This is a genomic window from Halomonas sp. LC1 (genome assembly GCF_030247125.1).
Taxonomy (GTDB): domain Bacteria; phylum Pseudomonadota; class Gammaproteobacteria; order Pseudomonadales; family Halomonadaceae; genus Vreelandella.
The window spans coordinates 1-115,343 of record NZ_JASSPG010000003.1 but is presented as its reverse complement, the minus strand read 5'-3'; the positions used below and the strand labels follow the sequence as shown (position 1 = coordinate 115,343).

The window sequence follows — 115,343 nt, the reverse complement described above, 5'->3', positions numbered from 1 at the left end:
GACTTCGCGCCGCCCGAAGCTCAAGGTATGACCTTTGGTGAAGCTGGCCCCGTGCCCGCCCAGGGCCATATCGCTCAGCAAATCTTCTGGTATACCGCCTTCACCGCCGACATGACCGACCCGTCTGTTGCCGTGACCGACGATGAAGGCAATCCGCTGTGGCGCATGGCGCCTTCTCCCACCGGCCCCTACTGGGAAGAAGGCATGAAAGTGGGTTATCAGGACGTAGGTGCCTGGACCTTCTTCGACTCTACGCCTGAAGACCGCCGCACCGCTGCCTGGCTGTTTGCCCAGTTCACCGTGGCGAAAACCACCTCGCTGGAAAAACTGATGGCTGGCCTAACGCCGATTCGTGAATCTGACATCTTCTCTGAGCAGATGACCGAAATGGCACCCAAACTGGGCGGTTTGGTGGAGTTCTATCGCAGTCCGAACGAATCCAACTGGACCCCCACCGGTACCAACGTACCGGACTACCCGCGCATGGCACCGCTGTGGTGGCAGAACCTGGCACCGGTCATGAGTGGCGAAGTCACCCCGCAAGAAGGTCTGGATAAGCTGGCGGCCGATATGGACAGCACCATGAACCGCCTCGCACGCGCCAACGTCTTCGACAGCTACGCCCCGGTGCTGAACGAAGAGCGTGACCCGCAGTACTGGCTTGACCAGGAAGGCGCACCCAAGCCGAAGCTGGAGAACGAAATGCCGCAAGGCATGACCGTTCCTTACGATGAAATGATGGAAGCATGGATGGCGGCCGGCACCCGCTAAGACCTGCTGGGCGGGCGCAAGCCCGCCCATTCACCGTGGTGTCATCAGCGGAGGCAGCCATGCCCTCTCCACTGGTCGAGACCGCCACCAACACGGGGCTTTTTCTTAATTAATTGGAACCGCTATGAAACTGCGTAACCGTAATGTCGAGAAATTGCACACTGATGACTTTGACGCACTGATTATCGGTGGCGGCATCAATGGTGCAGCAACCGCCGCCGCCCTGGCGGGCAAAGGTGCCAAAGTGGCCCTGATCGACCGTGGCGACTTTGCTGGCAGTACCAGCATGCACTCCTCGAACCTGGTTTGGGGCGGCATCAAATATATGGAAAGCAAAGACTTTGCGTTGGTACGTAAGCTCTGCAAAAGCCGCAACCATTTAATCAAAAGCTACCCGTCTACCGTTCAAGAAATTCGTTTCCTTACCACGATTACCAAAGGTTTCCGCCACTCTCCGCGCTATTTGTGGGCGGGCACCTGGCTTTATTGGCTGATGGGCAACGGCTTCACCAAGTTACCGCGCTTGCTCTCGCCCAAAAAGATCAAGCAAGAAGAGCCTATTATCGATATCGACGGCGCCGTTGGCGGGTTCGAGTACTCGGATGCTTACCTGCACGATAACGATGCCCGTTTCGTATTTAACTTCGTACGCCATGCCCTCAACTACGGTGCCGTGGCGGCCAACTACGTCGAATCGTTGGGGGCCGAACGCGAAGGCGATACCTGGGTGACCAAAGCCCGCAACGTGATGGATGGCAGTACGTTCACTATTCGCTCCAAAGTATTGATCAATGCAGCTGGCCCCTGGGTCGATCAGCACAATGCGCTCACCGGGCAAAAAACCACCCACCAGCATCTTTACTCCAAAGGTATACACCTGATCGTGCCGCAGTTAACCGACACCAAGCGGGTGCTGGCATTTTTTGCGGATGATGGGCGGCTATTTTTTGTGATTCCAATGGGAAACCGCACCTGCATCGGTACCACCGACACCCATATGGAGCATCCTGAGGTGGATGTCACGGCTGATGATATCGCGTTCGTTTTGGAGAACATCAACAAGCGTCTGACGCTCGACAAACCGCTCACCCAGGAGGACATCATCTCGACGCGCTGCGGCGTGCGTCCTCTGGCAATCAAAGCCGACCAGGGCAGCGACCGAGACTTCCTTCAACTATCCCGTAAACACGTCATCGATACCAACGCCGAGAGTGCCCACATCAGTATTTTCGGCGGCAAGCTCACCGACTGTTTGAACGTCGGCGACGAAATCGCCGACGAGGTGAAGCAGCTTGGCGTGTCGCTCAGCGATCCTAACTTCCACTGGTACGGCGAGCCGCCCGAAGCGGTGAAGCAGCAGTTCATGGATCAAGCCAAGCGCATGAACCTGGATGCGATGACGGCGCCAACCTCCTCGGAGCCCCTCTCCTCACGTCTGTGGCGGCGCTACGCTGAACAGGCCATCCCCATGCTGGAGAAGATCCGCCAGGACCCATCGGAAGCCGACATTTTGATCGAAGGCACCGAGTACATTCGCTGCGAGCTGGAGCATGCGCGGGATCATGAGATGATCACACAGCTGGAAGACTTCTTGCGTCGGCGGGCAAAAGTGTCGCTGGTGGTTCACCACGAGCAGTTACGCCACTCTCCAGGGCTGAAAGAGGCATGTCGTGTGCTTTTTGGCGATGAGGCAGAGGCACGGTTCACCACCTACTTCGAAGAGAACCGTGACACCTCGCGGCCGCCGGAAGAGGCGTTAGGCACCCTTTCCTGATCGTTGACGCCGTTGCCCTACACGTCACCTGCCACCACGCAGCAAACAAATACCCCGGCGAGATATTACGCCGGGGTATTCGTATTCTTGGGAACGAACGGGTTACTCTTCGTGTTCTACCAGGAGTTGTGAATCGCCTGCCAGCACTTCATCCCAGGCCTCTTCCAGAGTGTAACCCAGTCGACTATCGATGGTATCGATGACTTCAACGGCATGCTGTAGCGACTCACGGTTACTCTTCAGCGCCAACACCAGCTTGGCTAAATCTTGCTTGCTGAAAGAGCTAGCGATACGGTCGGCTTGTTGGCTCAATTCGATGCAGTTCATGGTTAGTCCCTCATGGTATGGTCAGCCGCTGCTCGTTATTGTTAGATATTTCATTAGTGAATAAACAAGCAGCCATCTTAATTAACGACGAATGGTGACGTTGCTACTCATGCTGGGCCGGGTAAGTGCCCAGTTCGGTAACTGCGAAACGGTCACAAGCGTTACAAGACCTTCGCCTTAAGCGCTCTGGTAATGCGGCAGCGCCTCGGTATGTAGCAAGGATGAGAGCGACGTATCGGGATAACAAAACACCGCCCTGATCCATGACTTCACTATGGTTCACGGCGGTCATGCCCACAATGCATCATTGGCAGCAGGTCGGGTTGTAGCTTGACTACATAACGGCCACGAAAGCGTTATCGCTGACGCAGACTTTCAAGAAGGGAGTTAAACGACTGTTTTAACAAGGCCGGAAAAAAAACGACCGTAGGAACTAACGAACTTGCCAACGATAAAAAACACCCGTTAATTAAAAACGAATGCAGTTTACTCTTAAATATCGATTCCTCTATACGACCAAGGGCGATAGCTTCGTTATAAAACCGCCATAAAAAAACGCCGCTGTGTGTCAACGGCGTTCATATTTGCGCTTTACGGTGGCCCTGTTAAGTAGAGCGCACCCGGGATACTGCATCCAACCAGCCCTGGTAGAGCTTTTCACGCGTTGCCTCTTCCATGGAGGGCGTAAAACTGCGCTCGCAGCGCCAGAGTTGCTCGATCTCCTCCAGCGTGTCGTACCAACCGAGCCGCAACCCGGCCAAATAGGCAGCCCCTAGCGCGGTGGTCTCCAGAATCGTCGGCCGATCCACCTGCACGTTGAGCATATCGGCCAAGAACTGCATGACCCAGCTATTCTTCACCATACCGCCATCGACACGCAGGTTGCCCGGTGCGGCTTCCATGTCATCGTTCATACAGTGCTGCAGGTCGCGAGTTTGATAACACACCGCCTGAAGCCCCGCCGCGACGATTTCGGCAATACCTGTATCGCGGGTTAAGCCAAAAATCGCGCCACGGGCCTTAGGGTCCCAGTGGGGCGCACCTAGCCCGGTAAAGGCTGGCACTAGATAAACGCTGTGGCCGCTGCGAGTTTTCTGGGCCAGCGCTTCGGTTTCCGAGGCATCGGCAAACAGGTTCAACCCATCCCGGAGCCATTGCACTGTTGCCCCTGCGACAAAGATGCTGCCCTCCATGGCATAGGTGGGCTTGCCGTTAATGCGGTAGCCAATGGTCGTCAGCAGGCGGTTACGCGATACAGAGGCCGTTTCCCCAGTGTTCACGATCATGAAGCAGCCGGTACCGTAAGTGCTTTTACCCATGCCGGGTTTGAAGCATGCCTGCCCAACAAGCGCCGCCTGCTGGTCGCCTGCGACACCTGCAATCGGCAGTGGCGCGCCCAGCCAGTGGGCTTCTACGGTGCCAAAATCGTCGCTTGAATCTTTAACCTCGGGGAGCATATTGGCGGGCACGTTAAACAGTGCCAGCAGCTCGTCATCCCAAGTTTGGTGATGAATATTAAACAACGCCGTGCGCGAAGCGTTGGTGGCATCGGTCACGTGTCTTTTACCGTCGGTTAAACGCCACATCAGAAAGCTATCGACGGTACCGAAAGCCAGTTCACCGCGGGCAGCGCGCTCGCGGGCACCCTCGACATTATCGAGAATCCAGGCGAGTTTGGTGGCGGAAAAATAAGGGTCGATCAACAGGCCGGTTTTTGCCTGCACGGCCTCGGTGTGCCCCTCGTCACGTAGCGCCTGACAGCGCTCGGAGGTGCGCCGGTCTTGCCACACAATGGCGTTGTAAAGCGGCTTACCGGTGGCGCGGTCCCACACCACGGTGGTCTCACGCTGGTTGGTAATGCCTACGCCATCCACTTGTTCTGGCGTTATCTTGGCTTTGATTAACACCTCGCGGCAGGTGGCAATCACTGAATCCCAAATGTCTTCAAGATCGTGTTCGATCCACCCATCTTGCGGAAAGTGTTGAGGAAACTCTTGTTGGGCAACTGCCGCTATTTGGCCTTGGCGGTCAAACAGAATCGCGCGGGAGCTGGTCGTGCCTTGATCGATGGCGAGAATAAAGGAGGACATATCGCGTTCACTTTGTTGTAGGATCTTTCGATTTTGTCTGTTTTGTTTCGTTTTATTATCATTCAAGGCTACTCCAGGCGTCTGGAATGCTCAAGTATGAAACTCTCCCACCTTAACCATAGCGCTCCTGAGCGGTGTTGTAGCAGGCGCTAAGCAATGTGCAGTGCAACATCGTGTTGGGTGAGCAGTCGCTGAATCGCCTCGGGGGGCTTACGGTCGGTAAACAGCGCATCCAACTGGGAGATATTGCCCTGACGCACCACCGGGTTACGGTGGAACTTCGAGTAGTCGGCGGCTAGATACACCCGGCGGGAGTTGGCAATGATCGCCTGGGCAACGCGCACCTCTTGATAATCGAACTCCAGTAGCGAGCCATCCTCGTCGATGCCGCTGATCCCGATGATGCCGTAATCCACTTTGAACTGATTGATGAAGTCGATGGTGGCCTCACCAATGATTCCTCCATCTCGAGAGCGTACCTGCCCCCCCGCGATGATCACGGTGAAGTCCTCTTTATGCTGCAGAATCGCCGCCACGTTCAAGTTATTGGTAATGATCTCCAGCCCTTGATGCTCTAAAAGCGCCTGGGCGATCATCTCGTTACTGGTCCCGATATTGATGAACAGAGACGCGTGGTGAGGAATGTGTTGCGCTAAGCACCGGGCAATGCGCTCTTTCTCTTCGAGGTGCAGGGTTTTACGGGTGCTGTAAGCAGTATTCACCGTGCTGGACTCTACCCCAACGCCGCCGTGAACCCGACGCACACGGCCGTCGTTGGCCAGCGTGTTCAAATCCCGACGAATGGTTTGGGGCGTCACCGCGAAGTGTTCGGTGAGCTGTTCGATGCTCATATAGCCGTGCTGGCGAACCAGTTCGACGATGGCATCCTGGCGGTACTGTTGGTTCATAAGCCCGGCCTGTTCGATATTTGTTGGTCTATGTGCGTTATAGATTAGCAAAATTTTCGGAATCTAATAGCGCGAACATTCGAACAGGCCGATGTTTGGCGTGGCCTTACAGCTAGGTTATAGCGGCCACACCCATAGAATGGCGGGAATGGCCGCCGCCATGACCACCAGCGAAAGCGGCAACCCCAGTTTCCAGTAATCTCCAAATCGGTACCCCCCAGGGCCCAGCACCAGGGTATTCGACTGATGCCCAATCGGGGTTAAAAACGCACAGGAAGCGCTGACAGCCACCACCATCAAAAACGGGTCCAACGAGGCATCGAAGCCGTTGGCGAGGCTGGCCGCAATGGGCGCCATCAGCAAAGCGGCGGCTGCGTTATTGACCACGTTGGAGAGCAGCATGGAGAGCAGAAACAGTCCCACCAAGGAGACGATAATCGGCCACTCCACGCCAAAGCGCAGCAGCGCGTCGGCTATGATATCCGCACCGCCGCTGGTTTCCAGCGCTTCGCCCACGGGCAGCATGGCGGCAAGCAAGACGATCACCGGGCCATCGATGGCTTGATAGCCATCCCTCAACGGCAGTACGCCAATCAGCAGCGACACCAGCGCGGCGGTGCTCATGGCGACGGCAGCGGGCAGCAGATCGAACAGCATCGCGACGATCGCCAAGGCGAAAATACCCACCGACACGGCCAATTTTCGCGGCTGCCCCAGATGCAGCTCACGGTTGGCCAGCGGCAGGCAGCCGAGGGTCGATAGGCTATCGGCGATTTCGTTCTCACTGCCCTGAAGCAGCAACACGTCACCGGTTTGAAAACGAATGTCTCGCAGTCGCTGCTTCAAGCGGGCACCGTCACGGGCCACGGCCACTAAATGCAAGCCAAACTGATGGTTGAGGCGCAGCTGCCGCACGCTACGATTGATCATCATCGAATCGTTACGCACGACGGCTTCGATGAGCTGTAACCCTTCGGTATCGACCGGCTGACGTTCATCGCCCTTCTCCGCGTCCTCGCGCTGCTCCTGTCTATCCTCTGGCTCTGCGGGTTCGGCAATGGCGCTAAGACCCACTTTGTCCTCTAGCAGCTTCAGTTCGTCGGGGCCGGCTTCCAGCAGCAGGATGTCGCCCTCACGAAGCACACCATGAAACTGGTAGCCCGCTCGACGGTTGTCTTCACGAACCACCGCCAAAACGGGAATGGTTTCCTCGAGCTCATCGCGCAGCTGCTGCAGGGTCAGCCCGTTGGCCTTGGAGTCCTCGGTCACTTTTAACTCGACCAGGTAGTTAGCCGTATCGAACATGTCATCCGCTGCCGCTTGGCTACTGCGCTTGGGCGTCAATCGCCAGCCCACCAGCACGATAAATGCCAAGCCAACGAGTGCCACCACTATGCCCACTGGTGAGAAACTAAACATGCCAAAGTTGTCGCCGGTAATATTGCCCCGGTAAGTGGAAATAATGATGTTAGGCGGCGTCCCGATCAGCGTGGTCAAGCCACCCAGGAGCGACCCAAACGCTAGCGGCATCAACAGCAGCGAAGGAGAGGTATTGTGTTCACGGGCAAGCCGCATGGCCACCGGCAGCAGCAGCGCCAGCGCCCCTACGTTATTCATCACGCCAGACAGCACAACGACAGTACCCACCAGTACGAGCAGTTGCAGCATTAAGCGCTCACCCACCTTGAGTACCTGATTGGCGATGACATCCACCACGCCGGAGCGCTCAAAACCACGGCTTAACACCAGCACCGCTGCCACGGTAATCACCGCAGGATGGCCAAAGCCTGCAAAGGCGTCATCCGCAGGCACCAGCCCAAGCATTACCGAACCTAGCAGGGCCGCCAAGGCGACCAAATCGTAGCGAAACCGACCCCAGATAAAGGCCACCAGCGTAAGCCCCAGCACGATAAACACCAGCGTGCTGGGGGTCAGTCCTAAACTTTCCAGAGTCATTCGCGTGCCATCTCCCTATGTTGTCGCTCCTCTTCCCTGACACGGAAAGTATGGAGTGTTCAGCATCACATTAGGCGATGACTATACAGCCGTACAAGCACTGAAAAATAGGAAAAAATAGCGCGCGGGTTAGCGTTTAATACGTGTCAGTAACCGCTCGACGGCTTCTAGATGTTCCGGTTCGTTATGGCACATGCCTTGGAACACGGCGCACACATCCAGAAACGGCTTTAGCTCCATATCCGGGGCCATTTTCATGAGCCGCTTGGTGAGGCGTGTCGCTTTCGGCGGCTGGGCCGCGATGCGGTTGGCATGGGCCAGTGCGGCTTCCATCAGTTGCTCCGGCTCCACGACTTCCAGCACTACACCGTAGGTAAGCGCTTCATCAGCGCTGATCACCCGGCCTGACAGGGTTAGCTCAAAGGCACGCTGGTAGCCAATTTGGCGCTGCATAAACCACGCCCCGCCATCGCCGGGGATGATGCCTAAATTAAGAAACGTCTCCCCAAAGCTCGCCTTGCGGGACGCAATACGCAGATCCGCCATATTGGCCAAATCAAACCCGGCACCAATCGCTGCCCCGTTCACAGCGGCGATGATGGGCACTTCGACTTGATTAAGCGCCAGGGGCATTCGCTGAATTCCCGTGCGATAGCGCTCAGCGACTTCGGCTACGTCCCCCGCAAAGTCGCCGCTGCGTTCGGCCATGTCTTTTACATTACCCCCGGCACAGAAAGCGCTCCCCGCACCGGTGATCACCAAAACCGAGACGTTCTGGCAACGGTTCACCCATGCGGCGGTAGCGACGATATCATCCACCAGCGCCGTGCCGGTGAGCGCATTGCGCACGTCGTGGCGGTTAAGCGTGAGCGTTGCCACACGGTTTTCCAGCGTTAGGGTAGCGTCGGTTAATTCAGGTAGCGTTTGGCTCATGATTGGCGCTCCACGATGATTCGTGCATCGACGATGGCATAGTTAGCGGCAGAATAGCCTTCCGGATAGGCAATCACCGGGTTCAAGTCTAGCTCGCTAATCTCCGGGTAGGACTCCACCAATTGGGATACCTGCATCAGCAGTGACACCAGCGCCTGCTTATCGACACCCGCCGCCCCGCGCACCCCCGCCAGCACTTTTTGCGCTTTAATTTGATCGACCATGGACTGCGCGTCGCGCAGGGTCAGCGGCAGCGAGCGGAAGGCCACGTCTTCGAGCACCTCCACGAAGATGCCACCCAAGCCAAACATCAGCACCGGGCCGAAAATCGGGTCGCGGAGCATGCCGATAATCACCTCAACGCCCTTCTCCGCCATTGGCGTGACCAGCACGCCCTCTACCTGGGCGTTCGGGTCGTAAGCCTGGGCGTTTAAGTGAATGGCTTGAAAGGCATCGCGCAGTGCAGCGTCACCCACTAAGTTGAGCTTGACCCCGCCCGCGTCGGATTTATGCAGAATATCTTTCGAGACCACCTTCATCGCCAGCGGTCTGCCCTGCGTGCGCTGGGCGATCTCGGCGAGTTCGTCCTCACGACGCACCAGCCACTCCTCGGGCACCGCGATGCCGTGCTCCGCCAGCAGTGATTTCGCTTCAAATTCCAGTAAGTCGCGTCCTTCTGCCTTGGCTGCGGCAAACATGGCCCTGCCTGTTTCCGTTGGCGCGGCGGGCGCTATCGTCTCCTGAACTTGTTGGCTGACCAGGTACTCCCCTCGCTCACCTAAGGCAGCAAGCACGCGCACCGCATGCTCAATCGAGGAATACACCGGCAAACCGGCTTCGTGTAAACGGCGCAGCGCAGGCGGTTTGATGGGTGCGTAGAGGCTGTAAATTACCAGCGGTTTCTCGGAGGCTTGAGCAAGCTCTACCATGCGCTCCGCGCCACGCATCTCGTCCCCCATCAGCGACTCCGCAAAGCGCAGGCTATACCCGCCGAACATGCCGACCAGGAAGACGCTATCGACGCCTTCATCCGCCATCACCAGCTCAATGCAGCGGGCCAGCAGCGAGGGGGTCGCATCCGAGGAGCCCGCCACGTCCACTGGGTTAAGGGTAGATGCCTGAGGCAGTAACACTTCGCGCAGTGCAGAGCGGGTAGCGTCGGAAAGCTCGGCCAGCGTCAGGCCCGCTTCAGATAACCGGTCGGCGGCAATCGTGGCTTGGCCGCCGCCGTCAGAAATCACCGCCACGCGCTTACCGGGGGCTTTTTGCAGCCGCCCCAGCCCTTCCGCCACGGGCAGGATTTCATCGGAGTACTGCACCACGCTAACGCCTGCCTGGCGCAACAAATCGACGGTCATTTGGTAGCTACCGGCCAACGCACCGGTATGGGAGCTGGCAGCCTTTTGGCCCTGCTCGGTGGCACCGGATTTATACACCACCACCGGCTTCATGGCGGTCACGTCACGGGCCACTTTCAGAAACTGCTGCCCATCACGGAAGCCTTCCACGTAGAGCGTCGCCACACGGGTATGCTCGTCTTCGCCTAAGTAGCGCAGGTAATCGTTAAAGCCGATATCACTCTGATTGCCCGGGCCAACGTAGGTGCTAAACCCCACCTGCCCATTGTGCTGGGCCTCCAGCGCCAGGGAGAGCAGCATATTGCCGGATTGGGAAATAATACCGATATCGCCCGGTTTGACGTTCTCCAGCGCCAGCAAGTTGATCTGATGGTGCAGGTTAAACATGCCGGAAGTATTCGGGCCGATAATACGCACACCGTGGGCACGGGCGGCCTCCATCATTTGTGCCTCCAATGCCGCACCCGCTTCACCGGTTTCGCCAAACCCGCTAGCCAGAATCACCGCCCCTTTCACACCCCGGCGGCCACACTCGGCAATCAGCGCAGGCACGGTGGCGGCAGGCGTACACAGCAGCGCAAGCTCGGGGTTGCCCGGCATCTCGGCAATAGAGGGCCATGCCTTCACACCTAGAATATGATCGGCTTTTGGGTTGATCGGGTAGATGCCCCCCCGGTAGCCGCCGTTGATCAGCCCTACCATGGCTTTATAGCCCCGCTTGGTCGGGTCCGCAGAGGCTCCAACGATGGCAATGCCGGTGGGGGCTAAGATGTCATGCAGCGGGCTGCGGATTGGAAGATGACCTTCGATAGTGTTCATGGCGAAACCTGTTTGACAAAGAAGTGCGCGACGGCTTGATTCAGAACTCGTTTTTAAGGGTTAAGCCCATACTCATTGGCCCTGAAAATTAGGCGGGCGCCGCTCGGCAAAGGCATCGACCCCCTCTTGCCAGTCGTCGGTGGTGGAGCAGGTAAACACCGCATCCAGCTCCTGCTGCAGCTGGCTCTCCATGCTGGTATGGGCGCTGCGATTGACCAGCGGCTTGAGCATCGCCATGGAGACTGGCGCCTGCTTGGCAAGCCGCTCGGCGAGTGTTTGCGCTTCGGCCATCAGCTGCGCTTGGGGGTAGCTGGCCAGCGCCAAGCCGATCCTGGCGGCTTCTGGCCCATGAATTTTGTCGCCTAAATAGAGCAAGCGCCGGGCTTGGGTAAGCCCCACCAGTTGAGGCAGAAATTTTGAAACACCGCCGCCCACGCAAGTGCCAATACTGGTTTCTGGAAAACCGATCTGCGCCTCATCGGCCATCACGATAAAATCACAGGAGACCGCCATCTCCGCGCCAGCCCCCAGCGCATAGCCGTTCACGGCTGCTACCACCGGCTTACTGAGTTTGGCGATGGCTTCGCATACGTCGTTGCCCAGCTGCAAATAGGACCGGCGCTGAAACAGCGTGCGCTTAGCGCTGCCGTGGGCCTTCATATCGGCACCGACACAAAACGCGCGCCCTTCACCGGTCAGCACCACCGCCCGGACCTGAGGCGACTGCTGTGCCATTCGCAGCACATCCAGCAGCTCTTGGTAGAGCATCTCAACGACCGCGTTTAGGCGCTGCGGGCGATTCAGTCGCACGGTCAATACACGGGCATCCAGAGTGACCAGCAGCGTTTCATAATTGGGCAGCGCAGTAGCGTCAGCAGGCATGGTGCTTTTTCTAACCTCCTCGGATCAGTCGTCAAAACTTAACGAAACGTTTGTTTCTTTATTTAAAATCAAAAGAAACGAATGTATTTTTTTGAACGATAGAGTAGTCGCTGGGACAACGTCAATACATCTGTTGCAAAAACATTTATCATTGGCACAAATGTTTTATTTTCAAAAAAGAGGGTGCCATGCCAGACAACGTCACTCACGCCACCAGCCTGGACAGCATTCACCAGCAGCTAGCCGAGAGCTACGCAGCGCTTAGCCCACAGCTCAAGCGCGCCGCCAGCTATGTGCTGGAACATCCTGCAGAGATGGCGTTTCAGTCGATCCGCAAAACGGCTCAGGCAGCATCCGTCACTCCTTCCACCCTGGTCAGGCTAGCCAAGCGGCTTGGGTTCGAGAGCTACGAGCCGTTTCGGGAAGTGTTTCAATCGGCGGTACAGGCAGCGCCGGTGGAGCTATCCGGCCGCGCCAGCCAGTTGAAGCAGCAGCACCAAAACCCAGAAGCGGCGCTGTTTGCGGAGGTAGGCGACGCTGCCTTCGATAATATTGGCAGGCTGTTTACGGCGGATAACCAAACGCGAGTCAAAGAGGCCGCCGAGCGAATCTTGGCCGCGCGACGAGTCGCCGTGGTCGGGTTTCGCGACACCTTCGCCTGCGCGTACCACTTTGGCTACGTGGGGCGCATTGCGATGCCGGAAGTGACGCTCATTCGCGGCCAGGAGGGAGGCTTGCTTACCGAGTTGGCCCCGTTCAACGAGCAGGATGTGGTGGTAGCGTTTGGCTTTGAACCCTACTGCGCCGAGACGGTGAAGGCGCTGGAGATTACCCGCGCCAACGGCGTGCAGGCGATTGTGATTACCGACACGCTGCGCTCACCGCTGGTGCCGGGGGCCAGCGTGACGTTTACCGTTGCCAACGCCACGCCGCACTTTTTCCCGTCGATACTAGCGGCGATTACGCTCAGCGAAGCGATTCTGGCGGAGTGCGTGGCATTCGGCCCCGACCAGCTGGTCGATAACGTGACCAACTTTGAGAGCCGAATGCGTCAGTTGGGTGCTTATATCGATATAGAGTAAGTGTCGATATCGAGTAAGCGTTACGGCAGCAGAATCGTGGAGCCGGTGGTTTTGCGGCTCTGTAGTGCATCCTGAGCCTTACCGGCGTCTTGCAGCGGGTAGCGGTTGGCCACGTCGATGTGGATTTTGCCGCTCTCGATCATGGCGAAAAATTCGTCGCACATCATCTCTAGGCGCTCACGGGTGTCGGCGTAGCCGTTCAGGCTTGGGCGAGTCACAAACAGCGCGCCTTTTTGGTTCAAAATACCGATATTCACGCCATCCACAGGGCCAGAAGAGTTGCCGAAACTCACCATCAGCGAGCGGGGCTTCAAGCAGTCCAGCGACATTTCCCAGGTGTCTTTACCCACCGAATCATACACCACGTCACACATCTCGCCGTTGGTCAGCTCGCGCACCCGCTCTACCACGTTCTCTTCGGTGTAGTTGATGGTCGCCCATGCACCGTTGGCCATGGCTAGGTCGGCTTTTTCCTGAGAGCTCACCGTACCGATCAGCTTCACGCCCAGCGCTTTAGCCCACTGGCAGGCAATAGAGCCAACGCCCCCGGCCGCCGCGTGGAACAGAATGGTCTCACCGCCTTTAAGCTCGTAGGTTTGACGCAGCAGATACTGCACCGTTAAGCCTTTTAGCAGGCTAGCGGCGGCGGTGTCGAAATCGATAAAATCCGGGAGCTTGACGACTTTGGACGCAGGCAGCGTGTGCAGTTCGGCGTAAGCGCCCAGCGGGCCTTGGGCGTAAGCCACACGGTCACCTACTTTGACATGCGTGACGCCCTCACCGACCGCATCCACAATGCCCGCGCCTTCGGTGCCTAACCCTGTTGGCATGGCGGGCGCAGGGTAAAGTCCCGTGCGGAAGTAGATATCGATAAAGTTCAGCCCCACCGCTTTGTTAGCGATGCGAACTTCACCGGCAGCGGGGGCGGCAGGTTCGACATCGACCCACTCCAATACCTCTGACCCACCGGTGTTAGCAAGCTGGATACGCTTAGCCATCAATGACACTCCTGTTGTTAATTATTGGACATTCCCTGCGCGCTATCCAACCGCGTTGGGCGTCATTAATCAAGCCATTAGCTCACTAGGCGGACACGTCGTCGTCATGCACCCATGCTAAACTTGGCAACATTGTGCTTCATGACGCTCAATTGGCGACCACGACACGGAGTGGCTATGACCCATCCCGCAATTTCTGTCCCCACGCTCATCGCCCACCGCGGCTACTCCGCTGCCGCGCCCGAAAACACCCTCGCAGCCGTACGCGCCGCCCACCAAGCAGGCGCAACCTGGGTGGAATTGGATGTACAGCTGCTGAAGGATGATACACCGGTCATCTGGCACGATGGCGACGTTCGCCGCTGCTCGGATGGGCGTGGCGAGCTCGCCAACCTGACATGGCAACAGGCACAGCAGTTAGATGTGGGCAGTTGGTTTGGTGACCGCTTTGCGGGGGAAAAAATGGCCAGCCTGGAGGCTATGCTCGCCCTGCTCAACGAGCTGGAAATGGGCGTTAATCTAGAAATCAAGGTCAACAAAGGGCGTGATCCCATCCGTTTGGTGGACGTGGTCTTGCCTGCTGTTCTAGCTGCCCTACCCCCTGAGCGCCTAGTGATCTCGTCCTTCGACCCCGTAGCCTTAGCCCACTGTCGCCAACATGCCCCCAAAGAGGCCCTGGCGTTAGGGGCGCTGTTTGGCAGTGTGCCCAAAAACTGGCGCGAACAGTGCGAAGCGGTCGAGGCGTTTAGTATTCACCCGCATTGGCCGCGGCTTAAACAGACCCAGGCCGCCGCCATGTGCCGCGACGGTTACCAAATTCTTTGCTACACCGCCAACGACCCCAGCGCATTTGATAGCCGCTGGTCCTGGGGCATTGCCAGCGCCATTACCGATGAACCTGCTGCCTTTAAACGCTACCTAGACAACCGCCAGCGCGCAGGCCAGCCCGCTTAACCTATTTAACCTGTTTACATTCAGGCAATGAGACTGGGGCAACGTCACTGGGACAACGTAATAAGGAGAACGATGAACTATCTTGGTGCGCACGTTAGCGCGGCGGGCGGCGCGGATCAGGCCGTCCTTCGTGCTGTTGACATTGGTGCAACGGCGTTCGCGCTGTTCACCAAAAACCAGCGTCAGTGGAAAGGGAAGCCGCTAACGGACGAGGCCATTGCGGCCTTCAAGCAGGCCTGTAAAACCCACGGCTTTGGCCCTGAGCAGATTCTGCCCCACGACAGCTATCTGATTAACCTGGGCCACCCAGAAGCCGAGGGGCTGGCCAAGTCCCGCGCGGCGTTTTTGGATGAGATGCAGCGCTGCGAGCAGCTAGGGCTGACGCTGCTCAACTTTCATCCCGGCAGCCACCTGAACAAGATCAGCGAAGCCGAGTGCCTGGCGCGTATTGCCGACTCGATCAATGAAGCGCTGGCTGACACCCAGGGCGTGACCGCCGTGATCGAAAACACCGCGGGCCAAGGCACCAACCTCGGCTGGCGTTTTGAGCACTTGGCCGAGATTATCGATCAGGTGGAGGATAAATCCCGGGTGGGCGTGTGTATCGATACCTGCCACGCTTTCGCTGCCGGGTACGATCTCCGCACCCGCGACGCAACACAGGCCACCCTGGATGAGCTTGGCAAGGTCGTAGGTTTTGAGTACTTGCGCGGCATGCACTTGAACGATGCCAAAAGTGCCTTTGCCAGCCGCGTCGACCGCCACCACAGCCTGGGTAAGGGCAATATTGGGCTCGATGCCTTTATCACCATTATGCAAGACGAGCGCATCCACGGCATTCCGATGATTTTAGAGACCATCGAACCCGAGATCTGGGCCGACGAGCTCAACTGGCTGCGCGCTCAAGTGCCAGAGGCCGCGCCGGGTAAGTAGTGAATCACGTCGTGAAAGCGTAATCGCGTCGCGGTGTTATTGCGCATGGCGTGGGGCCGGTCAGCAAAAAAGCGCAGCCCCTCGCCTGCCCGCAGCGTTTGCCAGCGCTCGTCGATGCGCAGCTCCATCTCTCCTTCCACCACCACGATGTGCTCCACCACTCCGCTAGCATGCGCCGACGATTCACTGATCGCCCCTGGTGCGAGTTCAATCATGAACATCTCGAAACCCAGCAGCGGGTCGTAAGGAAACAGCAGCCGAGCCTGCATACCGGCGCTGTCGTCGCCCCATACCGATTCCCAGCCATCCCGGTGCAGCTCCCCTAATGCGGGCTTGTCACTGTCAAATAGCGTCGAAAACGAGACCCGAAAGCCGCTGGCAATCTTCCAGAGCGTCGAGACCGTCGGGCTGGACTCGCCCCGCTCGATCTGGCCGAGCATCGCTTTGCTCACCCCGGTTTCACCGGCGGCACGGTCCAGGCTCCAGCTGCGCTCTTTGCGCAGTTGCCTCACCGTCCCCGCAATATGTTCTGCAATGGTGTGTGGCTCACTGGCCATTCGCTTCTCCTGAAACAAGCCCGGTTACAAGCGCAATTACAAACGCCACCACATACGCCACTACATACTATAACGCCACCTATTGTGCGTTATAACGCACAGTGGTAACGTGGCGATTGTGCGCTATAACGCACATTTTGCCATCACCGCTTGCGAGAGGCCACCCATGGAAGCGCCATCCACCTGCCACGACTCCGCTGCGCCCAGTCTTTGGCGCGATATTAGTTTGTCTACGGTCATTGCGGGCTTCGTCGCCGTCGTGATTGGCTATACCAGTTCAGCGGCAATTATCTTCCAAGCCGCAGCGGCCGCCGGTGCCAGCACCGCACAAATCAGCTCGTGGCTATGGGCGCTGGGTATTGGGATGGGCCTGACCTCTCTGGGACTGTCGCTGCGCTACCGTATGCCGCTGTTAACGGCGTGGTCGACACCGGGAGCGGCGTTTCTGGCGACGAGCCTTCCTGGCATTCCCATCGAGGAAGCTATCGGCGCGTTTCTGTTCTCAGCGCTACTGATCACCTTATGCGGCGTCACGGGGCTGTTCGAGTGCTTGATGCGCCACATCCCCAGCGCCATAGCCTCCGCCATGCTGGCCGGTATTCTGCTGCGCTTTGGGCTAGAGCTGTTTAACGTGATGGAGCGTCAGTGGCTGCTGCCGCTAGCCATGCTGGCCGCCTGGGTGGCAGGCAGACGCTTATGGCCCACGCTGGCAGTGCCGGGGGTACTGCTCACTGGCGTGGCGATTGCCCTGTTACAAGGCCAAATCAGCACGCAAGGTATTCCGCTCACGCCCACGCTCCCGGTTTTTACCGCCCCCGCGTTCAACCCAATGACGCTGCTGAGTATTGGCGTACCGCTGTTCGTGATTACCATGGCCACTCAAAATCTGCCTGGCGTCGCGGTGCTGCGGGCAGCAGGCTACCACCCCAACAGCTCGCCGCTAATCGCCTGGACAGGCGGCGCTACGCTGCTGCTCGCACCGTTTGGTGGTTACGCGCTGAATATGGCCGCTATTAGCGCCGCCGTGTGCATGGGGCCGGATGCTCATCCCAACCCAAAACGGCGCTATACCGCAGGCGTTGCCGCAGGCGTTTTCTATATGACCATGGGTATTTTTGGTGCCACGGTGACCGGCCTCTTCAACGCCCTGCCTAGTGTTCTGGTGCTAGCGCTGGCAGGTATTGCCTTGTTGGGCACCCTGAGCGGCGGCTTAGCCGGTGCGTTTGAAAAAAGCGAACAGCGCGATGCGGCCATCGTGACGTTTTTGCTGACCGGTTCGGGCATTACGTTGCTGGGGATCGGAGGAGCCTTTTGGGGCTTGGTGGCTGGGTTAGCGGTATTGAAAATCACCACAGCGAAAGCAACATCGTAAAAAACTGTGCGGCAATACATAAAGGCCCCTGGCAGGTTAGCCTGCCAGGGGCCTTTAAGACGTCCGTTCAGATAAAGACGCCAACCCACTACATCGTGGCCAGCCGCTCTTCATCCAACACGCCGGACATCCGAACCATGGCCAGCGCTTCATCCAAGCTGCCCATCTCCTCGATCACCAGCAACTCGTTCTCCAAGCTCACCGGTTGACCTGCTTTATCCGACAGCAGCTTCTCCAGGGAGGCCACGTCCATAGCGTCGTCTAAGTGGTGAATATCGACCGATGCACTACTCGCGCTAGGCAGGTAGATAGTGCCATTAGAGAAATCCACGGCGTAGGCAATCACCCCGGGCACGATGAAAAACAGCAGACCCACACCGTTGGCAATCGCCACCACCGGGTCGACATCACCGCTCATTTGCCCCTTCCGCTCGGGGTAAAACATGGTACCGCAACCGCTCAATGCCACAATGGAGACACCTACAACGGCCCCCGTTAACCAACGGCGAACTGCTTGCTGCATGGAGGTTCCCTCAAAATCTTGACGTACCGATAGCCGAAGCGATGTGCGTTGTTGTGGTCAAATCAGCGGCTACCGACTCAAAAGCCGCTCGATTCTAGCACACTTCCCATGCGGCACACCCTCGACAGGTTCGTTAGGATTTTGCCGCCTTACCCGCTTGGCCGTACAATGCCGAATTCAACGCTCGATTAAGCGCTACGTTCGATATAACGATTCCGCATCACCGCTACCAACCAAGGAATGCTCACGCCCATGCGCGCCAGCCAATTATTGATTGCGACATTAAAAGAAACCCCGGCCGACGCTGAAGTCATCAGCCACCAGTTAATGCTGCGCGCCGGTATGATCCGCCGTCTTACCTCGGGCCTGTACACCTGGCTGCCCCTGGGGCTGCGCACCCTGCGCAAAGTCGAAGCCATCGTGCGTGAAGAGATGAACCGCGCCGGTGCCCAAGAAGTCCTGATGCCTGCCGTTCAACCTGCTGACCTGTGGCAGGAGTCTGGCCGCTGGGAACAGTACGGCCCGGAATTGCTGCGTTTGAAGGACCGTCACGAGCGCGATTACTGCGTGGGTCCGACCCATGAAGAAGTCATCACGGACCTGGTGCGCAAAGAGATTGCCAGCTACAAGCAGCTGCCGGTGAACTTCTATCAGATTCAAACCAAATTCCGTGATGAAATTCGCCCGCGCTTTGGCGTGATGCGCTCGCGTGAATTCATCATGAAAGATGCCTACTCCTTCCACCTGGACGAAGCCTCGCTCAAAGAGACGTACCAAAGCATGTACGACGCCTATTCGCGTATTTTCACGCGCCTGGGCCTCGACTTCCGCCCGGTGATTGCTGATAACGGTTCCATTGGCGGCACGGGCTCTCACGAATTCCACGTGCTGGCCGACTCCGGCGAAGACGATATCGTGTTCTCCAACGCGTCTGATTACGCGGCCAACATCGAAAAAGCCGAAGCGCTGCCCGCGCCGCTGGGCAGCAACGTCGAGCGCGCGGCCCCCAGCGAAGAGATGCGTCTGGTCGATACTCCGAATGCCAAAACCATCGCCACGCTGGTAGAGCAGTTCAAGCTGCCCATCGAGAAGACCGTCAAAACGTTGATGGTTCACGCGGCAGAAGGCGGCCTCATTGCGCTGCTGGTTCGCGGCGACCATGAACTCAACGAAGTCAAAGCGGAAAACCTGCCTCAGGTAAAAGCCCCGCTGACCATGGCCAGCGAAGAAGAAATTCGTGCCGTCGTCGGTGCTGGCCCGGGCTCGCTGGGCCCGGTCGGTTTAGAAATGCCGATCATCATCGACCGCAGCGTGGCCTTAATGAGCGACTTCGGCGCGGGCGCCAACGTCGATGGCAAGCACTACTTCGGCATCAACTGGGAGCGCGATGCGGCTCTGCCGCAGGTGGCTGACCTGCGTAACGTCGTAGAGGGCGACCCGTCTCCCGATGGCCAAGGCACGCTCTCGATCAAGCGCGGTATCGAAGTCGGCCACGTGTTCCAGCTTGGCAAAAAATACTCCGAAGCGATGAATGCCAGCGTGCTGGGCGACAACGGCAAAACCAGCCACCCGTGGATGGGCTGCTACGGCATTGGCGTCACCCGCGTGGTCGCAGCGGCGATTGAACAGAACCACGATGAGTCTGGCATTATTTGGCCCAATGCCATCGCACCTTTCCAGGTCGCGCTAGTACCGATGAATGCGCATAAGTCACAGCGCGTGCGTGAAGAGTCCGAGCGCCTCTACCAAACGCTCACTGCCGCTGGTTTAGACGTGCTGCTGGACGACCGCGATACACGCCCCGGCGTGAAGTTTGCCGACCTGGAACTGATGGGCGTCCCTCACCGTTTGGTGATTGGCGACCGTGGCCTGGACAACGGCGAGCTGGAGTACAAAGGCCGTCGCGATAGCGAAGCCACTATGATTCCTGCCGACAAGATTGTCGACTTCCTGCGTGAACAAGCGGGCCTTGTTAGCGCAGAGTAATCGGCAGGTATGTCACTGAGCACTCCTTGGCGGCGTTTGTCGCCTCGGTACGTGAAGTGGGTGCTAATGGGCAGCCTGATGGTGGCTGCCCACCCCGCGCCAAGCGTAGCGGAGCCTGCCCTACGCCCCACGCTGGAAGCAGCCGATCCACAAACGCCCTACGTTCAGTGGCAATTACAGCAGTGGCGCAGCCGTATGGATGCGCCACTTTCCCGCTTTATCGCCTCGCCTGAACAACGCCACACCTTACTCACTCGACTCTACCAAGAGGCCCGGCTCGCCGGGCTACCGCCCGAGCTGGTGCTGGCATTAATTCAGGTCGAGAGCGCCTTTAATGCTGATGCGGTGTCGTCTGCCGGTGCCGTTGGCTTGATGCAGATCATGCCGTTTTGGGTAGAGGAGCTTGGCCTGCCCATGGACGACCTTACGGAACCCAACCGCAACCTACGCTATGGGTGCACGATTCTAGCCCACTACCTCGCCGTCGAGCGGGGAGACTTTACCCGCGCGTTCGCTCGCTACAACGGCAGTCTGGGGAAGACGTGGTACCCGGAGCGAGTGCTCAAGGCGTGGCAAGATCACTGGCGCTAAGCGTTAACGTCTTCAATCAACCCAGCGTGATAGAACTGCGCGAGTAGCTGCGCCACGTCTTGGCGTACCTGCTCAAATTTTGCGCCTGCAAAAAAGCCTGTGAGCGTGTCACTCACGGAGTCAAGATCCAGCGGTTCGTGATTCAACAGCGCCCACACAGCCCGGCTGGTGGTATTCAGCCGATGAATCGCGCCGCCCTCCTCGGCAATCACAAATAGCTCGTCGCCTAGCGGAAACTCAAACGCTGCCTCACTGGCCTGCCACTGGCGCGCATCCGTTGGCTCAAGGGCAGGTATCACGTCAGGAGTATCGCAACGGGCCTGACTGGCCGGTGCCAAGCTCTCTAGGGTGTCACTACCCCAGCGTTTCGTGAGCCACTGGGCTGCATCAAAGGCATCACGGTAGCGCAGCATAAAACAGGGTAAGCCCTGAAGCAGTGGCAAGAAGCGCTTGATCAGCGCCTGGTCGGATTCGTGCTCGGCAAAATTTTGCTGTAACAGCTGCCATAGCCCATCGCCTGGCTGAAGACGGGTAAGCTGGGGCTCGTTTAGCGATTCATCGCGGTCAATCAGTAATATCGCCCCCAGCGGGCAGCGCTGGCCGTGGCTAGCTAACTGCGTATTATCCAAACGAAGGTAACCATAGCGGGCATCCTGGGGGCCAAGGTGCGTTTGTACAAACTGACGAAACTCAAGAGACATCGCGTCAGGAAGCGGTAGCCGCAAGCGTGGTGCCACGCCCAGCGCAATCCCTTCCCCTTGCTTGTTGAGCGCCAACACATCATCGCCAAATACACGCTGCCCGGCCGCTGAAAAGGCGGCGGTTAAGGTGCTTTTGCCCGCCCGGTATGTATCAGGAAAAATCACTAGCTGGCCATTGATTTCCACTGATCCGCAGTGCAAACCCACTAACTCCGGGTGACGATAAAAATATGCCCCGGCAGCATCCGCGATAACGCTACAAGCGGTTCCTACCGCGCTGTCCAGCAGCGCTCCCTCAGGAAGCGCGGGCGCCTCTTGCCAATACCCCTGCGGATGCCGCCACACGCAAATCTCCGGCGATTGGGTTTGCGCGGCGCAAGGCGTCAAGGGCCAGCCTGGCATGGCGGCTGTCAGTACAGGCAGCAACCCTTTGGCATTCACTAACCGAAGGCAAGGCCCAACGCCTGCTAGCGTATAATCTTGATGATGGCTCGGCATGGCCGTTCCCCTACCAGCGCGGCAGTACCCGGCTTAGGCGAATTTCAATGACGCCATCGCGCTCCCAACGTGAACGCTGGGGCCGAGAGTAATAACGCTCCGGATAGCCATGGCCATGGCGTGAATGATGCTGATGAGAATGGCGCGCTCTGGAATAATCAGGCCGGGAGTAACGGGGGCGCGAATAGTGCGGCCGGGAATAATGGGGACGTGAATAGCTGGGACGCGAATAGCTGGGTCGTGAGCGACTTGGGCGCGAGCGATGGTGATGATCACGCGCTTCGGCTTGGCCTATAGAGAACAACGTCGGTGCAACGTAAAGGGCGGCAGCCCCCAAACCTAAACTTGCCAACACTTGGCGACGAGAACGGCGCTTATTTAACAGCTTTCGGGAATTATCGATCTCTTTACTCATCTCGGCTCTCCTGATCGGTATGGCAAACAGATTAACGAACACTGTTTCTAAAGCTACTCTAGCCCCGCCGACCGGGTGACACCATGCTATCTACTTGACTTCCCCATTGTTTACTCTTTTTCACTTTCTGTGAGTATATCGTTAGTGCGAAAACATGACTTTGCCACATAATAGTTACATGATAAGCCACCCCTGTACTTACTTAGGTAACTTTCCATGCTTACATTGCGTAAAGGCGTGCGTTTAACCCACCCACTAAAGACGCTTGGTTGCTTGATAGCTATGACGAGCCTATCTGCCCAAGCCGCTAATGTAAGCGTCACCGATACGGCAGGTACACCGCTGGAAAACGCGGTCATCGAAGTGTATTACGACGCTGCCACGCCGACGGATGCCCAGACGAAAAACATCGTTCAGCGCAATGCGGCCTTCAACCCTCAGGTCACGACGATTCCCACCGGCAGCCACGTGGCATTCCCCAACGAGGACACCACACGCCATCATGTGTTTTCGTTTTCGCCCGCCAAGACATTCGACCTCGAACTCTTTTTGAGCGAAACCCCACCGCCGGTTCACTTCGAGAAAGCCGGCGTCGTGGTGCTGGGTTGTAACATCCATGATCAAATGCAGGCGTTCATCGTGGTCAGCGATGCGCCTTATGCCGCCCTGACCGACAGCGCAGGCAACCTATCTCTGCCAGCGCTTCCCGAAGGCAGCCACCGAATGCGAGTGTGGCATAGCCGGATGGATGACAGCCAAGCCGTCTGGTGGGAAGGCGAGATTAGCGATACCGACAACCTCACCGTGGCGTTGGAGCTAAACGCCATTCCTCCCCAGCCGCCCACGCTGTCGCCGCTTCAACAGCGTTTCCAAAACGCGACGCATAGTCACTAAACGAGATGACCATGCGCTTTCGCACGCGACTCACGATAGTTCTGTTGACGGTTGTGATCATTTCGCAACTGGCAACGGGCGTCGCGTTTTTGCGCGCGACGCAAAACGATGCACTGGCGAAAGGCAACCAGCGTTTGGAGGTGGGCGCCCGCGTGTTTCAACAGCTGTTGAGCATTCGTGGCGAGCAGCTGTTGGGTAACGTGGCCATCCTCGCCGACGACTTTGGCTTCAAAAGTGCCGTCGCCACCCAGGATACGGCAACCCTTTATTCGGTGCTGGCCAACCACGGTGACCGTGCCCAGGCCGACATGGTGATGCTCAGCGATTTGAGCGGTAACATTCTGGCCAGCAGCCACCATGAACAGAACAGTGCCATGCCCTTTCCAGGCCTGTTCCAGCGTGCTCAGCAAACCGGTAGCGGTGTCGGCGTGGTGATCGATAATGGCGAACCTTATGAGTTCGTGTTGTTACCGGTGCGCGCACCCAACCTGATTGGATGGGTCGGCATGGGGTTTCTGATCAACGAAAACGTGACCGAAGAGATCAATGCGCTCACCGGGCTGGAAATCAGCATTGTCACCTATAACGCCAGCGGCGATATCAGCTATCTCGCCAGCTCCCACCAAGAGCAGCTCGCCATGAGTTTAATGAGCGATAGTGGCTCTCAGCTGATGGAGGGTGCCTACACCACCAGCAACCAGCTATCGCTGGACGATGACTACCTCTCTTACGCAACGACGCTCATGGCAAACCAGCGGTATCAATCCTTTGCCCTCATTCAGCTCTCCCGGAATGAGCTGTTGGGTGCATACAGCCAGCTACAGTGGCAGCTACTGAGCATCGTCGCGCTGATGGTACTGCTCACCCTGGCCGTGGCGCTATGGAGTGCACGCAGTATCAGCAGGCCGCTGATTGCGTTAGCGCAGGCCGCGAAGCGTATCGGTCAGGGCGAGCGCATCGATGACATTTCGAGCGGCAGCACGGTGACCGAGACCAATCAACTGGCGACGACGCTGCTCTCCATGCAGGAGGACATTGCCGAGCGGGAGGCCTCACTGCTCCACCAGTCGCGTCACGATCTGCTGACCAACCTACCCAACCGGGTCAGTGCCTTCGAAGATCTCCAGCGTTTTATCGTATTGGGGAAGCCTTTTACGCTGCTGCGTTTGTCCATCAATGACTTTCGCGACATCAACGACACCTTCGGTTACGAACTCGGCGACCACCTGTTAGTGACCTTGGCCGACCGTTTACAGCGCTTGGGCGCTCCCGTGGAAAAAGCGTACCGCCTGGATGGTGATGAGCTCATGCTGATGATCGACGCGCCCGAGTTACGCGAGCACATGCGCGAAGAGATCATCGCAGAGATCAGCGAGCCGGTGAGTCTGGAAAAATCGCTGATCGTCCCAGCGCTCTCTGCCGGTGAGGTCAACTACCCCGTCCATGGCGATAACGCGCAGCTACTGCTGCGCCGCTCGGATATCGCCCTCGACCAAGCGCGCCGCCATCGTCGCCCTCACGAGCGCTACGTCGAGGGTCAAGACGAGCAGCACCTGCGCCAGCTGATGCTGATTCGCGATCTCCAGGAAGCCGTCGACAACGGCGAACTATGGATGGCCTACCAGCCCAAAGTCGATACCATCACGGGCAACGTTTGCCAATTCGAAGCACTGATGCGCTGGCGTCATCCAACGCTCGGCTTTGTGCCTCCCGACGAATTCATCGGTTTGGCCGAGCGCTCGGGCAATATTGGACTGCTCTCCGACTGGATGCTGGCCCACGTATGTGAGCAGCTTTACCACTGGAAACGCCAGGGGCGGCATCTTTCGGTAGCGATCAACCTCTCCGCAAGCGATGTCATCGATCCTGGCCTGCCGATGCACATCCATGAGTTGTTCGAGAGTTATGGCTTGACGCCCGACCAGCTCGCGCTGGAAGTCACCGAAAGTGCCGTGATGCAGGATGTGAATGCCGCCACCGAAACGCTGATGGCGCTCAGCCAAATGGGACTGAAAATTGCCGTGGATGACTACGGCACCGGCTACTCGTCGCTGGCACAAATCAGACGGCTGCCGGTGGATGAGCTGAAAATCGACAAATCGTTCGTCTTGACGCTGGATACTCAGCAAGAAGATCTCACCATCGTTCGCTCGACCATCGAAATGGGCCACCACCTTGGGCTCAAGATCGTCGCCGAAGGCGTCGAGAACAGCACCAGTGCGGCGCTATTGAGCCAACTGCACTGCGATTATCTTCAGGGGTACTGGATCTCCAAACCCATGCCAGCGGAGGCCGTTACCGACTGGCTGGACCAATTCAAGACGCTATCACTCTCAGCCGCGGTCACTCACTAATTAAAACAGGGGACACTATGCGCAACACCGGCTCATCAAAACGGCGCGCGATCGTCGCGGCGACCGCACTTGGCGCGCTACTGGCTGCCACCGCTAGCATGGCGGGCAGCCGTATCCTAGGCACCGGTGCGGTCAGTGCCATCGAGGGAGCCGCGGGGGGCGGCCTTTCTCCTTGGGCCGTGCTGTCTAGCACCGCCAGCGACGACGAAATAGGCGTCACCGCAGCGGCAACGCGGGCGTGGGTCGATGACTACCAGCTCACCGTGACGGGCGCCAACGTCAATCTCCATGACCGTATGGAGTTTTCCATCGCCCGTCAGACCTTCGAGCTATCGACGCTGGGCGGAGAGCTGGAGCAGGACATTTATGGCGCTAAAGTCCGCCTCTTTGGCGATGTGCTCTACCACCCGCTCGGCGTGTGGAGCGCTGGCGTGATGCACAAGCGCTTGGTGGATGGCACCGTACCTACGGCGCTCGGTGCCGATGACGTGAACGGTACCGACGCCTATCTCAGTGCAAGCAAACTACTCTTCAACGCCTTCCTGGGTCGGAACGTGCTGCTCAACGGCACGTTGCGCAATACCTCGGCCAACCAAGGCGGCCTGCTGGGCTTTGGCGGCGACCAGGGCGGCCACGCCTGGATGGCAGAGGGCAGTGTCGGGGTCTTCGTAACACCGAGTTGGGTCGTGGGTACCGAATATCGTCAAAAGCCGGATAACCTGAGCGTTGCCGACGAAGAGGATTGGCAGAGCGTCTACAGCGCATACTTCTTCAACAAACACGTGTCGCTGACCGGCGCCTGGCTGGATTTGGGCGATATTGCGGGGCTGCCCTCTCAGCGTGGCGGCTACCTCTCCTTACAGGCGGCCTTCTAAACCGCTCTCGCGCTTCACGCGCCACGAAAAAGACGACGAAAAAGGAACCGCCATGAGACTGCATCACTCTTTGCAAAGCATTTCGCGGGGCACGCTAGTGGCCGGGGCGCTGGTCGGCGTGTTGGCGCTGGCCGGGTGTGCCCAGCACGCACAGCAGGCCACGCTGTATGAACGTATGGGCGGCCAGCCCACTATCGATGCGGTGGTCGAGAACTTGCTTTACCGCATTGCCGATGACGAGGAGATCGTCAGCTACTTTGCCAACAGCAATATCGACCTGTTCGCTGCTTCGCTAGCAACGCAGCTCTGCGATGTGGCCGACGGCCCCTGTCAGTACGATGGCCCGCCCATGGACCGCGCTCACCAAACCATGGGCATCACCGATGCGCACTTTAACCGCGTGGTGGAGTACCTGGACGCCGCCATGATCGAAGAGAACGTCCCCCTCGCCGCGCGTAACGATATGCTGGGCCGTCTAGCACCGATGTACGACGACGTCATGCGCTTGCAGTGATTTGCCAGCCATCTCGCCCAGCGGTTTTCACTTGATAAAGCGCTTTGTCGGCCGCTGCATAGGCCCCAGCAAAGGAGGTGGCATCGGCCACAAAGCGCGCGCCCCCAATGCTCAAAGTCAAATCTTTATTATCAGGATGCGCAGGATGAGGACATTGGGCGGCCTCTAACCCCACCTGCAGCGCCTCACAAAATTGGGTTAGCGCTTGGTCGCTGGGGCATGGCAGCAGCGCCGCGAACTCATCGCCTCCCAGCCGGTAGAGCCGGGCCTCTTCGCCCAGGGCATCCTCCAGCAGCGTCGCCAGTCGGCGGAGCAGGCGATCTCCCTCAGGGTGACCGAGGGCATCGTTGTACTGCTTGAAAAAATCGATATCGACCAGAATCAGCCCCATGGAGCGCCCCGAATACCTCGCCACGTCCTGATAGAGCGCGCTCCGATTACCGATGCCGGTCAGCGGGTCGCGCATGGCCCTGGCCATCCAGGCAAATTTTTCTGCGTTCGCTCGCTCGGTGCGTTTGAGCTGACGTTGGTGCATGACCCAGAACAGCAGGCCAAGGGCAAAAATCAGCACACTGGAGTAGGTCATTACTTGGTTGTGACGGCGAGTGCTGGATGAAAAGTCGTTGATGGCCATACCACGACGGTCGAGCTGATTCATTTCGATACTGGTCAAGCACTGCACCGGTACGAACAGCGCGTGGGCGGCGTCGAAGGGGTCGATTTGCTCGGTGTCGAGCAGGTCGGCGATGTCATCCATGAGCGCTAGACTGGGGGCGGTGCAGGCGTACTTCTGCCGATAGATATCTACGTCGAAGAGCCCATAGGCTAATTCCAACGAGTGGCGGGCATTGCCAACCTCCAACGGCGACGTCGCGACGAGCAGCTCCTCTTGGGCACGCTGCACGTACCCCCGAGCCCGGGTGGCCAACTGCTGGCCCGTCAGGCTGCCGGTCTGGCTAAAGTACGCCTGGATTTCCGGATAGACCCAGCGTGCTTCGTAGACGATCAGCACCATCAGCCCCACGAAGCTCATCAAGCTCAGCGAGAGCCAGGTAAACAGCCTGCCCGATCTCCAGCGAACCGGCGGCTCGGGCGGCTTCTCAGGCTCGGTAGACATCACCACTGCGCCTCGATGCTACGAATCATCCAAATCCAGTCGTTGAAGTCGCGCAAGTTCTCGACATCGCGCCCCGTGTATTCACGCTCGACCAATCGAATCGGCCCCCGCGAGCGCAGGGTCAACGGCTCACCCTCCTCGATGGTCACCAAATACCAGGTCGGGTCATCCCAGCCCCCCAGGCTTACCTCGTAATCGTCCCAGGCGGTGAAGTGCAGCGTGGGCGGCACCTCGCCAAAATGCTCGATCAAAAAGTCACGAAAGGAGACCCCGCGCATCTCCACGTCGCGGCCTTGAAAGGGGTCGAAAACGGTAAAGCTCGTATCGGCGCGATCGCGCAGATCCCCCAGCGCGACTTTTTGTGTGGAATCACCATTGATCAGGCTAAGCGCCTGGGCACTGGCGCTGAGTGGCACGCCGACAAGCAGTAAAACGACGAGCCCCCTAGCTGCTTTTGAGAGCGCCCCACTGCAACGTAAGGACAAACGAGACAGAACAGCCTTCATCGCGGTCAGCTTCCTAGTTTGGTTTAGTGCACGATAGTGGTCGAGGCACTTTACCAGAGCATGACCGCCAATGCTTTTCAACGCCAATTAACACTCACGCTTCCGTCTTATTTCTCTTCAACCGCCTCTTACCTCTCCTCCTCCATGGCATGACGCGGTATAAACACGCGGCATAAAAAAGCCGGCCCATTGGGCCGGCAACAGGAAGCTTACACCTTGGCGTAAGCCCCCTCCCCTGACGACTGTCACAGCCGATTGGCTGGAGCCGTGTCGCGCTCGCGCTAAAGCATCGTCGGCGTCACGACTTTTTACGTTCGCCTTTGCGCAAATGATCGCGAATCACGAAACCTACCCAACCCACCATAAAAGCGATCACTAAAGCGACAGTGGCCAAGCCGAAAATAACAGCCTCGTCCCAGTACATAATGTTCCCCTCTCGCCGTGATGTATGGGGCCATCGTACTGCGTCCAGAAAAGAGGAAACTGACCTGGATCAAGCTTTACCAATGACCACCATGGCGGCGATCGCGAACTTGATGCAGGTCAGTTTTTTGGGGGCTTAAAGAACTTTGCGGTCTTCTACGCTACGGTGCTCGGTGCCTGGGGGCAGCGGGTGGCCTTTGGCAAGCTCGGCACGGGTCGCCTCACGAACGTCCAAAATCGTCACCTGATAGCGCAGCGTGTGGCCTGCCAACGGATGGTTGGTGTCCACGGTGACGTTATCGCCGTCGATGGCGAGCACCGTGACGATCTGCGGGCCAGCCTCACCCTCGGTCTGAAACCGGCTGCCGGGTTCGATCGCCGCACCGCCAAACGAGGCGCGGCTCACCTCTTGCACCAGGTCTTCGTTACGCACGCCATACGCGTCGGCGGGTGCCAGCGTAACGCGCAGCTCGTCGCCTGCCGTTTTACCGGCCAAATCACGCTCCAGGCCCGGCAGAATGTTGTCGTGGCCGTGCAGATACTCCAAAGGTTGTTGACGCGCCTGGGAGTCATCCAACACGCGGGTGCTGCCATCGCTGAGCACATCGCTAAGCACGTAGTGCAAGGTCACTACCTGATGGGCGGTAATCGACATGGAAAACTCCTCTCCGGTAAGCTGTCGGCTTTGTCATGGAACGCTGACCATGAACCCTAGACACAGTCTAACATCGTCGGGTTTTTCAGCGGGCCACGTCACCGATGTTTTCTTTTGGGAGTACGTCCTTACATGCCCACCCCGACTCCCCAGCGCAGTTGGCTGGCGGCGCTTGGTATTTACTGCAAAGCGCCAGTGATCACCATGCTGTTTTTAGGCTTTTCCGCTGGCCTGCCCTTTTTACTGGTGTTTTCCACGCTCTCTGCCTGGCTGCGTAGCGATGGCGTCGACGTTGCCGCTATCGGCTTTTTTGCCTGGATCGGGATGCTCTACTCGATCAAATTCTTCTGGGCACCTGTCGTGGACCGGCTTGCTCTACCGCTACTGACGCGGGCGTTTGGGCAACGACGAGGCTGGATGCTGCTGGCCCAAGGCATGATTGCCGCTGGCCTCATTGGCTTAGCGGGCGTCGACCCCGTGGGTAATTTGGGCTGGGTGGCCGCCTTTGCGCTGCTGGTGGCGTTTGGCTCTGCGACGCAGGATATTGCGATAGACGCTTACCGTATCGAATCCGCCAATGACGATGTCCAAGCGGCCATGGCCTCCACCTATATCATCGGCTATCGCGGCGGGCTGCTGGCGGCGGGTGCCGGTGCGCTGTATGTGGCTTCGGCGGTGTCGTGGCACGCCGCCTACCTCACCATGGCGGCTCTGGTCGGCATTGGCGTGCTCACCGTCTTGATTCGACCGGAGCCCCAACGCGCTTCGCTGACCGTGCAGCTCATCCACGAGCCCAAAGTGCGCGCCTTCATCCGCGACAGCCGGGGCCAGCCGAAACCGCTGCGGCGTATGGGCGCCTGGGTGATTGGCGCCATCGTGTGCCCGTTTACCGACTTCTTTCGTCGCTTTGGCGTGAAGGCGATGGGCATTTTGCTATTTATTGCCGTGTTTCGCATCAGCGACTTGGCCATGGCCTCCATGGCCAACCCGCTGTATATCGACTTGGGCTTTTCACTGGCGACCATTGCCAACGTCACCAATATATTTGGGATTGCCATGAGCATTGCCGGGGGGATTCTTGGCGGTCTACTGGTGGCCCGCTATGGCATTGGCCCACTGCTGATTTTTGGCGCAGGGCTGGTGATGGTCACCAACCTGTTGTTTGCGGTGCTTGCGCTGATTGGCAATCAGGTGCCGATGCTGGTGGTGACGATCATCGGTGATAACCTCGCTAACGGCCTCGCCAGCGCGGTATTCATCGCGTTTTTGTCGAGCTTGACCTCGCGCGCGTATACCGCCACGCAGTACGCGCTGTTTTCGTCACTGATGACGCTGCCAGGGAAATTCCTCAGCGGGTTTGGTGGGATCGTCGTGAGTGCCCAGGGCTATGCCACGTTCTTCGTTGTGGCCACTCTGCTCGGCCTACCCGCCATTGTGCTGGCGATCTGGATCAGCCGCGACAAGCAGCTCGTGCCTGCCCCGGTGAACGGGGCAGGCCAATAAGACCGTCAGGGAGGCTCAGCGGTGGTTGGCTAGCCACTCCAGCGCCCCAGGAGTCGTGCGCCACTGGTCACGCATCAGCGTGCGGTACTGCCATGCTTCGGCTCGGGAGCCAGGGTCGACCTGCCCATCGGCGTGGGGCATGGAAGGTCTGGGGTTCTCGGCGCAGATCAGCTCCAGTGCATGGCGGTTGTGTGCCATGACGTCTTGAATGGCGATTTCCGCCGCTGCCTGCTGGCCTAACCGATAGAGCGCCAGCGTGCGCCCCATCAGAAGCCCTAGCACCAATGAACCATCGTCTTTCTGGGGCTCTTCGGTCAGTGCCAGTGCCTCTTCGTTACGGTGGTCGCGCAGCAACTGGTCCAGCACCAGTTCCCTCAGACCTAGGCTGTCTTCCTGATCGATCGCCAGCAGCTCTTCGGCCAGCTCCCGTGAGTGCTGGCGGGCACCGCGCTCCATCCCGACGACCAGCGCCAATCCGGTGCGCAGCAGCATGGCATTATCGGCGTCGTCCCAGCAAAGGCTGCCATCTCCGGCGGCGCGGGCCTGCTCCAACCAGCGAGACAAGCGTAACGCCAGTGGCTCTAGCAGCGTGGGAGCCATCCACGGCAAGCTGCCGAAGCGGCTGGTCAGCGCCAGCGTCAGATCCTGCACGACCTGGGGCGCGTCTAGCCATTCAGGATGCGCACACAGTGCCGACATCCACTCCACCGCATTACCCCAGGGGTCATCACGGAAGCCTAGCGCCACGTCTTCGTCCACCATGACCTGAAACTGCTCGTGCCAAGCGGCAAACAGCGTCTCTTCGCGGGCGGTAGTGGTGTAGTGCAGGCGGCCGGACTCGGCATCCTGCTCGATGGCGAGTTTGGGAGCCACGGGCAGCGCTGCCAGCAGCGCTTGTAGCGACACCAGCGGCGTCGCCATGTCTTCTTCGGCACTCAGCAGCTGATCGGCCAGTGTGGCACCGGGGTTATCCGCCAACGCGGCCAGGAATTCGAGCTGATCTTCGTCCAGGTCTCCCTGGCGCACCAATCGGCGGTACCAGAAGTTAGCCCGCTCTTTGGCCTCGGCTTCGTGGCCTTCGTGGAGCAGCAGCATGGCCTCGATGTAGGCCAGCGTCGGAGAGTCGGGCAGCGCCTGCTGGGCTTTGACGAACGCCGCGCGAGCGCTATCCAGATCGTCGTTATCCAGGTGCATCAAACATAGCCGCTCCAGAGCGACGCCGCGCAAAAAGAGCGGCCCTCGCTCCATCACGTCGTCCAGCAAGTCGGCACGCTTGCGAGTAAAGCCACGCTCTTGATAGATATCCAACAGGATCTCGAAGGCGGGTTCAGCCTGCTCCGGCAGGCGCGACCAGTCGCTGCCATCGAACAGCGACTCCAAAATCTGCATGGAACGGCCCGTCTGGCCGCTTTCAGCGGCGATCAGCCCGGCTTCCAGCAATGCTTGCGCCGGGGCCTGCTGGCTTTCCAGGGCCGCTTTCAGGGTCGCGCCTTTCCATTCGCGCAGCGAGAGCATCCACATCATCTGTTCGGGGATTTCCGTGGGAAAACTCACGCGGTAGCAGCACTGCTTGTACTTGCGTCCAGAATCGCACCAGCACGGCTCGTTGCGGCCGGGTGTCGCCAACGGCTCGCTAGCGAACGCCAGCCGCTCCAACGGCGTTTGCGACCACAGAATGGGCGCCAGCGCTTGTGCGGTCGCCAGATCGCCGTTGAATGCTTCAGCGCCGTCGGCACGTACCCACGTCATGAAATCGGGGTAGTGCTCCTGCTGCCTGATTGCCGAGAGTGCCCCAGAGGCAAATCCCAGCAGTTGATCGACCCATACCGCCAGCATTGCCGTCTCCACTGTCTTCAAGACTATTGATCGGTGAATCCAATTAAAAAGCGCAATAGTCTAGCACGGCTGGCGGTGCTACCGCAGCGGCAATCGGCCGGTAGCAGTTTGCACCGATAGGCTCAATCGGCACGCGCCCACGCCAGCAGCGGCTGGGTACGGCCATGCATGTCCAACCGGGCTTTTAGACGCACCAAATTCCAGTAGTGACCGTTGAGCGCTCGGGAGAGCAGCAGCGTATCAGCCGGGGGCTGCAAGCGGTCCATGGCCGCCCATACTTTGGGGGTGAGTTCCCGCAAGCGGCGGTGAACGCGCACGTCGCTAAAATCCTGCTCGCCGGGGGCAAACAGCGGCGTAATGCACTCGGCGGATTCCCGATACAGCGCCAGCGGCGCCCCTTGGCCCTGGCGGCCGCCCATCTTCATCAGCGCGTCATCCATGGCCATCGGGTCCTGGTCCAGGGTGGCATCCAGTAGCTGCATCATGGCTTTGAGCCGCGCTTCGGGGACGGGAATCACCGCGCCTAGATCGTAAATCACTAAACGGCCCTGCTCGTCACAGGCGAAATTGCCCGCGTGAGGGTCGGCGTGCAGTTCACGGTAGGTAAACAGCTCTTCGGTAATCCAGTCCGCCAGCGCCACCGCCACCTTTTGCCGGGTAGCGTCGTCAGCGCTCTCTAAATCCCGCAGCGGGGTGCCGTCGACAAAGCGCATGGCCAAGACGTGCTGGCCAGAGAGTTCGAACAAGGGCTCGGGAATCACTAACTCTGGGTGATCGTGATAACGCTCGCGGTAGCGGCCCAGCGCTTCGGCTTCGGCGTGGTAATCCAGCTCGTCACGCAGCCCGGCTGCCAGCTCCTCGAACAGCGCATCCAGCCGTGCTTGGGGCACCTTGAACCAGCGCCCCAGCCCCATGATGCGCCTGACTTGCTTGAGATCGCTCTCCAGCACGTCGGCAAGGCCGGGATACTGCACTTTGAGCACCACCGTCTCGCCGTCTAGCGTTACCGCTTTGTGAACTTGGCCCATGGAGGCGCTGGCAAAAGGTCGCTCTTCTATCTTACGGAAGTGCTGGTCGATATCACCGTATTGCATCACCAGCGCTTCGCGAATCTTTGGCCAGGGCATGGGCTCGGCCTGACGCTGTAAGCGCGCCAGCTCGTTGGCCAGGTCGGGGGGCAGCAAGTCATCCCACTGGGACATGATCTGCGCCAGCTTCATGGCCGGACCTTTCAACTCCGACAAGCCCTCGAAAAGCGCCTCGCCCAACGCCCGCCAATCCGTTTGGCCGCCTAGCCGCGTTTTTAGCAGGGCCCCCCCCGTGCGGGCACCCAACCCGAATAAACGTCGTGTTCTACCGCGTTCGCGCATGAACATCACCTCTCAGTGTTTAGTGTCAGCTTACTCAATCCGCTAATTTTATACAAAAACTATACGAAAAAATGACGCACGACACCTTTCAAGTACCTGTATAAATTTTCACGCCTCGACGTTCAACCCACTGAGCGGCTTCTGCTACCATGACACTCTTTCAAAGACCGCTGCCAGGGCCTACCGTATGCGCTTGATTATCGCCGAGAAACCCAGCCTCGCCCGCGCCATTGCTGACGCCCTGCCCGGTGGCGGCAAGCGCCAGGAAAGCGCGATTGTGTGCGGCGATACCACGGTGACTTGGTGCCTGGGCCACCTGCTGGAGCAAGCTCCACCGGAAGCCTACGACCCCGCCGATAAACAGTGGCGCCTCGACCGGCTGCCCATCGTGCCCGGCACATGGCAACTCGCCCCGCGCCCTAAAGCCCGTGGCCAGCTCGCGGTGATTCGCAAATTGATCAAACAGGCGACCAGCGTGGTGCACGCTGGCGACCCGGACCGCGAAGGCCAACTGCTGGTGCAAGAGGTGATCGAGCATTTGAAATACCGTGGCCCAGTGCAGCGGCTCTTGATCAGCGACCTCAACCGGCCAGCGGTCAGCCGCGCGCTGGCTAGCCTGCGGTCGAATGCTGAGTTTCAGCCGCTGTTTCAGGCCGCCCAGGCGCGCTCCCGGGCCGATTGGCTATACGGTATCAACCTGACGCGCGCTTGGACGCTCACCGGCCGCCAGGCCGGGCACGATGGCGTGCTCTCGGTGGGTCGGGTACAAACCCCGGTGCTGGGGCTGATTGTCCGGCGAGACAACAGTATCCGTGATTTCAAACCCTACCCGTTCTACCCGCTTTGGGTAGACCTACAGGTAGCGCAGGGGCAACTGCGCGCGTGGTGGGCACCGAAAGCCCATCAACCGCTGGATGAGCAAGGGCGACTGACGGACCGCACGCCCGCCGATGCCCTGGCCGCTCAGCTCCCCGGCGTGCACGGCACGCTCACCCAACTAGAACAACAAGAAAAGCGACAAGCGCCACCGCTGCCCTACTCGCTCTCAGCCCTGCAGGTAGACGCCGCCCGCCGCTTTGGGCATTCTGCGCAGATGGTGCTGGATATTTGCCAGCGGCTTTACGAGCAGCACAAGCTGATTACCTATCCTCGCTCCGACTGCCGCTACCTGCCCGAAGAGCACCTGGCGCTTGCCCAACGCAGCCTCTCCGGTGCCTGCCAGAATGACGACACGCTACGAGGATGGCTCCACGGGGCCGACTTCACCCTGCGCTCGAAAGCCTGGAACGACAAGCAGGTCGGCGCGCACCACGCCTTGGCACCGACTGGCAAGCCCGCCGATCTCAGCCAGCTTTCTGCCACCGAAGCCCATGTGTTTCGGCTGATCGTGCGCAACGTCATGGCGCAGTTCTACCGCCCGCTGTGCACCTTCGAAGTGAAAGCCGAGTTCACCCTGCTGGATGAAGCCTTCCGCGCGCGCGGCCAAAGCATCCTCGATCCTGGCTGGAAGCCGCTGTTCACCACCCGCGAAGACACCCCACCGCTGCCGCCACTCACCCAAGGCGAGGCCTGCCAGGCCCTTGGCGCAGGCGTGGAAGAGAAAGAAACACGGCCGCCAGAACCGTTCACCGATGCCAGCCTGATCAAAGCGATGATGAACATTGGCCGCTACGTGGAGGACCCAGGGGTGCGCCGCACGCTGCGCGACACCGATGGCCTGGGCACCGAAGCCACCCGCGCAGGCATCATCGAAACCCTGGTGCAGCGCGGCTACCTGGTGCGCCAGCAAAAAGCGCTACGCGCCACCAAACTCGGCTGCGCGCTGATCGCCGCCCTGCCCAGCGCCGTCAGCACACCGGAACGCACCGCCCTTTGGGAGCAACGCCTGCGAGCGATCTCCGAGCAGCAAGACGACCCCAACGCCTTCCAGCACGCGCTGCTGGAAGACTTACGCGCCCTGCTAGGCCAAAGCGACGCGGCTAAATTGCGCCACAGCCTACAAACCGCCCAAGGCGAAGCAGGTGCCCCTGCCAAACGCAGCGGAGCCACTAAGAAAAGCTATACGCGGCGTAAAAGTACGAGCGGTAAGACAACCACGGGGAGCCGCAGCAGCACGGCGGGGAAGCGGCGAACTAAGAAAACAACGGTCTAGGGTATTAACGGTCGATTGACGAAGCCAACGGTCACCTGTTCGCCAATCGAAAGATGCGTCAAACCACAATTATGATGGGGGAAGCGCGTTTTGCTCGGTAGCGCTAAAAAGCTATTCAATAGCTCACGAATCATATGCCCGTGAGTCACCACCAAAATTCGTGGATATTGCTGAGATAACAACAGATCTTTTGCGTGTTCAACGCGTTGCAAGAAAGCCCCCGGCGACTCATCGCTACAAGGCACTGGAACACCACTGGACAACCTCTGGTAGCCAACAGGCATCAGCGGCACCTCACTGGTGAGTACCAGTTGGCCTTCTGCTAGACACGGATGTATCTCAAACGGTAGAGAACTGGCGTCTAAAAAAGGCTGCACTGTCTTCACAGCTCGTGAAAGAGGCGAGCAAAGAATTGCATCAAGCCTCAAGGAAAGCAGCCCGCTAACAATAGCGTGAGCTTGCTCGCATCCCAGAGCCGTTAGCGTGTCATCCATCCCGCTAGAAAGCCGCCCCTCCTGGTTAGATAGCGTTTCCGCGTGACGCAGTAAAAAAATATCCATTTGCATTACGTTGGTCAGAGAGCCAAATCGTTATAGAAACCACCAAACTACCAAAAGCAGCGCGTAAACGATCAGTGACATAAGTGTGACAGGCCCAAGTAAGCGTACTTTTTTGCCTTTAAAGACAGCGCCATCTTCGCCTTCTAGGGCCATTGCGCGACCAGCAAATTGCTTGTATTGCCAACTTGCAGATAATTCGAAGATCGCGAACAGTATTACGATGATGGTGCCGATCATCCGCGCTTGAAACGCCAGCTCTATTGCCTGCACACGGCATTGATCTAACAGTGAATAATGCGCCGTCAGGAGCCCAATAGTAAACGCGGCACAGACGCCCATCATCGCAAATCGAATAGCACCTAAGTGTCGGAGCTGATTCATTAGCTCAGCGTATTGCAAATCGATCGAAAGGGGAGGCATGGCTTAGCCCTTCTGTACTTGGCGAGATGGACGCTGTCCCTATACTGACCTCGCCTCAGTACACAAGCCGCTTTGGTGCATGACCATAGGAAGTTCGGTTGTTTGCTGTAATGATAATGCTACTCCTCACCACGTCTCACTCGCCCCTGGCGGGCCGATATCCATTGGCATATCCGGTGAGATATCTAACACGCCTTGAATCTGCTTTAGACGCTGCGCCGTGGCTTCGTCGGCGGCACCGGTAATGCAGCCGATTTCCTCTAGCACTTCTCGAACCGTCAGGCCTTCCGCGCTGAGGCGGGTGGCGATGTCATGGATGGGCTGATCGCTGGAAATCGTGATCAACCATAGCGTGACCGTTGCCATGGTACGTCTCTCCACAGTGTGCGCTGGGCGTTTGGAAGGAACCGCCCAGCGCGGCGTGATGGTTAAGGGGCCTGCACCAGACCTATGCCCACTTGCGTGTCAGGTAGGGGCAAAGGTTTGGCCGACGCTACTAACTGCTCCCAAAGCTTTCGCCCACGTAGGGAGGCATCCGACTGCGCCCAGAGGGCGGCACAACCCGCCACGTGCGGCGCGGCCATGCTGGTGCCGCTGATCGATTTATGCCGCGTGGGCCGGGGCCACGACGAAAAAACATCTCGGCCAGGGGCGGCAATGTCGATTTTGCCATGATTGGAAAAGTTGGAAGGCGATAAGTTGGGATCTAAGGAAGCCACCGACATCACCGTAGGCGAGTTGGCGGGCGCGCCCGTTTGCATGGCGGCATTCCCCGCTGCGGCAATCACCAGGCAGCCGTTACGCAACGCCGCTGCCCCGGCATGGGTGTAGGCGGCTTGCACCGGGCTTTGGCTCCCTAACGACATCGAAATTACTTCACAGCGGTTGGTAATCGCCCAGTTCAGACCCGCCAGCACTCCGGCTCCGGTACTGCTGCCTGAGTTGGTGAGCACCTTACCCACCAGAATTTGCGCTTCATAAGCAATGCCGTAACGCGGCGTGGTATCACCTGGGCTTTGGGGGCCACAGGCTGTGCCAATACAGTGGGTGCCGTGCCCGTTCATATCCTGCACGGCTTCTCCTACAAACGAGCGGGTCACGAATTCTCTGCCGGCGAAATCCGTGTGCCCCAGATCCATACCGGTATCCAACACGGCGACTTTAATGCCCGCCCCGCTCCAGCGGCTTTGCGGCACTTTACAACGGCTCAATCCCCACGTGGGCCGAAGCGCCACTTCAAGCTCTGACGCCCCCTCTTGGGCATCCAGTTCAACGCCTAAATCCCGTGCAATAGTCGTGGCGGCACGTAAAAAGCCGCGTAAGTACTCGGAGTTCTCTGAAAACGCAAAGTACTCCGGTTCGATGATGTCGACGGGGCTATCCGCCGCAAGCGTATCCAACACGCTCATCCCGTGCTGCTCTATGGCATCACCGCCAATCAGCGCCACGCCAATTTCGGGAAACACCATGGCTTCCGCGTCGCCGGCGTCTTCCAGGCTCACCGCTTGGTCGGTAAAGTCGCGGGCATCCGCCACGCGGAAATGCTGGGCTTTGAGTGCCTGGATGCCCGCTTCCACTTGGCCATCGCGGTAGCTAATCAAAAAGCGCCCGGTCTCTAGACAGCTTCCCCCACGTTCCAAGGCGTCCAGCAGTAGCTTTTCGGTGCCACACGAGACCGTGGCACGTGGCGGTTTTGTGGGCGTCGTGCCGCTACCTATCGGTTTTTTCGCCATCATCGACATCCTTTTCTTTGCGCATCAACAAAAAACGGCGGACTACGAATCAGTGTCCGCCGTTTCAGCTTAACGCACCTGAGGCGCTTCGCCAGGAAGCGAGGCGTTGGCTCAGTCGTCGAAGGCAGGCATGCGCTCGTCATCGCGCAGCGTGAGCACCTCTACGCCGCTTGCCGTGACGGCCACGGTATGCTCCCACTGCGCCGAGAGCTTCTTATCGCTGGTCACCACGGTCCAGCCGTCGCGTTTGGTTTTGATCTTGGCGTTGCCCATGTTCACCATCGGCTCGATGGTGAACACCATACCCTCTTTCAACGTGAGGCCTTTGCCTGGCTTACCGTAGTGCAGCACCTGAGGCGCTTCATGCATGTCGCGCCCGATGCCGTGGCCGCAGTATTCGCGGACGATGGAATAACCGTGGCGTTCGGCATGGCGTTGAATGGCATGCCCCACGTCTCCCAGCGTGGCACCGGGTTTGACGGCATGAATGCCTCGCCACATGGCTTCGTAGGTCGTACCGACCAGCCGTTGGGCATTGGGAGTGACCGTCCCCACCAAATAGGTTTTGCTGGCATCGGCGATAAAACCGTTTTTCTCAAGCGTGATGTCGACGTTGACGATATCGCCTGAGGCCAACCGCTGGGTTTCAGAAGGAATGCCGTGGCACACTACATGGTTCACCGAGGCATTGAGCACGTAGGGGTAACCGTACTGGCCTTTACTTGCCGGGCGCGCCTTCACTACATCGACGATGTAGCGTTCGACCCAGCGGTTGATATCCATCGTGGAAATACCCGGCTCAATGCGTGCGTCTAAATAGCCAAACACCTGCGCCAGCAGCCGACCCGCTTCACGCAGTAACTGAAGCTCTTCGGGTGTTTTCAGCGTCACCCTATTCACCCATCACCATCCTGATATCCACGTCGGCTTGCTTCATTTGCTCCCGCATGATGTCAGAAAAAGTCAGGCCGGGGTTCGCCTCCGCCAGCATGCCGATTTTGATCCAGTACTCCGCCTGGGCATTGATGGAGCGCACCATCACACCGCTCGCTTTACGCAGCTCTTCATGCAGCTGGTCGTTGATTTTGACGATCCCCATGGCAACCTCGATATATGTTTCGAATACGAAATGTATACGAATCATATATGCCCTTGGCACAAGCGGCAAGCCGCCGCGAAGCAGGGTCTAATGGCGCGGGAGCGGTGCCCACGCCAGCACTTTTTGGCGCAGCGTCTGCTTTTGGGACGCCAGTGCGGCTTGCCACTCGGCGCACTCCTGGCGCTCTGGTCCGGTGGTTTCGGCGCGTGCACCAAACGCTTCCAGCCAAGCTTGGCGTACGCAAATATCCTGATAGCGACCCAATACTCGCTGACGGCGTTTCAACTCCTTCAAGAACGATGTAGAGGTCGTCGGGTGCAGGTCGGCCAAATAACGAAGACGCTTCACGCCCTTGCGCAGATCATGAAACGATGCGTCAGGGTCGTCGATCGAGAGCGCCGCCAGCGCCTTTTGATGCTGCTTCACCCGATCATCGAGCACTGCTTGAATGCGTTTGGGCGACAGCTTGGCCAGCGCCTGCCTACACGCCTTTGACGCTAGCCAGCGCTGCCACTCCTCAAGGGCCTCGGGGTAGCCCGGCGCATTCAACTGCTGGCACAGCGCCACGTGCTCCGCCCGTTGGCAGCTCTGTAACCACTGGCGCAGGTGCTGCTGGGTCGAGGTCGAGAGGGGTACCTCGATGTCATCGAGATCAGCCAGCACCACATCGAGATCGCGCAGGCCGCTGGTGGCGCGGGCGTGCCGCTTGAGCTGCGTTAGCCACGGCTTCCACCCAGACACCTTCGTGATGGCGCGCACCGATTCCAGTATCGCCCGGCTGCGGCGCAGGCTCACCCGGTATTGATGAAGAAACTCAGGGTCGACACCCGCCATCACGCCGGGTTTCAGCGCCTTCACCCGCTGGTGTTGATACACCAACGCCTCATGCAAGCGGTTTGCAACATCGCCATTGGCTTGGGGCGGCTCGTCGGCACGATGCTGGAACAGCGCGTAGCTGGCGGTATCAGGCGTTAAACCACCGGTGAGCGTGGCACTGCCCGGCTCTAGCGCGTTCCAGGGGGCATCAGGCAAGGTGAAATGCAGCACGCTGCCAGTGGGTAGCGAGGGAGGCGCGTCGTCGTCGAGCCACTGCGCCAGCTCGACCAAAGCGGGATTATGGCCAATCACCAATACCCGCTCGGTGTCATTGGGCAAGGCTTTGAGCCACGCGAGCAGCGCATCGCCGTCGAAGGTGTAAAGCGCGTCATCCAGCAGCACGTGGCGATCTAATTGACGCTGAAGATGCAGCGATTCGATGGCATCGAAGGTTTGTCGGGTACGTAACGCCGTGCTCACACAAACCTTACCTGCCAACGACTGCCAGCGCTGTAGTACATATGCCATGGCGTGTGCTTGGCGCACGCCACGCTTGCTCAACGGGCGTTGGTGGTCGGTCATCTCGCCGCTGGGCTGTTGGGCTTTGGCGTGCCGCATTAACGTGAGGTGCCGCATGGGAGGTCTCCCAAGCTAAAGGTCATGAGCCAAGTTTAGACCAGCCATCGCTTTGCAGGGCAACGGCGCGTTGCTCGCTCAGCACTGCGCCGGCGCCACGCTGCGAAAAGTCGCCGTGGCCTCTTCCAGCGCCCCTTGCAGTGACCGAATGCGCGATTCGTGTGCCGGGTGTGTCGATAAAAACTCCGGAGGCTGGCCATCACTAGCCGTCGCCATGTTCTGCCACAGCGCCACGCTCTGCTGGGGGTCGAAGCCCGCGCGGGCCATGATCTCCAGGCCCATCAAGTCGGCCTCTTCTTCGTGGGTACGGCTGAACGGTAGGCTGATGCCCAACTGGGCCCCTACGCCCAGCGCCTGCATCAACTGCTGGCTGCCAAACTCGCCCTCCCCCAGAAGCCCCACCACCAGTAGCACGGCTTTAATGCCAAGCTGCTGGGTCAAGCGCTCGTTGCCGTGGTCGGCCAACACGTGGGCGACTTCATGCCCCATCACTGCGGCAAGCTGGGCCGGGGTTTCAGCCACCCGTAGCAGGCCGCTATGCACCCCAATGCGGCCACCCGGCAGCGCGAAGGCGTTGGGAGATGGGTCCTCGAACACCACCACCTCCCAACGCTCGGGGAAATCGAGACCTGGGTAGCTCGCTTGCGCACCCGCCACTACTTTTTGCGCCACGCACTGCACTAGTTGGTTTGCTTGCGCATCGCGGCTGATGGGCTGAGTGTTGCGTAGCTGATTGAAGGTATCTACGCCCATGTCCGCCATCAGCGGGCCGGGGACCAGAGCCAGTTGGGAGCGCCCGGTGGGCGTTTCACCACAGCCCGCCAGTAACGCCAGCAGCGCGAGCCAGAAAAGGGGTCGTACATATCGCTTTTGCATAAACAAGGGTCGCCTACATCAAGAAACGTACGCCAGAGTATACGGCGCTTTGCAGGCCTGTCGCGCGTTGCGCTGTGTTTACATTCCGTCTCTATGCTGGATATCAAGCGCACAAGCAGGCATGGTGGTGGTATTGCTTACCATTAACGAACCAACAGGAGATGACGCAATGCCACACCGCTTTACTCAAACCCTGCGTATGATGGGCCTGCTATCGATCTTGGCGTTTTCAACCAGCGCCTTCGGCCAACAGCCGGGCGCCGCGTCCGGCGAGAATGTCACTACCGAGTCGTTTCAAGACTGGGAAGTGCGCTGCCAGGAGGGCCAGGGCGCGACACGCTGTGCGATGGTACAAATGGTTACTCAACCCGGCAGCGATCAGCCCTTGATGCAGGTAGTTCTCGATTACCCGCCGCAAATCGACGGCCCGGTGATGAGCTTCTTCGTCCCGCTGGGCGTACGCCTAGCCGCTGGCTTGCAACTGGTGGTGGATGACGGCGAGCCCATCCAGTTCCCCTATCAGGTTTGCCAACAGCAAGGCTGCCGTGCCGACGCCCCCATCGAGCCGTCGATGTTGCAGCAGCTGCGCAGTGGCAATACGGCCACCCTCAGCATGATTGGCCCACGCGGTGATCGCATGGACCTGGACATTTCGCTGATCGGCTTCACCGACGCCAGCACGCGCATTGCGCCCTAAGGCAACGTCCGAGCAGCTCGGCGCGCAAGGGTGTTCAGCAGCGCAAGCGAGAGGCACAACCAAGACGCCCCCGGATTCCGGGGGCGTTTGTGTTACTAAAGGCTAAATGTAGTGAGGGGTTTATTAACTCTCGTTGAGGACCGCTTCCGGGAAGTAGCGACGCAGCATCCGGTTCTGAAAATCATCCACGAAACGGCTGTTGATGATGATAATGAACCGCTCGAAAGGTGCCTCGCTGTCGAGCTGCGCGATTCCGTCCACGCTGTGAAAGAGCCGATCATCGCGCAGATGAAGGATATCACCGGGATTGAGCGTGATATCCACCAGGGGCTGCGTGCCAGCCTTGTCTGCGTAAAGATGGTTTTCGGCCCCCGCCACGTTTTCCCGATTGAGGACCAGAATGCTGAGGGCCTTGCAGCCATCGGCATGAATGCCCTGCCCCTGAAGGGGGTCGACGCGGCCTTCTCCGCGAACGCCGGTGATCTGCATCAACATGGGTTCGTGGGCGCCAATATTCCAAAGTTTTGCCCAGGCGCGAACGAAGTCGTTCACATCGGGGCGTGCCAAAAACTCCTCAGTCAGCGGATCGTAATACCGCAGGCGGTCCGCCATGCTCTCCGCATCGTTAAAAGCACCGCCCTGTGCCATGGGGCACTGCCCCATCTCCTCCACGTCTCCCTGATCATTTAAAGCCAGCCACGACATCCGCTTCCAGCGAAGGTTGACGTAGGGGTCACGTGGCAGGTCCGCCACGAACCCCTGCCAAGCAGCCAGATCGATGCGATCCCGAATATCGGTTGTCGCCCAATCGTGATGTTGCAGCGCTTCGGCCACGTCCGGCTTCCAATAATCGGCGAGTGAATCCGCAGGCATGGCGGTGATATCGACACCGTGATTGAAAGTATCGAGTTTCATGTAAGTATTCTCCTGTTAACTGGGCGACATTGCCCGGCGTGGCCGGTGTGAACACCAAGGCCAACAGGATGAAAATGAAAAGAACGGCAGGAATATGTCAAAGAAATGTAGTTAAAGAGAGTGATTTCGTTGAAAAAAGAATCAGGCCAAGGATACCGTTTTATGTGTAGGTTATCCCCTACGAATGGGTGTAGGATGCTTCATATAAAGTGCCTACTGTTGCCATCACGATGGCGCTTAAACGTATTACCTCTCTAAGTGAATACCATGACGGCCAGCGACTCTCGACAACATAGAGATTCGAAGCACCTGAAGAAACATCGCAGGGCGTTGTCTAGTGCGCTGGTGACAGAGGCAACAAAGCCCTCTTCAACGGATGGCAGCGCTCCGCAAGAAGCCGACCAAGACGCCGTCGCGTTAGTACGCCGCCAATACCTAGAAAGCGAGCAGCGATTTCGCTCCCTGCTAGAGAGCCTGCCGAAGGTGGCGGTTCAGGGATATGATCGTGATCGCCGAGTGATTTACTGGAATGAAGGAAGCACTCGCCTCTACGGCTACACCGCCGAAGAAGCCCAAGGGCAGTTACTGGAAGACCTGATCATCCCTGCCTTCATGCGTGACGGCGTGATCCAAGCGCATCGTGCCTGGATTGAAAAAGGTGTCGCCATCTCTGCCCGTGAGCTCGAACTCAAGCACAAAACCGGTGAGCCGGTATCGGTCTATTCCCAGCACCTGATGCTCAATGAGCACACCGATTCCCCCTTGCTGTTTTGCGTGGATGTCGACCTTTCCGGCCAAAAGCGTGCCCATCGTGAACTAGAATTCGCCACCCGGTTTGACAGGCTCACCCATCTTCCCAATCGCCAGACTTTCGAGGTCGACCTAGACGGTTTATTGGATTCCTGTCGGCGCTTGGGCCATGGCCTAGTCACTATCTACGTGGACATCGATCACTTCGTCGAGATCAATGATGCCCTGGGTTACGATCAGGGTGATCGCCTGCTCGTTGAGTTGACCCGGCGGCTACGCGAGTGCCAACGCGCCACGGACCTCGTGTCCCGCGTCTCTAGCGATGAATTCGTGCTGGCCTTTCCCTGCGCCCAGCTAGCCACCGATGTGAGGCGAGTCGTTCGTCGTGTCCAGAATGTATTCCGGCAACCTTTCGTTCTCGATGGTCGGGAGCGTCAGGTCACCGCCTGCCTGGGCGTGGCGCTTTTTCCCGAAAATGGCGACTCGTCTCGCGAATTGATCCGTAATGCCGATGTGGCCAAGAACCGCGCCAAACTGGCGGGCCGGGGGACGCTGCGCTTCTTTCAGCAGAAGCTTCATGATGAGCTGGTGCGTCAGCACCACCTCTCGGCGCGACTCGAAGAAGCCTTGGATAACGGCGAATTTTCCCTCCACTACCAGCCACAGGTCTCGGTGGCCAGTGGACGAATAGAGAACCTCGAAGCCTTGATCCGCTGGGAGACGAGCGAAGGCCCGGCGATCTCCCCTGCCGAGTTTATTCCACTGGCCGAGCGTTCTGGCTTGATTCATCGCCTGGGCGACTGGGTCATCGAAGAGGCATGCCGCCAGCAAGCGGAATGGCGCGCCAAGGGATTTCTTCACCACCGCATCGACATCAATATCTCGGGTCGCCAATTGGTGCGCCTCGATGCACTCAAGCGCTTCGAAGATTCACTGCAGCGCCACGGCTTGGGGCCGCGAGATATCGGCATCGAACTGACCGAGAATATCCTGATCGAAGCCGACGAGACCGTCCTGGAGGACCTGCGACGCCTCTATCATCGCGGTATTCGCATTGCCCTCGATGACTTTGGGACCGGCTACTCCTCCCTGAGCTACCTCAAGCACTTTCCCGTCACCGCCTTGAAGATCGACCGCTCCTTCATCCACGACGCGCCCATGCAGCCGAAGGACAGGGCCATCATGGAGGGTGCCATCCTCATCGGCCACCGGCTGGGATTAGAGGTAGTGGCCGAGGGCGTCGAGAACGCCGAACAGTTATCCCTGCTGCGCGATATGCACTGCGACCTCGTCCAAGGATTCTTTTTCTTCCGCCCGATGCCTGCCCAGGAAATCGAACGGCTGTTGAGTGGGTTTGTGGCTGGTCATGAGGAGGTGTCGGGCTGAGGGGTGTTTTGGTTTGGCGTGCATCTCTATTAGTTGCCGTATTTTGAGGATTTTGTGGGCGACCTTCATTGATTACTGGGATTGAATCTGTGGACGTGGCTGGAAGGCCGTTATCGGCCAGGAGCAGTCTTTTAGGTAGTGCTGATATAAAGACGTCAACACGCGAGGCTTTGTCGTGAAGGCTAAGCCGCAATGACAAAGCTGTGCTGTGGCTGTGCTTAGACTTATTAGCTAAATTAATAGGTATAGACCTGATCCCAAACATGAAATGCTGATTATACGCTGCGTCCACAACGTAGATTTTAATGAGTCTGGATCTCGGCCAGCCTTCAGTATTTCGTTTAATGTTCCTTGCACACGAAATGATTGAACCCCGGCGCTAAGACCTACGACAATTAAAATCACACCCAGAATAGCCATGCTTATTTACCTCTGAACCAAATAAATACCCAACGCAAATATGCCGATTGAGAAAACAGAAAGGCCAACAAAATGATCATTCACGGCGGTTTTCTCGGATTGTTCAGCGGAGGGCGCCTTGGTGATTTTACGGAAAACCAGTAAGAATCGTAAATTCTGGACCAACCCAATACCTCCAAAAACTATCAGAAACATACCGATGATTTTTAGCATAGTCAGTCTCTATTTAGATAACTCCGCAATAAGCGGTGAACAAACTCGTGTTATATTTGAGCGTAAGCGAGTCTGCGCGCGCTCATGAATCCGACTTAACTGCTTTGTTAGCTACATTTTAGTTCAATTATCTCAAAACCACTTTCACGAACTTTGGTAAAGTATATGAAATTTTGAATAGGTAGCATCCCAACGCTAGCGTTGAAAGCATGTTCGTCGTCTATCGAGTTCCAAATATCAAAATATCTCTGGATGAGCTCCATACCCTTATCGCTCTGCGCAATTTGCCGATGAATTGGGAAACACCAACCAGACCTATGCTTTATCAGCACTAAATCATCTTTACCACAAAACAGTAAATCAGGATATTCAACTTGTATCTCGATATGATCTTCATGAGGAGTCTCAACCCAATTAACAGTGACTCGATCAACAAGCACATCATCCACAATTAAACCTGCTTGCCCAACTAGCGAGTCTAGGATTGGCTTAATTATATTGTCTATGTCATAAGCACCCGGATTCTTGATCCTTTTTACATGCTGACAGTAATAATTTATCGAAACCCAACACGTCCCTGTTACAACAAATGGTGATATTCTCGTAATCTCCTGAAGCTCACGTTTAAAAGCAGCCTTCCTATCACCCCGATTCTGCAGAGAAACCGGCGCAACGTTGATCTTGAAATTTATGCTCCCATTTTTAAATGAGACTTCACTAAAATCACACATCATTACCCTTTTTATGTGGCTAACGCCCGGCTCATGCGACGATTTAGAGCTGCGTAGCAGCGGGAAATCGATCGCTGTGCAGCCGATTGTTAGCGATTCCTCTTAGAGTATTCTGAAAGCCACTTCACACAGGATTTATAAAATTCGTTATATTTTTTTACTAACTCATCAACTGGCACGTCGTAAAATACAGCCTCAGCACTAAGCTTATTATATGCAAGTCCTAGCGCATGAATCCTTGGCTCTTCTGAACCAAGAAGAGTATGGTCGGAATTTATAAATGAATGTTTAAATGCGTTAGCTATCTCGTTGAGCATCTGCATTAACTCGACATGGTTCGAAAATACCGAAAGTCGAGCATCTTCGCTTTGCGAAACCATAGCCCCCAAACAATCTACTTTAATTTTTGATGGATATTTCCCATCATTTTCATATTTTGCAAGCAACCAGATCATTGACACAAGCTCATCGCCCGCCCTGCGAAGCATATAAACAGCTTCTTCATTTGAAAACACGTGACGCTCTAGCGCTCCCGTGGGAAGCATTCCTCCCTTTGAACAAATCTCCCACAACTGCCAGCTTTCAGAGATTTTCCTATTTGCCTCATCAAGGCGCCATATGATTTTCATGTACTTCAGCTGGAGATTTCCGTAAGGAGAGTCTGACGGCAACCAAAACCCCAAAGACGCGTTATATGAATCAGCTGATGCTTTTCCGTTTTCTACTAACAACATCGGAATTAACCCTTATCGCTAACAGCGTATTAAACGGCGCGTTCTATGATTGAATGAACGTGCAGGCAATTTTCGTCGATAAATGTAGCCCGCCATATTTTACAAGCCTATGATGTTTACAAAAGCAAATTTTAATTAGGCATTACACTCAAAAATTCTCGTGCTTACTGCATTTCCTGGCATGTACGCCGCGGATCGAAAGCTGACACTCCATCAATTCCTGCTTGGTGTAACCATCGCAGCCTTGCACCTACTATCACTAACAAAACCAGCTTAGCCTCAAACCTACCAAACTATCCTTACCCCCGTCACTAGAAAATAGTCCCACACAGCTTCTTTTCACTCCTTAGCCTCTCCACACCGAACGCGGTAAGCTTGGCAGCATTCCCGTTGCTGAAGATGTCTTACCCATGACCACCCACTGGATTCTTGGCCCTGGGGCCATTGGCCGTTTGTTGGCGCACTCTCTCGCCCCGTTCATTGAAGTGTCGGTAATTGGCCGTCGCGCACTGCCTTCGCGGCAGTTGCTGACCACACCGGAAGGTGAAGTGTGTTTTCAGCACTTAACCTCGTTCACCGCTGAGCAGTGGGTGGCGGATACGCCTACACCACCTGCGTTCGTGCATATCACTACGAAAGCTATGGCTGCCGAGGCGGCGCTTTCGAGCATTGCGAGCGTACTGCCCCCTTCTACCCCACTGGTGCTGTGGCAAAACGGCTTTTATGCGCAGCCGCGTATTACCCAAACGTGGCCTGGGCCCGTGCTGTGCGCTACCACGACTCAGGGGGCGTACTTAACCGGGGATGATGGCGTGGTACACGCCGGGCGCGGGCCAACGTTTGTGGGGGATTTGGATAACCAGCACGCCGGGTTAGCGGCATTCTTAGCGGTGCTGCTGAGTGAGGCTGGGCTTACTGCTTCGGCGGTGGGCGATATTCGCAGCCGTCTGTGGCAGAAGTTAGCGGTGAACGCGGCGATTAACCCGTTAGTGGCGCTACATGGCGTGCGTAATGGAGAGCTTCGTGGAGAGGCCTATTCAGGCCGTGTAGTGGCCGTGGTGAAGGAAGTGACGGCGATTTTAGCGAAGGAAGAGGTTGCGCCGCCAAATGGTGGTGAGGGTGACACCGCCTGGCTGGCGTTGGTGTGGCAGGTGGTGGAGAACACCGCGAACAACAAAGCCTCGATGTTGCAGGATGTGGAGGCCAAGCGGCCTACCGAGCGCGGGGCGATTTTGGGGCCGTTGATTGAGCGCGCCGAGCGGCATGGGTTGAGGTGTGAGTTGTTGAAGGGGTTGGATAGGAAGTTGGCGCAGGTGGAAGCCGGGTTTTAAGACAACAGCCCAGGGGCAGCGCTGCCGTCCGTCGCGGGTGCCTCGCGTGGCTCGTTACGCCGCGCTACGGGATGATTGCCCCTCTTCAGCGGCGAAAATACACGATGAGCTCAACATGGGTTTTAGGTAACGGGAATCATCACGACCTGGCGGTAGGCGGGGCGTTCGGCCAGCTGCTCTACCCAGCGCTGTAGATGCGGGCGGGGCTGCCAAGTAAGGCCGCTGTTTAACAGGTTATAAGTGAACGGGGCGATGGCGATATCGGCAAGGCCGAATTCATCGCCAGAGAACCAGGGCTGCTGGCTTAACGCGGCGTCTAGCTGGGCGAAGAGTTTTTCGCAGGTGGCGATGGCGGGGTCTAACAATGCGCTATCGCGCTGTTCCGGCGGGGTGCGTACATAGCCCATCAAAATGGTGCGATGGGCGGGAGTGAGCAGGCTGGTGGACCAGTCCATCCACTTTTCCATCTGCGCGCGCTTGGCGGGTGCTTCGATCCATAAATGGTTAGGGGCGTATTGCGCCGCCAAATAGCGGAGGATGGTGTTGGACTCCCACAGCACGCTTTGCGTCGCGTCGTCTTTGAGTAGCGGCACTAGGCCATTGGGGTTCATGGCAAGGTATTCCGGCGTGTCGTTGACGCCGTGCTGCAAACCCGCCATGACCATCTCGAACGGCAGTTGCAGCTCTTCCAGTGCCCAGAGCACTTTCTTGACGTTGGTGGAGTTGTTGCGGCCCCAAAGCGTAATCATGGCAGTCCTTGTTGTTGGTTAGTTTTGTGGCGCGACCAGGGCGGCGTTGCCGCCCTTCGCGGGTGCCTCGCGCTGCTCGTTACCACGCGCTACGCCATCCCCTCACGATTTACCACTTACCACTTCACTTACCACTCATTACTCACTACTCACTCTTATCCTGATACAACTTGAGCAGGCTGGAGAAGTCGAGTTTGCCGTTGCCGCCTGCTTTGTGCAGGGTGAACAGCGAGCGGGCGGCCGAGCCCATGGGCACGGGGGATGCGCTTTGCTGGCTGACATCCATGGCAAGACCGAGGTCTTTGATCATCAGGTCCACCTGGAAGCCGCCTTGGTAACCCTTCGAGGCGGGGGCGTTTTCCATTACCCCTGGGTAGGGGTTGTAAACGTTCAGCGCCCAGTTGCCGCCAGAGCTTTGCTTCATGATTTCTGACAGCACGGCGGGGTCGAGGCCGTTTTTGACGCCCATGTTGATCGCTTCGCAGGTGCCCGCCATCAGAATCGAGAGCAGCATGTTGTTGCACACCTTGGCGATCTGCCCCGCGCCGTGGTCGCCTGCGTGGAAGATGTTTTTCCCCATGGCTTGCAGCACCGGCTGCGCCTGGGCGAACTGCGCTTCCGAGCCGCCCACGATGAACGTCAGCGTGCCTGCCTGGGCGCCACCTACCCCACCGGAGACCGGCGCATCCACGAAGCCGATACCCTTTTCAGCGCCAGCAGCGGCCACGTGGCGGGCGGTGTCGGCATCGATGGTCGAGCAATCAATCACCAGCGCGCTGGGTTTGATCACCTCGAACAGCGGCGCGTCGCCATCCACGTAAAGCCCGCGCACGTGCTTGCCTGCAGGCAGCATGGAAATGATGAAGTCAGCGTCGGTGGCGGCCTCCGTAGCAGTAGCCGCCACGTCGCAGCCTTGGGACTTGGCGGTGTCCAGCGCTTGGGCGGAAAGGTCGAAGGCGCGTACGTTAAAGCCAGCTTTCGCCAGGTTGGCGGCCATGGGGCCGCCCATATTGCCTAAACCAATGAACGCAACGGTCGTCATCTTTTTGTCCTTATTAGCGTGTGGTAGAGAGTGCGTTATGTGAGGTCTGTCAGCGGGTTGGTATCCCATGGAGAAGCCAACAGCTCATCTATGAAAGAGGGGTCGACCGAGGCCACGTCCGGGTAGGTCCAGCTTGGCTGGCCATCTTTATCCACCAGCAGCGCGCGCACCCCCTCGGGGAACTCCCGGTGGCGACAGCACTGCACCGAGAGCGCTAGCTCGAAGCGAAACACGTCCGCCAACGACATATGCTTGGCACGGGCGAGCTGCTCGTGAATCAGCTTGACCGAGACAGGGCTACCGTGGGCCAGGGTTTTTTGGGCTTTGCTGAACCATTGGTCGTCGGTCTTCACCGCCAGTACGGCCTCGACCATCTGTTCGACGGTGTCGTGGTCCATCAACTCACGAATCAAGGAAGACGACTTGTAAACCGGCGCTTCCATCTCTGCAAAGACGTTTTGGGAGGCTTGCTCCAGCTCGCGCAACACCCGGTTCACCACGCCGTGGGCGTCCGTATCTTCGCCTTCGCCCCAGCGGGCCGCCAGCAGCTTTTCAGCCAGTTCATTACGGTAGTGGCTGGCAATGGCGCGGTCGGCGAGGCCCAGGTGAACCGCATCCGGCGCGTTGATTTGCCCGCCGGTCATGGCCAAAAACCGCCCCGTGCCGCCGGGCAAACGATTCAGGAACCAGCTCGCGCCCACGTCGGGGTACAGCCCAATGGTCACTTCTGGCATGGCCAACCGGGAGGTTTCCGTGACGATGCGGTGGCTGCTACCGCTCAACAGGCCCATGCCGCCGCCCATGACGATACCATTGCCCCAGCAGATCACCGGTTTGGGATAGGTGTGTAGCTGATAATCCAGGCGGTATTCGTTCTCGAAGAAGCGCTCGGGAAAATCGGCGGCGCCTTCGCCTTGAATGGCTTTGTAGAGGTTGACCACATCGCCACCGGCACAGAAGGCTTTTTCGCCGGCGCTGTCCAGCAGCACGGCCACGACCCGCTCGTCGCTTTGCCACTGGTTCAGGCGCGGCAGGATCTCTTCGATCATCTCCAGGGTGAGCGCGTTGAGCGAGCGCTCGGCGTTCAGGGTGATCTCGCCAATCACATGGCCATCTTGGGTGGTGTGCTCTTCAAACAGTACGCAACTCATTACCTTATCCTTGTATGCTCAGTGCTCGTGTTCAGGCTCAGAGGCACTCGGTCGGCTACAGCTCGGCGGCACCGTCGGCCAGTACGCGGCGTGAAATGATCAGCCGCATGATTTCATTGGTGCCTTCCAGAATACGGTGTACGCGCGTATCGCGCACGTAGCGCTCCATCGGGTACTCCTTGATGTAGCCATTGCCGCCGTAGAGCTGCAGCGCTTCATCGCATACTTTGAAGCCCACATCGGTCGCGAAGCGTTTGGCCATGGCGCAGTAGGTGGTGGCATCCGGGTGACCCGCATCCAGCTTGGTGGCGGCCATGCGCACCAGTTGGCGGGCGGCCACCAGCTCGGTCACCATATCGGCCAAGCGGAACTGCAGCGCTTGAAACTCGGCGAGGCGCTTGCCGAACTGCTTGCGCTCTAGCATGTACTCGCGGGCTTTATTGAGCGCCTGCTGGGCAGTGCCGATCGAACACGTGGCAATGTTGATGCGCCCGCCGTCCAGCCCCTTCATGGCGATTTTGAAGCCGTCGCCTTCGTTACCGAGCAGGTGGTTAGCAGGTACGCACACGTCTTCAAAGGTGATCATGCGAGTGGGTTGGCTGTTCCAGCCCATCTTGTCCTCTTTACGGCCGTAGCTGATGCCCTCGCTCTTGGCATCCACAGCAAAGGCGGAAACGCCGCCGGGGCCGTCGCCGCCGGTGCGCGCCATCACCACCAGGAAGTCGGTGCTGCCCGCACCGGAAATGAACATCTTGCTGCCGTTGAGCACGTAGTGCTCGCCATCGCGCTTGGCGGTGGTTTTCAGCGAGGCCGCATCGGAGCCTGAGTTAGGTTCGGTCAAGCAGTAAGAACCCAACAGCTCGCCCGTCGCCAGTTTTTCGCCCCACTGCGCCACGGCATCCGGCGTGCCGAAATCCGCCAGCATCCAGGTCACCATGTTGTGGATGGTGAGGTACGCGGTAGTGGAAGTGCAGCCCATCGAGAGCTGCTCGAAAATGATGCTGGCATCCAACCGGGAAAGCCCTAAACCACCGACGCTTTCCGGCGCGTAGAGCGAGCAAAAGCCCAACTCCCCTGCTTTACGTATCACATCGACGGGGAAAAAAGACTCCGCGTCCCACTCGGCGGCATGGGGCTCTAGCTCGTTCTGGGCGAACGCCCGGGCCATATCGGAAAAAGCGACCTGGTCTTCACTTAGCTCGAAATTCATGGCGTATCTCCACAGCGCGTGGGTGGCCCGCGCCCGCTGCCAAGGGCAGGCAAGTCACACACGGTTGTTGTCATTATTGGCAATGTTGACGTTTACGTTAACTTATATTTTTCGCCTATCGTGCGCAACCCAATCCTCCACGACCTTTGGCGTAGAAACGGGCTTACGGCCTTATTTCACAAGCAGAAAAAAGGGTGCCCGAAGGCACCCAATCCACGGACAGACGCGGTTAACGGGAGTCGATCATTTGAAGTTCTTGCGATACATCTTGGACAGCTCGCCAATGATGCCGCTACGGAAGCTCAGCACGCACACCACAAAGATGATGCCCAGAATCACGCTTACCCAGTTCCCCAACGGCGACTGCGCCAGCAGGTGCTGCAGGCTGACCACTAGCCCTGCCCCCATCAGCGGGCCGAGCAGCGTGCCGACGCCGCCCAGCAACGTCATCAAAATCACCTCACCCGACATGTGCCAGTGGGCATCGGTGAGCGAGGCCAATTGAAACACCACGGTCTTGGTGGAACCCGCCAAGCCCGCGAGTGCCGCCGAGAGCACGAACGCCAACAGCTTGTAGGCATCCACGTTGTAGCCCAGCGACACGGCGCGCGGTTCGTTTTCGCGAATGGCCTTCAGCACTTGCCCAAAGGGGGAGTGGACGGCGCGCTGAATCACTGCAAAGCCAAACACGAACACGGCGAAGACGAAGTAGTACATGGCGAGGTTACTGCTCAGATCGATCATGCCGAACAGGTGCCCTCTCGGCACACCGTGCAGGCCATCCTCCCCACCAGTGAACGACGACTGCACGAACACGAAGAACATGAGCTGCGCCAGCGCCAGCGTCACCATAGCGAAGTAGATACCCTGGCGGCGAATGGAGAGCACGCCAAACAGCGCCCCCAGGAGCGTGGCCATGAACGTACCGGCGAGAATACCCAGCTCGGGCGTCAAGCCTGGGTAGCTGGCCAGCAGGTACCCGGTGACATAACCGCCGGTGGCGAGAAACGCCGCGTGGCCGAACGAGAGCAGACCGGCGTACCCCAGCAGCAGGTTGAATGCGCAGGCAAACAGCGCGAAACAGAGAATCTTCATCAAAAAGACCGGGTACGCCACGAAGGGCGCGACCAATCCCACGGCCAACAGCGCGAGATAGAACATATTACGCCGCAGCTTGGCGCGCCGCTGGCGCTCTTGCACCGCTGAAGGGAGCGGCGCGGCCGATGTTGTAGGCGTGGTTGTCATGGTTATGCCTCCTTACCGAACAGCCCAGCGGGGCGTAACATGAGTACCAAAATCATGACCAAAAAGATCACGGTGTTAGAGGCTTCCGGGTAGTACACCTTGGTCAACCCCTCGATGATGCCCATTCCCAAGCCCGTGACGATCGCGCCGAGAATCGAGCCCATACCGCCAATCACCACGACCGCAAACACCACGATCAGCAGGCTGGAGCCCATGGTGGGCGATACCGGGTACAGCGGTGCCGCCAGCACACCCGCAAAGGCGGCAAGCCCGACCCCGAACCCGTAGGTGAGCGTAATCAGCAGCGGTACGTTCACGCCGAATGCCTGCATGAGCTGAGAGTTTTCCGTACCGGCGCGCAAGTAAGCGCCCAACCGCGTGCGCTCGATCATAAACCAGGTGAACAGACACATGGCGAGCGCCGCCACCAGCACCCAAGCACGGTAGGTAGGCAGGAACATAAAGCCCAGGTTCAGGCCGCCCTGTAGAATCTCAGGCGTGGCATAGCGAGCCCCGGAAACGCCGAAGAAGTTGATCAGCGTGCCTTCGAAAATCAGCGCTAACCCGAAGGTCAGCAGCAGTCCGTAGAGGTGGTCCAGATGGGCAATGCGACGCAGCAGAAAGCGCTCCATCAGCATGCCAAAACCGCCCACCACCAGCGGGACCAAAATCAGTGCTAGCCAATAGTTGATGCCCAGGTAGCGAAAGCCCAGCAGCGCGGCGAAGGCTCCCAGCATGTACTGCGCCCCGTGGGCAAAGTTGACGATCTTCAGTAGGCCGAAGATGACCGCCAGGCCCAAACTAAGCAGTGCGTAAAAGGCACCGTTCACGAGCCCAAGCGTTAGCTGGCCCATGAACACGGCCATTGGCACGCCGAATATCATCGTCATGGTATGACTCTCCTCGCCGCTAAGCGGGCAGCCCAGCGGGCTGCCCCAGCGCGTTTATAGTGAATAACGCCTTTTCATCACGCCGTTACGGCTTGCTTGGCGGCGAACCAAGGCGGCCAACGCCCTGGCTCGCGGCGTTTGACCGCTCAGTTCTGAACCAGCGAGCACTGGCTTTCAGAGAGCGGACGATAGGCTTCTGCGGCGGGAATGGTGCTGAGGATCTCGTAGAGGTCCCACTCACCGGTAGACTCTTCCGGAGTTTTTACCTGGGCTAGGTACATGTCGTGAATCATGCGGCCATCTTCACGAATGCTGCCGTTACGGGCGAAGAAATCATTGATCGGCTCTTCGGCCATTTTGGCGCGCACAGTTTCAGGATCATCGGTGCCTGCGGCTTCCACGGCTTTCAGGTAGTGCATGGTGCTGGAGTAGATACCCGCTTGCACCATGGTGGGCATACGGCCGGTCTGTTCGAAGTAACGCTCGGACCACGCGCGCGACTCTTCGTCCATGTCCCAGTACCAGCCGGTCGTCAGCAGCAGCCCTTGGGTGGCTTCCAGGCCCAGCGCGTGTACGTCGTTGAGGAAGATCAGCAAGCCTGCTAATTGCTGGCCGCTTTGGGTCAGACCAAACTGGCTGGCGGTGGTAATCGCGTTGACCGTGTCGGCACCGGCGTTGGCAAGGCCCACAATTTTCGCGCCGGACCCTTGCGCCTGCAGGATATAGGAGGAGAAGTCGCTGGTGGGAAACGGGTGACGCACGCCCCCGACAATTTCACCGCCGTTGGCCTCGACCACGCTGGTCACGTCCGCTTCCAGCGCATGGCCGAAGGCGTAATCCGCAGTGAGTAGGAACCAGCTATCGCCGCCCTGCTCGACCACCGCTTTCGCGGTGCCGTTGGCGAGTGGATAGGTGTCATATACCCAGTGAATGTGGTTCGGGGTGCAGTGCTCATTGGTGATGCTGGACGCTGCGGAGCCGGAGACGATGCCCAGGCCGTCGTTTTCTTGCAGCACTTTGGTCACGGCGATAGAGACGGACGATGCTACCAAGCCGCCGACCATATCGACATTGCGCTGGTCGATCCACTCGCGCACGGTGTTGGCGCCTACGTCAGCGCTATTGCGGTCATCGGCGCTGAACACCACGATGGGTGAGCCGTTGACGCTGCCACCAAAATCGGCCACCGCCATTTCCATAGCGGTTTGACCGCCGGGGCCAGCCAGGTCGCGGTAGGTACCGGACATATCGGCCAAATAGCCAATACGCACTTCGCCATCGCTGATCTCGGCGTGGGCGGTCGAGATCGCCATGCTAGAGGCGGCGGCAACGGCGATGCTGGCAGCCAGCGTTTTTTTCATGAAAGTCATGTTCGTCTCCTGGCCCTGGGGGCCTTTGTTCTTATGATTCAGACAGTGATGATCCGAGCGGTGTCGGATCGGACGTTCGGTTAGTGCGTTTGCGAGTGGTGCAAGGCAGTGCGTTTGTTATTGTTCGAGACTTGCAGTTGATGTGGTTGTGCGTGATTTATACCCCCAGCATGCTGTTCAAGTGTTCACGCCGCGAGGGAAGCTGCGTGGCCGTGATCTCTTCGACGATTTGGCCGTGGTCCATCACGAAATGGCGGTCGGCCAGCGGCGCGGCAAAGCGGAAGTTCTGCTCTACCAGCACGATGGTCATGCCCCGCTCTTTGAGTTGGACCAGCACCTCGCCCAGTTTCTGCACGATGACCGGTGCCAGACCTTCGGTAATCTCATCCAGCAGCAGCAAGCGCGCGCCGGTGCGCAAAATGCGCGCCATGGCAAGCATCTGCTGCTCGCCGCCGGAAAGGCGCGTCCCCTGGCTTCGGCGACGCTCGTAGAGGTTCGGGAACATGGCGTAGATTTCGTCCAGACTCATACCGCCGGAGCGTACGGTAGGCGGCAGCAGCAGGTTTTCGTGGACGTCCAGGCTTGCAAAAATGCCGCGCTCCTCCGGGCAGTAGCCAATGCCCAACCGGGGAATATGGTGCGGCTTCATGCGCAGCGTTTCATTGCCATTGATGACGATTGACCCCGTACGCCGCCCCACCATGTTCATGATGGCTTTAAGCGTGGTGCTGCGGCCTGCGCCGTTGCGGCCCAGCAAAGTAACCAGCTCACCTCGCTTCACGTCGAAATTCACGCCGTGGAGAATGTGCGACTCGCCGTAGAAGGCGTGCAAATCCTGCACGCGCAGCATCTCTAAGCTTTGGTTTTCCGGGGCTTCTTGTGGGTCGAGGGCTTCAGCGGTGTTCATGCAGTGGCCTCCTCGGCGGCTTCACTACCCATATAGGCTTCACGTACTAGGGGGTTGCGGGAAACCGTATCGTAATCCCCCTCTGCCAGCACCGCGCCCCGCGCCAATACGGTAATGCGATCACATAGGCGGCTCACAACGCTCAAGTTGTGCTCGACCATCAACACCGTGCGGCCTTGGGAAACCCGTTTGATCAGCGCCACGATGCGGTCCACGTCTTCCGCGCCCATGCCTTGGGTGGGTTCGTCCAACAGCATCATACTGGGGTCTAGCGCTAGCGTGGTGGCGACTTCCAACGCGCGCTTGCGGCCATAGGGCATTTCAACGGTGAGCGTATCGGCGTATTCGCGCAGGCCCACTTCATCGAGCAGCGCCAGTGCGCGGTCGTTAAGGTGATCCAGCGACTTTTCCGATTTCCAGAAATGGAACGACGTACCCAACTGTCGCTGAAGGGCCACGCGCACGTTTTCCAACGCGGTCATATGGGCAAACACGGCTGAAATCTGAAACGAGCGCACCAACCCCAGCTGGGCAATCTCGTTGGATTTTCTGCTGGTGATGGATTGGCCGCGATACAGAATGTCGCCCCGCGTCGGGGGCAAAAATTTGGTCAACAGATTGAAAACGGTGGTTTTGCCCGCGCCGTTCGGGCCAATCAGCGCATGGATGTGCCCTTCCTGCACTTGGAGGTTTACGTTGTCTACGGCGGTGAAGCCGCGAAACTCTTTGGTCAGCCCTCGGGTTTCGAGCACTGGCCCTTTAGTCACTTCGTCTGCACGCATGAGGTAGGACGCCTCTTGTTGTTCTTGTACGGTGGGAAGCGAAACTCGTTAGCCAGCAACGCATCCTTACCTGAACGTAAGGTGTAGGTGCAAACTAGCAACCTCCCAGTGGGTATTACAATTACAACTTTGGTCTACGCACCATGCTGGCGCATCAAAAAGCACACCAACATTCATTATTTTTCAATACGTTAACCACATTCAACGCCGACTACTCCTTTGCAATCGCTGCTTTACGTTAACGTAAACTTGTTTTAGCCTCATGGTCAGTGTTCCATAGGGACATTCCCCTATCGACGAGAATAACGAACATGAGCAAAACCTACTCGATCAGTGAGCTGGCCAGTGAGTTCGATGTCACCACGCGTAGCATCCGTTTTTACGAAGACCAAGAGCTCCTACACCCTACCCGGCGGGGTCAGACACGCATCTACAGCAGTAAAGATCGCGTACGGCTGAAGCTAACGCTCCGCGGTAAACGCCTGGGGTTTTCGCTGGCAGAAATTCGCGAGCTGTTCGAACTGTGGGACGAAACCCGCAGCGGCAGTGAAAAGCAGCTTCATCTCATGTTGAGCAAGATCAGCGAGCGTAAAGCGGCGTTAGAGCAGCAGATGAAAGACATCACGATGGTGCAACTAGAGCTTGAAAGCGCAGAGATTCGCTGCCGCCAAGCGCTAGAAGAGTTGAACGAGAAGCACCCGGCCACCTCGAAATAGCCGCTTTCGCCACTTTTCTAAACCACAGACCATGAATAACGACAAGGTGAGTGACCATGTTTTCCCACTATTCAGAACTCAATTTCGGCCTCGACGATGAGCTCAACATGCTGCGCGAGCAGGTCAACGCTTTTGCCGCCAGTGAAATCGCCCCCCGCGCCGCCGAGATCGACCATAACAACGAATTCCCCAGCGATCTGTGGAAGAAATTTGGTGACATGGGTCTGCTAGGCATCACCGTGCCTGACGAGGATGGCGGTAGCGGCATGGGTTACCTGGCTCACTGCATCGCCATGGAAGAGATCTCCCGTGCCAGCGCATCGGTGGGCCTCTCTTACGGCGCGCACTCGAACCTGTGCGTCAACCAGCTCAAGATCAACGCCTCCGCCGAGCAAAAGGCCAAGTACTTGCCCAAGCTGATCAGCGGTGACCACGTGGGCGCGCTGGCGATGTCAGAGCCAGGTGCCGGTTCCGACGTGGTCTCCATGCAGCTGCGCGCGAAAGAGGATGGCGACCACTACGTGCTCAACGGCAATAAGATGTGGATCACCAACGGCCCGGATGCCGATGTGCTGGTGGTGTACGCCAAAACCGACCCGGATGCAGGCTCCAAAGGCATCACCGCCTTCATCATCGAAAAAGGCATGCCCGGCTTCTCCACCGCCCAGAAGCTCGACAAACTGGGCATGCGGGGCTCCAACACCTGCGAGCTGGTTTTTCAGGATTGCCGCGTGCCCGCCGAGAACGTGCTGGGCGAAGTAGGCAAAGGCGTTCGCGTCTTGATGAGCGGCTTGGATTACGAGCGCGCCGTCCTGGCCGCAGGCCCTATCGGCATCATGCAAGCCGCCATGGACATCGTCATTCCTTACATCCATGAGCGTAAGCAGTTCAATCAATCCATCGGTGAGTTCCAGCTGGTGCAGGGCAAAGTGGCGGATATGTACACCACCCTGAATGCCTGCCGCGCCTACCTCTACGCGGTGGCCGGCGCCTGCGACCGGGGCCAAACCTCCCGGAAGGATGCCGCTGGCGTCATTCTTTATTGCGCTGAAAAAGCCACCCAAGTCGCTCTAGATGCGATTCAGCTATTGGGCGGTAACGGGTATATCAACGAGTACCCCACCGGCCGCCTGCTGCGCGACGCCAAACTGTATGAGATTGGTGCCGGCACGAGCGAAATTCGTCGGATGCTGATTGGCCGCGAACTGTTTACCGAAAGTCTTTAACAATAATGACCGGGGCCTGGCTATGAGCACACTCTCGACACAGATCAACCCGCGCAGCGATGCGTTTCAAGCCAACGACGCCGCCATGCGCGGCGAAGTCCGACAACTGCGTGAGCTGACCGCCGCCATCGCTCAGGGAGGCGGCGAAAAAGCCCGCGCTCGCCATGAGAGCCGTGGCAAGCTGTTCGTGCGTGACCGAATCGACCACCTGATCGACGAAGGCTCGCCGTTTTTGGAATTTTCTGCGCTGGCCGCTCACCACGTTTACGACAGCGACGTACCCGCCGCTGGCGTGGTGACCGGCATTGGCCGCGTCTCGGGCGTCGAGTGCGTCATCGTGGCCAACGACGCCACGGTCAAAGGCGGCACCTACTTTCCCCTGACGGTCAAAAAACACCTGCGCGCGCAAGAGATCGCCCGCAAGCACCGCTTGCCGTGTATCTATCTGGTCGATTCTGGCGGTGCCTTTCTGCCCCGCCAGGACGAAGTCTTCCCCGACCGCGACCACTTCGGGCGTATTTTCTACAACCAGGCCACGATGTCCGCTGAAGGCATCCCGCAAATCGCCGTGGTGATGGGCTCCTGTACCGCAGGCGGTGCGTACGTGCCTGCCATGGCGGACGAGTCGATCATCGTCAAAGAACAAGGCACGATTTTCCTGGGCGGGCCGCCGCTGGTGAAAGCCGCCACGGGGGAGAGCATCAGCGCGGAAGACCTGGGCGGTGCGGACGTTCACGCCAAAAAGAGCGGCGTAGCCGACCACTACGCCGAAAACGACGCTCATGCGCTGCAGCTTGCCCGCGCCTGCGTGTCGCGGCTGAACTGGCAAAAGCGTGGCCAGCTGGCCATGCAGCCGCCTAGGCCGCCCAAACTCGACCCGTCTGAGCTTTACGGCATCGTCGGCACCGACCTGAAAAAGCCCTATGACGTGCGCGAAGTGATTGGCCGCATCGTCGATGGCTCCGACTTTGACGAGTTCAAACGCTACTACGGCGACACGCTGGTGACCGGCTTTGCTCACATCCACGGCTACCCGGTGGGGATCGTGGCCAACAACGGCGTGCTGTTTTCGGAGAGCGCGGTAAAAGGTGCGCACTTTATCGAGCTATGCGCCCAGCGCAAAATCCCGCTGGTGTTCCTGCAGAACATCACTGGCTTCATGGTCGGCTCCAAGTACGAGCACGAAGGCATCGCCAAGCACGGTGCCAAGCTCGTCACCGCCGTGGCCTGCGCCAACGTGCCGAAATACACCGTGCTGATTGGCGGCAGCTTCGGCGCAGGTAACTACGGCATGTGTGGCCGCGCTTACGACCCCAACCTGCTGTTCATGTGGCCCAACGCGCGTATTTCGGTGATGGGCGGCGAACAGGCGGCGGGTGTCCTTTCCCAAGTAAAACGCGAGCAGTACGAGCGCGAAGGCCGAGAATGGAGCAAAGAGGACGAAGAAGCCTTCAAAAAGCCCACCCGCGACCAGTACGAGCATCAGGGCCATCCCTACTACGCCAGCGCCCGCCTGTGGGACGACGGCGTGATCGACCCGCTACAAACTCGCGACGTGCTGGGGCTTTCACTGGCCGCTGCGATGAATGCAGAAGTCAAAGAGACACGCTTCGGCGTGTTCCGGATGTAAGGGGCGAACCTCATGGCTTACTCAACACTGGTGATTGAAGCAGGCGTGGCGCGGCTCACCTTGAACCGCCCAGAGGTGCATAACGCCTTTGACGATAGCCTGATTGCCGAACTCAACGCGCACCTGGAAAAGCTGCACGACTTGGCAAGTGCAGGCGACGTTCGGGTGGTGGTGCTCGGCTCCGAAGGCAAAAGCTTCTCCGCAGGTGCTGACTTGAACTGGATGAAGCGCATGGTCGAATACGACCTGGAAGACAACCTCGCCGATTCCCGCAAGCTGTCCGCTCTCATGCACGGCCTGGACACGCTGCCCTGCCCGACCATCTGCCGCGTACAGGGGGCGGCGTTCGGCGGCGCGGTGGGCTTGGCCGCCTGCTGCGATATCGTCATCGCCTCCGAAAAGGCCAAGTTTTGCCTGTCGGAAGTCAATATTGGCCTGTCGCCTGCGGTGATCAGCCCCTACGTTCAGCGCGCCCTTGGCCAGCGTCAGATGCGCCGATACGCGCTGAGTGCCGAGGTCATGGACGCGCCTACCGCACTCGTCCTGGGGTTGGCCCACCACGTGGTGGAACCCGAAGCCCTGGATAGCGCAGTGGATACGATGATCGACACACTGATGAAAGGCTCCCCCCAAGCACAGCGAGCAACGAAAGCCTTGCTTGCCGACGTGGCCCAAGCCCCGGATAGCGACGCCACCCGCGAGCACACCTGCCAGGTGATTGCCAAGCTGCGGGTAAGCGAAGAGGGCCAAGAGGGTTTAGCCAGCTTTTTTGACAAGCGTCGCCCCGCCTGGACCTCTCCTGAAGAACACAATAACGCTGCGGAGCCACGCTCATGACGTTTACCCCAACTAAATTCGATACGCTACTGGTGGCCAACCGCGGCGAAATCGCCTGCCGCGTGATGCGCACCGCCCGCCGCATGGGCTTAAAAACCGTGGCGGTTTACTCCGACGCCGACGCTACTGCCCGCCACGTGCGTGACGCCGACGAGGCCGTGCGCCTCGGCCCCGCCGCCGCTCGGGAAAGCTACTTGAACATTGACGCGGTGATTGAGGCCGCCCAACGCACCGGCACCGGCGCGATTCACCCCGGCTACGGCTTCTTGTCCGAGAACGGCACCTTCGTCAAAGCCCTAGAGCAAGCGGGCATTACCTTCGTTGGCCCGCCCGCTTCTGCCATTGCCGCCATGGGCGACAAGTCTGCCGCCAAAGCGCGCATGGCGAATGCGGGTGTGCCGCTGGTGCCCGGCTACCACGGCGACGACCAAGGCGATGCCCTGCTGCGTTCCGAAGCCGATAAGATCGGCTACCCCGTCATGCTAAAAGCCAGTGCCGGTGGCGGTGGTAAAGGCATGCGCGTCGTCGAGAGCGGCGACGGTTTCAAAGCCGCACTGGACGGCTGCCGCCGGGAGTCTAAAGCCGCGTTTGGCGATGACCGCATGCTGATCGAGAAGTATCTGGTACAGCCCCGCCATGTGGAAGTGCAGGTATTCTGCGACCGCTACGGCAACGGCGTGTACCTGTTCGAGCGGGACTGCAGCGTGCAGCGCCGCCATCAGAAAGTCATCGAAGAAGCCCCTGCCCCCGGCATAACGCCTGAACTGCGCGCCGCCATGGGTGATGCCGCCGTTCGCGCCGCCAAAGAGATCGGCTACGTGGGCGCGGGCACGGTGGAATTTTTGCTAGACGCCGACGGATCGTTCTACTTCATGGAGATGAACACCCGCCTGCAGGTGGAGCATCCCGTGACCGAGATGATTACCGGCCAAGATCTGGTGGAATGGCAGCTAAGAGTCGCCATGGGCGAGCCGCTGCCCTGCCGCCAGGACGAGCTAACCATTACCGGCCACAGTTTCGAAGCGCGCATTTACGCCGAAGACCCGGAGCAGGACTTCTTGCCCGCCACCGGTCTGCTCACTCGCTTCGCGCTGGACTTGGAAGGCGCAGGGCTAGGCGCGGATCAAGTACGCCTAGACAGCGGCGTAGAGAGCGGCGATACGGTGTCGATGCACTACGACCCGATGCTTGCCAAGCTGATTGTGCATGGCGTTGACCGCGACGCGGCGCTAGCCACCCTCAACCGGGCGCTGGCGGCGCTGGATGTGCAGGGCGTAGTCACCAACCGCGCCTTCTTGCAGCGCTTAGCCAATCACCCAGGCTTTAAGAACGTTGAGCTGGATACTCGCTTTATCGAGCGCAACGAAGCCACCCTGTTTGCTCCGCGTCAGTTTTCTATAGAAGACTATGCCAGCGCCGCGCTAATTGGTTTGCATCAATTAGCCCAGGAGTGCGAAAGCGACTCCCCCTGGGACCGCCACGACGGTTTCCGGCTCAACGCCCCGCACACCATCCGCATTGCGCTGTGCGACCCGGCAAGCGCCCAAGCCCCGGATAGCGACCGCGCGGTCGTGGTGGTCGAAGGCAAACGCGAGCCCCTGGATGCTCAGTGGCAACTCACCATCGACGGCAGCACGCTGAGCGCCAGCCTACAGCCGCTGGAAGGCGACGCCGTTGCCGTCACGCTCAATGGCCACCGCCGCCGCCTACAGGCGTATAGAGATGGTCATGTAGTGGTGATGGCCGAACCCAGCGGTGAAACCCGCCTTTTCTGGCGGCGTATCGACGCCATCGACCACGGCCACCACGAAGCGGAATCTACTCTCACCGCGCCGATGAACGGCACGGTAGTGGCGCTGCTAGTGGAACCGGGTGCTCAGGTTGAAAAAGGCATGCCGCTGATGGTGATGGAAGCCATGAAGATGGAGCACACCATGACCGCCCCTACCGATGGTAGCGTAGAGACGTTCCACTTCCAGGCAGGCGATACGGTCAGCCAGGGCGCTGTGCTGCTCGACTTTGCCCCCAGCGAATAGGAGCACCACTATGGCACTGCCTACATCTATCAAGCTATTTGAAATGGCCCCCCGCGACGGGCTGCAGAACGAGCCGGGCACCCTGGTGCCCACCGCCACCAAAATCGAGCTGATCGAGCGGCTGGCAAATGCGGGCATTCGCCATATCGAAGCGGCCAGCTTTGTCTCACCCAAGTGGGTGCCGCAAATGGGCGATGCCGCTGAAGTGATGCGCGGCATTCAGCGCCAGCACGGCGTGGTGTATTCCGCGCTGACGCCAAACCTAAAGGGGTTGGAAAGCGCCCTGGAGGCGGGAGTTGAGGAAGTCGCGGTATTCGGTGCGGCATCGGAAGCGTTCTCCCAGAAGAACATCAACTGCTCGATTGCCGAGTCGCTGGCGCGCTTTGAGCCGGTGCTTGCCCGCGCCAACGAGGCAGGCATGCGGGTGCGGGGCTATGTCTCCTGCGTGCTGGGCTGCCCTTATGAGGGGGATATCGCCCCCCATAAAGTAGCGGATGTCGCCAAGGCGCTGTATGAGATGGGCTGCTATGAAGTCTCGCTGGGCGACACCATTGGCGTGGGTACGCCGCTGGCCGCTAAGCGGATGATCGAAGCCACTCGCCAGCAGGTGCCGATTGAGAGACTGGCCGCTCACTTCCACGACACGTACGGCATGGCGATTGCCAACCTGTACGCCGTGTTGGAAGAAGGCGTGAGCGTGATCGATGCCGCCACGGCAGGCCTGGGTGGCTGCCCCTATGCCAAGGGCGCATCGGGCAATGTGGCTACCGAAGACGTGCTCTATTTACTGGAAGGACTGGGCATTGATACCGGCATCGACCTGCAGGCAGTGATCGATACCGGCGACTGGATCACTCAACAGCTTGGCCGCAAACCCAGTGCCAAGGTGGCCCTCGCCAAAGGGTGTGCCCAAAGCAGCACAGCATAACGCCACCCGAAAATCCTAATAATTAAAAATGCGTCACTTCCCGTTCAGATAAGAAAAAGACATCGGAGACTCACCATGGCATTACCTGCAACCTTGCCCAGCTACACCAGCAGCACCGCAGAAAAGCCGCTGTTGGGCATGACCATTGGCGATAAATTCGACCAAATTGCCGCTCAGTACCCGGATAACGACGCGCTGATAGCGCTTCACCAGAATATTCACTGGAGCTACCGCGAGCTTCAGCAGGAAGTGAACCGCTGCGCCCGCGCCCTGCTCGCTATTGGTGTACGAAAAGGCGACCGCGTGGGTATTTGGGCGCCCAACTGCAGCGAATGGACGTTGACCCAGTTTGCCACCGCCAAAATTGGCGCAATCCTGGTGAACATCAACCCCTCTTACCGAACCCACGAGCTGGAGTACGCGCTGAACCAGTCCGGCGCGCGCTTTTTAGTCACCGCCAACCAATTCAAAAGCTCCGACTACACGGCGATGCTGTTCGAGCTGGCGCCAGAGCTCAACAGCTGTGCGGAAGGCCAACTACAATCACAGAAACTGCCGAACCTTGAGTGCATCATTAACCTAAGCGCCGACAAGCACAGCGGCATGTGGCGCTGGGCAGACTTCATCGCCGAAGCCGACAAGGTTAGCCAAACCGACGTGGACGACCTACAGGCCACACTGCAGTTCGACGACCCGATCAATATCCAGTACACCTCCGGCACCACCGGCTTTCCCAAGGGGGCCACGCTCTCTCACCACAACATTCTCAATAACGGCTTTTTCGTGGCCGAAAGCATGGGCTTTACCAGCGAAGACCGCTTGGTGATTCCCGTACCGCTCTACCACTGCTTTGGCATGGTGATGGGTAACCTGGGCTGCGTGACCCACGGCGCGGCGATGATCTACCCAGATGAAGGCTTCGACCCCGGCAAAGTGCTGAAAGCCGTTCATGAGCAGAAAGCCACTGCGTTGTATGGTGTTCCTACCATGTTCATCGCCGAGCTTGAGCACCCTGACTTCGCCAGCACCGATTTTTCGACGCTACGCACCGGCATTATGGCGGGCTCCATTTGCCCTGCTGAAATCATGAAGCAGGTCATCAACAAGATGAACATGAAGGGCGTGCAAATCGCCTACGGCATGACCGAAACCAGCCCGGTCTCTACGCAAACCGGCGCGAACGACACCATTGAAAAGCGCGTTTCCACCGTGGGCCGCACCCAGCCCCACCTGGAGAGCAAGATCGTCGACCCTGGCAACGGCGGCATTCTACCCCGTGGCGAAATCGGCGAGCTGTGCACCCGTGGGTACAGCGTGATGCTGAAGTATTGGAACAACGACAAAGCCACTGCTGAGGCCATCGACGAAGCGGGCTGGATGCACACTGGCGACTTGGCCACCATGGATGACGAGGGCTACATCCAGATCGTCGGGCGCATCAAAGACATGGTGATTCGCGGCGGCGAAAACGTCTACCCAAAAGAGATCGAAGAGTTCTTGTACGCCCACCCAGCGGTTTCCGAAGTACAGGTCACCGGCGTGCCGGACAAAAAGTACGGCGAAGAGCTGATCGCCTGGGTGAAGCTCAACAACACGGCGGGCGAGATTACCGGCGACGACCTGCGCGACTACTGCAAAGGCAAAATCACCCATTTCAAGATCCCGCGCTACTTCAAGTTCGTGGATGAGTTCCCGATGACAGTCACCGGCAAAATCCAGAAATTCAAAATGCGCGAAATCTCGATTAAAGAGCTGGGGCTGGAAGACCAAACGTAAAAGGGATCGAAGCTGTTACAACGGTCAACTGTCGATCAGAACAACCCGTAGCGGAGGCTTTCGCCAGGGTTGTTCTGATCCTGAGACGTTAGCCCCAACCGAGGCTCCCCATGCCCACTTCCCTCGCCCATCACTACCATCAAGCGCTGCGCGACCAGGATATACTTAACCAACTGCGCACCCACTACCCCGATGGCCCCACGCTGCATCAATTAGCACAGCTCGACCAGCTGCATATCGGTGGCATTGCCGCATCCGCAAGGCTGTTGGGCTTGCTCGACCCCAAATCCCAGCACGCGCTGGATATAGGCGCTGGGCTGGGCGGGCTGATGCGACAAGGTGCCGCGCAAGGTTTTCATATAACCGGGCTGGATATTACCCACCGCTTTAGCGCGCTGAACCAAGCCATTAGCCGGTTGGTGCTAGGCCATCACACTGCTAAAGCCCACCATGGCAAGCTGCGCTGTGTGACGGGAGATGCCTGCGCACTGCCGTTTAGTGATGCCAGCTTCGATGCCGTGCTGTTCCAACACAGCCTGATGAATATGCCCGACCCTGCACGCGTACTGGCCGAGTGCCGCCGCGTGCTGCGACCTGGCGGCCAGTTGGTGATGCATGAAGTCGTTGGCGGGCTACACAGCGAAGCGTTGCGATTTCCGGTGCCCTGGGCCGAAGGACCAACGCACTCGCACTTGCTCTCGTTATCCCAGCTGACCCAACGCCTTGAAGCGAGCGGTTTTAACCTTCAGCACTGCAAAGACTGGAGCCACACCGCGCTTGAATGGCGCACGCGCCAGCGGCAAAAAGAGCAGGCACCGCGTACCGCCGTCCTCTCACCTCAGTGGGTATTCGGTGAGCGTTTTATGCAGATGGGAAAAAATTTGCTGGAAAATTTGGCGAATGGCGCAATTCACGTGGTGGAAATCAGCGCTCGTTGCTAGGCTGATGAAGATAACGTCAACGAGAAAGGACAAGAGGAACGCCAATGAACCGCTTGGCAAGCACCCTGCTGTTGAGCCTGTTCGGCACTGCCCTTCCTTTGAGTGCAACCTTTGCCGATGACGGCGCTCCCATTCTCTCCTATGCCGCTCCCGATAGCGAATGGATGCGCCTTGATAACGGCGTGGTGCTGGAAGGCAGCGACCTCAGCAGCCTAGATAGCTACACCTCCGGCTTTCGTCTCACCGCTGGCTTCAGCCCTTGGCAGCTACCGCAGTTAGATATTGGCGCTGAAATTGCCTACCGCGAAAGCGAAGAAGTGCCCATCGCTTCCAGCGTCAACCCGATGATTATGGACACCTTGAGCCTTGGCGGTGCCATTGTGGCGGGTATTCGTATGGGCGCGTTTAGCATCTACGCCAAATCGGGCCTGACCGAATGGCGAGGTGACACCGACCAGCCGATTGCCGAGGATAGCGGCACCGCCCTACTGCAAGGGTTTGGTGCCACCATGACCGTCAATCGATTGATCAGCCGATTAGAGTACGAACGTATTGATGCGCCGTCGCTCAGCCACCTCAATATGCTCAGCGCCTCGCTACATTTGCCGTTTTAAGCTACGAACGCTGCTCTGCGGGGCCTCTGTTAAGTGTCTGCGGCTCGCTCTCTGGAGCGGGAGCCGTCCATACCGGCACTTCCTCTTGTTGCGGTGCCTGCCAGTCTTGATGCATCGCGGTATTCAGCGCTTCTTCCAGCTTCATGAATAGTTCGCCGTAACGCGGGCTGAAGTTGATGCCTTCGTCGATTTCCTTCCAGGCCTCGAACAGCTCGTCGGCATGGGCTTCTTCGTTTTGTACGAACGCCCAGGTCATCTGTTTAGCGCGCATAGGATGAACGCCCATGGCGGTGAGTGCATGGCCACCGAGTTCTAGCGCCGAATGGTAGGTTTCGCTGATCACGTCGTCGGCTCCTGCCTCGCGAAGCTGGTAGCCGTGGCCCCGGTCAAAGGCGCGGGCCAGCACCCACACATTGGGGTAGAACTGTTTGACGTGCTTGACGATACCCACCGCACGCTCACGGTCGTCGATGGCGACCACCAGCAGACGAGCGTGCTCGATACCGGCGGTTTCCAGCAAATCGGAGCGGCTAGCGTCGCCAAAGTAGCTTTTAATGCGAATGTTACGCAGGTTCTCGATCTGCTCGATCTCGTGATCCAGCGCCACGATGGGAATGTTATTGGCCCGCAGCAGGCGGCAAATAATCTGCCCAAAACGGCCGACCCCCGCCACGATGACCGGTGCCTGCTCTTCGATGGTATCGGCTTCGCGAGCGTCATTCTTGGCGGTTTGGTAGCGCGGCAGCACCAGCTTGTCGTAAGCAATGAACAGCAGCGGTGTAAGGAACATCGACAGCGCCACCACCAGCGAGAGCACCTGGGAGAGTTCCACCGGAATCACGCTGTTCTGCACACTATAGGTCAGCAGGACGAAGCCAAACTCCCCCGCTTGGGCAAGACTTAGGGTGAACAGCCAGCCATTACTGCCGTGTACCTTGAACAGCAGCGCCAGCACCAGCAAAATGGCCGCTTTCACAACGATGACGGCCAAGCCCAGGCCTAGCACCGTCACCCAATCCGCCGCTAGCACGTCAAAGTTGATGCCTGCGCCCACGGTGATGAAGAACAACCCCAGCAGCAGCCCCTTGAATGGCTCGATATTGGCCTCGATCTCGTGCTTGAACTCGCTGTTGGCCAATACGATACCGGCCAAAAACGCCCCCAAGGCGGGCGATAGGTTCACCAAGCTCATCAAGGCGGCAATGCCGATCACCAGCATCAGCGCCGAGGCGGTAAACACTTCCCGTAGGCCGGAGCCAATCACGTAACGGAACAGCAGCGGCCCTAAATAGTAGCCGCCCACAATTACGCTGCCGATGGCGGCCACCACTACCAGCGCGTGTGCCCAGGCAGGCAGATGCGCCACTAGGCTTAGCGCCGCGTGACCATGGTCGTCACTGGCAGCGCCCATTAATTCCGGCAGTGCCAGTAGCGGGATGAGCGCCAGCATAGGAATGACGGCGATATCTTGAAACAGCAGCACCGAAAAGGCGCTGCGTCCGCCTTCGGTTTTGGAAAGCCCCTTCTCACTCAGGGTTTGCAGCACGATGGCGGTGGATGAGAGCGCGAAAATCAGCCCCACCGCCAGGGCGGTTTGCCAAACGAGCCCCAGCCACCAGGCAATGGCAGCGCCTGCCGCTGCGGTCAGCACCACCTGCAAACCACCTAGGCCCAGCAGCCGCACCCGCATGGCCCATAAGCCTTTGGGGTCTAGCTCCATGCCCACCAAAAACAGCATCATCACCACGCCAAATTCAGCAAAGTGCTGAATCGTGGTCGTCTCCTGGCCGACCAGCCCCAGCACGGGGCCAATCACCACACCGGCGACCAAATAACCCAACACCGACCCCAGCCCGAAGCGCTTGGCCAGCGGCACGGCTATCACCGCCGCCACTAAATAGATGAATGCTTGAATAAAATAGCCGGTCATGGCGACTCCTTAACCTCACTGCGACTTGACTTCCCTGAGCAATCCGTTAACGTACTAGTACGCTAGTACATGACCAAATCACTCGGTGGCACGATGTCCTTACACGATACGTTTCAAGCTGACCTGGTGCGCCACCTGCTTGCGATCGACACGCCCGATGCAATGGACGAAGCACTGGCCAGCCTGCTTACGCCAGCAGAGTATCAAGAAATCAGCAAACGCCTACAGATTTTTAAGCTGCTGCGCGAGGGCGTCCCTCACCGCAAAATTGCCGAAACCCTAGGCGTGGGTATTGCGACCGTGTCACGCGGATCACGCGCGCTGACGATGTTAGCCTCTTCACGGAATGATCACTTATGAGCACCACCGATACGGCCGCTGCGGCAGGCCCCCAGCCGTTCACCCTGCCCCGCAAGCCCCATTACGTTACCCTGGCGGCAGACTGCGACTTCTTTGCTCTGTTTCAAAAAATCGAGCGGCGCTTCGATACCTGCTACATGCTGGAGTCGCTGGGCGAAGATAGCCACATGGCGCGCCACTCGATCATTGGTTTCGACCCTGAGTACACGCTCTATGCCAATGGCAACACGCTAACTATCGAAAGCCGCGACGGCGAGGCCAACCACTACCCCAGCGATAACCCCTACGAGCTGCTACGCAGCCTGATTCCGCAAAACATTATCTCGCGCAAGTACGCGGGCGGATTAAGCGGCTATTTAGGTTACGACGCCATGCAGTACTTCGAGCCGTCGCTGACGCTGAAAGCCAGCGACGACTTCGATACGTTCCGCTTTGGGCTGTACAAAGATGGCCTGATCCTCGACAAGATGACCGGGGAAGTCACCTACTTCTACTACGACAATAGCCGTTACGCGTTTCTACAGACGCTGATCGACGCCGACGACGAGCCCGCAGGCGCGCTGCACATTACTGCGCTGGGCGACACCATGAGCAAAGCCGAGCACGCCGAAGCGGTCGCCAAGGTGAAGCAGGACATCATCGACGGCAAAGTTTTTCAGTGCGAAGTGGGCTTTAAAAAGCGCTTTCGCATTCAGGGCGACACGCTGGCGCTTTACGACCAGCTGCGTACCATCAACCCCTCGCCGCAGATGTACTACGTGAAGTTTGGCGAACAGAAGCTGATTGGTGCCAGCCCCGAGCTGCTGTTCCGCCTGCGCCAGGGCGAGATGGAGACGTTTCCACTGGCGGGCACCACCCTGCGCGGCCAAACGCCCCAGGAGGATACCCAGCTTGCCCGCGCGCTGCTCAACGACCCCAAAGAGATCGCCGAGCACAACATGATCGTGGACCTGCACCGCAACGATATTGGCCGAGTAGCCCAGTTCGGTACGGTCAAAGTACGCAGCCTGATGGATATCAAGCGCTTCAGCCACGTTCAGCATATCTCTAGTGAGATCGTCGGCATCATTGCCGAAGGCGAAGACATGTTCACCGCGCTGGCCAGCAACTTCCCCGCGGGCACGCTAACCGGCGCACCCAAGATTGAAGCGATGAAAATCATCGATGACTTGGAAACCGACGGCCGCGGCCCCTACGGCGGCGCGGTGGGTCAGTTCTCCTTCAACGGCGACTGCACCTTTGCGATCCCCATCCGTACGGTGTTTGTTAACGGCGAGCGCGCCTACGTACAAACCTGTGGCGGCAACGTTTACGACAGCAACGCCGAAGATGAGTACGAAGAGATTCGCCGCAAGTTTGCCGGCACCCGCAAGGCCTTGGCCCCCTTTATGGATACGGAAACGGAGAGCCCCGCATGAAGGTGCTGATCATCGATAACTACGACTCCTTCACCTATAACCTCTACCAGTTTATTGGTGAGATTCTGACCACGGAGAAGAATCGCGGCGGGCTGCCCCATTTCGAGATCGTGGTAAAGCGCAACAATCAGATCGACTTCAAAGCCATCGAAGCCATGGCGCCGGATCGCATTATTATCTCGCCTGGCCCCGGCTCGCCGGATGACCCGCGCTACTTTGGCGTATGCGCTGAAGTGATCAAGAAGCTGGGCAAAACCACGCCGCTGCTGGGCGTTTGTTTAGGCATGCAGGGCATCGTGCACGTGTTTGGGGGCAAGGTGGTCAAAGCGCCGCTGCCGATGCACGGCAAAATCAGCCCCATTCATCACAATAACCAATCGGTCTTCAATGGCGTACCCGACCAGCTGGAGGTGATGCGCTACCACTCTCTGATTGCTGATGCGGCGACGCTGCCAGAGTGCCTGGAAGTGACCGCCACGGTAGGTGCACTCACCGCCGACAGCTTTGCCGAGCGCAGCCGCTGGCAGGCAGCGGGTGAGTTTGAGCTGATGGGCGTGAAGCACCGTGACTACCCGATTCACGGCATTCAGTTTCACCCGGAGTCGTTTGCCACGGAGGGCGGCAAAGAGCTGATTGCCAACTTCCTGTTTTCAAATCGTGACTAACGCACCCACTGGACGGGCACCCACCGGTGCCCGTCCTTGTTTTACCGCCCTTTGCCCTCATCGCCCAGCGTAAACGAGGGCGGGTCGCTGGCGGGAAAAGTGTCGTCGGCGGCCTCGTCCAGGTCGCTTTCTGACCACACCGTTTCGGTGTTATCCGCCGTATACGCTATAAAATCCTTTAATAGACACCACTGCCCCTGACTTTTGGCCAACGATTCCGGCTTTATCCAAAAGTGTTGTCCGGTGGGGGTGCGTATTTCGACATGTTGTCGCTCGCTGATGCTGACTACCTGCCCAACGAGCAAGCCGTGGTGATCAACGATTTTAGCGTCTTTCAAGGTATCGTCTGCCATCCTAGCGTCCTCTTCGCATTCCTGAACCCTCTTCAACGTAGTGGCTCGATGGGAACGACGGCAAGCCGCTCGGACAACTTTAGCTTTTAGCAAGCCAACCGCGGGGCGATTAACGCTTTCCCCGTGCGCGGGGTGGCTTGCCAACGGCAGGCTTACCGCTTGGGCGGCCACCCTTCCCTGAGCCCTTACCCGCCCCCTTCGCCACCGGATTGCCGCTGGGTTTACCGCCGGGCCTGCCCTTACCTTTCGCAGCCGGTTTGCCAGTGGGCTTTCCTTTGGCACTCGGTTTACCGGGCACGGCCCCTTTGGCCTTGGCGTCTTTACGTGTTTTGTTACCCGCTTTGGCGCCGGGGGAAGCGCGCTTGGACACCGTTTTTTGCTCCTTCGCGCTACTCCTACCGCCGCTGTAGTTGGGCCTGGCGGGCTTTTTCTTCTCCGGCGCGGGCGAGGCGTCCGAGGTTTCGGTGAGCGCGATGATCGTATCGATCTCTTTAGGGGTAAGATCGCGCCAATCCCCCAGCGCCAGCCCTTTCAGCGAGACGTTCATGATGCGGGTGCGCACTAGCTGGGTGACTTCATAGCCAAAGTATTCGCACATACGGCGAATTTGGCGGTTGAGCCCCTGCACTAACGTGATATTGAACACAAAGGTGGACTCTTTGACCACCTGACACTTCTTGGTCATCTGCCCCAAAATCGGCACGCCGCCCTGCATACCGGCAATGAATTCGTCGGTGATCGGCTTATCCACCGTTACCACGTACTCTTTCTCGTGGTTGTTGTTGGCGCGTAGGATCTTGTTGACCAAGTCGCCGTTGTTGGTGAGAAAGATCAGCCCCTGGGAGTCTTTATCCAAGCGGCCAATGGGGAAAATACGCGTGCCGTGCTTCACAAACTCAACGATGTTGTCTTTTTCCGCCGACTCCGTGGTGCTCACGATGCCTACCGGCTTATTCAGCGCGATGAGAACGAGATCCTCCTCTTCCTGCGGCTCGATCTCCTGGCCGTTGACCTTTACTCGATCCCCCGCGACCACCTGATCGCCGGTGGTTGCCCGGCGGCCGTTGATCCACACATTGCCCTGCTCGACGAAGCGGTCCGCCTCCCGGCGGGAGCAGAGGCCGCTTTCGCTGATGTATTTATTGATACGGGTAGATTTTCGTAACGACATAAAACGCCATGTAGCCTAAATAAACGTTAAAAAGAGGAGCCGGGCTGCTTGAGGAATTCGAACTCTTCCGTAGTCGAGGGTCTTCCCAACACCGCATTGCGGTGCGGGTAGCGCCCGAAGCGGTCAATAATCGCCTTGTGGCGTTTCTCGAATTCAAGATTGCTCTCCAGTCCCGGCTGATCGAAGAGCCGCATCGCAACGGTATGAATAGCCGCCGACTCGCTGTGCATATAGGGCATATAGAGAAAGCTGCGTTCTACCGCCGACAGCGACTGGTCGGCTCCGCTGGCCACCGCTTCCTGGGCCAGCGCTAACGCCAGCGTGTCGTTGGCAAACGCACGGGCATCGTCGCGGTAGATATTACGAGAGAACTGATCCAGCACAATCACTTCCGCCAGCCGCCCGCGAGCCGAACGACGCCATTCGAAACACTCGCACGCTGCGGCACCCATCAGCACATCACTGAATCGCTCGGCAATCTGCCGATCCATCTCAGCGTCTTTTTTGAACCACTGTGCGGGCGTCAGCTCCTGAAACCAGAAGGCCAACACGGCCTGGGCATCTGCCGTCATGTTTTGACTCCAACACTGGACGTAAAGAAAAGCGCCGCCACCCATCGGTAGCGGCGCTGGTGGGCTGTCTTCAGCTTAGCCGGTGTTACGCAGACCGGCCGCAATCCCTGCCATGGTGACCATCAGTGCGCGGGAAAGATCTGGGCTAATCGCCCCATCAGCATCCCGGTTACGCTGCAACAGCTCGGCTTGCAGGCCGTGCAGTGGGTCGATGTAAGGGTTGCGCACGTCAATCGCCTGACGAATCAATGGCGTGTTCTCCAGCAGTTTCTCCTGCTGAAGAATATCTAACACCACGTCTTCCAACCGCTCGAAGCGTTCGCGGAGCTTTTTGCCCAGCGCTTTCAGCGACGGCTCGTCCACCAAGCGGTGCTCATAGTAGGCGGCAATCGCCACGTCTGCTTTGGCCAGCAGCATCTCTAACATATCAAGATAGGTGCCAAAGAACGGCCACTGGGTGCGCATCTCTTGCAGCACTTCGCGGCCGCCGGGCTGCTCCAGGCGGCGGGAGAAGGCTTCGCCGCTGCCAAGCCATGCAGGCAGCATTAGGCGGATCTGCGTCCAGGCGAAAATCCAGGGAATCGCCCGCAGGGTTTCCACGCCGCCATCCTGACGGCGCTTAGTGGGCCGCGAGCCAAGCGGCAATCGGCCCAGCGCCCCTTCCGGCGTCACCGCACGGAAGTAAGGTACGAAGTCGGGGTCTTCCCTTACCACGCCTACATAAGCACCGTGGGCGACTTTGGCCAGTTGATCCATCTCTTCGCGCCAGTGGGGTTCCGGCGCGGGCGGTGGCAATAGCGTGGCCTCCAGCACCGCACAGGCGTAGATCTCCATGGAGCGCAGCGCGATATCCGGCTGGCCGAACTTGAAGCGAATCATCTCGCCCTGCTCGGTCACCCGCAGGCTGCCGTTCACGGAGCCCGGCGGCTGAGACAGAATCGCCGCGTGAGCCGGGCCGCCACCACGGCCCACGGTACCGCCACGACCGTGGAACAGCGTCAGGTCAACGCCATGCTTCTCGCAAACGTTCACCAACGCTTCCTGGGCGCGATACTGTGCCCAAGCAGCGGCGAGCTGACCGGCATCTTTGGCGGAGTCGGAGTAGCCAATCATTACTTCTTGACGGTCTTTCGCCAGAGCACGGTAGCCCGGCAGAGCCAGCAGCTGATCGATCACATCGCCCGCGTGATCCAGGTCGTTGAGGGTTTCGAACAGCGGCGCGATGGGCAGTGTTACTTGCCCGCCCACTTCTTTCATCAGCAGCGCCACGGTGAGCACATCAGAGGGCTCGGCGGCCATGGAGATAATGTAAGTACCCAGCGCTTCCGCATGCTCCTGGGCGATCACCTTGAACGTGTCGATGACTTCCCGGGACTCCGCCGAACACTCCCAGCGGCGAGGAATCAGGGGGCGACGGGACTCAATCTCTGCGAGCAAAAACTCCTGACGCTGGGTTTCGCTCCACTCTTGGTAATGACCTAGCCCCAGGGAGCTGGTGAGTTCTTCCATTACTTGGGCGTGGCGGCTGGCTTCCTGGCGAAGGTCGAGCTTGGTCAGCGTGACGCCGAACACGGCCACGCGGCGCAGCGTGTCCAGCAGCGCACCGTTGGCTATAGTATCCAGCCCCACATCGCACAGCGAGCGGTAGCAGGCCAGCAGCGGCGCGTAGAGCTGGTCGCGGGTTTCGATGATCGGCCCGCCGTCGTAGTTGCGGCCATCCAACTGCGCTTTCGCCCAGTCCCGGGTGGCTTCCATTTTGGTCAGCAGCCGCTTGAGCAGTTCGCGGTAGGGCTCCGCCACATCGCCCACTTCGGCTTTGAGGGCGCTGTTGGCTTTCCACATGGAGAGCTCGGTTTTGAGCTGCTCTAAATCGCGCAGGTAGAGATCCGCTGCCATCCAGCGGCCCAGCAGCAGCACTTCCTGGGTGACTTTGGCGGTGACATTCGGGTTGCCGTCGCGGTCGCCGCCCATCCAGGAGGCGTAGCGAATCGGCGCGGCGTCCAGCGGCAGGCGCTCGCCTGCAGTGTCCAGCAGCAGGTTATCCAAGTCGCGGTGGAAATCCGGCACCGCTTGCCACAGCGAGTTCTCGATGACGGCAAAGCCCCACTTGGCTTCGTCTACCGGCGTGGGACGTTCGTGGCGAATCTCGTCGGTGTGCCACGCTTGGCTGATCAGCTCTTCCAAGCGGCCTTGGGCGCGGGCGCCGCGTTCGGGGTAATCTTCCGAGCTTTCGATGGCGGTCAAGCACTCATCGATGGCGTCGTACTTCTGAATCAGCGTGCGGCGGATGACTTCGGTGGGATGCGCGGTCAGCACCAGCTCGACGCGCATGTTGGCCAGCGTTTCCACCAGTTTGCGCGGTGAATTACCCGCTTGCTGGGCGCGTCCCAGCAGCTCTCCAAGTGCGGGCTGCGAGCCGGGTTTGTAGTCCTCTACCCGACGAAACCGCGCCCGGTAGTGCTGCTCGGCGATGTTAGCCAAATTTAAAAACTGGTTAAAAGCTCGGGTAACGGGCAACAGATCGCGTTCCGGCAGCTGACGCAGGTATTCGATGAGCTGGCGCTGCTGCAGGGAGTCACCTTGGCGACCGCGCTTGGCGTGGGCACGAATGGTTTCAATCTTATCGACAAACGACTGGCCTAAATCATCGGCGATGGTTCGCCCTAGACTGTCGCCCAGAATACGCACGTTATCGCGCAGTGATTCGTGTAGATCATGACTCATTGGCGTGGCCTCCTTGCGGGGTCGCGTTGATGGTTTTGAAATTAGCGTTGTTCTTGGGCTTTCGCGGCTTGCCAGTGGCCTTCCATCTCATCCAGCGAGGCCTCGTTTAACGGGCGCTCGGCATCGGCAAGCGCGCGTTCGACATAGCGAAAGCGGCGCTCGAATTTTGCGTTGGTGCTGCGTAGGCACTGCTCGGGGTCGGCGCCTAGCGTGCGGGCTAAATTAGTGACGGCAAACAGCAGGTCGCCTACCTCTTCCTGGGCGTGCTGACGATCCCCCGCCGTCAGCGCCTCTTCGACCTCCTCCAGCTCCTCGCGAATTTTGGCCAGCACGCCTTCGTCATCGGGCCAATCAAAGCCAACCCGGGCGGCGCGTTTGGAGAGCTTCGCGGCGCGGCTTAACGCAGGCAGCGTGCGGGGCACGTCGTCCAGTACCGACGGCGCTTGGGTGGCTCGTTCGGCGCGCTCGTCGGCCTTTAGCGCTTCCCAGCGGCTATTCACCTGCTGGGTTTTGACCTCGTCGGCACTCACGCCGGGCGGGCGGCGGGAAGCCAGTGTGCCGTCTGGGAACACATGGGGATGACGTCGCAGCATTTTGGCGGTCAGCGTATCGACGATATCGTGAAAGTCGAAGCGCTGCTCTTCTGCGCCAAACTGGGCGTAATAGACCACTTGAAACAGCAGGTCGCCCAGCTCGCCGGGCAGCTCCTCAAAAGCGCGACGCTCGATAGCGTCAGCCACTTCGTACGCCTCTTCCAGGGTATGGGGCACGATGCTGTCCCAATCCTGTTGGATATCCCACGGGCAGCCCTGCTCTCGGTCGCGCAATACGGACATCAGGCTGAGCAAATCATCCAGGGTATGGCGCATCAGGCCCCTCCTTTGCGGGCACTTTTTTCAGGGTCGGCGTTACGCAGGCGGCGCACTTCGGTCACGTTAGGTAGCTGCTGGATACGTGAGAACAGCCTGCCGAGGGATTCCAGGCCGTCCACCTCCAGGGTAATCCGCAGTCGGGCGATGCCTTCATCGGTATCCGTGAGCGTGTTGACCGCCAACACGTTGACCTTTTCGTTGCCCAGCAGGCCCGTGACATCGCGTAGCAGGCCCGAGCGATCCCAGGCTTGAATCTCGATGGTCACCGGGTAGCGGGTGTGCGCCCGCTCGCCCCACTCCACTTCGATAATGCGCTGGGGCTCTTCCATGCGCAATTGGAGAATGTTGGTGCAGTCCTGGCGGTGCACGGTCACGCCACGCCCTTGGGTAATAAAGCCGACAATCGGCTCGCCGGGCACCGGGCGGCAGCAATTCGCCATGCTGGTTTTCAGGTTGCCCACCCCAAGCACGGTAATGTCGCTTTGGGTGGCCTTGCTGGGCTGGCGCCGAGGCTTGGCCAGCAGGCGGTCCAGCTGCTCCTGGTCGTCGGTTTCCCCAAACAGTTGCTGGGCTTGATGCAGCACTTGACCAATGCGCAGGTCCCCGGCACCCAGCGCCGCGTACATATCGTCGGCGTTTTGGTAGTTGACGGCTTTGGCGAGCTTGGGCAGGTCCAGCCCTTCCACATCCAGGCGGCGCATTTCACGCTCGAAAAGCGCTCGGCCTTCGTCCAGGTTCTGGTCGCGGGCCTGATGTTTGAACCACGCTTGAATCTTGGCCCGCGCCCGGGAGGTGCGCACGTAACCCAAACTGGGGTTGAGCCAGTCGCGGCTGGGGCCGCCTTTGGTAGCGGTGAGAATCTCGATCTGCTGGCCGGTTTTCAGCTTGTAGGTCAGTGGTACGATGCGACCATTGACTTTGGCCCCTCGGCAGCGATGGCCAATTTCGGTGTGCACCCGGTAAGCAAAATCGATGGGCGTGGCGATACGCGGCAGGTCGATGACATGCCCATCGGGCGTAAAGACGTAGATACGGTCGGGGGCGACATCGCTGGAGAGGCCTTCGCGTAAATCGCCAAAGCCGCCCACTTCGTCCTGCCACTCCAACACTTGGCGCAGCCAGGCGATTTTTTCTTCATAGCTGCGGCTTTTGGCGTTGGTGTCGTGGCCTTTGTAGCGCCAGTGGGCGCATACCCCAAGCTCGGCTTCATCGTGCATGGAGAAGGTGCGAATCTGAATTTCCAGCACCTTGTTCTCCGGTCCCATCACGGCGGTGTGCAGCGATTGATAGCCGTTCTTTTTGGGATTGGCGATGTAGTCATCAAACTCGTTGGGCACGTGGTGCCAGCGGGAGTGAACGATCCCCAATACGGTGTAGCAGTCGGTCACTTCCGGCACCAGAATACGCACGGCGCGCACATCGTGAACCTGGGAAAAATCGATTCGCTTGCGCTTCATTTTGCGCCAGATGGAGTAGATATGCTTGGCTCGCCCACTCACGTCGTAGCGGTGAATATGCTGAGCTTCCATCAAGCCTTTGAGCGTTTCGACCACGTCGTGAATGTAGCGGTCGCGATCCAAGCGCTTCTCGGCCAACAGTTTGGCGATGGCTTTGTAATCTTCTTCGTGCAAGTAACGGAAAGAGAGGTCTTCCAGCTCCCATTTGATTTGGCCGATGCCGAGGCGGTGCGCCAGCGGCGCGTAGATATCGGCTACTTCTCTGGCCACCTGCAGGCATTTCTCACGAGGAGCGTCTTTGACTTGGCGCAGCGCGCAGGTGCGCTCGGCGATTTTGATCAGCGCGACACGCACGTCGCCGACCATGTTCACCAGCATTTTGCGCAGGTTCTCCTGCTGGTTGTGCTGGCTCATGCCATGGTTAGGTGCCAATGGGTAGCTGATGGCGGCCATTTGCAGCACACCATCAATGAGCTTGGCGACTTCATCTCCAAAGCGCTTGCTGACGCCTTCCAAGCTCAACAGCCCTTCCCGCACGGCGCGGTAGAGCACGGCGGCCTCCAGCGTCGACTGGTCGAGCTTGAGATCGGCGAGAATATCCGCCATCTCGAGGCCCATGCGGAAGCTAGACCCCGGCGACAGCCACACCCGATGGGTGCGGGGCGCTTCTCGCTCTAACTGCTCGGCCAACTCGCAGGCCTGCATCAAGCGCTCGGGGTCGCGTAGGCGCACATCGTCCTGAAGGCGCGTTAACCATTGTTGTATGTCCACCTTCCCGCTTTCTGTCAGCGGCTGGTCTTCACGCACTTTCACCATGACTATGACTCATCCTTTCTGGGTGGTGGCCTCCACTCCGCCGCCACCAAAACTTGCTGCAAAGGGCAAACTAGCCCGCGTATTCAAACAGCATCAACGTTTCCATGTGGGCAGTGTGCAGAAACATATCTGCCACTGCGACGTGCTTGACGCGATATCCCGCATGCACAAGGTGTGCCGCATCCCGGGCCAGCGTGGCTGGATCGCAAGACACGTAAGCGATCTTCGCCACTTTTTGGCGCCCAAGCGCTTGGCAGACAGCCTCGGCGCCACTGCGCGGCGGGTCGAGCACTATCGCCTCGGCAGAGTGCTCGCGAAGCAGTGCTTTCACTGTCGCCGCGTCATTGAGATCCGCCTGCTGTGCGCCCACGCTCAGCCGATTCCGCGTTGCGTTGGCTGCGAGGCGCTCGACCATGGTGGCGCTGCCTTCCACGGCATGCACGCGGGCACCGGCAGCGGCTAGCGGCACGCTGAAGTTCCCCATTCCGGCAAACAGATCGAGCAGCTGCATTCCTGGTGCCGGTGATAACCATGCTACCACCTGCGCCACCATCTTTTGATTGACCTCGGCATTTACCTGCAAAAAATCACCGGGAGCAAACTGCAGCACCAGTTCGTCAGCGGCCTGCGCCGCGCTCACGCCCAACGCGCTCAACGAAAAGCGCTCTTCCAGTGCAGGCGCTGCACCATACCAGTGCAATAAGGGGGACTCCCGCCCCAACCAGGTGCCTAAACGCACTCCTTGTTGGTCTGCAAAGGCTTGCCAGCGCAGCCCATCCTGAGGCTGTTCTTTGAGCTGGCGAACCAGCACCACCGTAGCCTGGGCAGTGGCGAGCAGTTCAATATGGCCGACGGAACGCGGTGCTTCCAGCTCGGTCAGCAGTTGTTTCAAAGGGGCTATCAGCGACTGGAGCGACGGCACCAACACGTGGCATTGGTCGATGTCCACCAAGCGATGGCTGTTCGCCGCGCGAAACCCAAGCCGCACGGTCCCCTGGCCATCGACCTTGACACCCAAGCGGGCCCGGCGGCGATAGTGTTCGGACTGTCCGCTGATGGTCTCTACTGTCTCTAGCCTCAGGCCTTGACGCGCCATTAGCTCGCTGACGACTTCACGTTTGTGGGCACGCTGCGCATCGAGCGCCAAATGTTGTAAATCGCAGCCGCCACAGTGGCCGAAATGCGCACACGGCGGCTCTACGCGCTGAGGTGAGCGAGTCACTAACGTTTTGACATGCGCCTCATCAAAGCGCTTGCGAGTGACGTGTACGGCCACGTCGACCTGCTCTCCTGGCAGCGCGCGATCGACAAAGACGGTTTTACCCGCCGGATGATGTGCCACACCGCGCCCATCGTGAGCGAGACGCTCGATCACCAGCGGCGCGTCGGCATCCGTGGCGACAGACGGCTTGGCAGGCGCGCCGTTGCCGCTGGGTTGGCGCGCCAACCCAGAATGGCCCGAGGCCGGCCGTGGCGGCCGCCGCTTACCCAACATAGCCATTTATACCTCCGGGGCAAACAAGCCCGTGGAGAGATAGCGATCACCACGGTCACATACAATGAACACGATGACCGCATTTTCGGTTTGCTCTGCGATGCGCAGCGCACCTGCCAAGCTGCCTCCCGACGAAACACCCGCCAAAATGCCCTCCTCACGGGCCAATCGGCGCATGTGCGTTTCGGCTTCTTGCTGGCTGATATCGAGCGTGACATCCACCCGCGGCGCTTCGAAAATGGCCGGCAGATACTCCTGTGGCCAGCGACGAATTCCGGGAATACTGGCACCGTCGGCGGGCTGTAACCCGACGATTTGAATCGCGCTGTTTTGCTCTTTCAAGTAGCGCGATACGCCCATGATCGTCCCGGTCGTCCCCATAGAACTCACGAAGTGGGTCACCTCTCCGCCCGTTTGCCGCCACACTTCCGGCCCGGTGGTACGGTAGTGCGCCAGCGGGTTATCCGGGTTGGCAAACTGGTTCAGCGGCTTGCCTTCTCCTCGGGCAATCATCGCGTCGGCGATATCGCGCGCCTCTTCCATTCCACCCTCTTTGCTAGCGGAAATCAGCGTGGCGCCGTAGGCCGCCATGGCTTGCTTGCGCTCAGCAGAGGCGTTTTCTGGCATGATCAACGTCATCTTGTACCCTTTGATGGCCGCCGCCATGGCCAGGGCAATTCCGGTATTTCCCGAGGTTGCTTCGATGAGCGTATCCCCCGGGGCGATCTCACCGCGGGCTTCGGCTTCGCTCAGCATCGACAGTGCCGGGCGGTCTTTGACCGAACCGGCCGGGTTGTTACCTTCCAGTTTGGCCAGCAGCGTATTGTTCTTGCCAGCGCTGATTCGCTTTAGGCGAACCAAGGGCGTATTGCCGACCACATCTTCGAGCGTGGGATAATTCATCGAACATTCCTTATCGTAACCGTTATGCTGCATTATATCGGTGCTGCCTGTGAGTGGACAGGCAACCTTCCAGATTCGACGAGCTTCTTTCATGTCATTAAACACGCGCCTGCTGTTCGCTCTGCTTGGTTTTCCCTTACTCGTGTATGCCGTCATGGCGGTGCTATTGGTGCTTCAGAGTGAGCACACTGGCCGCAACGTGCTCGAAGACAGACTGACCAGCGCTGGCGAACTGCTGGCCCCCAGTCTGGGGAGCGCCATGACCGATGGCGACTTGCCGCGTTTGGAGACACTGGCCCGCCAGCTTTTGGAACATCGTGGCCTGCGGGCGGTGACGCTGTTCGACGAACAGGGCAACCGGCTGCTGGTACTGGGCCGTTCGATGCCGCCTCCGCCGCGCCTGCACGCCCCCGAGGCGACCACTCTCGCCAAAGAGGAGGATGTCTGGCGTCTTCAGGTGCCGCTCATCAGTGAAACAGTGGGCGGCACCAGCCGCGTCACCAACGGCTGGCTGGAAGCAGAGATGGACATCCGCGCGCTGACCCTGGAGCGCTACCGATTGATCGCCAGCTTGAGCCTCGGTGGCATGCTTCTCGGGTTGGTGCTGTTCCTGGTGGCCTTTGCGATCAGCCGATACGCCAGCCGCCCTATCGAAGAGGCCAATCAGGCCCTCTACCGCTTGTCTCGGGGCGATTACAGCTTGGTCATGTCCAACGCCAAGCCTACCGAGTTCAAGCAGTTGGCCAATCATATCAACCGGCTGGCCGAGCATTTCCAGCAAGCCCAGCGGGATATGCAGAGCCAAATCGAGCAGGCCACCAGCGAGCTGCAGGAGTCGATGGAGACCATCGAAGAGCAAAACATCAAGCTGGATCTGGCCCACCGCAGCGCGCTTCGCGCCAACGCCGTCAAATCCGAGTTCTTGGCCAACATGAGCCATGAAATACGCACACCGCTCAATGGCATCGTCGGCTTTTGCCGCCTGTTAGGGCGCTCCTCGCTGGATAGCCGCCAAAAAGAGTGGTTAGAGCACGTGCGGCGCGCCTGCGACAACCTGCTGATGCTGGTCAACGATGTCTTGGATTTCTCCAAGCTGGAAGCCGACCGGCTTACGCTGGAAGAAGTGGACGTCGATATCGTCGCCTTGGTGGATGAGATCATTGGCTTACATGCCCCCGAAGCGCAGCGCAAGCAGCTCCATTTGGTGGCCATGGTATACGACGACGTGCCCACGCCGTTATGTGGCGATCCGCTGCGCATTCATCAGGTGCTGAACAATCTGTTGGGCAATGCGATCAAGTTCACCACCGAAGGTGACGTGATCGTGCGTGTTATGCTGGAAAACCAGGAGGGGCAGCACGTCGTCCTGCACATCAGCGTCAGCGATACGGGCATCGGGCTAAGCGAAGAGCATCAGCAACAGCTCTTTAGCGCTTTTTCCCAGGCAGAGCCCAGCCATTCGCGGCAGTTTGGTGGCAGTGGCCTGGGACTCACCATTTGTCGTCAGCTCATTCAACGTATGGGTGGCGAGATCACCGTCGACAGCGAACTCGGCAAAGGCTCGACGTTCTCCTTCACTCTGCCGCTGTTAGCTCACCTTGCCGATGAACGCCCCCCCGAGCTGACGCTCGACGGTCCGATCATCCGTCTTCACGAACCGCACCTGCCTACCCGCAACGTGCTCGAACACCTGCTGGAGCGCTGGGGGGCGCGGCCGGTCTCGTTCATCGATGCGGGCAATGAATCACTGCTGATTTTGTGCCTGGCAACAGAGGACTTTAGCGAAGAGCGACGAGGATATTGGCAGTCGGTCATCGAACAGACGCCCTGCCCGGTGCTGGTTCTGGCCAATACCACCAGTTTCGATCTGCCCAGCTGGCCACTGCCTCACGGCGGCGAAATGCTGTGCAAGCCGTTTACCCGAGCACAGCTTGCCACGACCCTGCGACACCTGCTGCAGCCCCAGACGCTCAGCGCTCCTACCCATAGCTCCGTGGCGAAAGCGTTGCCTGCGCCGCGCTTGACGATTCTGATCGTCGACGACAACGCGCCCAACCGCGAACTGCTCAAAGCCATGTTAGAGAGCGAAACGATACGTATCGTGCTGGCCGATAGCGGCCATGAAGCGCTGGAGTTCGCCAAGCGCGCCACCGCTGACATGGTGCTCATGGATATTCGTATGCCCGGTATGGATGGCATTCAAACGACTCAGGCACTGCGGCGTATCGACAATAGCTGGGCACGCTGTCCCATCATTGCCGTCACGGCTCACGTTTTGAGTAACGAACGCCAGCAGTGGTTGTCCGAGGGACTGGACGACGTCATGGTCAAACCCATCGACGATGTCCAGCTTCAGCAGTTACTCCACCGCTTTTTAGGGGTGGTGCCTCCATCCTCTTCCCAAGAGGAAACGGCCTCCGCTCGCCCCTTGCACGCCCCTAGCGAGCCTCCCAGCTCGCTACCTGCCGTCGATTTGACGCTGGGGGCTCGCCTGGCAGGTGGCAAGGAAACGCTGGCCAAACAGCAACTGGTGCGGCTCATCGACAGCCTACCCGAAAGCGAACAGCACATTCGCAGCGCTTTCGCAGAAGGCGACTTGACGACGTTACTGGATTGGGTGCACGGCTTGAACGGTGCCAGCCGCTACTGTGGCGCCCCCGAGCTTGCGCTGCTGGTGGAAACTTTGGAAACACGTCTGCGCACCAGTGGACTGCGTCATGTGGAGACACTGCTAGACGAGTTATATACCGCCATGGCGCGGCTCAGCGAGGAGCGCGCCACGTTGGTGGCAGAGTGATGCGACGCTAGCGCTCCAGCACTACAAAGGCGACGGCGTAATCGGCTTCGTCGCTGAGGGTAATATGAGCCGCCGTGGCACCGCTGGCGTCAAATAGACGCTGCGCTTCGCCACTGAGCTTGAGACTAGGCTTACCCAGCGCATCGTTGAGTACCTGTATCTCGCTCCACTGCATGCCCTGACGAAGCCCCAACCCTAACGCTTTCACGAAAGCCTCTTTGGCCGCAAAACGTTTCGCCAGATAAGCCGTCGCCTGGCCTTTCGACTGCCAAGCACGCTGCTCGTCTGGCCCTAAGATACGCTGTGCAAAGCGGGGGCCGTGACGGGTCACGGCCTGACGAAAACGCTCAACCCGGGCGATGTCCGAGCCAATCCCGACGATCATGTTAGTGACCGCAGCAAGAGTGACCATCACCGTGATCGTGGTCATGGTCGTGCTCGTGAGCATCCAGGGCGGCCATCAAACCCGCTTCCTGCCCCGCAATGATCAAACGCTTCATATCCTGAACGGCGTCCTTCAATCCGACGAATAGCGCGCGAGCGATGATGGCGTGGCCAATGTTGAGCTCGTTGACGCCGGGTAGCGCGGCAATGGCTTCCACGTTGTGATAATGCAGACCGTGTCCGGCATTGATCACCAGGCCTAACGACACGGCATGCACCGCCGCCGCACTCAGGCGGTCATACTCAGCGTTGGCCTCGGCGCTCCCAGGTTTTGCTTCGGCATAAGCCCCGGTATGCAACTCGATGGTGGGTGCTCCGGCACGTTTGGCGGCGTCGATTTGCGCCTCGTCCGGGTCGATGAACAGCGACACATCGCAGCCCGCAGCCGCAAGACGCTGGCAGGCACTGGCGATCTGTTCGAAGCCCCCGACCACATCCAACCCGCCTTCGGTGGTCAACTCTTCGCGCTTTTCGGGCACTAAACACACGTGCGCTGGGCGCACCTCTTCCGCCAGCGCCAGCATCTCCTCGGTAACGGCCATTTCCAGGTTCATGCGCGTGTTGAGCACTTCCGCCAGCAGTCGAACGTCGCGGGGCTGAATATGGCGACGGTCTTCGCGCAGATGGACGGTAATGCCATCAGCGCCCGCCTCTTCAGCCAGCAGGGCTGCCTGGACCGGGTCGGGGTAGCGCGTGCCGCGGGCTTGGCGCAGCGTGGCAATATGGTCGATGTTAACGCCGAGTAAAATCCGTGGGGGGTGCATGAAGAACTCCAATCTGTGAATGGCAGTAGATGACGATTGCGGTCAGTGGTAACGGTAGCTTACGGGCGCTGGCGACGGCGGGCCAAATCCAGCATCAGTTCACGAGAACGTAGCGCGGTAGGCCCCAAATGAGGGGCCAATGCGGCCCGCATGACCGCTTTGAGCGCACTCGCTAAGCCTGTCGCCTGCCAATCACCCTGCTCGATGTAGCGTAAGGTGCGCCCTTCGATACCTTGCTCTGCGGCCATGAACGCGCGGCTATTCGCATCAAAACGGTAGCGCTGATGTGGGTCCAGCGCCCCGCCGTCGGGGGTGCAAAACCGAGGCGTAGCGTCGAGCACGTCCAAAAGCGCCCATTCATAGCGCCTCAGCGCCAGTCCCCGCTCAGCAGGCACCGGTAGTGCGTCGAGCAGCGCGCTATAGAAGGCGAAGACATCGGTGGCGTTCAGTTCGAGGGGCAGTAAACGGGTAGCAATTTCGTTGGCGTATAGGCCGCAAAGCAGACCTTCGCCCGCCAGCAGCGCGGTGTGCCCACGGGACTCCATCAACGTGAGGCGCTTCAGTTCTCGATCTCCCCGCCAGGACACGAACAGCGGGGTAAACGGCTGCAGCCGCTGGCGAGATTTCGATCCGGGGCGCTGGCCACCGTGGGCCACCGCCCGGATGCGGCCATGATTGAGCGTCAATAAATCGACCAGCGCGCTGGTTTCACGGTATGCCCGACGGTGCAGCAGAAACGCAGGCTCGGCGGTCATGGTCGCACTCAATCGAGATCGTAACCCAGGCTCTTCAGCGCTCGCTCGTCATCCGACCAGCCACGCTTCACCTTCACCCACAGGTTGAGCATGACTTTGGTGCCCAGCGCACGTTCCATATCTAGACGCGCTTCACGGCCAATGCTCTTGATCCGATCGCCGTTCTCACCGATCAGGATCACCTTCTGCCCCTGGCGCTCCACCAAAATCAGCGCGCTGATATGGGTGACGCGCTCGGTTTCGCGAAACTCTTCGATCTCGACCGTCATCTGATAAGGCAGCTCGTCGCCTAACTGGCGCATGACTTTTTCACGTACCAGCTCAGCCGCCATGAAGCGCAGGCTCTTATCGGTGATTTGGTCTTCCGGGAAGAAGTGAATGCTCTCCGGCAGGTGCTTGGCGACCTCTTCTTCCAGCGTCTCGACTTGGGTGCCGTGCTTGGCGGAGATGGGCACCACGGCGGCAAATTCGCGGCGCGCTCCCACATCTGCAAGCCAGGGCAGCAGGTCGCCTTTATCCTGAAGGCGGTCGACCTTGTTGACGGCCAAGATGACCGGCGCCTTCACATGCTCCAAGCGTTTCAGGACGGCTTGATCTTCGTCCGTCCAGCGGGTGCGGTCGATGATGAACACGACGCAGTCGACATCGCGAAGCGCTTGCGTCGCCGCTTGGTTCATGAAGCGGTTGATGGCTTTGTTGCGATCCTTGGACATGATGTGCATGCCCGGCGTATCGACGTAGATGAACTGCGTTTCATCGACGGTTTTGATCCCCATCACCTGGTGGCGCGTGGTTTGCGGCCGCCGTGACGTGATCGAGATTTTCTGCCCCAGAATCCGGTTCATGAGGGTTGATTTGCCTACGTTGGGTCGGCCAACGATGGCCACGAATCCGCAGGTTTGGCTCATGATTTGTCTCCAGGGGGTTGTTCGAGGTAGGACAATGCTTCTTCCGCGGCCTGCTGTTCAGCGTGGCGGCGGCTGGGGCCTTTACCAGTGGTATGCTCGCTTAGCAGCTCGATGTAGCACTCCACGGTAAAGGTCTGGGCATGCGCCTCTCCCTTCACAGAGACCACTTCATAGCGCGGCAGCGCCGCTTGGCGCGACTGCAAAAATTCTTGTAAGCGGGTTTTGGGATCTTTCTGGGTATCTTGCAGCGAGATGTTTTCCAGACGCTCGGCGTACCACGCCAGCACACGCTCGCGGACGGCATCCATACCGGCATCCAGATAAATCGCGCCGATCACGGCTTCTACGGCGTCCGCCAGAATCGACTCGCGGCGATGTCCGCCGCTTTTCATTTCCCCGGACCCAAGCCGTAGGCACTCGCCAAAGGCCATTTCGCGGGCCAGCTCGGCCAGGGTCTGGCCTTTGACCAACCGAGCGCGCAGGCGGGAAAGTTGCCCTTCCCGCGCCTGGGGAAACCGCTGAAACAGCGCTTCGGCGATGACGAAATTGACGATGGAGTCACCTAGAAATTCCAGGCGCTCATTGTTGCGACCACCGTAGCTGCGATGGGTCATGGCCAGTTCCAAAAGCGTTGGGTCGCCAAAGGTATGGCCGATTCGTCGGCAAAAAGCGGTTAAGGAATTACTCACAGTACTCCTACGTCATTGACGTTAACTAAGATAACCACACTAACGGTTTGTACATTATGCTGGTTCATTCGATACGCCGTACGCTGGTGAAACTGGGAAGACCACCATCCCAGTGCATCCAGACCGCAAAGGCGCGCCCTACGATGTTCTCTTCGGGCACGAAGCCCCAGTAGCGACTGTCGTTGGAGTGGTCGCGGTTATCCCCCATCATGAAGTAATGGCCTTCGGGCACGACCACCTCGCGCATTTGCGGGCCTGGGTCACGGGGATTGTTGTAGATGAAATGGCTGACTTCCCCCAACTGCTCCTCAAGCAGCAGCTGCTGAGGCGACAGCGCGGGCCCTTCTTCGATCAGCGCTTTGGCAATGGGCTCACCATTGACGTAAAGCTGCTTGCCCTCGTAGCGAATACGGTCGCCGGGCAGACCCACGACGCGTTTGATGAAATTCACCGATGGCTCTTCGGGAAAGCGGAACACCATGACATCGCCTCGCTCTGGATCGTCCACTTCCAAGAAGCGATGATGAACGACCGGCAGACGCAGTCCGTAAGCGAATTTATTCACGAGAATAAAATCGCCCACTTCTAACGTGGGCTTCATGGAGCCGGAAGGAATCTGAAACGGCTCGATGATGAAGCTGCGTACCACCAGCACGACCAGCAAGACAGGAAAGAACGAACGGGAGTAGTCAACGGGCCACGGCTCTTTTAAGAGCTTCTCCCGCGTCGGCGCATCCAAGCCTTCCATGGTGGCTTTTTCCGCCTTGGCCACACGCTCACGGCGCTTTGGCCGAAGCACCAGCACATCCAACAGGTAAATGGCCCCGGAGAGCGCAACGGCGAGTACCAGTAGTAGTGAAAAATCCATGTGGGGTTCGTATCCCTAGTCGTTAACCTTGAGCACAGCAAGGAAGGCATCCTGGGGAATTTCGACACGCCCCACCTGTTTCATCCGTTTCTTACCGGCCTTCTGTTTCTCTAGCAGCTTTTTCTTACGGCTAACGTCGCCGCCGTAACACTTCGCCGTGACGTTTTTACGCAGCGCCTTCACCGTGGAGCGGGCCACGACTTGGCCACCAATCGCCGCCTGGATCGCGACGTCGAACATTTGCCGTGGGATCAGCTCTTTCATCTTTTCCACCAGCAAGCGACCGCGCGAGTGGGCATGGTCACGGTGAATGATGACCGCCAACGCATCGACTTTGTCGCCGTTGATCAAGACATCCAGACGTACCAGCTTCGCGGCTTCGAAACGTTCGAAGTTGTACTCCAGCGAGGCGTAGCCACGAGAGATGGATTTTAAACGGTCAAAGAAGTCCATGACCACTTCGGACATGGGCAGCTCGTAAGTAAGCTGGATCTGATTGCCCAGGAACTGCATGTCGAGCTGGGTACCGCGGCGCTGCTCGCACTCGGCGATGACGTTGCCGACGAATTCCTGCGGCACCAGAATGCTGGCCCGCACGATGGGCTCACGCATCTGCTCCACATCGGCCATGTCGGGCAGTTTGGAGGGGTTGGAGACATACTGAATGTCGCCATTCTTCATGGCCAGCTCGTACACAACCGTCGGCGCAGTGGTGAGCAGGTCCAGATCGTACTCACGCTCCAGACGCTCCTGGATGATCTCCATGTGCAGCGTACCGAGGAAACCCACGCGGAAGCCGAAGCCCAGCGCATCGGAGTTTTCCGGCTCATACTCCAGCGACGCGTCGTTGAGAGCCAGTTTTTCCAGGGCATCGCGGAAGTCTTCGTAATCGTCTGCGCTGACCGGGAACATACCGGCATAAACCTGAGGCTTCACTTTCTGGAAACCGGGGAGACGCGGTACGTCTGGCGTCTTGGTATGGGTAATGGTATCCCCCACCGGCGCGCCGTGAATCTCTTTGATCCCGGCGACGATAAAGCCAACCTCACCGGCGCGAAGAATATTGGTCTCTTTGCGCAGCGGTGTGAAGATACCGACTTCGGTGGCGTTCCAGTCGCGACCCGTCGACTTGATACGGATCTTGTCGCCTTTGCGCAGCGTGCCGTCGAACAGGCGCACCAGCGACACGACGCCCAGGTAGTTATCGAACCAGGAGTCGATGATCAGCGCTTGCAGCGGTGCTTCAGGGTCCCCCTTGGGCGGCGGAATGTCACGCACCAGCCGTTCGAGCAGCTCGTTGATGCCGATACCGCTTTTTGCCGACACTTGGCAGGCATCCGTAGCATCCAGGCCGATGATCTCCTCTACCTCCTGAGCAACCCGGTCCGGGTCGGCCTGGGGCAGGTCGATCTTGTTCAGAACGGGCAGCACTTCTAGGCCCTGTTCGATGGCGGTGTAACAGTTGGCCACCGACTGCGCTTCCACCCCTTGTGCCGCATCGACGACAAGCAGCGCCCCTTCACAGGCGTAGAGTGAGCGCGACACTTCGTAGGAGAAGTCGACGTGCCCTGGCGTGTCGATGAAGTTGAGCTGGTAGACCTGGCCATCGGCAGCGGTGTAGTCCAGCGTCACCGACTGCGCTTTGATGGTAATGCCCCGCTCACGCTCGATATCCATGGAGTCGAGCACTTGCTCCTTCAGCTCACGTTCTGTCAAACCGCCACAGGTCTGAATCAAACGGTCAGAGAGCGTCGATTTACCGTGGTCGATGTGGGCAATGATGGAGAAATTGCGAATATGCTTGAGCTTTCCGCTGGAAACGTCATGAGACATCGAGTGTGTTCTGCCTTATTGGTACGCAAGCGTAGGTGTTGCGGCGCTGGGCCGAAGGGCGAAAAACGGAAACCGCACCACTGCATTGCCAAAGTTCATCAAAAGATAAGCGCTATTGTAGCGATATGCGCGGGATAGGAACAGCAGTCCGGCGAGAACCGCCGGACTGGAGGGAGTGGCGTACAGATTATTCGAGGCGAAGCGCGACGAATAGAGAGCGACCATCGCGATACAAACGCACTGGAATCGCCCGATCGTTAGGCAGCGCTTCGACGATACGCATTAGCTCGTCCGCCGATGCGACACTGCGATGGTCGATACTCACCAGGATATCGCCAGCGCGAAGCCCTGCCTGCGCCGCAACGCTGTCCGGCTCGACCTGACGCACCTCAACGCCGCCATTGATCCCCAAACGCTCACGGGTGGCTTGGTCGATTTCTGCAACGGCCACGCCCAAGCGCACTTGATTGTCGCTGCCCGATGCCGAAGCGGACGCTTGCATATCTGGCCATCTACCCAGCTCGACGGTTTCCGATACCTGCTCGCCATCACGCATCAGCGTGAGCTCGACATCGTCTCCCGGTGCCACGCGACCAATCAGACGGGGCAGCGTGCTGGAGCGATCCACTTCTTCGCCGTTGACTTCGAGGATCACGTCACCTGCTTGCAAACCACCTTGAGCCGCCGGTCCTTCTGGGTCTAAATCGGCAATCAGTGCTCCAATCGCTTCACTCATACCGAACGACTCGGCCAAGTCCTGCGAGACGGGTTGGATCATCACGCCCAGCCAACCGCGATTCACGCGACCGTCTTCACGAAGTTGATCAGCCACATCCATGGCGACGTTGATGGGAATGGCGAACGAGAGCCCCATGAAGCCGCCACTACGGGTAAAGATTTGCGAATTGATACCGATGACTTCGCCTTCCAGATTAAACAGCGGGCCACCGGAGTTGCCGGGGTTAATGGCGACATCGGTTTGAATGAACGGCACGTAAGCATCACGCGGCAAGGTGCGGTTGATCGCGCTGACGATCCCTGCCGTCACCGAGTGATCGAACCCAAACGGAGAGCCAATGGCCGCGACCCACGCCCCCACTTTCAACTCGTCGGAATCGCCCAAATTCAGCACCGGCAAGTTATTGGCGTCGATTTTCAGCAGCGCCACATCGGTTTGCGCATCGCTACCAATCAGTTCGGCGGGCAATTCACGACGGTCGTTGAGGCGCACTAGAATTTCATCGGCATCCTGCACCACGTGCGCATTGGTCATCACATAGCCATCGGCACTGATGATGAACCCCGAGCCGAGCGATTGGCGCTCTTGACTACGACCACCGCCGCCGCCACTGCCGGGAGGCGTGGGAAAGCTATCGCCAAAGAAGTGACGGAATATTTCGGGGATTTCCTGATTGCCAAACCCCTGTAGGGCCGGGCTTCGCTGGACCGTTCGACTCGTGGAAATATTGACGACGCCCGGGGCGGCGTCTTCTACCAGCTCAGTGAAATCGGGCAGCGTTTGCGCATGGGCATGTTGGCCGATCAAGAACATCGCGACCAAGCATATCCATAGTGTCGAGGGGAGAACCAAGCGCTTCATGCAACAGCTCCTAGTCAAGCAGATACGAAACGAAGGGAGTGCAACTCTTAGCGAGCTACGGAACAACTAACTGACCAAGCGCGGCCGGAAGCGTTCCATCCGCCCGCGCATTAGGTATTTAAGGGTCAATACGCTGCACATCAAGGTACCAAAGAACAGCATCACACCTAGCCATTCACGCCCTCCAAGCAGCGAGGCCAACCCTGCCGCCAGCATCGCCAGGAACAGCGGCACGGCATAGATCAACAGCGTTAGGTGGCTGACTTGATGCTTGGGCAGCGCAATCGTGACGGTGCTACCTAAGGGATACGCTGCGTGGTGTGAAAGGGGCGAGGGGGAAGGAAGTACGGTGATGCGCTGCTGTTGGCGGCGGGCTAGTAGCCCCATGCCGCAACCACGTCCCTCGGCGCACTGCTGACAAGCGTTACCCAGGGAGACATCGACGATCACCCCGGTCTCGGTATGCCCTACCACACTGCCCGTTCTGAATAGCGACTCGCCTCCAGTGTCAGAGTGTGCCATGGCTAGGGCGCTATACGGACGGATTGCACGATACGCTGCAGCATATCTGGCGGTAGTTCACCAACACCGACCAGCTGCCAGCGCTGCTCACCCTCGGACACCAACGAAATCGCTGCCGTGGAGACGCCCAATCGGTGCACGCCCTCTTCGAGCATGGGTTGCTCGACAGGGCTGACGAAGAGACTCACCGCTGCCAAACCATCGCTATAGACCCGTTGATTCGTGACCGCTTGCCCTGGCTCCTGTGGTTGGGCAATGAAGCCCTCGGGCAGCCAATCGACTTGCCATGAGTGAGACGGACGCTCGGTGCTCACATCACCAGCGACATTGCCCTCATAAAGCGAAGGCGACTGAAGCTGGGTAATTTGAAAGGTTTCTAGTACACGCTCTTGGTGGTCACTCATGACATGCTTGAGCAGTAGTCCTGTCGATTTATCGACCCACCATGCGTGCAGATAACGCTGCTGATCGCGAGGAGAAAAACGCAGCTCTACCGCGTCACGTCCAGCGACACGCGCATTGTCTTGGAGGGAAATATCATAATGAGAGGCGACGTGTTCCGCCCAGGCTTGCGAGGCGCTGAGCTCGCCACCCTCTTCGGGGGTAAAACTCGCCATATAGCCTGCAATGGAGCGGCGCTCGATACTGACGGAAGGCCCATCCAAATGCTGTACGACCTGCTGACGCACGCCCTCTCGAATGCGATGGGATAGCGCCAGCGTTCTGACACCCAGCGCATCAATGGTGACCGCACGTGCCTGAAAATCATAGCAGTGCCCTGCCACCATGCTACGCGCTAACCATGCCTGGGCAGAGTCGGGCACCGAATCGTCGGCAACGGCCGAACAGGCAATGGCGGGCTGCGCATCCGCGTTGACCGAGGAGGGAGCCAGGCTTACAACGACCAGCCCCCACGCCAACGCCAGCGGGACTCCCCAAAAGCTTTTTCTAGCAGTCGCCATACCGATCAAACAGCCTCTTACGTCACGATGAGGTTCAAAACGCGTTAGCGAACTACCGCTGACCCAATGGCTCGGTCACCGATGAACGCATCAGTGGCATCCAGCTGTCGCCACTGCCGTTGGCTGCTCCCTGAGCATGCTGCTCTAGGTACGATTGCAACATGCGCAGTTGATCTACATCGATCGCTGTGGCTTGCTGGGCCATCGTGCCTTGCGGTGCCACCGGCGTTGAGAAGCCCGATTCGCTGATATTCATCAAGCCGCCATTGCCCGACTGGCCGTTGATACGAAAAGGCGTCGGCTCGAACATGGGCATTTCAGACGACATCATTGATGCAGGCTGCGAGGCGCCCAAATTGACCGGCTGCACTTGAGCCCCCACGCTGGACTGCGAGGCGACCGTGTTGCTACCTGGCTGAGCAGTGCCGGTCGAGCCGTTACCGCTAAAGAACTGAACGCCGGTAATGACCATCAGTGAAACGGCAGCCGCGACACCAGCACCACGGGCAAAGGAGATGCCACCGGCGCGGGCAGGGGCAGCGACCGTTTCACTCTCCATCACCGGGGCAGGCTCTTCGTTGAGGCGCGCCAGGATGCCTGCCGATAGATCGACACTGACATCGACGCTGCGCTCGCGCTGCATCATGCTGCGTGCCAAATGGTAGCGACGCCATGTCTCTGCCGCATCGGCATCGTCAGGTAGTGATTTCAACACTCGGCGCAATTCAAGCTCATCACTTTCGTTGTCCATCAATGCTGAAAGTGATTCCCGTGTGTTTTGACTCATACTTCACACCCTCACACTGTGTTAGAAGAAGCTCAGCGACCACACGGCTCATGCGTGTTTCAGCCGCAAAACCTCGCAGGCCAAGACCCTGTTACTCAACCATCGCCAGCGCATGGCAATGCGATGGTTTAACGTGATCATGCTAGACAGCCTCTATGACGCTTCACTTGCCAGACAGTTCACTAAAAACGCAAAAACGTAAATATTTGTGACGCCTGCGCCCGATTCATTGGACGCGGCTCATTCGTCTCGACTGTTGCGAGCCGTGGTGACCAGCGGGCGAATATGCTCATCGACGGCCTCCCGCGCGCGAAAAATGCGCGAGCGAACGGTCCCTACCGGGCACTGCATGACTTGCGCAATATCTTCATAGGCCAACCCGTCCAACTCGCGTAGCGTAATGGCCGTCCGCAAATCGTCAGGTAGCTTTTCGATCGCTTCGAAGACAGCCGCCTCCAGCTGGTCGCGGGCAATGGACGCCTCGGGTGACTCGGCATCCGCCAAGCGACCGCTTTGATCGACGATTTCCGCATCAACGATATCCAAGTCACTGCCAGGCGGCCGACGACCGCGAGACACCAAGTGGTTCTTGGCCGTATTAATAGCGATGCGGTACATCCAGGTATAGAACGCGCTCTCCGCTCGAAACTTACCCAGTGCCCGATAGGCTTTAATGAAGGCTTCCTGCGCAACGTCCTGCACTTCCGCATGGTCGTGCACGTAACGCCCAATCAAACCGATGATTTTGTGCTGGTACTTCTTCACCAGCAGATCAAAAGCACGTGTGTCACCTTTCTGAGCACGCTCAACCAGCTGTTGGTCCGTTTCACGAGTGCCCATTCACACGCTCCTTCTGCTCGTACGCATCGCGCCGAGCATTGTTTCTTTGTCGCCCTAGTGTTCGGGCCTTCACAGCGAGCAGCATAGCGTCCCTTGGGCATCTGTTAATTTTCATGGAGGACATCGGCAGGCGACCTTGGCCTACCCCTCGGTGGTGGTGCGCAAATGAGCTTGCGCCAATGTCATCTAGTGTTACGCGTTCTTAGCAGCGCATCAAGCGCTTACCCCCTTTCTTAAAAACCCTGAGGCTGACATTTTTCCTTAATGCAAAGTTCCGTAACAATTGATTTTTACCACCGTGACGCGCCATAGTAGTGGCCACTTTTCGCCCATCGCGCACGCACAGGTAGCAAGATGTCAGATCAACAGGTTAGTAACCTTAACGTCCTGGCCCAGGATGTTCTTACCACGCCCGACGCACTGAAGAGTGCTATCCCCCTCACGGAAAGCGCCGAGCGCTCGGTAATCGAGGGTCGCCAAACCATCCAAAACATTCTGGATGGCAAAGATCCGCGTTTGCTGGTGGTCGTTGGCCCCTGCTCCATTCACGACGTCGAAGCAGCGCTGGATTATGCGCGCCGCCTGCGTACGCTAGCGGACCAGGTCAGCGACAGTTTGTATATCGTGATGCGCGTCTATTTCGAAAAGCCGCGGACGACCGTGGGCTGGAAAGGGTTGATCAACGACCCGCACCTGAACGACTCTTTCGAAATTGACGAAGGGCTGCACATTGCCCGTAAACTGCTGGTCGACTTGGCGGAAATGGGGCTACCGCTGGCCACCGAGGCGCTTGACCCAATCTCGCCTCAGTACCTGCAAGACTGCATTAGCTGGTCGGCCATTGGCGCTCGCACCACCGAGTCCCAAACGCACCGCGAAATGGCCTCCGGCCTCTCCTGCCCCGTCGGTTTCAAAAACGGCACCGACGGTAGCCTGGACGTAGCGATCAACGCGCTGCAGTCCGTGGCGAACCCGCATAACTTCTTGGGCATCAACCAGGCCGGTCAGGTCGCCATCATCCGCACCCGAGGCAATGCCTACGGTCATGTGGTACTGCGCGGCGGTAACGGCAAGCCTAACTACGACAGCGTGAGTGTCGCACTGGCAGAGAAAGAGCTGAAAAAAGCCAACCTCTCGGCCAACATCATGATCGACTGCTCACACGCCAACTCGAATAAAGACGCCGCCCTGCAGCCGCTGGTACTGGAAAACGTCACCAACCAGATTTTGGAAGGCAATACCTCCATCATCGGCTTGATGGTGGAATCCAACATTGGTTGGGGCAATCAAAAAGTACCGGCCGATTTGAGCCAGCTGCAGTACGGCGTATCGATCACCGACGCCTGCATTGATTGGGATACTACCGTCGAGACGTTCACTCGCATGAACGAAAAGCTCGCGTCCGTTTTGGCCAAGCGCGCCGCTCAATAACGCGCACCTGCCATCAAAACGTCCCGCCGGGCTGCCGCTCGCCGGGACGTGTTCGATTCCCATCCCCTAACGCGACCTATCGACTACGCCTGTATATCCCGCTTGAAAGGCGGCAGTGCATCCAACAATGCCTGACCATAGCGCCGCGTGATCACACGGCGATCCAGCAAGGTAATTACCCCGCGATCACTCTCTTTTCGGATCAAACGGCCACATGCTTGCACGAGCTTGATCGACGCATCCGGCACGCTGATACGCATGAAGGGATTGCCGCCCTGACTCTCGATCCATTCTGCCAGCGTCGCCCCCACCGGATCATCGGGCACGGCAAACGGTAGCCGGGTAATCACGACATGGGTGAGGTAATCCCCCGGCAAATCGATCCCTTCGGCGAAACTTGCCAAGCCAAAAATCACGCTCCCCTTGCCACCATCCACCGCTGCTCTGTGTCGCTCGATGAGCTCTCGTTTGGGCAGTGCGTCTTGGGCCAAGATGCGCTCTTTTGCCGCGGCAGGCAGCGCTTTTTCGACCGCGCGCAGCTGGGCACGAGAGGAAAACAGCACCAGCGCCGCCTCCTCCTCGCCGAGCTGTGACACAAAGCTCACGATCGCACGCTCATGCGCTTCCCGGTCGCTAGGGTCCGTCGCCTCGGCGGGCACTCGTAAGACGGCGTTGGCATAGTCAAACGGGCTGGGCAGTGCCTGATAGCGGTATCGGTTTGCCAATCCGGCGCGCTCTTGCAACCGCTCGAAGCGGCCCAGCGCCGTTAACGTGGCGGAGGTCACCACGGCCCCGTGGCAGCGGCCCCACAAATGCTTGGCAAGCGTGTGCGCGGCCGACACGGGGCTGGCCGAAAACTCGATCTCTGGCTCCCCCGCCACACGGCTGAGGGTTATCCAGCGCGCGCTCGGTGGGGCATTGGGAGCATCCTGCTCGCTGAACGCTTGCCATAAGGCGTGGGCATCCAGTGCGCGGCCGTGAAGGAGTGCCATCAGCGGCAGCCAGGCCTCAGCCTGATCACGGTCCAAACCGGTTTGCTTATCCGGGTCGAGGCTTTCACGCAAGATATCGCTGATACTCTCCAAACTTCTTGAGAGAGTGGCAAACATGACAAGCAGCTGTTGCGCCTGTTCCCGCAACGCCTCAGGCACTTGGCCTTTCTCAAAACGCTGCTGGTGGCTAGCCTCTTCATCGGCAAGGCCGTTTTCCCGTCCAGCAAGCTGATGCCCCATGCTAAACACGTCGCCCAGCGCGGGCTCCAATCCATGCAGCAGTTCGGGCAACCCGGCCAGCAGTCGGGCAATGGTGGGTTGAACCGCCAGCCCCTGGTGCAAATCCGTCAAACTACTTTTCAGAGTTTTCAACCAGCGCAGACAGCCGTGCACGGCAAAGCGGTGGGCAAAGTGCGATAGCGCTTTATCCGGCAGGTGGTGGCCTTCGTCGAAGATAAAGATGCAGTCAGCGGGGTCCGGCAAAATGGCACCGCCACCAAGCGCCAAGTCCGCCAACACGAGATCGTGATTGGCGACGATGACGTCAGCATTCTCCAGCTCTCGACGCGAGCGGAAAAAGGCGCAGGCACCGAAGTGGCCGCAGCGGCGACCGGTGCACTGGCGGTGGTCGACCGTCAGCTGTCGCCAGTGCGCGTCCTCGATCGACACCGGCCAGGTATCGCGGTCGCCTTCCCAATCGCCCTTCCCGTAGGCGTCGGCCATATCGGTCGCCAGGACGTTGAAGTCGCTGCTATCGGCTTGCAACGACTGCTCGAACAGCGACAGCGTTGGGTTGGGCTCACTGCCCTCCAACGCTTGATCCAGCCTAGCCACGCAAACGTAACGTCCGCGTCCTTTGGCTAGCGCGTAGCGAAAGGCCACGCCGCTATGGCTCGCCAGTGAAGGTAAATCTTGGTTGAGCACCTGCTCTTGAAGGGCCACGGTGGCCGTCGACACGATGAGCCGTTTGCCCTGTGCCTTGGCGATGGGCAGCCCCGCAATGAGATACGCCAGTGTTTTGCCCGTGCCGGTACCGGCCTCCAGCACGCACACATGACTATCGCTAACGCGCTTTCCTTCGCTGTCGCACTCGATGTCCCCCAGCGTTCGGGCGATTTCGGCGATCATCAAGCGCTGCCCGTAACGGGGTGTGAGCTCGAGCTTCTCCACCACGTTACGGTAAGCCTGCTGAATATCGTTTTTTAGCGCGTCATTCAGCATTCGAATTACAGCATACCTTCCGGCGGGTGTTCGCAGGGCAGCTTACCGTTGATATAGCGCTCGATCTCTGGCAAGGAGAACGCGTCCTCTTCGCCCACGAAGCTGATCGACACGCCTTTGGCCCCTGCACGGCCGGTACGACCGATGCGGTGAACATAATCTTCCGGATCTTCGGGCAGCGTGTAGTTGATGACGTGACTCACATCTTCGATATGAATGCCACGGCCGGCCACGTCGGTGGCTACCAGCACCTGCACCTCTCCTTCGCGGAAGCTTTCCAACGTCTTGATGCGCTGATTCTGCGGCACATCACCAGACAGCATGGCCGCACTGACCCCGGCTTTTTTCAGCAGGTCGTCGAGTTTGCGCACGAGATCCCGGCGGTTACCGAACACCATGACACGCTCGAAGCTCTCCTGCTCCAGAAGCTTCACCAGCAGCCGCTGTTTGTCGTCGTCGGAAACGAGGTAAACACGCTGATCGATATCTGCCTGATTCTCGACGGTCACCTCGATCTCGACATGCGCCGGATTGAGCGTCCACTGACTCGCCAGATTGAGAATATCGTCCGTGAAGGTGGCCGAGAATAGGAACGTTTGACGCTCCTCTTTCTTTGGCGTGTAACGAATGATGCGCTTCACATCGGGAATGAACCCCATGGAGAGCATTCGATCCGCTTCGTCGAGCACCAGCACTTCGGTTTCGGAGAGGTCGATATCGCGTTTCTGGTGGAAGTCCAGCAGACGCCCTGGCGTCGCGACCAGGATATCGATCTTCTTACCCAGGCTTTCGCGCTGTTTTTGGTAATCCATACCGCCCACGACGCTGGCGACGTTGAGCTGAGTGAAACGCGCAAGTGCCTTGGCGTCTTTCTCGATTTGCAGCGCCAGCTCACGGGTCGGCGCAATAATCAGCGCACGGGGAGCCCCCGGCTTTTGACCATCCGGCGTCGGCTCTTCAAGGAAGTAAGCCATGACAGAGATCAAAAAGGCGGCGGTTTTACCGGTGCCCGTCTGCGCTTTACCGACGATGTCGCCACCTAACAGGGTGTGGCGCAGCGCTTCCGCTTGAATGGGCGTGCAGTACTCGAACCCCTGAGCATGTATCGCGCGCATCAAAGGCAGCGGCAGATCAAAGTCATGGAAGCGCCACTTGCCGGCGACGGCGGGCACCTGAAACTGACGAAGATCCCAGTTCGACTGACGACGACGCGGTTTCCGACGGCGACGTTTAGGCTTGCGGTTCTGGGCCGATGCTGTGGTCTGTTCCGACTCGCTCATAGGCTGTGTATCTGTCCATTGCTGTGGATGTTAGGCATCACGAAGTGCGCATTGTACCAGGGGTTGGCGATAAGAGCGCGCCCTGCTGTCGAAGGAGCACGCTAGCCTGTTAGAATGAGGCATACATTAACCCAAGGAGCGCGACATGACGCGTAAGAAAAAGACTCGTTCATTGGCGGATAAAGTGACGATCCGCACCGGTCGCCGCAAAGATTATAAAAAGTGGCGCCATGAGAACCCTGATCAAGTGACCTCGTCGCGCCGCTTCGTTGCCAAAAAGCAGCAGCAGCGTAAGCTTCAGGCCGTGCGCAAATTGGCGCGCCAGCAAAGCGGCCAAACGATTGCCATCCATCCTGACAAAGGGGGCGATCACTCACCAGGAGAGCCGTCTTGATGCGTTTGGTTTCGTTCAATATCAATGGGATTCGGGCACGACTGCACCAGCTTCAAGCGCTGATCGATACCCAACAGCCCGATGTCATCGGCCTTCAAGAAACCAAAGTACAGGACAGCGAATTCCCCGTGGCCGACGTAGAAGCCATGGGCTATCACGTTTTTTACTATGGCCAAAAAGGCCATTACGGCGTTGCACTGCTGTGCCGCCAACAGCCGCAAGCGGTGTTTTACGGCTTTCCCGATGACGACGACGATGCCCAGCGGCGCATGATTGGCGTCAAGTTGCTCGCGGAAGACGGCGAGCCGGTCACGGTATGGAACGGCTACTTCCCTCAAGGCGAAAGCGTCGATCACCCTACCAAGTTTCCGCACAAAGCGCGCTTTTATCAACAGCTCGCCAACCTGCTCAATACTCAGCACGCTCCCGAAGAGCGACTGGCGGTCATGGGTGATTTCAATATCTCACCTGAAGATCAGGACATCGGCATAGGCGAGGCCAACCGGAAGCGCTGGCTGCGGGAGGGCAAAACCAGCTTCCAGCCCATCGAGCGCGAATGGCTGGAAGGCATCAAAGCGTGGGGGCTGAGCGACAGCTACCGTCTGTGCCACCCGCAAAATGACGAGTGGTTTAGCTGGTTCGACTATCGCTCAAAAGGCTTTGACCGAGAGCCGAAGCGCGGTCTTCGCATCGACTACATCCTAGTTTCAAAGCCCTTGGCCGACTGCGTGACCGATGCGGGTATCGACTATCCGCTGCGGGCCATGGAGCGCCCATCGGACCACGCCCCCACCTGGAGCGACTTTTCAGTCACACTCCGTCCATGACGCTGCAAGCGCCGGAGGCTCACCACCGGCGCCCGCTTTAAGATACGACGATGGCTGTTCAAACCTAGCAAGGTCTTGAGAGCAAGGCAGTCGAGCCACTTAGAGCGACGGCTTAGGCAGACATCATTCGAAGTACGCGAGCCACTGCTCTGCTTGAGCATCCCCTAAATTGGCCGCTTGGGTCAGCGCAGCTTCGGCTTGGCGATCCTCTCCCCACCCATAGGCTAGCTGGCCGTACTGCCGCCAATCGCTTGCTGAATCAGTCAACGTTGCCAACTCTCGCCACGCCTCGAGCGCCTTGTCGACATCCTTGGCCTGTTGCCAAGCCGTGGCGCGCAAGCGAAGCGTGGCTTCATCGCGGGGAAGCGTGCCCGCCCGTAGAGCCGCCTCTAAATGCTCGGCAGCGCGTGCAGGCGTCCCTCCGGCCATATGCAGCTCGATCAGGGTGCGGCGTTCCTCTGGCGTAGAAAACTTACCCAACTGCCAGGCTGCTTCCCAAACGGCGGCGGCCACACCTATCTGGCCTGCCTGCTGGGCAAGTCCGGCGGCCTGGCGCCATGCATCGGGGTCGCTGTCGGCATTCAACCCGTCCAACAGCCAGCTCAACGCCTGTGCGTTATCCCCTGTGTTTCGGAGCACGACATTGGTGAGCGTTTGCTGGTCAGCTGTCAACTCCCCTTGTTCAAGCAGCGGCGCCAGCCACTCCATGGCCTGCTCCCAGCGCTCCTCTTCTGCCAACAGACGCACGAGCTGCCAAGCCGTGTCCGCGTAGCGATCACTGCCCGACGACTCGGATAGCCACTGTTCATACAGGGTAATGGCCCGATCTCGTTCGCCTGCAGCGCGGCGTAGCGACGCTTCGTCCCGCAGCCAGCGACGCAGCTGGCTATCGGGAACGCTAGGCCGTTGGCGGGCGCTGGCCAGCTCATCGGCAGCAGCAAGAGGATCGCCCTGGCGCACCAGCGCACTGGCGGCTAGCTGATGATAAAGCGCGCTCGCCCATTGATCCGCGCGATTACCGCCCGAAAGCCGCTCTGACTGAGCCCGCGCATGGGTGATGATACGGCTTAGCACATCAGGGTCAGCAGAACCGCTTGGCTGGCTGGCCAACTGGCTCTGAAGCCGATTCAGGTCTTGAATCATGTCACCCGGCAGCGGCTCATTGGCCGTCGCGGTGATACTCAGCACGCTCAGTAGTATGACGCCCATCCATTGCGGCATCGTACGTTGACGGTGAGCGACAACGATAGGGCTGCTTGACGGATTTTTTCTTCGCGACATGTCACCGCTACCTTAACTGGAACTCAATACGCTGGGTGGCGCGACGTAACTGCTGACTGGGCTCGAACTGCCAGCGCGCAATCGCTTCTCGTGCGGCGTCTTCGAACACCCGGCGAGGCTGGGCATTGGTCACTCGAATGGAGCTTCCATCGACACTTCCATTACGCTGGATGACGAATTCCACCTCCACGAATCCCTCCATACCGCGGCGCTGTGCACGAGGCGGATAAGACGGATTGACGCGACTCGTCGGAGCTACTTGCCCCACACTCACCGGCTCGTTCGAGGGCGCAGGCTCTGCCGCCGGGGCCGCTTCCCGCTGCGCAGTGGCAGGCTCAGGAGACGGGGCCGCCGTTTCCGTAGGTTCGGGGGCGGGTTCCGGCGCAGGCTCAGGTGCTGGCTGGGGCTGCGGTGTAGGCTCAGGGCGCACCTCGGTCAGCTCCGGCAGCTCGCTTTCCAACTCGACGGGCTCTACCGGCGCGTCGGGTAGCTCCACGTCTGGCAGCGTAATCGCGCTAGTGGCGACCGGCGCAGGGGCTGGCGTCGGCATGGGCGGTGGCGGGGGAGCGGCTTGTGCAGGCGCCGGGGGGGATGTCTCCTGTTTGGGCGCCACCTCCGGCGCTTCCACCATCGTCATTGACATCGACATGATGGGCTCGTCCACCTGCTGCTCTGGAGGAGCTACCAGTAGCGCTAGCATCCAGAAGAGCCCGATGGCCAGGGCAATACCGCCTAGCATCGATAACACATGCCGCATCATGGCCCACTCCGACTCGCTGCCACGGCGACCTGCTCGACACCCGCCTGCTGAAGACGGTCCATGACCTCGATCAACACGCCGGTCGTGGACTCTCGGTCGGCCTGAATGACCACCGAGCCCTCACCGCTCAGCATTCCAGCCACCTGCTGCCCAACGCGGTGAACGTCCACGGGCTGGCCATCCACCCAAACCGCCCCTTCCGGCGTGACGGCAACCAACACTTGGGCATCGGGGCGCGGGGTGGCGGCCGACGCCTCAGGGCGATCGATCTCCACTCCGCTCTCTTTGATAAAGCTGGTCGTGACGATAAAGAAGATCAGCATGATGAACACCACGTCCAACATCGGCGTCAGGTTCACCTCGTTGCTATCGTCAGCAGCCTCTATGGAACGGCGTCTACGCATCACTCTCCTCCAAGGCACGCGCTAAGCGGTCATGCAGACGCTGGTCTTCGCGGCGAATAACGTGCTCTAAACGGCTAATAAACAGCATACCCACCACCGCAATGGCCATGCCCGTCAGCGTGGGCAGCGTTGCCCGGGCAACGCCATCGGCCATGGCTCGAGCTTGATGGGTATCGCTCATCGAAAGGCTATCGAAAACGGCAATCATGCCCGTGACCGTCCCCAACAACCCGAGTAGTGGGCAAAGCGCCACGAGTAGCTTGATCCACGGCAGCGGCTGGCGCAGCTTGGCAACCAGCGCAGCACTCCACACATGGCGTAGCGTGCGCGCGCTCCAACTGCGGTGGTCGCTGCGCGCCGCCCAGCGGCGCACCAGCTCATGGCGTGATCGCCGCCAGCTAAAGCGGTAATACCACCACCGCTCGATCGCCATGGCGAACACCACCACGGCCACCAGCGCTAGCACTACGAGTACGGCACCACCTGCATCGAGCAGCCGCTCAACGGGCGCCAGCCAAAGGGGTAACGTAGGCATACTAGGTCACCGTGCGAGCATGGGCCGTCGATTGCGCTTCCAAGTGATCTGCCAGCGTGGCGCTTGACTCACCTTCGATCACCTGAGTAATGAAACGACTACGGCTAGACAGCGCCGTTTGGGCAAACAGCAGCGGTACCGCCGTCACCAAACCCAGTACCGTCGTGACCAGCGCCTGACTGATCCCCCCCGCCATTAACTGCGGGTCGCCCGTGCCAAATACCGTGATGGCTTGGAACGTTACGATCATGCCCGTCACGGTGCCCAATAGGCCCAGCAGCGGTGCAATGGCGGCTAGCAGCTTGACGATGGGCTGACCACGCTCGATTTTAGGCAGCTCGGCGAGTACCGCTTCATCCAACCGCGCTTCCAGCGCCTCCGGGGTTTGATGTTTGTCCATCTCCTTGAAGCGCTGTAGAACACGCCCCAGAGGATTATCGGCACTGGGCTGATCCAGGGCTTGTCGCTGACGACGTACGCGTGCGCTAACCAACAACAGATACAGGTACTGCGCCAAAGCGACCAGCAGGCCGATGCCACCTAGCAGGACGACCACGTAACCGACATAGCCACCCTGCTGAAAACGCTCCCACAGCGAAGGCTGTTGAGCCAGTGCCTCCAGCACGCTGCCTTGGGTGGGGTCGATGGCAAACGCACGGCTCTCTCCCTGATGATACGCCGCCAGAAGCTCGCTGACCGCTGACGGGGTACGCGGCATTTCGGCGAGGGCGCCCTCCTCATCTTGCCCTTGCCGCAGCAGCGCAGACTCGGTGAAAGCGGCAAAATCACCCAGTCGAACGACGCTGCGCGGCGCTATGTCGCCGCTGGCATCCGCGACAGGCAATTCCAAGCGCTCGGCACGGCCCGTGTCCATGGTGAGAGCCGCCAAACGATCGACGACAGCCTCAATGTGCGGACGCTCCAACACGTCGACATCGTTTAAACGCGGTGGCAACGCATCGGCTTCGAGCGTTAGCCAGCTATCCCCTCCCAGCTCGTTGCGAAGTTCTTCACTGTGACGCGTTAGATCTGCCAATAGCGCCGTCAATGCCTCGCCCTGCTCCTCTTGGCGCTGAGCAAGTGCCTGCGCCTGCTCGTTCTGCTCGTCCTGCTGCGCTTCGAGCGCAGCCTGCTGCTCTTCGGCAGCCGAGTGGGCATCACGCGCCTCTTGCAAAGCGGCCTCTAACGCGCCTTGATCGTCCAAGAAAGATTGAAGACGCGCTTGATCACGCGCTTGGGCAGCCTCGCGAGCCTCTCTTAACGAGCCGACATCGTCGCTTTGGGCCATGCCAACGTTGCTGCTCAACGCGCTGACCAGCAGCGTGAGGCAGAACCAGACCTTGGGGCGAGAAAACAGACTCATGGCTGCGCTCCTTGGTCGTTAGCCGTGATCGAGAGTGGGAGCTGTAGAAGTTCTGGGGTGCGCTGGTCGGCCGCAATCCGCAGTCCGTTACGCACCTGGCGGCGAGCAGCCTCGTCGAGCGCGAGCCACGTCCCCTCTTCTTTATCCCAGACCCCTCCTTCGCGGCCATCGGGCGTCACGTAGTAAAAGCCAATACGGCCAATCCTCAGGTACTCCACTTCCCTGGGGGAAGCACCCGCTATTTCCAAACGACCACGCCAGCTATCGACCTCGCGCCCATAGGCGAGCTCCGCCCGCCAGGCTTCGATTAGGCTTGCAATACGTTCGGCGCTACCCGCTTCGGGACTACCCGCTGACGCCACTCGGGCGAGGCGCTCATCGGTCAAAAAAGGCAGGTCTGACTCGATCCAACGGGTAAGCTGTTCGGTCATGTCCTGTTCGATCATGGGCAGCGCTGCGCGGGTATCGCTCAACGTATCCAGCGCTTGATTCAAGCGTTGCTGGCGTTCGGCCTCACTGGCCAAGCGGCTACTGAGCGTGGCGTTAGCAGCTTCCATCTGACGGGTTTCCCGCTCCAGGCGACGCAGCTCTTCAATGGCGGACCGTGTGGCTTCATCCGCACTATCGATTTGCTGTTGCAACTCAGACTGGGCTTGCTGGGCCTCGACACTTTGGGCCGCTTGATCCATCGTCTCATCACTTGCCATGAGCGTACCGCTGACTAGCACGCCCGCTAGGCAACATCCACGCAAGGCAAAGAAAGGCCTGTTCAGCACGTTATGTCTCCGTCACTGCTCAGCGCGCCATCAACCTCGGCGCGCTAAAACTCATTAGGTATAAGAACGATTTGCGTTTAACGCGTGCAGCGCATAGCGTACCACTAATAAAATTAATGACAATATTTATCATTAACATTCACTGACAGTAACTCGAACGGCAGGCATAAAAAACGGGAGCCTTCGGCTCCCGTAGCGGGCATCACAACACGACCCTCAAAACGCCCAGTCGTCGTCTTCGGTGGCGACGGCTTTACCAATGACATAGGAGGAGCCCGACCCGGAGAAGAAGTCGTGGTTCTCATCCGCGCTGGGAGAGAGCGCGGCCATGATCGTTGGGTCGACGTCCGTCACGCTGCTGGGGAACAGCGGCTCAAAGCCCAGGTTCATCAGGGCTTTGTTGGCGTTGTAGTGAAGGAATTTCTTCACGTCTTCCGAGAGCCCCACTTCATCATACAGCGACTCGGTGTAGCGAACTTCGTTGTCGTACAGCTCCAGCAGCAGCTCGTAGGCGTAATCTTTGACTTCCTGCTGACGCTCGGGCGTCTCTTCTGCCAGTGCCTGCTGGAACTTGTAGCCCACATAGTAGCCGTGTACCGCTTCATCACGAATGATCAAACGAATCAGGTCAGCGGTGTTGGTCAGTTTGGCGTGACTGGACCAGTACATGGGCAGGTAGAAGCCCGAGTAGAACAGGAACGACTCCAAGAAGACGCTCGCTACCTTACGCATTAGCGGATCGTCAGAGCGATAGCGATTCAAAATCAGCTCTGACTTCATCTGCAGCGTCGGATTCTCTTCGCTCCAGCGGAAGGCATCGTCTACATCCCGCGTGGCACACAGCGTCGAGAAAATCGAGCTGTAAGAGCGCGCATGCACCGATTCCATGAAAGCGATATTGGTGTATACCGCTTCTTCATGGGGAGTGCGAGCGTCATCCATCAGCACGGGGGCGCCCACGCTGCTTTGAATGGTGTCCAACAGCGTCAAACCGGTAAACACGCGAATGGTGAGCTGTTTTTCCTGCTGTGTCAGCGTGTTCCACGACTGGATGTCGTTGGAGAGCGGTACTTTTTCTGGCAACCAGAAGTTGCTGGTCAGGCGGTTCCACACCTCGAGGTCTTTATCGTCCTGAAGGCGGTTCCAGTTGATCGCATTCACTCGCGACAAACGTTGCATTATGGTCATCAGCGTTCTCTCACAAACATCATCTTAAAAGCGTTACCCGATCACAGCGTGCAGGAGACGCAGCCTTCTACCTCGGTGCCTTCCAGGGCACTTTGGCGTAGGCGGATGTAATAAAGCGTTTTGATACCTTTACGCCAAGCGTAAATTTGCGCTTTGTTGATATCCCGCGTGGTGGCCGTATCCGGGAAGAACAGCGTCAACGAGAGGCCTTGGTCCACGTGCTTGGACGCTTCTGCATAGGTATCGATGATTTTTTCAGGGCCGATCTCGTAGGCATCCTGGAAGTAATCGAAGTTCGCCTCGTTCAAGAACGGGGCCGGATAATAAACGCGACCCAGCTTGCCCTCTTTGCGAATTTCGATTTTCGCTGCCACCGGGTGAATGCTCGACGTGGAGTGGTTGATGTACGAGATAGACCCCGTTGGCGGTACCGCTTGCAGGTTACGGTTGTACAGGCCATGCGCCATCACAGAGGCTTTCAGCGTTTGCCAATCGTCTTGCGTGGGCAGTGCAATGCCGCTGCGCTCGAAAAGGTGACGGACTTTCTCGGTACGCGGCAGCCACGCCTGGTCGGTGTACTTATCGAAGAACGTACCCGATGCATAGGTGGAGTCTGCGAACCCGGCAAAGGTCTCACCGTGTTCGATGGCCAACTGGTTCGACGCACGAATGGCATGGAACGCAACGCAGTAGAAGTACAGGTTCGTGAAGTCCAACCCTTCTTCTGAGCCGTAATAAATATGCTCGCGAGCCAGGAAGCCGTGCAGGTTCATCTGGCCAAGACCGATGGCGCGCGATTTGGCATTACCCTCGGCGATGGAGGGAACGCTGCGCAGATTACTCATTTCAGACACGGCGGTCAGGCCGCGAATGGCGATCTCGACGCTGGTGCCGATATCACCGGAATCCATCACCTTGGCGATGTTCATCGAGCCGAGGTTACACGAGATATCTTGCCCTACCTGACGATAGCCCAAGTCGTCGTCGTACTCGGTCGGCGTATTGACCTGCAGAATCTCGGAGCACAGGTTACTCATGTTGATACGGCCCGCAATCGGGTTGGCGCGGTTGACCGTATCTTCGAACATGATGTACGGGTAGCCAGACTCGAACTGCAGCTCGGCCAGGGTTTGGAAGAAGGCGCGAGCATTGATCTTGTGCTTGCGAATGCGCGCGTCGGCCACCATTTCATGGTACTTCTCGGTCACGCTGATGTCGCCAAACGGCACGCCGTAGACGCGCTCGACATCGTAGGGCGAGAAGAGGTACATATCGTCGTTGCGCTTGGCCAGCTCGAACGTGATATCGGGAATGGTCACGCCCAGCGACAGCGTTTTGATGCGGATTTTCTCGTCCGCGTTTTCACGCTTGGTGTCCAAAAAGCGCAGAATGTCCGGGTGGTGGGCGTTGAGATAGACCGCTCCGGCACCTTGACGCGCACCTAGCTGGTTGGCGTAGGAGAACGCGTCTTCCAGCAGTTTCATGATCGGAATGATGCCCGACGACTGGTTCTCGATACGCTTGATCGGCGCGCCGGATTCGCGAATGTTGCTGAGCAGGAAGGCCACGCCGCCGCCACGCTTGGAGAGCTGCAGCGCGGAGTTGATGGAACGCCCGATGGACTCCATGTTGTCTTCGATACGCAGCAAGAAGCAAGAGACCAGCTCGCCCCGCTGGCGCTTACCACAGTTCAGGAAGGTGGGCGTCGCAGGCTGGAAGCGGCCGCTGATGATCTCGTCGACCAGCGACTTGGCCAGCGCTTCATCGCCACGCGCTAGCGTGAGCGCCACCATGCAGACCCGGTCTTCATACCGCTCGAGATAACGTTTGCCGTCGAAGGTTTTGAGCGTGTAGCTGGTGTAGTACTTGAACGCACCCAAGAAGCTCGGGAAGCGGAATTTGTACGCATACGCCTGCTCGAACAGCGCTTTGACAAACGTAAAGCTGTACTGCGCCAGCACGTCGGCTTCGTAGTACTGCTCTTCCACTAGGTAGTCCAACTTCTCTTCCAAGGAGTGGAAGAACACGGTGTTCTGATTGACGTGCTGCAAGAAGTACTGGCGCGCCGCTTCGCGGTCTTTATCCAACTGCAGTTCGCCGTTGGCACCGTACAGGTTCAACATCGCATTCAGCGCATGGTAATCCAGCGTGCGCGCCTCGGTGGCTCCCGCAGCAGGGCGTTGATCTGCCGAGTTTTTTGCAGCTACGTTCTTAGAGACTGAGCTTGACGTTTCCAAAACTCTTCTACTCCTTTGCGGACCTTGGCGACATCGTCATCGGTACCAAACAATTCAAAACGATAAAGCAGCGGCACTTGGCACTTTTGGGCAATGATTCGCCCCGCCAAACCGTATGCGTCACCAAAATTAGTATTACCAGCAGCAATGACACCTCGTAAGAGGTGTCGGTTGTGCTCGTCATTTAAAAACCGAATAACCTGCTTTGGCACAGCCCCATTGGCCGAGCCACCTCCGTAGGTGGGGGTAACCAATATGTAGGGCTTCTCAATGCGTAGCGTCGGGGCTTCACGATGTAACGGCAGCCGCTGTGCACTTAAACCAAGCTTTTCAATAAAACGATGGGTGTTGCCTGACTTGGTGGAAAAATAGACCAGCGTACCTGCCTGCTCGGCTTCCACGTCAGCAGCGTGCATGGGTGACGATTACGCCAACGCTTGGATGCGGTCCGGACGGAAGCCCGACCAGTGCTCTTCACCGACGACCACGACAGGAAGCTGGCGGTAACCCAGCGCTTCGACTTCTGCTTGAGCACCCGTTTCGGCGGTAATGTCGATGACGGTGTAATCAAGGCCTTGCTTATCCAGCGCGCGATAGGTGGCAGTACACTGTACACAGGCAGGCTTGCTATAAATTTGGATTTCCATGGCTATTTTCCCTTTTCATAGCGGCAATTTTCAGGTAGTGCGCAGCGCTTGCTCTACCCCTCTAAAAGTCACCACGCATACTATATATAGACCAAGAGAAAATCAATTCAAGCATATATGGTATTTTTTCATCCACAGGTTATTGACAGTTCATGCCCAGCGCTATACCCAGACACAAAAAAAACCGCTCCCTGATAGGGAGCGGCTTTCCAGCGGTGTCAGTAACTGACACCGCCCTCACAGGGCGTGAGTATTAGGCGATGGCGGCTTGGTAACGACGCTCGACATCTTCCCAGTTCACCACGTTGAAGAAAGCATCCACGTAGTCTGGACGCTTGTTCTGGAACTTCAGGTAGTACGCATGCTCCCAAACGTCCAGACCGAGTACGGGCGTGTTGCCGTGCATCAACGGGCTATCTTGGTTGAGGGTATTTTCGACGACCAGCTTTTTCTCAGGCGTGACGGACAACCATGCCCAGCCGCTGCCGAAACGGCCCAGCGCGGCTTTTTTGAAGGCGTCTTTGAACGCATCAAGGCCGCCCAGCTCTGCGTCGATGGCTTTAGCCACGTCGCCATGCGGCTGACCGCCACCGTTGGGTGACATCATTTGCCAAAACATGGAGTGGTTAGCGTGGCCGCCACCATTGTTGATAACGGCTTGGCGCTTCTCTTCGGGTACGCGATCCAGGTTCGCCACCAGCTCTTCCACCGGCACGTCTTCTAGACCGGTGCCTTCCAGCGCACCGTTCAGGTTGGTGACGTAGGTGTTGTGGTGGCGAGAGTGGTGAATTTCCATCGTCATCGCGTCGATGTTCGGCTCGAGAGCATCGTAAGCGTACGGCAGTTCAGGAAGGGTATGTGCCATGCTATCTTCTCCTTGAGTGGCTTCTGTTGCGTTCACTACATTAGGTGTGGTCTTACTCCACCCTTTTCAACCACCGCCCCGGCAATTTTTTACCATCGGCGGCAAATCTTTGTCCCAGTACCTTAGTCAACTATTGTCAGTTTATCGAACCCGCCCGCAATAAAAAAGCCGACTTCTGGCGAAGTCGGCTTTCGACAGGCAGCAAGTTCAATGACTTACAGCTTGCTTTCCAGCTCAGGCAGGATCTCGAACAGATCTCCCACCAGGCCATAGTCGGCCACCTGAAAGATCGGCGCTTCGTCGTCTTTGTTGATCGCGACGATCACCTTGGAGTCTTTCATGCCCGCCAAGTGCTGGATCGCACCTGAAATACCCACCGCAATATAAAGCTCAGGCGCGACGATCTTACCAGTCTGACCGACCTGCATGTCGTTGGGTACAAAGCCCGCGTCTACCGCCGCGCGGGAAGCGCCAATGGCCGCTCCCAGCTTGTCGGCAATGCCGTCCAGCAGCTTGAAGTTCTCGCCGTTACCCATGCCACGGCCACCGGAGATGACGACCTTGGCACCGCCGAGTTCCGGGCGGTCACTCTGGGCCAGCTCTTCTTTGACAAAGCTGGATTGACTGTTGTCAGCGGCGAACA

At 58.7% G+C, this 115,343-nt stretch carries 106 protein-coding genes (1 of these 106 running past the window's edge); 33 read left to right on the top strand and 73 right to left on the bottom strand.

Features of this window, described 5'->3' with window-relative positions:
* Positions 1-771, top strand: the final stretch of a protein-coding gene (locus QIT27_RS06215) for an ABC transporter substrate-binding protein (RefSeq protein WP_285263223.1). Its footprint begins 969 nt before the window's first position; the window shows 771 of its 1,740 coding nt (coding positions 970-1,740); its start codon lies beyond the left edge, outside the window; it ends in the stop codon at positions 769-771.
* A 124-nt stretch (positions 772-895) separates the two neighbouring features.
* Positions 896-2,545, top strand: coding sequence for a glycerol-3-phosphate dehydrogenase/oxidase (locus QIT27_RS06210; RefSeq protein WP_253016197.1), 1,650 nt, complete (start codon positions 896-898; stop codon positions 2,543-2,545).
* Positions 2,546-2,647: 102 nt separating this feature from the next.
* Here QIT27_RS06210 and QIT27_RS06205 read toward each other — a convergent pair whose 3' ends face one another.
* The 7 genes from QIT27_RS06205 to QIT27_RS06175 all read right to left on the bottom strand — a co-directional run bounded on the left by QIT27_RS06205 (position 2,648) and on the right by QIT27_RS06175 (position 11,818).
* Complete coding sequence (locus QIT27_RS06205) at positions 2,648-2,872, bottom strand: hypothetical protein (RefSeq protein ID WP_159342411.1); 225 nt, start codon at positions 2,870-2,872, stop codon at positions 2,648-2,650.
* 605 nt (positions 2,873-3,477) lie between these two features.
* Positions 3,478-4,962, bottom strand: coding sequence for a glycerol kinase GlpK (glpK, locus tag QIT27_RS06200; protein ID WP_285263222.1), 1,485 nt, complete (start codon positions 4,960-4,962; stop codon positions 3,478-3,480).
* A 149-nt stretch (positions 4,963-5,111) separates the two neighbouring features.
* Complete coding sequence (locus tag QIT27_RS06195) at positions 5,112-5,870, bottom strand: DeoR/GlpR family transcriptional regulator (protein ID WP_159342413.1); 759 nt, start codon at positions 5,868-5,870, stop codon at positions 5,112-5,114.
* Between the two features lie 117 nt (positions 5,871-5,987).
* Positions 5,988-7,826, bottom strand: a complete 1,839-nt coding sequence (locus QIT27_RS06190; protein ID WP_285263221.1) for an SLC13 family permease — start codon at positions 7,824-7,826, stop codon at positions 5,988-5,990.
* 129 nt (positions 7,827-7,955) lie between these two features.
* The gene (locus QIT27_RS06185; RefSeq protein WP_285263220.1) at positions 7,956-8,759 is read right to left on the bottom strand and encodes an enoyl-CoA hydratase-related protein; all 804 of its coding nucleotides are present in this window, start codon (positions 8,757-8,759) and stop codon (positions 7,956-7,958) included.
* Positions 8,756-10,936: an acetate--CoA ligase family protein gene (locus QIT27_RS06180; protein ID WP_285263219.1), complete on the bottom strand. Its 2,181-nt coding sequence runs from the start codon at positions 10,934-10,936 to the stop codon at positions 8,756-8,758. Before QIT27_RS06180 ends, QIT27_RS06185 begins: the two co-directional genes overlap by 4 nt.
* A gap of 72 nt (positions 10,937-11,008) precedes the next feature.
* Entirely contained in the window at positions 11,009-11,818 is an 810-nt protein-coding gene (locus QIT27_RS06175; protein ID WP_285263218.1) for an enoyl-CoA hydratase/isomerase family protein, read from the bottom strand.
* A 188-nt stretch (positions 11,819-12,006) separates the two neighbouring features.
* On the opposite strand from QIT27_RS06175, the gene QIT27_RS06170 reads away from it, so the two are divergent.
* The gene (locus QIT27_RS06170) at positions 12,007-12,900 is read left to right on the top strand and encodes a MurR/RpiR family transcriptional regulator (RefSeq protein ID WP_285263217.1); all 894 of its coding nucleotides are present in this window, start codon (positions 12,007-12,009) and stop codon (positions 12,898-12,900) included.
* Between the two features lie 20 nt (positions 12,901-12,920).
* Here QIT27_RS06170 and QIT27_RS06165 read toward each other — a convergent pair whose 3' ends face one another.
* Positions 12,921-13,898, bottom strand: a complete 978-nt coding sequence (locus tag QIT27_RS06165) for an NADPH:quinone reductase (protein ID WP_285263216.1) — start codon at positions 13,896-13,898, stop codon at positions 12,921-12,923.
* Positions 13,899-14,075: 177 nt separating this feature from the next.
* Between QIT27_RS06165 and QIT27_RS06160 the strand changes: the two genes are divergently transcribed.
* A complete protein-coding gene (locus tag QIT27_RS06160) occupies positions 14,076-14,852 on the top strand; it encodes a glycerophosphodiester phosphodiesterase family protein (protein WP_285263215.1) in 777 nt (258 codons plus the stop codon).
* A gap of 72 nt (positions 14,853-14,924) precedes the next feature.
* Positions 14,925-15,785 (top strand): deoxyribonuclease IV, encoded by an 861-nt coding sequence (nfo, locus tag QIT27_RS06155; protein ID WP_285263214.1) that lies wholly within the window; start codon positions 14,925-14,927, stop codon positions 15,783-15,785.
* Here the strand turns inward: nfo and QIT27_RS06150 are convergent.
* Positions 15,755-16,342 (bottom strand): helix-turn-helix domain-containing protein, encoded by a 588-nt coding sequence (locus QIT27_RS06150; protein ID WP_285263213.1) that lies wholly within the window; start codon positions 16,340-16,342, stop codon positions 15,755-15,757. The two genes, nfo and QIT27_RS06150, sit on opposite strands and share 31 nt — an antisense overlap.
* A 166-nt stretch (positions 16,343-16,508) precedes the next feature.
* Here QIT27_RS06150 and QIT27_RS06145 point away from each other — a divergent pair, with 166 nt between their 5' ends.
* Positions 16,509-17,714 carry a benzoate/H(+) symporter BenE family transporter gene (locus QIT27_RS06145; protein WP_285263212.1) on the top strand — a complete coding sequence of 402 codons (1,206 nt, stop codon included), beginning with the start codon at positions 16,509-16,511 and terminating at the stop codon, positions 17,712-17,714.
* An 88-nt stretch (positions 17,715-17,802) separates the two neighbouring features.
* Here the strand turns inward: QIT27_RS06145 and QIT27_RS06140 are convergent, their stop codons facing one another.
* Positions 17,803-18,237: a hypothetical protein gene (locus tag QIT27_RS06140; protein WP_159342424.1), complete on the bottom strand. Its 435-nt coding sequence runs from the start codon at positions 18,235-18,237 to the stop codon at positions 17,803-17,805.
* Between the two features lie 252 nt (positions 18,238-18,489).
* On the opposite strand from QIT27_RS06140, the gene QIT27_RS06135 reads away from it, so the two are divergent.
* Positions 18,490-20,223 (top strand): proline--tRNA ligase, encoded by a 1,734-nt coding sequence (locus QIT27_RS06135; RefSeq protein ID WP_285263211.1) that lies wholly within the window; start codon positions 18,490-18,492, stop codon positions 20,221-20,223.
* Positions 20,224-20,232: 9 nt separating this feature from the next.
* Positions 20,233-20,814: a lytic transglycosylase domain-containing protein gene (locus QIT27_RS06130; protein WP_285263210.1), complete on the top strand. Its 582-nt coding sequence runs from the start codon at positions 20,233-20,235 to the stop codon at positions 20,812-20,814.
* Here QIT27_RS06130 and QIT27_RS06125 read toward each other — a convergent pair.
* Both QIT27_RS06125 and QIT27_RS06120 read right to left on the bottom strand, forming a co-directional pair.
* Entirely contained in the window at positions 20,811-22,013 is a 1,203-nt protein-coding gene (locus QIT27_RS06125) for a PqqD family protein (RefSeq protein WP_285263209.1), read from the bottom strand. The two genes, QIT27_RS06130 and QIT27_RS06125, sit on opposite strands and share 4 nt — an antisense overlap.
* A 33-nt stretch (positions 22,014-22,046) precedes the next feature.
* A complete protein-coding gene (locus QIT27_RS06120; protein WP_285263208.1) occupies positions 22,047-22,289 on the bottom strand; it encodes a hypothetical protein in 243 nt (80 codons plus the stop codon).
* Positions 22,290-22,710: 421 nt separating this feature from the next.
* On the opposite strand from QIT27_RS06120, the gene QIT27_RS06115 reads away from it, so the two are divergent.
* The 4 genes from QIT27_RS06115 to QIT27_RS06100 are packed head-to-tail and all read left to right on the top strand — an operon-like array spanning position 22,711 to position 27,065.
* The gene (locus tag QIT27_RS06115) at positions 22,711-23,322 is read left to right on the top strand and encodes a cupredoxin domain-containing protein (RefSeq protein WP_253016158.1); all 612 of its coding nucleotides are present in this window, start codon (positions 22,711-22,713) and stop codon (positions 23,320-23,322) included.
* An 11-nt stretch (positions 23,323-23,333) separates the two neighbouring features.
* Positions 23,334-25,676 (top strand): bifunctional diguanylate cyclase/phosphodiesterase, encoded by a 2,343-nt coding sequence (locus tag QIT27_RS06110; RefSeq protein ID WP_285263207.1) that lies wholly within the window; start codon positions 23,334-23,336, stop codon positions 25,674-25,676.
* A gap of 17 nt (positions 25,677-25,693) precedes the next feature.
* On the top strand, positions 25,694-26,551 hold the full coding sequence (locus tag QIT27_RS06105; protein ID WP_159342430.1) for a DUF3034 family protein: 858 nt from the start codon (positions 25,694-25,696) through the stop codon (positions 26,549-26,551).
* Positions 26,552-26,603: 52 nt separating this feature from the next.
* Positions 26,604-27,065, top strand: coding sequence for a group I truncated hemoglobin (locus tag QIT27_RS06100; protein ID WP_159342431.1), 462 nt, complete (start codon positions 26,604-26,606; stop codon positions 27,063-27,065).
* Here QIT27_RS06100 and QIT27_RS06095 read toward each other — a convergent pair.
* From QIT27_RS06095 to QIT27_RS06085, 4 genes are all read right to left on the bottom strand, one after another.
* Positions 27,049-28,182, bottom strand: a complete 1,134-nt coding sequence (locus QIT27_RS06095) for a GGDEF domain-containing protein (protein WP_254436365.1) — start codon at positions 28,180-28,182, stop codon at positions 27,049-27,051. The two genes, QIT27_RS06100 and QIT27_RS06095, sit on opposite strands and share 17 nt — an antisense overlap.
* Positions 28,182-28,598 carry a hypothetical protein gene (locus QIT27_RS06090; protein WP_253016151.1) on the bottom strand — a complete coding sequence of 139 codons (417 nt, stop codon included), beginning with the start codon at positions 28,596-28,598 and terminating at the stop codon, positions 28,182-28,184. The genes QIT27_RS06095 and QIT27_RS06090 overlap by 1 nt, the downstream gene beginning before the upstream one ends.
* Before the next feature lie 388 nt (positions 28,599-28,986).
* On the bottom strand, positions 28,987-29,112 hold the full coding sequence (ccoM, locus tag QIT27_RS17030) for a cytochrome c oxidase subunit CcoM (RefSeq protein ID WP_290441362.1): 126 nt from the start codon (positions 29,110-29,112) through the stop codon (positions 28,987-28,989).
* A 135-nt stretch (positions 29,113-29,247) separates the two neighbouring features.
* Positions 29,248-29,766 carry an FKBP-type peptidyl-prolyl cis-trans isomerase gene (locus tag QIT27_RS06085; protein WP_159342432.1) on the bottom strand — a complete coding sequence of 173 codons (519 nt, stop codon included), beginning with the start codon at positions 29,764-29,766 and terminating at the stop codon, positions 29,248-29,250.
* A gap of 132 nt (positions 29,767-29,898) precedes the next feature.
* Here QIT27_RS06085 and QIT27_RS06080 point away from each other — a divergent pair, with 132 nt between their 5' ends.
* Positions 29,899-31,269 (top strand): AmpG family muropeptide MFS transporter, encoded by a 1,371-nt coding sequence (locus QIT27_RS06080; protein WP_159342433.1) that lies wholly within the window; start codon positions 29,899-29,901, stop codon positions 31,267-31,269.
* Positions 31,270-31,284: 15 nt separating this feature from the next.
* Here QIT27_RS06080 and QIT27_RS06075 read toward each other — a convergent pair whose 3' ends face one another.
* Positions 31,285-33,105: an SEC-C domain-containing protein gene (locus QIT27_RS06075; protein WP_159342434.1), complete on the bottom strand. Its 1,821-nt coding sequence runs from the start codon at positions 33,103-33,105 to the stop codon at positions 31,285-31,287.
* 122 nt (positions 33,106-33,227) lie between these two features.
* The gene (locus tag QIT27_RS06070; RefSeq protein WP_285263206.1) at positions 33,228-34,475 is read right to left on the bottom strand and encodes an ABC1 kinase family protein; all 1,248 of its coding nucleotides are present in this window, start codon (positions 34,473-34,475) and stop codon (positions 33,228-33,230) included.
* Between the two features lie 187 nt (positions 34,476-34,662).
* Here QIT27_RS06070 and QIT27_RS06065 point away from each other — a divergent pair, with 187 nt between their 5' ends.
* Entirely contained in the window at positions 34,663-36,627 is a 1,965-nt protein-coding gene (locus QIT27_RS06065) for a DNA topoisomerase III (protein ID WP_285263205.1), read from the top strand.
* Here the strand turns inward: QIT27_RS06065 and QIT27_RS06060 are convergent.
* The 8 genes from QIT27_RS06060 to QIT27_RS06025 form a co-directional block, all read right to left on the bottom strand.
* Positions 36,624-37,187, bottom strand: coding sequence for a histidine phosphatase family protein (locus tag QIT27_RS06060; protein WP_285263204.1), 564 nt, complete (start codon positions 37,185-37,187; stop codon positions 36,624-36,626). The genes QIT27_RS06065 and QIT27_RS06060 overlap by 4 nt on opposite strands.
* Before the next feature lie 30 nt (positions 37,188-37,217).
* A complete protein-coding gene (locus tag QIT27_RS06055; protein ID WP_285263203.1) occupies positions 37,218-37,607 on the bottom strand; it encodes a hypothetical protein in 390 nt (129 codons plus the stop codon).
* Between the two features lie 126 nt (positions 37,608-37,733).
* Positions 37,734-37,973, bottom strand: coding sequence for a hypothetical protein (locus QIT27_RS06050; RefSeq protein ID WP_285263202.1), 240 nt, complete (start codon positions 37,971-37,973; stop codon positions 37,734-37,736).
* A gap of 62 nt (positions 37,974-38,035) precedes the next feature.
* The gene (locus QIT27_RS06045) at positions 38,036-39,343 is read right to left on the bottom strand and encodes a S8 family serine peptidase (RefSeq protein WP_285263201.1); all 1,308 of its coding nucleotides are present in this window, start codon (positions 39,341-39,343) and stop codon (positions 38,036-38,038) included.
* A 108-nt stretch (positions 39,344-39,451) separates the two neighbouring features.
* On the bottom strand, positions 39,452-40,240 hold the full coding sequence (map, locus tag QIT27_RS06040) for a type I methionyl aminopeptidase (RefSeq protein WP_285263200.1): 789 nt from the start codon (positions 40,238-40,240) through the stop codon (positions 39,452-39,454).
* The gene (locus QIT27_RS06035) at positions 40,233-40,439 is read right to left on the bottom strand and encodes a ParD-like family protein (protein ID WP_159342440.1); all 207 of its coding nucleotides are present in this window, start codon (positions 40,437-40,439) and stop codon (positions 40,233-40,235) included. Before QIT27_RS06035 ends, map begins: the two co-directional genes overlap by 8 nt.
* Before the next feature lie 87 nt (positions 40,440-40,526).
* Positions 40,527-41,891 carry a CHAD domain-containing protein gene (locus QIT27_RS06030; RefSeq protein WP_285263199.1) on the bottom strand — a complete coding sequence of 455 codons (1,365 nt, stop codon included), beginning with the start codon at positions 41,889-41,891 and terminating at the stop codon, positions 40,527-40,529.
* Between the two features lie 78 nt (positions 41,892-41,969).
* Positions 41,970-42,767 (bottom strand): M48 family metallopeptidase, encoded by a 798-nt coding sequence (locus tag QIT27_RS06025; protein WP_285263198.1) that lies wholly within the window; start codon positions 42,765-42,767, stop codon positions 41,970-41,972.
* A 169-nt stretch (positions 42,768-42,936) separates the two neighbouring features.
* Here QIT27_RS06025 and QIT27_RS06020 point away from each other — a divergent pair, with 169 nt between their 5' ends.
* The gene (locus QIT27_RS06020; RefSeq protein WP_285263197.1) at positions 42,937-43,464 is read left to right on the top strand and encodes an invasion associated locus B family protein; all 528 of its coding nucleotides are present in this window, start codon (positions 42,937-42,939) and stop codon (positions 43,462-43,464) included.
* Between the two features lie 123 nt (positions 43,465-43,587).
* Here QIT27_RS06020 and QIT27_RS06015 read toward each other — a convergent pair whose 3' ends face one another.
* Positions 43,588-44,379, bottom strand: a complete 792-nt coding sequence (locus tag QIT27_RS06015) for a 2OG-Fe dioxygenase family protein (RefSeq protein ID WP_285263196.1) — start codon at positions 44,377-44,379, stop codon at positions 43,588-43,590.
* 345 nt (positions 44,380-44,724) lie between these two features.
* On the opposite strand from QIT27_RS06015, the gene QIT27_RS06010 reads away from it, so the two are divergent.
* Complete coding sequence (locus QIT27_RS06010; RefSeq protein WP_285263195.1) at positions 44,725-46,515, top strand: putative bifunctional diguanylate cyclase/phosphodiesterase; 1,791 nt, start codon at positions 44,725-44,727, stop codon at positions 46,513-46,515.
* Between the two features lie 740 nt (positions 46,516-47,255).
* On the opposite strand, the gene QIT27_RS06005 is transcribed toward QIT27_RS06010, so the two are convergent.
* Both QIT27_RS06005 and QIT27_RS06000 read right to left on the bottom strand, forming a co-directional pair.
* Entirely contained in the window at positions 47,256-47,882 is a 627-nt protein-coding gene (locus QIT27_RS06005) for a RusA family crossover junction endodeoxyribonuclease (RefSeq protein ID WP_285263194.1), read from the bottom strand.
* Positions 47,883-47,968: 86 nt separating this feature from the next.
* Positions 47,969-48,613, bottom strand: a complete 645-nt coding sequence (locus tag QIT27_RS06000) for a hypothetical protein (RefSeq protein WP_285263193.1) — start codon at positions 48,611-48,613, stop codon at positions 47,969-47,971.
* A 410-nt stretch (positions 48,614-49,023) separates the two neighbouring features.
* Here QIT27_RS06000 and QIT27_RS05995 point away from each other — a divergent pair, with 410 nt between their 5' ends.
* Complete coding sequence (locus QIT27_RS05995) at positions 49,024-49,944, top strand: ketopantoate reductase family protein (protein ID WP_285263192.1); 921 nt, start codon at positions 49,024-49,026, stop codon at positions 49,942-49,944.
* A 122-nt stretch (positions 49,945-50,066) separates the two neighbouring features.
* Here QIT27_RS05995 and QIT27_RS05990 read toward each other — a convergent pair whose 3' ends face one another.
* The 9 genes from QIT27_RS05990 to QIT27_RS05950 all read right to left on the bottom strand — a co-directional run bounded on the left by QIT27_RS05990 (position 50,067) and on the right by QIT27_RS05950 (position 59,290).
* Positions 50,067-50,693 carry a glutathione S-transferase family protein gene (locus tag QIT27_RS05990; protein WP_285263191.1) on the bottom strand — a complete coding sequence of 209 codons (627 nt, stop codon included), beginning with the start codon at positions 50,691-50,693 and terminating at the stop codon, positions 50,067-50,069.
* A 145-nt stretch (positions 50,694-50,838) separates the two neighbouring features.
* On the bottom strand, positions 50,839-51,735 hold the full coding sequence (gene mmsB / locus QIT27_RS05985) for a 3-hydroxyisobutyrate dehydrogenase (protein ID WP_285263190.1): 897 nt from the start codon (positions 51,733-51,735) through the stop codon (positions 50,839-50,841).
* Between the two features lie 35 nt (positions 51,736-51,770).
* Entirely contained in the window at positions 51,771-52,886 is a 1,116-nt protein-coding gene (locus tag QIT27_RS05980) for an enoyl-CoA hydratase/isomerase family protein (protein ID WP_285263189.1), read from the bottom strand.
* A 55-nt stretch (positions 52,887-52,941) separates the two neighbouring features.
* Entirely contained in the window at positions 52,942-54,096 is a 1,155-nt protein-coding gene (locus tag QIT27_RS05975) for an acyl-CoA dehydrogenase family protein (protein ID WP_285263188.1), read from the bottom strand.
* 243 nt (positions 54,097-54,339) lie between these two features.
* Positions 54,340-55,341, bottom strand: coding sequence for a branched-chain amino acid ABC transporter permease (locus QIT27_RS05970; RefSeq protein ID WP_159342456.1), 1,002 nt, complete (start codon positions 55,339-55,341; stop codon positions 54,340-54,342).
* A 2-nt stretch (positions 55,342-55,343) separates the two neighbouring features.
* Positions 55,344-56,231 carry a branched-chain amino acid ABC transporter permease gene (locus QIT27_RS05965; protein ID WP_159342457.1) on the bottom strand — a complete coding sequence of 296 codons (888 nt, stop codon included), beginning with the start codon at positions 56,229-56,231 and terminating at the stop codon, positions 55,344-55,346.
* Positions 56,232-56,377: 146 nt separating this feature from the next.
* Positions 56,378-57,601, bottom strand: a complete 1,224-nt coding sequence (locus tag QIT27_RS05960) for an ABC transporter substrate-binding protein (protein ID WP_159342458.1) — start codon at positions 57,599-57,601, stop codon at positions 56,378-56,380.
* 157 nt (positions 57,602-57,758) lie between these two features.
* Positions 57,759-58,508, bottom strand: coding sequence for an ABC transporter ATP-binding protein (locus tag QIT27_RS05955; protein ID WP_285263187.1), 750 nt, complete (start codon positions 58,506-58,508; stop codon positions 57,759-57,761).
* Positions 58,505-59,290: an ABC transporter ATP-binding protein gene (locus QIT27_RS05950; RefSeq protein ID WP_253016106.1), complete on the bottom strand. Its 786-nt coding sequence runs from the start codon at positions 59,288-59,290 to the stop codon at positions 58,505-58,507. The genes QIT27_RS05955 and QIT27_RS05950 overlap by 4 nt, the downstream gene beginning before the upstream one ends.
* Positions 59,291-59,601: 311 nt before the next feature.
* On the opposite strand from QIT27_RS05950, the gene QIT27_RS05945 reads away from it, so the two are divergent.
* From QIT27_RS05945 to QIT27_RS05905, 9 genes are all read left to right on the top strand, one after another.
* Entirely contained in the window at positions 59,602-60,006 is a 405-nt protein-coding gene (locus tag QIT27_RS05945; RefSeq protein ID WP_139527310.1) for a MerR family transcriptional regulator, read from the top strand.
* A 56-nt stretch (positions 60,007-60,062) separates the two neighbouring features.
* Positions 60,063-61,232, top strand: coding sequence for an isovaleryl-CoA dehydrogenase (locus QIT27_RS05940; protein WP_253016104.1), 1,170 nt, complete (start codon positions 60,063-60,065; stop codon positions 61,230-61,232).
* Positions 61,233-61,254: 22 nt separating this feature from the next.
* Positions 61,255-62,862: a carboxyl transferase domain-containing protein gene (locus QIT27_RS05935; protein WP_159342462.1), complete on the top strand. Its 1,608-nt coding sequence runs from the start codon at positions 61,255-61,257 to the stop codon at positions 62,860-62,862.
* 12 nt (positions 62,863-62,874) lie between these two features.
* Positions 62,875-63,699 (top strand): enoyl-CoA hydratase/isomerase family protein, encoded by an 825-nt coding sequence (locus QIT27_RS05930; RefSeq protein WP_159342463.1) that lies wholly within the window; start codon positions 62,875-62,877, stop codon positions 63,697-63,699.
* A complete protein-coding gene (locus QIT27_RS05925; protein WP_285263186.1) occupies positions 63,696-65,735 on the top strand; it encodes an acetyl/propionyl/methylcrotonyl-CoA carboxylase subunit alpha in 2,040 nt (679 codons plus the stop codon). Before QIT27_RS05930 ends, QIT27_RS05925 begins: the two co-directional genes overlap by 4 nt.
* A 10-nt stretch (positions 65,736-65,745) precedes the next feature.
* Complete coding sequence (locus QIT27_RS05920; protein ID WP_285263185.1) at positions 65,746-66,663, top strand: hydroxymethylglutaryl-CoA lyase; 918 nt, start codon at positions 65,746-65,748, stop codon at positions 66,661-66,663.
* 75 nt (positions 66,664-66,738) lie between these two features.
* The gene (locus QIT27_RS05915) at positions 66,739-68,439 is read left to right on the top strand and encodes an AMP-binding protein (RefSeq protein ID WP_285263184.1); all 1,701 of its coding nucleotides are present in this window, start codon (positions 66,739-66,741) and stop codon (positions 68,437-68,439) included.
* A 110-nt stretch (positions 68,440-68,549) separates the two neighbouring features.
* The gene (locus QIT27_RS05910) at positions 68,550-69,380 is read left to right on the top strand and encodes a class I SAM-dependent methyltransferase (RefSeq protein WP_285263183.1); all 831 of its coding nucleotides are present in this window, start codon (positions 68,550-68,552) and stop codon (positions 69,378-69,380) included.
* A 44-nt stretch (positions 69,381-69,424) separates the two neighbouring features.
* Complete coding sequence (locus QIT27_RS05905) at positions 69,425-69,994, top strand: hypothetical protein (RefSeq protein ID WP_285263182.1); 570 nt, start codon at positions 69,425-69,427, stop codon at positions 69,992-69,994.
* Between the two features lies 1 nt (position 69,995).
* Here the strand turns inward: QIT27_RS05905 and QIT27_RS05900 are convergent, their stop codons facing one another.
* Positions 69,996-71,924 carry a monovalent cation:proton antiporter-2 (CPA2) family protein gene (locus tag QIT27_RS05900; RefSeq protein ID WP_285263181.1) on the bottom strand — a complete coding sequence of 643 codons (1,929 nt, stop codon included), beginning with the start codon at positions 71,922-71,924 and terminating at the stop codon, positions 69,996-69,998.
* Between the two features lie 93 nt (positions 71,925-72,017).
* On the opposite strand from QIT27_RS05900, the gene QIT27_RS05895 reads away from it, so the two are divergent.
* From QIT27_RS05895 to QIT27_RS05885, 3 genes are read left to right on the top strand one after another with little or no spacing between them, the layout of a single operon-like run.
* Entirely contained in the window at positions 72,018-72,284 is a 267-nt protein-coding gene (locus QIT27_RS05895) for a Trp family transcriptional regulator (RefSeq protein ID WP_083026323.1), read from the top strand.
* On the top strand, positions 72,281-73,702 hold the full coding sequence (locus QIT27_RS05890; RefSeq protein ID WP_253016090.1) for an anthranilate synthase component I family protein: 1,422 nt from the start codon (positions 72,281-72,283) through the stop codon (positions 73,700-73,702). The genes QIT27_RS05895 and QIT27_RS05890 overlap by 4 nt, the downstream gene beginning before the upstream one ends.
* Entirely contained in the window at positions 73,699-74,367 is a 669-nt protein-coding gene (locus QIT27_RS05885) for an anthranilate synthase component II (RefSeq protein WP_285263180.1), read from the top strand. Before QIT27_RS05890 ends, QIT27_RS05885 begins: the two co-directional genes overlap by 4 nt.
* A gap of 41 nt (positions 74,368-74,408) precedes the next feature.
* Here the strand turns inward: QIT27_RS05885 and QIT27_RS05880 are convergent, their stop codons facing one another.
* The 8 genes from QIT27_RS05880 to cysM form a co-directional block, all read right to left on the bottom strand.
* Positions 74,409-74,720, bottom strand: a complete 312-nt coding sequence (locus QIT27_RS05880; RefSeq protein WP_253016086.1) for a hypothetical protein — start codon at positions 74,718-74,720, stop codon at positions 74,409-74,411.
* Positions 74,721-74,829: 109 nt separating this feature from the next.
* Positions 74,830-75,891: a 23S rRNA pseudouridine(2604) synthase RluF gene (gene rluF, locus QIT27_RS05875; protein WP_285263179.1), complete on the bottom strand. Its 1,062-nt coding sequence runs from the start codon at positions 75,889-75,891 to the stop codon at positions 74,830-74,832.
* A 26-nt stretch (positions 75,892-75,917) separates the two neighbouring features.
* Positions 75,918-76,463 (bottom strand): DUF924 family protein, encoded by a 546-nt coding sequence (locus tag QIT27_RS05870; protein WP_285263178.1) that lies wholly within the window; start codon positions 76,461-76,463, stop codon positions 75,918-75,920.
* A 75-nt stretch (positions 76,464-76,538) separates the two neighbouring features.
* A complete protein-coding gene (gene ppc, locus QIT27_RS05865; protein WP_285263177.1) occupies positions 76,539-79,187 on the bottom strand; it encodes a phosphoenolpyruvate carboxylase in 2,649 nt (882 codons plus the stop codon).
* A 41-nt stretch (positions 79,188-79,228) separates the two neighbouring features.
* Complete coding sequence (mazG, locus tag QIT27_RS05860; protein WP_285263176.1) at positions 79,229-80,056, bottom strand: nucleoside triphosphate pyrophosphohydrolase; 828 nt, start codon at positions 80,054-80,056, stop codon at positions 79,229-79,231.
* Complete coding sequence (relA, locus tag QIT27_RS05855; RefSeq protein WP_253016077.1) at positions 80,056-82,332, bottom strand: GTP diphosphokinase; 2,277 nt, start codon at positions 82,330-82,332, stop codon at positions 80,056-80,058. The genes mazG and relA overlap by 1 nt, the downstream gene beginning before the upstream one ends.
* A 70-nt stretch (positions 82,333-82,402) precedes the next feature.
* Positions 82,403-83,833, bottom strand: a complete 1,431-nt coding sequence (locus QIT27_RS05850; protein WP_285263175.1) for a TRAM domain-containing protein — start codon at positions 83,831-83,833, stop codon at positions 82,403-82,405.
* On the bottom strand, positions 83,834-84,730 hold the full coding sequence (gene cysM, locus QIT27_RS05845) for a cysteine synthase CysM (protein ID WP_253016073.1): 897 nt from the start codon (positions 84,728-84,730) through the stop codon (positions 83,834-83,836).
* Between the two features lie 91 nt (positions 84,731-84,821).
* Here cysM and QIT27_RS05840 point away from each other — a divergent pair, with 91 nt between their 5' ends.
* Positions 84,822-87,527, top strand: a complete 2,706-nt coding sequence (locus tag QIT27_RS05840) for an ATP-binding protein (RefSeq protein WP_285263174.1) — start codon at positions 84,822-84,824, stop codon at positions 87,525-87,527.
* A gap of 7 nt (positions 87,528-87,534) precedes the next feature.
* Here the strand turns inward: QIT27_RS05840 and acpS are convergent, their stop codons facing one another.
* The 12 genes from acpS to rpoE all read right to left on the bottom strand — a co-directional run bounded on the left by acpS (position 87,535) and on the right by rpoE (position 98,499).
* Positions 87,535-87,912: a holo-ACP synthase gene (gene acpS, locus QIT27_RS05835; protein ID WP_285263366.1), complete on the bottom strand. Its 378-nt coding sequence runs from the start codon at positions 87,910-87,912 to the stop codon at positions 87,535-87,537.
* Between the two features lies 1 nt (position 87,913).
* Positions 87,914-88,735 (bottom strand): pyridoxine 5'-phosphate synthase, encoded by an 822-nt coding sequence (pdxJ, locus tag QIT27_RS05830; RefSeq protein WP_285263173.1) that lies wholly within the window; start codon positions 88,733-88,735, stop codon positions 87,914-87,916.
* A gap of 59 nt (positions 88,736-88,794) precedes the next feature.
* The gene (recO, locus tag QIT27_RS05825) at positions 88,795-89,490 is read right to left on the bottom strand and encodes a DNA repair protein RecO (protein ID WP_285263172.1); all 696 of its coding nucleotides are present in this window, start codon (positions 89,488-89,490) and stop codon (positions 88,795-88,797) included.
* Positions 89,491-89,498: 8 nt separating this feature from the next.
* On the bottom strand, positions 89,499-90,398 hold the full coding sequence (gene era / locus QIT27_RS05820; protein WP_159342481.1) for a GTPase Era: 900 nt from the start codon (positions 90,396-90,398) through the stop codon (positions 89,499-89,501).
* Positions 90,395-91,087 (bottom strand): ribonuclease III, encoded by a 693-nt coding sequence (rnc, locus tag QIT27_RS05815; RefSeq protein ID WP_044628375.1) that lies wholly within the window; start codon positions 91,085-91,087, stop codon positions 90,395-90,397. Before rnc ends, era begins: the two co-directional genes overlap by 4 nt.
* 64 nt (positions 91,088-91,151) lie before the next feature.
* A complete protein-coding gene (gene lepB, locus QIT27_RS05810) occupies positions 91,152-91,955 on the bottom strand; it encodes a signal peptidase I (protein WP_159342482.1) in 804 nt (267 codons plus the stop codon).
* 15 nt (positions 91,956-91,970) lie between these two features.
* Positions 91,971-93,788 (bottom strand): translation elongation factor 4, encoded by a 1,818-nt coding sequence (gene lepA / locus QIT27_RS05805; protein WP_153843674.1) that lies wholly within the window; start codon positions 93,786-93,788, stop codon positions 91,971-91,973.
* 187 nt (positions 93,789-93,975) lie between these two features.
* On the bottom strand, positions 93,976-95,388 hold the full coding sequence (locus tag QIT27_RS05800; protein ID WP_285263171.1) for a DegQ family serine endoprotease: 1,413 nt from the start codon (positions 95,386-95,388) through the stop codon (positions 93,976-93,978).
* Between the two features lie 66 nt (positions 95,389-95,454).
* Entirely contained in the window at positions 95,455-95,910 is a 456-nt protein-coding gene (locus QIT27_RS05795) for a SoxR reducing system RseC family protein (protein ID WP_285263170.1), read from the bottom strand.
* Between the two features lie 2 nt (positions 95,911-95,912).
* Positions 95,913-96,872, bottom strand: a complete 960-nt coding sequence (locus QIT27_RS05790) for a MucB/RseB C-terminal domain-containing protein (RefSeq protein ID WP_285263169.1) — start codon at positions 96,870-96,872, stop codon at positions 95,913-95,915.
* A gap of 52 nt (positions 96,873-96,924) precedes the next feature.
* The gene (locus QIT27_RS05785) at positions 96,925-97,659 is read right to left on the bottom strand and encodes a sigma-E factor negative regulatory protein (RefSeq protein ID WP_285263168.1); all 735 of its coding nucleotides are present in this window, start codon (positions 97,657-97,659) and stop codon (positions 96,925-96,927) included.
* Positions 97,660-97,899: 240 nt separating this feature from the next.
* A complete protein-coding gene (gene rpoE, locus QIT27_RS05780) occupies positions 97,900-98,499 on the bottom strand; it encodes an RNA polymerase sigma factor RpoE (protein ID WP_159342487.1) in 600 nt (199 codons plus the stop codon).
* Between the two features lie 354 nt (positions 98,500-98,853).
* Here rpoE and QIT27_RS05775 point away from each other — a divergent pair, with 354 nt between their 5' ends.
* Positions 98,854-99,930, top strand: coding sequence for a 3-deoxy-7-phosphoheptulonate synthase (locus QIT27_RS05775; protein WP_159342488.1), 1,077 nt, complete (start codon positions 98,854-98,856; stop codon positions 99,928-99,930).
* Positions 99,931-100,013: 83 nt separating this feature from the next.
* On the opposite strand, the gene dinG is transcribed toward QIT27_RS05775, so the two are convergent.
* Both dinG and rhlB read right to left on the bottom strand, forming a co-directional pair.
* On the bottom strand, positions 100,014-102,143 hold the full coding sequence (gene dinG, locus QIT27_RS05770) for an ATP-dependent DNA helicase DinG (protein ID WP_159342489.1): 2,130 nt from the start codon (positions 102,141-102,143) through the stop codon (positions 100,014-100,016).
* Positions 102,144-102,148: 5 nt separating this feature from the next.
* Positions 102,149-103,423 (bottom strand): ATP-dependent RNA helicase RhlB, encoded by a 1,275-nt coding sequence (rhlB, locus tag QIT27_RS05765; RefSeq protein ID WP_159342490.1) that lies wholly within the window; start codon positions 103,421-103,423, stop codon positions 102,149-102,151.
* A 145-nt stretch (positions 103,424-103,568) separates the two neighbouring features.
* Between rhlB and QIT27_RS05760 the strand changes: the two genes are divergently transcribed.
* Both QIT27_RS05760 and xthA read left to right on the top strand, forming a co-directional pair.
* The gene (locus QIT27_RS05760) at positions 103,569-103,817 is read left to right on the top strand and encodes a hypothetical protein (protein WP_159342491.1); all 249 of its coding nucleotides are present in this window, start codon (positions 103,569-103,571) and stop codon (positions 103,815-103,817) included.
* Entirely contained in the window at positions 103,817-104,644 is an 828-nt protein-coding gene (gene xthA, locus QIT27_RS05755; protein WP_285263365.1) for an exodeoxyribonuclease III, read from the top strand. The genes QIT27_RS05760 and xthA overlap by 1 nt, the downstream gene beginning before the upstream one ends.
* 123 nt (positions 104,645-104,767) lie before the next feature.
* On the opposite strand, the gene QIT27_RS05750 is transcribed toward xthA, so the two are convergent.
* The 12 genes from QIT27_RS05750 to QIT27_RS05695 all read right to left on the bottom strand — a co-directional run.
* Positions 104,768-105,925 carry a tetratricopeptide repeat protein gene (locus QIT27_RS05750; protein ID WP_350338756.1) on the bottom strand — a complete coding sequence of 386 codons (1,158 nt, stop codon included), beginning with the start codon at positions 105,923-105,925 and terminating at the stop codon, positions 104,768-104,770.
* 7 nt (positions 105,926-105,932) lie between these two features.
* Positions 105,933-106,685: an energy transducer TonB gene (locus QIT27_RS05745; RefSeq protein ID WP_285263167.1), complete on the bottom strand. Its 753-nt coding sequence runs from the start codon at positions 106,683-106,685 to the stop codon at positions 105,933-105,935.
* The gene (locus QIT27_RS05740; RefSeq protein WP_285263166.1) at positions 106,682-107,089 is read right to left on the bottom strand and encodes an ExbD/TolR family protein; all 408 of its coding nucleotides are present in this window, start codon (positions 107,087-107,089) and stop codon (positions 106,682-106,684) included. Before QIT27_RS05740 ends, QIT27_RS05745 begins: the two co-directional genes overlap by 4 nt.
* Entirely contained in the window at positions 107,082-107,624 is a 543-nt protein-coding gene (locus QIT27_RS05735) for a MotA/TolQ/ExbB proton channel family protein (protein ID WP_159342494.1), read from the bottom strand. Before QIT27_RS05735 ends, QIT27_RS05740 begins: the two co-directional genes overlap by 8 nt.
* Before the next feature lies 1 nt (position 107,625).
* Positions 107,626-108,987, bottom strand: a complete 1,362-nt coding sequence (locus QIT27_RS05730) for a MotA/TolQ/ExbB proton channel family protein (RefSeq protein WP_285263165.1) — start codon at positions 108,985-108,987, stop codon at positions 107,626-107,628.
* Entirely contained in the window at positions 108,984-109,715 is a 732-nt protein-coding gene (locus tag QIT27_RS05725; protein ID WP_350338764.1) for a DUF3450 domain-containing protein, read from the bottom strand. Before QIT27_RS05725 ends, QIT27_RS05730 begins: the two co-directional genes overlap by 4 nt.
* 264 nt (positions 109,716-109,979) lie before the next feature.
* Entirely contained in the window at positions 109,980-110,951 is a 972-nt protein-coding gene (gene nrdF, locus QIT27_RS05720) for a class 1b ribonucleoside-diphosphate reductase subunit beta (protein ID WP_159342496.1), read from the bottom strand.
* A 41-nt stretch (positions 110,952-110,992) separates the two neighbouring features.
* A complete protein-coding gene (gene nrdE / locus QIT27_RS05715; RefSeq protein WP_174788525.1) occupies positions 110,993-113,188 on the bottom strand; it encodes a class 1b ribonucleoside-diphosphate reductase subunit alpha in 2,196 nt (731 codons plus the stop codon).
* Positions 113,155-113,604 (bottom strand): class Ib ribonucleoside-diphosphate reductase assembly flavoprotein NrdI, encoded by a 450-nt coding sequence (nrdI, locus tag QIT27_RS05710; RefSeq protein WP_285263164.1) that lies wholly within the window; start codon positions 113,602-113,604, stop codon positions 113,155-113,157. The genes nrdE and nrdI overlap by 34 nt, the downstream gene beginning before the upstream one ends.
* Before the next feature lie 9 nt (positions 113,605-113,613).
* Complete coding sequence (gene nrdH, locus QIT27_RS05705) at positions 113,614-113,835, bottom strand: glutaredoxin-like protein NrdH (protein WP_058577666.1); 222 nt, start codon at positions 113,833-113,835, stop codon at positions 113,614-113,616.
* A gap of 253 nt (positions 113,836-114,088) precedes the next feature.
* Positions 114,089-114,700, bottom strand: coding sequence for a superoxide dismutase (locus QIT27_RS05700; RefSeq protein WP_159342498.1), 612 nt, complete (start codon positions 114,698-114,700; stop codon positions 114,089-114,091).
* A gap of 215 nt (positions 114,701-114,915) precedes the next feature.
* Positions 114,916-115,343, bottom strand: a 428-nt coding sequence (locus QIT27_RS05695) for an FAD-binding protein (protein WP_285263163.1), incomplete at its 5' end; no start/stop codon positions are given.

Coding starts and splice junctions, on each gene's coding strand:
- QIT27_RS06140 (WP_159342424.1), bottom strand. CDS start 18,237: ATGCAGCAAGCAGTTCGCCGTTGGTTAACGGGGGCCGTTGTAGGTGTC.
- QIT27_RS06110 (WP_285263207.1), top strand. CDS start 23,334: ATGCGCTTTCGCACGCGACTCACGATAGTTCTGTTGACGGTTGTGATC.
- QIT27_RS06095 (WP_254436365.1), bottom strand. CDS start 28,182: ATGTCTACCGAGCCTGAGAAGCCGCCCGAGCCGCCGGTTCGCTGGAGA.
- QIT27_RS06190 (WP_285263221.1), bottom strand. CDS start 7,826: ATGACTCTGGAAAGTTTAGGACTGACCCCCAGCACGCTGGTGTTTATC.
- QIT27_RS06170 (WP_285263217.1), top strand. CDS start 12,007: ATGCCAGACAACGTCACTCACGCCACCAGCCTGGACAGCATTCACCAG.
- QIT27_RS06045 (WP_285263201.1), bottom strand. CDS start 39,343: ATGATGGCGAAAAAACCGATAGGTAGCGGCACGACGCCCACAAAACCG.
- QIT27_RS05850 (WP_285263175.1), bottom strand. CDS start 83,833: ATGGCTATGTTGGGTAAGCGGCGGCCGCCACGGCCGGCCTCGGGCCAT.
- QIT27_RS05740 (WP_285263166.1), bottom strand. CDS start 107,089: ATGCGTAGACGCCGTTCCATAGAGGCTGCTGACGATAGCAACGAGGTG.
- QIT27_RS06000 (WP_285263193.1), bottom strand. CDS start 48,613: ATGTTGTTAGTAGAAAACGGAAAAGCATCAGCTGATTCATATAACGCG.
- QIT27_RS06055 (WP_285263203.1), bottom strand. CDS start 37,607: ATGCCTCCCCTTTCGATCGATTTGCAATACGCTGAGCTAATGAATCAG.
- recO (WP_285263172.1), bottom strand. CDS start 89,490: ATGACCGCCGAGCCTGCGTTTCTGCTGCACCGTCGGGCATACCGTGAA.
- QIT27_RS06050 (WP_285263202.1), bottom strand. CDS start 37,973: ATGGCAACGGTCACGCTATGGTTGATCACGATTTCCAGCGATCAGCCC.
- QIT27_RS06175 (WP_285263218.1), bottom strand. CDS start 11,818: ATGCCTGCTGACGCTACTGCGCTGCCCAATTATGAAACGCTGCTGGTC.
- cysM (WP_253016073.1), bottom strand. CDS start 84,730: ATGAATTATCCCACGCTCGAAGATGTGGTCGGCAATACGCCCTTGGTT.
- QIT27_RS05945 (WP_139527310.1), top strand. CDS start 59,602: ATGAGCAAAACCTACTCGATCAGTGAGCTGGCCAGTGAGTTCGATGTC.
- QIT27_RS05950 (WP_253016106.1), bottom strand. CDS start 59,290: ATGCGTGCAGACGAAGTGACTAAAGGGCCAGTGCTCGAAACCCGAGGG.
- QIT27_RS05925 (WP_285263186.1), top strand. CDS start 63,696: ATGACGTTTACCCCAACTAAATTCGATACGCTACTGGTGGCCAACCGC.
- QIT27_RS05790 (WP_285263169.1), bottom strand. CDS start 96,872: ATGGCGACTGCTAGAAAAAGCTTTTGGGGAGTCCCGCTGGCGTTGGCG.
- QIT27_RS05795 (WP_285263170.1), bottom strand. CDS start 95,910: ATGGCACACTCTGACACTGGAGGCGAGTCGCTATTCAGAACGGGCAGT.
- QIT27_RS06080 (WP_159342433.1), top strand. CDS start 29,899: ATGCCCACCCCGACTCCCCAGCGCAGTTGGCTGGCGGCGCTTGGTATT.
- QIT27_RS05905 (WP_285263182.1), top strand. CDS start 69,425: ATGAACCGCTTGGCAAGCACCCTGCTGTTGAGCCTGTTCGGCACTGCC.
- QIT27_RS05935 (WP_159342462.1), top strand. CDS start 61,255: ATGAGCACACTCTCGACACAGATCAACCCGCGCAGCGATGCGTTTCAA.
- nfo (WP_285263214.1), top strand. CDS start 14,925: ATGAACTATCTTGGTGCGCACGTTAGCGCGGCGGGCGGCGCGGATCAG.
- QIT27_RS06150 (WP_285263213.1), bottom strand. CDS start 16,342: ATGGCCAGTGAGCCACACACCATTGCAGAACATATTGCGGGGACGGTG.
- QIT27_RS05910 (WP_285263183.1), top strand. CDS start 68,550: ATGCCCACTTCCCTCGCCCATCACTACCATCAAGCGCTGCGCGACCAG.
- QIT27_RS05750 (WP_350338756.1), bottom strand. CDS start 105,925: ATGTCGCGAAGAAAAAATCCGTCAAGCAGCCCTATCGTTGTCGCTCAC.
- mmsB (WP_285263190.1), bottom strand. CDS start 51,735: ATGACGACCGTTGCGTTCATTGGTTTAGGCAATATGGGCGGCCCCATG.
- QIT27_RS06035 (WP_159342440.1), bottom strand. CDS start 40,439: ATGGGGATCGTCAAAATCAACGACCAGCTGCATGAAGAGCTGCGTAAA.
- QIT27_RS06180 (WP_285263219.1), bottom strand. CDS start 10,936: ATGAACACTATCGAAGGTCATCTTCCAATCCGCAGCCCGCTGCATGAC.
- nrdF (WP_159342496.1), bottom strand. CDS start 110,951: ATGACCATAATGCAACGTTTGTCGCGAGTGAATGCGATCAACTGGAAC.
- QIT27_RS06205 (WP_159342411.1), bottom strand. CDS start 2,872: ATGAACTGCATCGAATTGAGCCAACAAGCCGACCGTATCGCTAGCTCT.
- QIT27_RS05735 (WP_159342494.1), bottom strand. CDS start 107,624: ATGCCTACGTTACCCCTTTGGCTGGCGCCCGTTGAGCGGCTGCTCGAT.
- QIT27_RS05700 (WP_159342498.1), bottom strand. CDS start 114,700: ATGGCACATACCCTTCCTGAACTGCCGTACGCTTACGATGCTCTCGAG.
- QIT27_RS05955 (WP_285263187.1), bottom strand. CDS start 58,508: ATGAACACCGCTGAAGCCCTCGACCCACAAGAAGCCCCGGAAAACCAA.
- rpoE (WP_159342487.1), bottom strand. CDS start 98,499: ATGGGCACTCGTGAAACGGACCAACAGCTGGTTGAGCGTGCTCAGAAA.
- QIT27_RS06135 (WP_285263211.1), top strand. CDS start 18,490: ATGCGCGCCAGCCAATTATTGATTGCGACATTAAAAGAAACCCCGGCC.
- QIT27_RS06185 (WP_285263220.1), bottom strand. CDS start 8,759: ATGAGCCAAACGCTACCTGAATTAACCGACGCTACCCTAACGCTGGAA.
- QIT27_RS06160 (WP_285263215.1), top strand. CDS start 14,076: ATGACCCATCCCGCAATTTCTGTCCCCACGCTCATCGCCCACCGCGGC.
- QIT27_RS06115 (WP_253016158.1), top strand. CDS start 22,711: ATGACGAGCCTATCTGCCCAAGCCGCTAATGTAAGCGTCACCGATACG.
- QIT27_RS05970 (WP_159342456.1), bottom strand. CDS start 55,341: ATGACAACCACGCCTACAACATCGGCCGCGCCGCTCCCTTCAGCGGTG.
- lepA (WP_153843674.1), bottom strand. CDS start 93,788: ATGTCTCATGACGTTTCCAGCGGAAAGCTCAAGCATATTCGCAATTTC.
- QIT27_RS06005 (WP_285263194.1), bottom strand. CDS start 47,882: ATGATGTGTGATTTTAGTGAAGTCTCATTTAAAAATGGGAGCATAAAT.
- relA (WP_253016077.1), bottom strand. CDS start 82,332: ATGGTGAAAGTGCGTGAAGACCAGCCGCTGACAGAAAGCGGGAAGGTG.
- QIT27_RS05960 (WP_159342458.1), bottom strand. CDS start 57,601: ATGACTTTCATGAAAAAAACGCTGGCTGCCAGCATCGCCGTTGCCGCC.
- QIT27_RS06030 (WP_285263199.1), bottom strand. CDS start 41,891: ATGCGGCACCTCACGTTAATGCGGCACGCCAAAGCCCAACAGCCCAGC.
- QIT27_RS06065 (WP_285263205.1), top strand. CDS start 34,663: ATGCGCTTGATTATCGCCGAGAAACCCAGCCTCGCCCGCGCCATTGCT.
- QIT27_RS05900 (WP_285263181.1), bottom strand. CDS start 71,924: ATGACCGGCTATTTTATTCAAGCATTCATCTATTTAGTGGCGGCGGTG.
- acpS (WP_285263366.1), bottom strand. CDS start 87,912: ATGATCGTCGGGATTGGCTCGGACATCGCCCGGGTTGAGCGTTTTCGT.
- QIT27_RS06015 (WP_285263196.1), bottom strand. CDS start 44,379: ATGAAACTCGATACTTTCAATCACGGTGTCGATATCACCGCCATGCCT.
- nrdH (WP_058577666.1), bottom strand. CDS start 113,835: ATGGAAATCCAAATTTATAGCAAGCCTGCCTGTGTACAGTGTACTGCC.
- QIT27_RS05745 (WP_285263167.1), bottom strand. CDS start 106,685: ATGATGCGGCATGTGTTATCGATGCTAGGCGGTATTGCCCTGGCCATC.
- QIT27_RS06105 (WP_159342430.1), top strand. CDS start 25,694: ATGCGCAACACCGGCTCATCAAAACGGCGCGCGATCGTCGCGGCGACC.
- QIT27_RS05840 (WP_285263174.1), top strand. CDS start 84,822: ATGTCATTAAACACGCGCCTGCTGTTCGCTCTGCTTGGTTTTCCCTTA.
- QIT27_RS06070 (WP_285263206.1), bottom strand. CDS start 34,475: ATGCGCGAACGCGGTAGAACACGACGTTTATTCGGGTTGGGTGCCCGC.
- QIT27_RS05730 (WP_285263165.1), bottom strand. CDS start 108,987: ATGAGTCTGTTTTCTCGCCCCAAGGTCTGGTTCTGCCTCACGCTGCTG.
- rhlB (WP_159342490.1), bottom strand. CDS start 103,423: ATGAGCGAGTCGGAACAGACCACAGCATCGGCCCAGAACCGCAAGCCT.
- nrdI (WP_285263164.1), bottom strand. CDS start 113,604: ATGCACGCTGCTGACGTGGAAGCCGAGCAGGCAGGTACGCTGGTCTAT.
- QIT27_RS05915 (WP_285263184.1), top strand. CDS start 66,739: ATGGCATTACCTGCAACCTTGCCCAGCTACACCAGCAGCACCGCAGAA.
- QIT27_RS06130 (WP_285263210.1), top strand. CDS start 20,233: ATGTCACTGAGCACTCCTTGGCGGCGTTTGTCGCCTCGGTACGTGAAG.
- QIT27_RS05890 (WP_253016090.1), top strand. CDS start 72,281: ATGAGCACCACCGATACGGCCGCTGCGGCAGGCCCCCAGCCGTTCACC.
- QIT27_RS05880 (WP_253016086.1), bottom strand. CDS start 74,720: ATGGCAGACGATACCTTGAAAGACGCTAAAATCGTTGATCACCACGGC.
- QIT27_RS06165 (WP_285263216.1), bottom strand. CDS start 13,898: ATGGCTAAGCGTATCCAGCTTGCTAACACCGGTGGGTCAGAGGTATTG.
- QIT27_RS05895 (WP_083026323.1), top strand. CDS start 72,018: ATGTCCTTACACGATACGTTTCAAGCTGACCTGGTGCGCCACCTGCTT.
- QIT27_RS05785 (WP_285263168.1), bottom strand. CDS start 97,659: ATGAGTCAAAACACACGGGAATCACTTTCAGCATTGATGGACAACGAA.
- ppc (WP_285263177.1), bottom strand. CDS start 79,187: ATGAGTCATGATCTACACGAATCACTGCGCGATAACGTGCGTATTCTG.
- QIT27_RS05885 (WP_285263180.1), top strand. CDS start 73,699: ATGAAGGTGCTGATCATCGATAACTACGACTCCTTCACCTATAACCTC.
- QIT27_RS05965 (WP_159342457.1), bottom strand. CDS start 56,231: ATGACGATGATATTCGGCGTGCCAATGGCCGTGTTCATGGGCCAGCTA.
- QIT27_RS05920 (WP_285263185.1), top strand. CDS start 65,746: ATGGCACTGCCTACATCTATCAAGCTATTTGAAATGGCCCCCCGCGAC.
- QIT27_RS06195 (WP_159342413.1), bottom strand. CDS start 5,870: ATGAACCAACAGTACCGCCAGGATGCCATCGTCGAACTGGTTCGCCAG.
- QIT27_RS06020 (WP_285263197.1), top strand. CDS start 42,937: ATGCCACACCGCTTTACTCAAACCCTGCGTATGATGGGCCTGCTATCG.
- rluF (WP_285263179.1), bottom strand. CDS start 75,891: ATGTCGTTACGAAAATCTACCCGTATCAATAAATACATCAGCGAAAGC.
- ccoM (WP_290441362.1), bottom strand. CDS start 29,112: ATGTACTGGGACGAGGCTGTTATTTTCGGCTTGGCCACTGTCGCTTTA.
- QIT27_RS05990 (WP_285263191.1), bottom strand. CDS start 50,693: ATGATTACGCTTTGGGGCCGCAACAACTCCACCAACGTCAAGAAAGTG.
- QIT27_RS05980 (WP_285263189.1), bottom strand. CDS start 52,886: ATGAGTTGCGTACTGTTTGAAGAGCACACCACCCAAGATGGCCATGTG.
- QIT27_RS05870 (WP_285263178.1), bottom strand. CDS start 76,463: ATGACGGCAGATGCCCAGGCCGTGTTGGCCTTCTGGTTTCAGGAGCTG.
- QIT27_RS05995 (WP_285263192.1), top strand. CDS start 49,024: ATGACCACCCACTGGATTCTTGGCCCTGGGGCCATTGGCCGTTTGTTG.
- lepB (WP_159342482.1), bottom strand. CDS start 91,955: ATGGATTTTTCACTACTACTGGTACTCGCCGTTGCGCTCTCCGGGGCC.
- QIT27_RS06100 (WP_159342431.1), top strand. CDS start 26,604: ATGAGACTGCATCACTCTTTGCAAAGCATTTCGCGGGGCACGCTAGTG.
- QIT27_RS06025 (WP_285263198.1), bottom strand. CDS start 42,767: ATGCAAAAGCGATATGTACGACCCCTTTTCTGGCTCGCGCTGCTGGCG.
- QIT27_RS06145 (WP_285263212.1), top strand. CDS start 16,509: ATGGAAGCGCCATCCACCTGCCACGACTCCGCTGCGCCCAGTCTTTGG.
- xthA (WP_285263365.1), top strand. CDS start 103,817: ATGCGTTTGGTTTCGTTCAATATCAATGGGATTCGGGCACGACTGCAC.
- QIT27_RS06125 (WP_285263209.1), bottom strand. CDS start 22,013: ATGCCGAGCCATCATCAAGATTATACGCTAGCAGGCGTTGGGCCTTGC.
- QIT27_RS05800 (WP_285263171.1), bottom strand. CDS start 95,388: ATGAAGCGCTTGGTTCTCCCCTCGACACTATGGATATGCTTGGTCGCG.
- QIT27_RS06060 (WP_285263204.1), bottom strand. CDS start 37,187: ATGGATATTTTTTTACTGCGTCACGCGGAAACGCTATCTAACCAGGAG.
- QIT27_RS05975 (WP_285263188.1), bottom strand. CDS start 54,096: ATGAATTTCGAGCTAAGTGAAGACCAGGTCGCTTTTTCCGATATGGCC.
- QIT27_RS05760 (WP_159342491.1), top strand. CDS start 103,569: ATGACGCGTAAGAAAAAGACTCGTTCATTGGCGGATAAAGTGACGATC.
- pdxJ (WP_285263173.1), bottom strand. CDS start 88,735: ATGCACCCCCCACGGATTTTACTCGGCGTTAACATCGACCATATTGCC.
- mazG (WP_285263176.1), bottom strand. CDS start 80,056: ATGCGCCATACCCTGGATGATTTGCTCAGCCTGATGTCCGTATTGCGC.
- QIT27_RS05930 (WP_159342463.1), top strand. CDS start 62,875: ATGGCTTACTCAACACTGGTGATTGAAGCAGGCGTGGCGCGGCTCACC.
- QIT27_RS06210 (WP_253016197.1), top strand. CDS start 896: ATGAAACTGCGTAACCGTAATGTCGAGAAATTGCACACTGATGACTTT.
- glpK (WP_285263222.1), bottom strand. CDS start 4,962: ATGTCCTCCTTTATTCTCGCCATCGATCAAGGCACGACCAGCTCCCGC.
- dinG (WP_159342489.1), bottom strand. CDS start 102,143: ATGCTGAATGACGCGCTAAAAAACGATATTCAGCAGGCTTACCGTAAC.
- era (WP_159342481.1), bottom strand. CDS start 90,398: ATGAGCCAAACCTGCGGATTCGTGGCCATCGTTGGCCGACCCAACGTA.
- QIT27_RS06075 (WP_159342434.1), bottom strand. CDS start 33,105: ATGCTGGCGGTATGGGTCGATCAACTGCTGGGATTTGCCTCTGGGGCA.
- QIT27_RS06085 (WP_159342432.1), bottom strand. CDS start 29,766: ATGTCGATTACCGCCCATCAGGTAGTGACCTTGCACTACGTGCTTAGC.
- QIT27_RS05940 (WP_253016104.1), top strand. CDS start 60,063: ATGTTTTCCCACTATTCAGAACTCAATTTCGGCCTCGACGATGAGCTC.
- QIT27_RS05775 (WP_159342488.1), top strand. CDS start 98,854: ATGTCAGATCAACAGGTTAGTAACCTTAACGTCCTGGCCCAGGATGTT.